This is a genomic window from Variovorax sp. KK3 (assembly GCF_001984055.1).
Classification (GTDB): Bacteria; Pseudomonadota; Gammaproteobacteria; order Burkholderiales; family Burkholderiaceae_C; genus Variovorax.
On the sequence record NZ_LYVO01000011.1, the window covers coordinates 1 to 107,779 of the forward strand.

The following is a 107,779-nucleotide window of genomic DNA, read 5'->3' on the forward strand; positions in this document are numbered from 1 at the left end:
CGAAATTCAATCTGCTTCGGCCTCTTGTACCCAGTCAACTGCTCTTGGCAGAAACGCATGACTGCATCTTCCGTGAGTGCGGGATCCTTCCGCACGACGAAGACCTTGATCGCCTCACCCTGCTTCTCGTCCGGCACACCGATGGCGGCGCATTCAACGACACCGGGGCACAGCGAGATCACGTTCTCGAGTTCATTGGGAAACACGTTGAACCCGCTGACGAGAATCATGTCCTTCTTGCGGTCCACGATCTTGCTGTACCCGTCTTCCTGCATCACGGCCACGTCGCCGGTGCGCATGAATCCGTCCTCCGTGAACGCGGCTGCCGTCTCGGCGGGCTGGTTGTAATAGCCGACCATCACGTTGGGGCCCTTGATGCAGAGCTCGCCCGGTTCGCCGACTGGCAGCGAACGCCCCTGATCGTCTTTGATCGCGATCTCGATGCCCGGCAACGGCAAACCGATGGTGCCGGTGAACGCAGTGTTCGACACAGGATTGTTGGTCCCGATCGCGCACGTCTCGCTCATGCCCCAGCCTTCGATCATCGGACAGCGCGTCGCCTCGAACCACTGGCGCGCGGTGCCCTCCGAAGCGGCCATGCCGCCCGCTTGCGAAACGAAAAGGGTCGAGAAGTCGACAGTCTTGAACTCCGGATGAACAAGCAAGGCGTTGAACAGCGTATTGACCGCGGGCAGCATATGAAAGGGCCGCTTCTTGAGTACGGCGATGAACTTGTCGAAGTCGCGCGGATTGGGAACCAACGTCAGGTGCGAGCCCTGCCGTATCGCCAGCAAGCACAGCGTGAGCGCGAAGATGTGATAGAGCGGCAACGCCGCGATGCTGTTGACCTTCGCCATGTCGCCGGCGCGCTCCAACGCTGGTGTGAACCAAGCCTCGGCTTGCAGTGTCGCCGCGACGATGTTCCGATGCGTCAGCACTGCGCCCTTCGATAACCCAGTCGTCCCGCCGGTGTACTGAAGGAACGCGATCGAGTCCAGCGTGCTTGGATCAGGCGCGAGCGTACGACTCTTGCCTTCAGCCATCACTCGATGAAACGGCGTGACTGTGCGTCCCTTGTCCAACGGAAGCTTGTAGGGAGGCACCATCTTCGCCAAGTGCCTCACGGCCAAGGTGATCCAACTGCCGTACAGCCCACCCAACAGATCCCCCATCGACGCAACCACCACATGCTTGATCGGCGTCTGCTCGATGACCTGCTCCAGCGTGGCTGCGAAGTTCTCTAGGATGACGATCGTGGTGGCGCCTGAGTCCTTCAGCTGATGCTCGAGTTCGCGTGCGGTGTACAGCGGATTGACATTCACGCAGGTGTAGCCGGCACGCAGTATCCCCGCCATCGTCACTGCAAACTGCGGGACATTGGGCAGCATGATGGCCACCCGCGCGCCCGGCTCCAAACCGCGCGACTGCAGCCAGGCGCCCAGTGCCTTGGAGAGCTCATCGAGCTCTCCGTAGCTCATCCATCGCTCCATGCACACCGAGAACATGCGCTTGGCATAGCGTTGGAAGGACTCTTCGAACAGATGGCCCAGTGATCGGTATTGCTCGGGATGCACTTCGTGCGGAACCCCGGGCGGGTAGCTCTTCAGGACGGCGGATTGCATGCAGTCTCCTTTGCCGCGGATTGTCGAAGCGATCCGGGGCGCGTCACCACCGGGCTTGTCCTATGGTCGCGTCGATGGCTGTCGCGCATGCGATAGTTGGACCATGGTTGCCCGTTTGCAGCAGTGCATCGTGCTTGCTTGGGTGCTGGCGGCAACAGCCTGGGTCGCCATCTGGTGGACGAGCGCTCCGGTCATCGCGATGGCGGGAGTGGTCCTGATGACCTTCGCGCACGCAGCAGTGCTGGCAGTCGAGTTCATCGCCGCGCGGCAGGTCAGCGCGAGCGATCCGATACCGCGGGCAAGCGCGTTGCAGTGCGCCAGGGCCTGGCTGGCCGAGAGCCTGATCGCGCCGCGCGTCTTCTGCTGGGAGCAGCCTTTTCGTTCACGCGCCGTGCCCGATCACCTTCCACAGACCAACGGCCGCCGCGGGGTCGTGCTGATTCATGGCTTCCTGTGCAACCGAGGGTTCTGGAATCCCTGGCTTCGTGCGCTCCGCGAGCGGAACAACGCCTTCATCGCCGTCAACCTCGAGCCTGTCTTCGGCTCGATCGATCACCATGTAACGACGATCGATGCCGCCGTGCAGCGTGTGACTTCAGCGACCGGCAAACCGCCCATCCTGATCTGCCACAGCATGGGCGGCTTGGCCGCGCGCGCGTGGCTTCGTGCAGCGGACGGTTCGGCGCGGGTGCATCGCATCGTGACCATCGGAACGCCGCATCGCGGCACCTGGCTCGCACGCTTCGGACGAACGGCCAACGGCCGCGAGATGCGAATCGGCGGCGAATGGATGCGACGAATCGAAGGTAAAGATGCCCAGTCAGTCCGCTTCACCTGCTGGTATTCGAACTGCGACAACATCGTTTTCCCGATCTCCACAGCCACCATCACGGGCGCCGACAACCGGCTCGCGCATGCCCGAGGACATGTCGAAATGGCCTTCGTCGAGGGCCTTCGGCGCGACACCTTCGACCTGCTCGACGAATGGTCGACCGGTTGCGCGACGAAGGCGATGCCGACAGCAGCGCGCCGATTCGAGTGAAGTCGCCTACTTGAGCCAACGATCCATCACGCGCTGAAACTCACCACCGGCCTGCGCGAGGTGCAGCCATTGGTCGACATAGGCCTTGAAGGCCACGTCATCGCGCGGCAGCATCCATGCCATCTCGCCGTACTGCAGCGGTCGATCCGGGTTGACGGCGCACAGCCCTGGCTTGAGCTTCTGTTGCGTGATGGCTTCGGCCGCTTCCGTCACGAACACATCGGCGCGATTGGCGAGGATCTCGTCGAAGATCGTCACGTTCTCGCCGTGCATCGTGAGCTTCGCTTGCTTGAAGCTGGCGCGTGCAAAGCGCTCATTGCTCCCGCCGGGATTGAAGATCACCCGCACCTGCGGCTTGTCGATGTCGGCCACGCTCTGGAACTTGGCCACGTCGGCGCAGCGCGCGATCGGCGTCTTGCCGTTCACCATGTAGGGTGCGCTGAAGAAGGCACGCTTCTGCCGCTCCGTGGTCACCGACACACCGCCGACGGCGATGTCGCACTTGCCCGCCGCCAGATCGGGCAGCAGGTTGGCCCAGGTCGTCTTGATCCATTGCGGCTTCGTATTCAGGCTGCCACTGAAGCTCGCCATCAGATCGACGTCGATGCCTTCGTAGCTCGCGTCCGGCTTCTGGAAGCTGAAGGGCTTGTAGTCGCCCGGCGAGCAGATGCGCAAAACGCCAGCCTTCTGCACGGCGTCCAGATGCGACGAGGCATCGCCGGACGAACTCTGCTGCTGGCTTTGCATGGCGCAGCCGCCGAGAGTCAGTGCCGCGGCCGCGATGCACGACGAACGACGCCACAAATGAGAACGACGCATTCAGAGCTCCTGTGATGGGGTGCGCTATTTTGGAGCGCCAAGGACTCCGCGGCGCATCTGGTCCAGCTCGATGCTTTCGAACAGCGCCTTGAAGTTGCCATTGCCGAAGCCGTCGTCACCCTTGCGCTGGATGAACTCGAAGAAGATCGGACCGAGTTGGTTCTCGCTGAAAATCTGCAGCAGAAGCGCGCCCTGCTTGCCGTCGATCAGGATCTTGCGCTTCTGCAACTCCTGCACACTCTCGCCGTGCCCCGGAATGCGCTTGTCGACCAGCTCGTAATAGGTGTCGATGGTGTCCAGCAGCTTGACGCCGTTGGCCCGTAGCGCATCGACAGTGGCGTAGAGGTCCTCCGACCCCATGGCGATGTGCTGGATGCCTTCGCCACGGTAAAGGTCCAGGTACTCCTGGATCTGTCCTGCCTGCTCCTTGCCTTCTTCATTGATCGGGATGCGGATCTTGCCGCAGGGGCTGGTCATCGCCTTGCTCTTCACGCCGGTGACCTGGCCCTCGATGTCGAAATACTTGACCTCGCGGAAGTTGAACAAGCGCTCGTAGAAATCGGCCCACTCTTCCATGCGCCCGCGGTGCACGTTGTGCGTCAGGTGGTCGATATAGGTCAACCCGTTGCCGGCCGGTGCCAGCGCCGTCTCGGCGCTCAAGCCGGGCAAGGCCTCGAAGTCGACGTCGTAGAAGCCGATGTTGCCGATGTCGCCGGGCTGCGCACCGTTCTTGCCTCGCCAGCGATCCACCAGGTAGATCAGGCTGTCGCCGATGCCCTTGATGGCGGGGATGTTTAGTTCGCCAGGGCCAGCCTTGTCGGCGAAGCCCCAGGCGCCCAGGGAGGTGGCGCGCTCGTACGCTGCTTTGGCGTCCTGCACGCGAAACGCGATGGCGCACACGCTCGGGCCGTGCTGGCGCGCAAAGCGCTGCGCGAAGGAATCCGGTTCCGCATTGACGATGAAATTGATCGTTCCCTGGCGGTACAACAACACGTTCTTGTGCCGATGCTTGGCAACCGCCGTGAAGCCCATGCGCTCGAACACCTGGCCCATCGCGGCCGGGTCGGGCGCGGCGTACTCGATGAACTCGAAGCCGGCGGTGCCCATGGGGTTGTCCCAGGGGGTGAAAGCGGGGGCGTCGGCGGTGCTCATGGCGGTGGTCTCCGGGCGAAAATTGGTGGTCAGTGTGGCATCCGATGGTGCAGGATTCAGCGTCTTCTGCGGCTGGCGCTGTCTCAAGACCACCACGGCTGTTCCGGTATCGCGACGGATAAAGTAACGGAGTGGGCATTTCGGGGGAAAATGCACACTAATTGCTTACATATTTAGCCCCGTGGCCTTGTCCATTAAGGGGAAACCCTTATATTGAATCCATGCACACCGCCAAGGCACTCCTCAAGGCTTCGCTGGGCCTGGGCTCTTTCCTGAAGGCGCCCATCGTCGAGGCCGAGCCGCGCGCTGCTGCGCCGGCACCGGTCATGGTCCCCATCCGCTCCATCGGCCCGCGCGAGCGCAGCCGCGTTGCCCAGCACCTGTTGGCACTGAAGCCGCACGACCGCTACCTGCGATTCGGCTACGCCGCTTCGGACGAACAGATTCAGCGCTACGTCGACGGGCTCGACTTCGATCGCGACGAGCTGTTCGGCATCTACAACCGCCGCCTCGACCTGATCGCGATGGCGCACCTGGCATTCGCGCCGGCCGACCAGGACAAGGGCTGCGCCGAGTTCGGCGTGTCCGTCGCCGAGCACGCGCGCGGCCGCGGCTATGGCGCGCGACTCTTCGAGCGTGCCGTCGTGGTCGCCCGCAACGAAGGCGTGGCGATGCTGTTCATCCATGCGCTCAGCGAAAACGCCGCCATGCTCAAGATCGCCCGCAATGCGGGTGCCACGGTTGCGCGCAGCGGCTCCGAGTCGGAGGCCCATCTCGAGCTGCCGCACGCCACTTTCGACAGCCGCATGAGCGAGATCGCCCTGGAGCACTACGCCGAGGTCGACTTTCAGCTCAAGACCCGCGCCAAGCAGTTCTGGGCCTTCCTGGCCACTGTGCAGGAAATCCGCAGCGGCGTGCGCGCCGCGCGCGACCAGACCTCGCCCTGAGCAGCCCCTCGGCCAGGCCGGCGCGCGCCGGGGGCGCATTCCGGTATCCTTGTGACTCCCCAACTCCGCCCTCCCGCAGTGGCCGACCCTCACCCTGAACGCGCGCCTGCCGAGCGCGAGGACAAGCGCAGTTTTCTGCAGAAGCTTGCCGAATTCCTCCATCCCGGGCCCGATTCGCGCGACGAGCTGATCGAAACCCTGGCCGACGCCGAGGACAACGACGTCATCGGCGCCGAGTCCCGCGTCATGCTCGAAGGCGTGCTGCGCATGGCCGACATGACAGCCGGCGATGTCATGGTGGCAGCGCCCCGCATGGACCTCATCAACATCGATGCGTCCTACGAGTCCTTGCTTCACCTGGTCATCGACACGGCGCACTCGCGTTTCCCGGTCTACGAAGGCGACAAGGAAAACATCATCGGCATCCTGCTCGCGAAGGATCTGCTCAAGCTCCAGCGCGCGCCGGACCTCAACATCCGCGCGCTGCTACGCCCGGCCACCTTCGTGCCCGAAAGCAAGGGCCTCAACGACCTGTTGCGGGAATTCCGCGGCAACCGCAACCACCTGGCGATCGTGATCGACGAGTTCGGCCGCGTGGCCGGGCTCATCACCATCGAAGACGTGCTCGAGCAGATCGTCGGCGAGATCGAGGACGAATTCGACATCGCCGAAGACGAGGGCGACATCTTCGGCCTGGCCGACCGCACCTACCGCGTCTCGGGCGACACGCCGATCGAGCGCGTGGCCGAGGCCTTCGGCATCGTGTTCGACGAAAAGGTGCTCAGCGAGGACTTCGACACCATCGGCGGCCTCATCGCGCACGAGATGGGCCACGTGCCCAAGCGCGGCGAACATTACGCGCTGGGCGCCTTCGACTTCGTTGTGCTCCACACCAAGGGTGGCGCGGTGCGCTGGTTCAAGGTCTCGCCGGCTCGCGGCGACGACGCCGCCGATTGAAAACATTCACGCTGGCGCGCGCGTCCGGCTTCTGCATCGCAGGCCTCGCGCAGGCTGCGTCCATCGCGGCCCCCTGGAACGGCCAGCCGCTCTGGTGGTTGCAATTGCTGTCGCTTGCCGCGCTGGTCTGGCAGCTCGACGCCTTGCGATACCGCACGTCGACGCGTCCAGCATGGCGCAGCGCGGCGCTCCACGGGTGGCTGTTCTCCACCGCCTGGCTGTGCGGCACCTTCTGGTGGCTCTTCGTCTCCATGCACACCTACGGCGGCCTGCCCGCGCCGCTGGCGGCCATCGCCGTGCTGGCGCTGTCGGCCGCGTTGGGGCTCTACTACGCAGCGGCCGCGTCGTTCTACGTCGCGTTCGCGCCGCGGCATCGGGCGGGCGCAATGCTGCTGTTCGCGGCCGCCTGGACGCTGGCCGAACTGTTGCGCAACAGCTGGTTCACCGGATTCCCCTGGGGGGCCGGCGGCTATGCCCACGTGGACGGGCCGCTTGTGGTGTACGCACCGTGGCTGGGCGTGTACGGCGTGGGCGTGGTGGCGGCTGCCATCGCGGCCCTGGCCGCATCGGCGCTGCGCCCAGGCAGCCGGGCCATGCCGCTGGGCGCGGCGCTCGTGCTGTTGTGCGTGCCCGCGCTCATCGTCACCTTGCGCGGCGCATCCGACGATCCGGCGCTATCGCGTGGCCGCCTCGAAGTCGCACTGCTGCAAGGCAACATCCCGCAGGACGAGAAGTTCATCCCCGGCGGCGGCATCGCGACGGCGCTGCAGTGGTACGGCGATCAACTGCAGCGCGCCACCGCGCCGCTGGTGATCACGCCCGAGACCGCGCTGCCATTGCTGCCTTCTCAGCTGCCCGCCGGCTATCTCGAAGCCATCGCAGCGCGCTACGCCGCGAGCGCGCAGACCGCCGTCGTCGGGCTGCCCTTGGGCGACGGCCGCCTCTACACCAACACGGTCCTCGGCTTCGGCCCGGGCCGCAGCACCGCCTACCGATACGACAAACACCACCTGGTGCCCTTCGGCGAATTCGTGCCGGGCCTGTTCCGCTGGTTCACCGACATGATGAACATCCCGCTGGGCGACTTCCACAGCGGCGGGCTGGCGCAGCGGCCGCTGGACTGGCAGGGCCAGCGCATCTCACCCAACATCTGCTACGAAGACCTGTTCGGCGACGAGATCGGCGCCAACTTTCGGGACGAGGCGCAGGCGCCCACCATCCTCCTCAACGTGAGCAACATCGCCTGGTTCGGTGACACCGTCGCCATCGACCAGCACCTGGCCATCTCGCGCATGCGCACGCTCGAATTTCGGCGGCCCATGGTGCGCGCCACCAACACCGGCGCCACTGTCGTCATCGACCACCGCGGCCGCGTCACGCATGCCCTGCCGCGGCTCACGCGCGGCGTGCTGGTGGCACCTGTCGAAGGCCGAGCAGGCCTCACGCCCTACGCCGTCTGGGTGTCGCGCCTCGGGCTCTGGCCGCTGTGGGGGCTGTCGCTGGCCATCGTCGCGGCCGCGCCCCTGCTTGCCTGGCGGCGGCGGACCCGTCTCCCTTAGCTGCCCGCGCGCCGGCATCACCGCATGCCGAGCCCGCATTCCCGGTGTGTGACGGGCGCGCGGCCTTCCGGTATCGTCCCTGCGCTTCGTGAAATATTTCACGCTTCAGGAGCCACCTCATGTTCTTCGCCCCCCGTTTCCGCACTTTCGCGGCCACCGCGGCATTGGCTGCTGCCGCCGCCATCGCCCATGCCCAGCAGGCGTTGCCCAACGTCGTGATCCTCGCCACCGGCGGCACCATCGCCGGCGCCGGCGCCTCGGCCGCGAACAGCGCCACTTATGCCGCGGCCAAGGTGCCGGTCGACAAGCTGATCGCCGGCTTGCCCGAAATCTCGAAGGTGGCCAACGTGCGTGGCGAGCAGGTTTTCCAGATCGCGTCCGAGAGCTTCACCAACGACAACCTGCTGGTGCTGGCCAAGCGTGTGTCGGCACTGGCCAAGCAGGCCGACGTCGACGGCATCGTCGTCACCCACGGCACCGACACGCTCGAGGAGACGGCCTACTTCCTCAACCTGACGGTGCGCACGGCCAAGCCCATCATCGTGGTAGGCTCGATGCGCCCCGGCACCGCGCTGTCGGCCGACGGCGCGCTCAACTTGTACGACGCGGTCAACGTCGCCGCCAGCAAGGACGCGGGCGGCAAGGGCGTCCTGGTCACGATGAACGACGAGATCCAGAGCGGCCGCGACGTCAGCAAGGTGGTCAACATCAAGACCGAGGCCTTCAAGAGCCAGTGGGGCCCGCTCGGCATGATCGTCGAAGGCAAGAACTACTGGTTCCGTGCGCCGGTGAAGCGCCACACCACGCAGTCCGAGTTCGACATCGACGAGATCACCGCACTGCCGGCCGTCGACATCGCCTACGGCTACGGCAACGTGCCGGCCACCGCGATCGACGCTTTCGCGAAGAGCGGCGTGAAGGCGCTGATCTTCGCCGGCACCGGCAACGGTTCGGTGGCCGACCGCGTCGTGCCCGTCCTGCAGAAGCTGCGCAGCGATGGCGTGCAGATCATCCGCAGCTCGCGCGTGTCCGACGGCTTCGTGATCCGCAATGCCGAGCAGCCCGACGACAAGTACGACTGGGTCGTTGCCCATGACCTGAAGCCGCAGAAGGCGCGCATCCTGGCGATGGTGGCGCTCACGAAGACCAACGACCCCCAGCAGCTGCAAAGAATCTTCTGGGAGTACTAGGCGTTCCCCCCGGCTTCCCCGCTTCGTGGAGGCCGCCAACTCCCTTCCAGGGGGCGACACCAGCGGCCCGGCGAAGCCGGTTCCGCGGTGTCCCACGGATGAGAGCATCCCCCTACGGTCGCAATGCGAAAGCTTGCGGCCGTTGGTTTTTGCGGGCCTCTTAAAATGGCCGGTTCGCCGCGTCGCCGACGCGCGCGGCCCCCAGGCCCACCATGCTGACATTCCAACAAATCATTCTCAAGCTGCAGTCCTACTGGGACGCCCAGGGCTGCGCACTGCTGCAGCCCTATGACATGGAGGTGGGAGCCGGCACCTCGCACACCGCCACCTTCCTGCGTGCACTGGGCCCCGAGCCGTGGAAGGCCGCCTACGTGCAGCCCAGCCGCCGGCCCAAGGATGGCCGCTATGGCGAGAACCCCAATCGTCTGCAGCACTACTACCAATACCAGGTGGTGCTCAAGCCCGCACCGTCGAACATCCTCGAGCTGTACCTGGGCTCGCTTGAAGCGCTGGGCTTCGACCTCAAGAAGAACGACATCCGCTTCGTCGAAGACGACTGGGAGAACCCCACGCTGGGCGCCTGGGGCCTGGGCTGGGAGGTGTGGCTCAATGGCATGGAGGTGACGCAGTTCACCTACTTCCAGCAAGTCGGTGGCATCGACTGCCGGCCCATCACGGGCGAGATCACCTATGGCCTGGAGCGCCTCGCGATGTACTTGCAAGGCGTGGACAACGTCTACAACCTGACCTGGACCAACGGCCCGATGGGCGAGAAGCTCAGCTACGGCGACGTCTACAAGCAGAACGAGGTCGAGCAGTCCACGTACAACTTCGAGCACAGCGATGCCGACTTCCTCTTCACCGCCTTCGCGGCGCACGAGAAGCAGGCCAAGCACCTGATGGCGCAGCAGCTCGCGCTGCCGGCCTACGAGCAAGTGCTCAAGGCAGCCCACAGCTTCAACCTGCTGGACGCGCGCGGCGCGATCAGCGTGACCGAGCGCGCCGCGTACATCGGCCGCATCCGCAACCTCGCGCGCAGCGTCGCGCAGAGCTACTACGACAGCCGCGAGCGCCTCGGCTTCCCGATGGCGCCGCGCGAATGGGTCGCCGAGATCCCGAAGAAGGCGGCCTGAAGCGATGACCATCAAGAACAATCTGCTCGTCGAACTCTTCGTCGAGGAACTGCCGCCCAAGGCGCTCAGGAAGCTGGGCGAGGCTTTCGCCGGCGTGCTGCGCGACCAACTCGCTGCACAAGGCCTGGCCGATGCCGGCTCCGTGCTCACCGCCTACGCCTCGCCACGCCGCTTGGCGGCGCATCTCACGCAGGTGAGTGCGCAGGCGCCCGATCGCGCCGTCACGCAGAAGCTGATGCCGGTGAGCGTCGGCCTGGATGCATCGGGCCAGCCGACCCCGGCCTTGCTCAAGAAGCTCGCGGCCCTGGGCGCCGACGCGTTGGCCGTGCCGGGCCTGCGGCGCGCGATGGATGGCAAGGCCGAGGCGTTGTTCTTCGAGAGCACCGCCAAGGGTGCGACCTTGGCCGAAGGCCTGCAGAAGGCGTTGGCCGACAGCATCGCCAAGCTGCCTATTCCCAAGGTCATGAGCTACCAGCTCGAATCCGGCTGCGCGCTGCCGGGCTGGAGCAGCGTGAGCTTCGTCCGGCCCGCGCACGGCCTCGTGGCCCTGCACGGCGACACGGTGGTGCCGATCGAAGCGCTCGGCCTGAAGTCAGGGCGCGAAACCCACGGCCATCGCTTCGAGGCCAGCCGCGATCCGATCGTGCTGCGTGATGCCAACAGCTACGCCGCGCAGCTGGAAGAAGAGGGCGCCGTGATCGCCGGCTTCGACGCGCGTCGCAGCGAGATCGCACGCCAGCTCGCCGAAGCGGCGCAACGCGTCGGCGCCGGTGCGCAGCCCATCCACGACGATGCGCTGCTCGACGAGGTGACGGCGCTGGTCGAACGCCCCAACGTGCTGGTCTGCCAGTTCGAGCCGCAGTTTCTCGACGTGCCGCAGGAATGCCTCATCCTCACGATGAAGGCCAACCAGAAATACTTTCCGCTGCTCGACGCCGCGGGTCGCCTCACCCATCGCTTCCTGGTGGTCAGCAACATCCGCCCCGACGACGCGAGCGCGGTGGTCGGCGGCAATGAACGCGTGGTGCGGCCGCGCCTGGCCGACGCCAAGTTCTTCTTCGACCAGGACCGCAAGAAGTCGCTGGCGTCGCGCGTCGAGGCGCTCGGCAAGGTGGTCTATCACAACAAGCTCGGCACGCAGGGCGAGCGCGTGGAGCGCGTGATGCGCATCGCGCACGCCATCGGCGAAGAACTCGGCAAAGCCGGTGGCGACTCGACGCTCGCGCCGCACGCCGTGCAGGCCGCCCAGCTCGCCAAGGCCGACCTGGTCACCGATATGGTCGGCGAGTTTCCCGAGCTGCAGGGCACGATGGGCCGTTACTACGCGCTGCACGACGGCCTCGACTCCGTGGTGGCCGATGCCGTCGAAGACCACTACAAGCCGCGCTTCGCCGGGGACGCGCTTCCGCGTGGCCCGGTGGGCATCGTGGTCGCGCTCGCCGACAAGCTCGAAACACTGGTAGGCATGTTCGGCATCGGCAACCTGCCCACCGGCGACCGCGATCCCTTCGCGCTGCGCCGCCATGCGCTGGGCGTGATCCGCATGCTCATCGAGCGTCAGCTCCCGCTCGACCTGCGCTCGCTGATCGGCCAGGCCTACGCTGCTTTCGGCGCACCCAAGGCCGGCGACCATCCGCTGACCGATCCGACCGATGCGCTCGAAGCCTTTTTCTACGACCGCCTGGCCGGCAGCCTGCGCGAGCAGGGCGCGAGCGCGCAAGAGGTCGACGCCGTGCTGGCGCCCCTGCCGCAGCGCCTGGCCGACGTGCCGAAGCTGCTGGCCGCCGTGCGGGCGTTCGCCGCCCTGCCCGAGGCACCGGCGCTGGCGGCCGCCAACAAGCGCATCGGCAACATCCTCAAGAAGTCGCCCGAGGCCGATGCCCACGTGAGCGAGCTGCTGTTGCACGAGCCGGCCGAGAAAGCCCTGTATGCAGCCATGCAGAAGGTCGGCCCCGTGGCCAATGGGCAGTTCGAATCCGGCGACTACACCGCTTCGCTGCAGACCCTGGCCGCGCTGCGCGAGCCGGTCGACGCCTTCTTCGACGGTGTGATGGTCAACGCCGAGCAGTCCGACCTGCGGCTCAACCGGCTCGGGCTGCTGATGCTGCTGCACCGGGCGATGAACCGGGTGGCGCAGCTGGAGCGGCTCGCCGCCTGATGACCGAGGGCAATCCATGAAACTCGTCATCCTCGACCGCAACGGCACCCTCAACGTGCACCGCGAGGACTTCGTCAAGAGCGACATCGAATGGACGCCGCTGCCCGGCGCGCTCGAGGCGGTGGCGCGGCTCAACCATGCAGGCTGGCACGTGGTGATCGCGTCCAACCAGTCGGGCCTGGGCCGCGGCTTGTTCGACGTGGCCTCGCTCAATGCCATGCACGCCAAGATGCACAAGATGCTGTCGGCCGTGGGTGGGCGGGTCGATGCGGTGTTCTATTGCCCGCACAGCCCCGACGAGAACTGCGAATGCCGCAAGCCCAGGCCGGGCCTGTTCCTGCAGATCGCCGAGCGCTATGGCGTCGACCTCGTGAACGTGCCCGTTGCCGGCGACAGCCTTCGCGACATGCAGGCGGGCGCTTCGGCCGGTTGCGAGCCGCACCTGCTGCTGACCGGCATGGGCGCCGCTTGCCGCGGCGTCGCGCCGCTGCCGCCCGAATACCCGGCCAACACGCGCGTGCACGAAGACCTGCCGGCCTTCGTCGACTTCCTGCTGGAGCGCGAAGAGCGCAACGCCTTGAACCTAGCTGTTTGAACAGTTCTCCGATGTCCTTTCTTCGCTCCGTTCTCCACGCGTTGTGGATGCTCGTCACCGTCATCCCCTGGGGGATCATCATGGTGGTCAGCTCGCTCTGGAAGCGCGGCGTGCCGCTCTACTGGATGGCGGCGCGCTGGCTCGGCTGGGCGATCGATGGCGCGCGGGTCATCCTGGGCATCCGCACCCGCGTGACCGGCATGGAAAACCTGCCGCAAGACAAGCTGGCCGGCGCGATCCTGCTGGTGAAGCACCAGTCCACCTTCGAGACCTTCCTGATGCCCACGCTGATGCCGCATCCGCTGGCCTACGTGTTCAAGAAGGAACTCATCTACGTGCCCTTCTTCGGCTGGGCCATGGCGCGCCTGGACATGATCCACATCGACCGCAGCCAGCGCACGCAGGCCTTCAACAAGGTCGTGGCGCAGGGCCGCACGCTGCTGGCGCAGGGCATCTGGATCATCATGTTCCCCGAGGGCACGCGCATTCCGCGCGGGCAGCAGGGCGTCTACAAGACCGGTGGCACGCGCCTGGCCTGCGAGACCGGCGTGCCGGTGATCCCCATCGCCGTCACCTCGGCCAAGGTCTGGCCGCGCAAGGCTTTCATCAAGCGGCCCGGCGTGGTGGACGTGTCCATCGGGCCTGCAATTCCCAGCACCGGACGCAAGCCCGACGAGCTGATGCGCGAGGTCGAAGCCTGGATCGAAGCCGAGATGCGCCGGCTCGACCCCGAGGCCTACGTCTCGACGGAGACGGTGTCGGCTTGAGCACTGCGCCGCCGGGCACACGCATGCGCAGCCTGCTGCAGCTCACGCTGGATCTCTTCGATCCGCCATCGCCACCGCCACCGCCGGTGCCGAGCGTGCCCACGTTCGAGGCACCCGCGCAGCCCGCCATTCCCCTGGCCGATGCGCTGATTCCAGCCAGCTTCGTGCACCCGCGCGCCAATCGCGAAGTGGTGCTGGGCCATGCCCGCGTCGCCTTCGAATTCACGCGCGGCAAGCGCCGCACCATCGGCTTCGTGGTGGGTGCCGAGGGGCTGTCGGTGCGCGCGCCGCGCTGGGTGGCGCTGCGCGACGTCGATGCCGCGGTCAAGGAAAAAGCCGACTGGATCCTGCGCAAGCTGGCCGAGACGCAGCAGCGCCACGCCAAGCTGGAGGCGACGCGCATCGAGTGGAAGGACGGCGCCAGCTTTCCGTTCCTGGGCGAGACGGTGCAAATACGCCTCGACCCCGAACATGCGTTCACGGGCGTCGGCGGTGTGCTGGACGCCGGCACGGGCAAGGACGACCCGCGCTTCCTGCGCCTGGCGCTGGCCAAGGGCGCCGGTCCGGAGCAAATCCGCGACGCAGCGCAAGCCTGGCTCATGCGGCAGGCGCGGCGCATCTTCACCGAGCGCCTGGACCATTTCGCGCCACAGTTGGGCGTGCGATGGAGCAAGCTGTCGCTGTCGAACGCGTCCACGCGCTGGGGCAGTGCGACCGCCGGTGGGGCGATTCGGCTGCACTGGCGCCTCGTGCATTTCCGCATGCCGGTGGTGGACTATGTGGTCGCGCACGAACTCGCGCACCTGCGCGTGATGGACCACAGCCCCCGGTTCTGGGAGACCGTGGAAAGCGTGGTGCCCGACTACGGCGCGCTGCGGCAGCAACTCAAGGAACAGCCCGTTCCCAAGTGGTGAGCGCCTTGCCCCTTCCACGAAGGGGCAAGGATGCGAAACGGCATCAGCGGGCGTGCGTCACGCCGCCGTCCACCACCAGCGTCGAGCCCATCACATAGTCGCCCGCCCGCGACGCCAGATAGATCGCCGCCGCCGCCATGTCCTCCGGCTCGCCGATGCGGCCGGCCGGAATCCGCCCCTTGATCTCGTCGCCGTGGTCGCGCGCTTCCTTGTTCATGCTGGAAGCGAAGGCGCCCGGCGCGATCGCGCTCACGACGATGCGATCGCGCGCCAGCCGCAGCGCCATGCGCCGCGTGAGATGGATCAGCCCGGCCTTGCTCGCCGCATACGAATACGTTTCCTGCGGATTGACCGAGATGCCGTCGATCGACGCGATGTTGATCACCTTCGCCAGGTGATCGGTGGCCGCCGCCTTGAGCATCGGCGTCAGCGCCTGGGTCAGGAAGAATGGCGACTTGAGGTTGAGGTCGACCACCTTGTCCCAGCCGCTTTCAGGAAACTCGTCGTAGGGCGCGCCCCAGGCCGCGCCCGCGTTGTTGACCAGGATGTCGAGCGTGCGCTCGTGCGCCGCATAGGCCGCGACGAGGGCGTGGGTGCCTTCCAGGGTCGAGACGTCGGCCGGCAGCGAAACGCAGTGGCCGAAGGCCGACAGCTCCTTCGCCGTCTGGTCGCATGCGTCGGCCTTGCGCGCGGAGATGTAGACGCGGGCGCCCTGGGCCAGGAAGCCCTCGGAGATCATGCGGCCGATGCCGCGCGAGCCGCCGGTCACGAGGGCGCTGCGCCCCTCCAGCGAAAAGAGTCGGGTGGTGTCCATGCAGTTTGTCTCCAGGAATCGGAGACGAGCATAGTGCCGGGCGGCAGCGGCAGGCGTCACCTATGCGCCACGGCGAGCCGCTCTTCCTCGCCGTGCTGTGCCACCACTTCCTGCAGCGTGCGCGCGAGCTTGTCGCCGTTCAGCGGCTTGTGCAGGATGCGCGCCGCCACCGTCGAGAACTCGCGAAAGCGCGAGGGCGCGGTTTCGCCCGTCACGATCACCGTCGGCAGGGCCGGCCGGCGCCGGTGCACGCGCTCGATCACCTCCAGGCCGGTTTCATCGCGCAGGCGGTAGTCGACCACCACCACGTCGGGCACGAAGCCTGCGGCCAGCATCTGCTCCGCTTCGTTGCCGCCGGCCGCGCCGCGGACCGTCCAGCCGAGCTGCTGCAGATAGGTGCACATCGCGGACAGCACCTCCGCCTCGTCGTCCACCAGCAGCACGGCGAGCGGCGTGCCTTCGAAGGGCGCCGCAGCATCCTCCACGGTTTCGGTCTGGATCTCGGCTTGTGGCGCGGCTGCGGCCGCGATGTGCAGGGTGAAGGTGGTGCCGCGGCCCGGCTCGCTGTCGAGCTCGACCTCGATCTGCAGCAGTTCGGCGGTGCGCCGCACGATCGCCAGCCCCAGGCCCAGCCCCTGGCTGCGGTCGCGTGATGCGTTGCCGATTTGATAAAACTCTTCGAACACCCGCTCGCGCTCCTGCGCGGGAATGCCGGGGCCGGTGTCGGTCACGCGCACCCGCACGCGCCCGTCGGCGGCGGTGTCGGTGGCCAGCGTGACGCCGCCGCGCACGGTGAACTTGATCGCGTTGTTCAGCAGGTTGCCGACGATGCGAATGAGCTGGTCCGCGTCCGTCAGCCCCCACAGCGGGGCCTGCGGCACATCGACCTTGAGGAACAGCCCCTGCTGGCCGGCCAGCGCCGCGTATTCGTCGCGCGCGGCGCGCAGCACGGCGCCGATGTCGTGCTCCGCGAACTTCGCCTCGATGGTGTGCGCGTCGAGCCGCGAGATGTCGAGCAGGCCGTCGAGCAGGCCGCTGCTCTGGCGCAGTGCGCTGCCGATGCCGCGGCTCACCTCCTTGAGCAGCGGGTCTGTCGAGCGGCGCGCCAGGATGTCCAGCGTGGTGGCGTTGATCGACAGCGCGTGCAGCGGCTGGCGCAGGTCGTGGCTGGCGGCTGCGAAGAAGCGGGTCTTGGCCTCGCTCGCTGCGGTGGCGCGGTCGCGCTCCTGCCGCAGCGCGTCGGATAGCAGGGCGTTGTCGTCCTCTACGCTCATCAGCTTGTGCAGCATGCGGCCCTGGTCGCGCACCGTGGCCAGCAGCATGAAATAAACGAGCCCGACGCCAGCCGCGAACATGTAGCCTACGGCGCCGCCGCGCCAGGCCCAGCCGGCCGCCATGCAGATGAAGGTAAGCGTCGAGAAGCCGACGAAGGCGCGCTGCCAGCCGGCGACCGAGGCGGCGCCGATGGTGCAGCCGGCCATCAGGATCGCCGAGACCGCGAGCGGCGAGAAGTTGCCGGGCGCGTAGAACACCAGGGGCAGGATGGCCGCAGTCGACACGCCGTTGTAGTCGAAGCCGCGCAGCAGTTTCGGCAGGTATTGCAACTGCGCTTCGGGCGCCGCGCGCTCCACCGCCAGCCCCAGGCGCCAGCGGTACACCATGACCGCGCCGGTCACCACAAGCCACACCCAGGGCCAGACTTCGATGCCCTGGCGAAGGGCGATGAAGGCGACCAGGATGTAGCCCAGGTAGTTGAGCGGCAGGCGCCGCGAGTACGCGAGGATCAGCGCCAGCCGCCGCTCCAGGATGCGATGCCCCACCCGCGCCTCGCGCGGCATGCCGGCCAGCGGCATCGACGCGGGCGCTTCGTCAGTCAATTCGCACGCCCTCGCGGGAGGCCTGGTAGGCGGCCTCGGTCCGGTTGCGCACGCCCAGTGCCGAGTAGACGGCAGTGAGGTGCGCCTTGACGGTGGACTCTGCAATGTCGAGCTGGCGCGCGATGAGCTTGTTGGGCAGGCCGCGTGCGGCGGCGCGGTAGACGTCCATCTGGCGCGCCGTCAGGCCGGCCAGGCGTGGGTCATGGGCGGGGCGGGTTTCAGCGGCCGGTGGAGGCGGCGGTGCGTTGAGCGTTTCCAGCGGCAGGAAGATGCGCCCGGCCAGCACCTGCTCGAGCGCCGCGACCATCATTTCCGAGCTGTATTTCTTGGGGATGAAGCCGGCCGCGCCCAGGTCGACCGTGTTGCGGATCATGGTGGCATCGGTGTCGCCCGACAGCACCACGATGCGGGCCAGGCAGCCGGCATCGCGCAGCCGGCGGATCGACTCTTCGCCGGTGCAATCGGCCAGGTGCCAGTCGAGCAGGACCAGGTCGAATTCGGCCAGCTCCACCAGCTTGACGGCATTGCCCATGTCGCCGGCGGTTTCCACGCGCAGCTCGGGCACCAGGACGCTCAGCAGGTTCTTCATGCCCTGCAGAAACATCACGTGGTCGTCGATCATCAGTACGTTCATCGGGAGCCAAGTATTCATCAGAACCGGCCTGGATTGAACGGGCTTCGAGCCGGCTTCGACTTTGGTCGAAGCGTGCTTTCCCTTGGTTCGGCTTCAGAGCGCGAGCGATCTGGCGCTCGCGAACTCGCGAGGACTCCCGTCGATGGGATCGCGAAAGGCCAGCGACTTCGCGAGCAGCTGCAGGGGCTGCTCGAAGTCCTCCGCGCCTTCGGGCTGCAGCACGGGGTACAGGGTGTCGTTGCGGATCGGCAGCCCCAGCGCGGCGCAGTGCACGCGCAGCTGGTGGCGGCGGCCGGTGTGCGGCGCCAGGCGCAGCCGGGCCCAGCCATCGCGCGCTTCCGCCAGCGCGAAGCGGGTCTCGGAATTGGGCTCGCCCTCGGCCTCGCGCATGCGCATGAAGTGAACATCTTCCACGAGCCGGCTGTGGCGCACCGCCGGCAGCGCGACGGTGCCGTCCCAGGGCACGATGGCCTCGTACTGCTTGTCGACCTCGCGTGCGGCGAACAGCGCGTGGTAGGCATGCCGCGTGGCCGGCTGCACCGAGAACAGCACCACGCCGGCGGTTTCGCGGTCGATGCGATGCAGCGGCGCGAGCTGGTCCAGGCCCAGCCGGCGCTGCAGCCGCACCAGCAGGCTCTGCTGCACGTACTTGCCCACCGGGGCCACCGGCAGGAAGTGGGGCTTGTCCACCACCAGCAGGTGCTCGTCGCGGTGGAGCACCTGTTCCTCGAAGGGCACCGTCCGCTCGATGTCGAGCGAGCGGTAGTAGAAGACGTGCAGCCGCGGCTGGTAGGGCCGGTCGGGCGTCACGGGCACGCCGTGCGCGTCGACCACCTCGCCTGCCTGCATGCGCGCGTCCCAGGTGGCGCGCGGAATGGCGGTGAAGCGCTGGGCCAGGAAGTCGGCGATCGTGGCCCACGGGCCGGGCGGAAGCGCGACCCGGCTGGGACCGACGCCGTCTCGGGTGGGCAGCGGCAAGCCGGTCATGGTGCGGCGGCCTCAGGCGTCGGCCAGGGCCGCGGTGATCTGGTCCAGCAGCGGCCGCGCGCCCGTGTCAGGTTGGGTGCAGCGCACCTGCAGGTCGGCCAGGCGTGCCATTCGCCGGCGATCGGATGCGTCGCCGGCCTGGCTGCGCGCCAGCAGTTCTTCGAGCAGCAGCCCGAAAGCGCGCGCCTCGATGCGTTGCAGCGCGAGGCTGGTTTCCCGGTCGTCCGGCGGCAGGAAGGACGCGGCGCCGAAGTCGCCCAGGCGGCCCGTTCCGTCGCCGTCCCACAGGATGTTGTGCGCGTAAAGGTCGCCATGCACGATGCCGCGTGCGTGCAGTTGCGCGGCGGCCGAGGCGATGCCGTGGGCCAGGCGCAGCGCGGTGGCCAGCGGCCATGCGGCCTCGTCGGCGTAGACGTCGCGGGTGCATGAGGCGAGGCTGGGCGGCCCGGCCAGGTTGCGGAATCGCGGGTCGACCAGCGCGAGCACCAACCCTGGCGTTCCTTCGGGATGGTGCTCGACGCGGCCCTCCACGGCGATCAGCCCCGGGTGCGGGCCGGCCGCCATGCAGGCGGCCATCTCGCTGTGTGGCCAGCCGTCGCTGGTGACGGCGCCCTTGAAGAGCTTGACGGCCACGGGCCGCCGGTTGCCGTCGTCCTGCATCCAGTCCGCCCGGTGGATCACGCCCGAAGCGCCCTGGCCCAGTGGCTCGCCCATCGCCAGCCGGTGCCAGTCGATCGCCGGGATGGCGGCCGTCTCCACTGCAGCCGCTTCGGCGCGGTCGTCGAAGGGGTTGCCTGCGAAGGCCAGCCAGGCGAGGCGCGGCATGTCGGCCAGCCAGGTGGGCAGGGCCTCGAGCCGGTTGGCCGAGATGCGCATGAGTTCCAGCGCACGGCATTCCGCCAGCGCGTCTGGCAGGGCCGTCAGGCGGTTGCCGGCCAGCATCAGCTTCTGCAGACGGGTGCATCGGCCGATGGTGGCGGGCAGCGCCTCGATCTCGTTGTCGGTCAGGATCAGCCAACGCAGGCCGGGCGGCAGCGCCTCGGCCGGCACCGTGCGGATGCAGTTGGCCTTGAAGCCCACCATCTCGAGCCGCTCGCAGCGCCCCAGAACTGCGGGCAGTTCGGCGAAACGGTTGTCGGAGCAGAACAGCACCTGAAGCCGGTACAGGCGGTGCAGGTCGTCGGGCAGCGTCGAGAGCGCATTGCCGGACAGATCGAGCGCTTCCAGTGAATCCGCGAGCGTGAAGATCTCGCGCGGGAAAGATTCGAGCCCGCAGCGCAGCGTCAGGCTTCGGGCGCCCGCGAGCGCGCCGGACTGCAACTGCGCCAAGGTATGGCTCATCGGAAGCTGCGGTATTCGCCCGGCGCAGTTCGGCGCCTCATGCAGAAGCGCCGAAGCGCCACACACCATCTTCGCCGCGGCGCCGCTGCAGCAGGCCCTTGAAGCGCAGCATGTGCAGATGCGCCACCGTCTCGCCCATGGCGAAGGTGGTCTGGTGCACGTCGAGTTCGCGCTTGAACAGGATGGGCATGCTCTCGGCGGCGCTCAGCGGTCGTGCGGTGCAGGCCTCCAGCAGCTCCGCCAGGCGGTCGCGGTGGTGGTCCTGCAGTTGCCTCACGCGCTGATGGATGCCGGTGAAGGGCTTGCCGTGCGAGGGCAGGCCCAGCGTGTCGGCCGGCAGCTCGTTGAAGCGCACGATGCTGTCGAGGAAGAGCTTCAGCGGATCGGCGTCCGGCTCGCCCGCGTGCACGCTCACGTTGGTGGAGATGCGGGGCAGCATCATGTCGCCGCCCAGCAGTGCGTGCAGCTCTTCGCAGTACAGCGCGATGTGCTCGGGCGCATGTCCGTACCCGCTGATGCAGCGCCAGTCGCGACCGCCGATGCGCACCATGTCGCCATCAAGCATGCGCACGTAACTTTCCGGCACCGCCGGCACCAGTTCGGCGTAGTACCCGGTGCGCCCGCGGATCACGTCCAGCGCCGCCGGGTCGTTCATGCCGTGCGAGACGAAGAAGTCCGCCGCCGCGTCGCCGCCGGCCAGCGTGTCCCCGCTGGTGGTGAGCACGCGCGCCACGTGGTAGTCGGTCGAACTGATCCACAGCGGCGCATTCCAGCGCTGGCACAGCCAGTCGGCCAGCCCGATGTGGTCGGGGTGCATGTGGGTCACGATCACCCGCAGGATCGGCAGGCCCTGCAGCTCGCGTTCGAAGATCTGCTCCCACTGCGCGCGCGAGGCGTCGTGCGCCACGCAGCAGTCCACCACCGTCCAGCCCTCGACGCCGTCGATCTCGTCGCGCAGCAGCCAGAGGTTGATGTGGTCGAGCGCGAAGGGCAGCGCCATGCGAAGCCAGCGCACGCCGGGCAGCACCTCGAAACTGCCGCCGGGCTCCGGCAGAAGATCGCCGTGGGGGTAATGAAGTTCGCGTTCGAGGAGGTTCATGTACGATTGACGTTAACGTAAACGTCATGGGAAAGACCCACCATTGTAGGCAGCGACGGCAGAATCCGCTGTCGCGGCCGAGATGCCCGACCCCATCCATGTCCACGCAGACCTTCACCATCGGCGAGCTCGCCCGCGAGTTCGACCTGACCACCCGGGCCATCCGCTTCTACGAAGACATGGGATTGCTCGCGCCGGAGCGGGCCGGCCAGCAGCGCGTGTACAGCGCGCGCGACCGAACCCGGCTCACGCTCACGCTGCGCGCCAAGCGGCTGGGCCTCAAGCTCAACGAGGTGAAGGACATCCTCGACATGTACGACAGCCCGCGCGACACCGCGGCCCAGCTCGAGCGTTTTCTGGGCGTGCTGGGCAGCCACCGCGCCCAGCTGGAGGCCCAGCTCGAAGAACTGCAGACCAATCTGGCCGAAGTGCGCGCGCAGGAAAAGCAGGCCCGCACGGCTCTTGCGCGCGCAGCCCGGCCCAAGAAGAACGCCGAAGCCCGCTGAATTCCCTTACCCGTCACGACAACCGACGCAGACCACCCATAGAGAGCAGCCATCATGGACAACGACACGCCTGACAACCTGGAAGACCTCTTCGCCCACAACCGCGTCTGGTCGGCGCGCATGGAGCGCGACCGCCCCGGCTTCTTCACCAGCCTAGTGAAGCAGCAGACGCCCAAGTACATGTGGATCGGCTGTTCCGACAGTCGCGTGCCAGCCAACCAGATCACCGGCCTTGAGCCCGGCGAAGTGTTCGTGCACCGCAACGTCGCCAACATCGTCGTGCACTCCGACCTGAATGCGCTGTCGGCGATCCAGTTCGCGGTCGAGCGCCTCAAGGTCCAGCACATCATGGTGGTGGGCCACTACGGCTGCGGTGGCGTGCAAGCCGCACTGGAAGGCGCGCGCATCGGGCTGGCCGACAACTGGATCCGCCACATCCAGGACGTGCGCGACCGCCACCGCGTGCTGCTGAGTTCGCTGCCCGAGGCGCTGCGCGCCAATGCGCTGTGCGAGCTCAACGTGACCGAGCAGGTCGTCAACGTGGCGGTCAGCACCGTCATGGAAGACGCCTGGAGCCGCGGGCAGAAGGTCTCGATCCACGGCTGGGCCTTCGGCGTGCACGACGGCCTGTTGCAGGACCTGGGCATGACGCTCGACGGCTCCAAGTCGACCGAGTCGCTGTACAAGGCCGCCGTGCAGCGCATCCGCTACAAGTGGAGCAAGCTGGCCGAGGAACAGCAGGCCATCGCCGGTGGCTCCGCATCGGCGCCGGCCGCAACGGCTGCAACCGCCGCATCCCTTGCAGCTGCGACGCCTGCTACGCCTGCGACACCCGCTGCACCAGCCGCGCCGGCTGCCTCCTGAACGCCCCATGTTCCCGCAGCGTCTCGATTCGCCGCTGGCCTACGACGTCGCGAAGGCGATGCGTGACGGCTTCGACCGGCACTACCGGCTGTTCCGCGCCGAGTCGGCGCGCGCCAAGCACCGGTTCGAGACGGCCGACTGGGCCGGTCAGCAGCGCGCGCAGCGCGAGCGCATCGAGTTCTACGACCTTCGGGTGAGCGAGGCCGTGGCGCGGCTCGAAAAGGAGTTCAAGGCCGGCGAGCAGCCCATGGACGTGTGGCACCAGGTCAAGCTGCACTTCATCGGTCTGCTGGTCGATCACCACCAGCCCGAGCTGGCCGAGACCTTCTTCAACTCGGTGACCACCAAGATCCTGCACCGCGCCTACTTCCAGAACGACTTCATCTTCGTGCGGCCGGCCATCAGCACCGAGTACATCGAGCCGCGCGATTCGCCCACCTACCGCGCCTACTACCCCGAGCAGCACACGCTGGCCGAGACGGTGCGCCGCCTGCTGGAGGACTACGCGCTGCAGGGCCGCTTCGCCGACATCCAGCGCGATGCCGACCGCGTGGCCGCGGCCATCCTCGGCCGCTTTCACCAGGTCAAGCTGCGCGCCAACTTCCAGCTGCAGGTGCTGTCGGGCCTGTTCTACCGGAACAAGGGCGCCTACGTGGTGGGCAAGATCATCAACGGCTTCATCGAGCTGCCCGTGGCCTTGCCGATCCTGCACGACAGCGCCGGCCGCTTCTACATCGACGCGGCGCTCTTCGGCGAGGAAGATCTGCAGATGCTCTTCAGCTTCGCGCGGGCCTACTTCATGGTCGACATGGACGTTCCCTCGGCCTATGTGCAGTTCCTGCGCTCGCTGATGCCGCGCAAGCCGCGCGCCGAGATCTACAACGCGCTCGGGCTGGCCAAGCAGGGCAAGACGCTGTTCTACCGCGACTTCCTCTACCACCTCAACTACTCCACCGACCGCTTCCGCATCGCGCCTGGCATCAAGGGCATGGTGATGCTGGTGTTCGACCTGCCGTCCTTTCCCTACGTCTTCAAGCTCATCAAGGACTTCTTTCCGCCGCCGAAGGACACCACGCGCGAACTGGTCAAGGGCAAGTACATGCTGGTCAAGCAGCACGACCGCGTCGGCCGCATGGCCGACACGCTGGAGTACAGCAACGTCGGCTTTCCGCTCGACCGCTTCGAGCCGGCGCTGATCGACGAGATCCGCCAGTTCGCGCCCAGCCAGCTCGAGATCGGCGACCGCGATGGCAACGGGGAGATGGAGGTCGTGCTCAAGCACGTCTACATCGAGCGCCGGATGATCCCGCTCAACATCTACCTGCAGGAGGCCTTCGACCAGATGGAGCATCCGGAGCATGCGCAGCGCGCGGGCAAGCAGCTGGAGCACGCGGTGGTCGAGTACGGCAACGCCATCAAGGACATGGTCGCGGCCAACATCTTCCCCGGCGACATGCTGTGGAAGAACTTCGGCGTCACGCGCGGCGGCAAGGTGGTGTTCTACGACTACGACGAGATCGAGTACCTCACCGAATGCAACTTCCGCCGCGTGCCGACGCCGCGCAACGAAGAGGAGGAAATGAGCGGAGAGGTCTGGTACTCCGTCGGCCCGAAGGACGTGTTCCCCGAAACCTTCGGCCCCTTCTTGCTCGGCAACTCGGCTGTGCGCGAGGCCTTCATGGCCCACCACGCCGACCTGCTCGACGCCGGCTTCTGGCAAAGCCACAAAGAGCGCATCCAGGCCGGCCAGATGCTCGACGTTTTCCCTTACGACGAGGCCCAGCGCTTTCATCACGAGGGCCACGCCCCTTACTTCTGAACCCGCAATCCATCCATCCTGAAGGAGACCCCATGTCCGAATCCATCGTCATCGTCGGCGCCGCACGCACCCCCATGGGTGCCTTCCAGGGCGACTTCTCTTCACTTGCAGCGCACGACCTGGGCGGCGTCGCGATCAAGGCCGCGGTCGAGCGCGCCGGCATCGCGTCCGACGCCGTCGGCGAAGTGCTGTTCGGCAACTGCCTGATGGCCGGCCAGGGCCAGGCACCGGCGCGGCAGGCGGCCTACAAGGGCGGCCTGCCCGACAGCGCGGGCGCCGTCACCCTCAGCAAGATGTGCGGCTCGGCCATGAAGGCCGCGATGCTGGCGCACGACATGCTGCTGGCCGGCACGCACGACGTGATGGTGGCCGGCGGCATGGAAAGCATGACCAATGCGCCCTACCTGATGCTCAAGGGCCGCGGCGGCTACCGCATGGGCCACGACCGCATCTTCGACCACATGATGCTCGACGGCCTGGAAGACGCCTACCAGCCCGGCCGGTCGATGGGCACCTTCGGCGAGGACTGCGCCGCCAAGTACAAGTTCACGCGCGCACAGCAGGACGAATTCGCCATCGCGAGCGTCGAGCGCGCCAAGGCCGCCACCAGCTCGGGCGCCTTCAAGGCAGAGATCGCGCCGGTGCTGGTCAAGGGCCGCGGCGGCGACACGCTGGTCGAGATCGACGAAGGCCCCGGCAAGGTCAAGCTCGACAAGATCCCGTCGCTCAAGCCGGCCTTCAAGAAAGAGGGCGGCACCATCACCGCCGCCTCCAGCTCGTCGATCAACGACGGCGCCGCGGCCCTGGTCATGATGACCGAAAGCACCGCGAAGAAACTCGGCGCGAAGCCGATCGCGCGTGTGCTCGGCCACGCCACCCATGCGCAGCAGCCCGAATGGTTTTCCACCGCCCCGGTCGGTGCCGTGGCCAAGCTGTTCAAGAAGACCGGCTGGGGCGTGAAGGACGTGGACCTGTGGGAGGTCAACGAGGCCTTCGCGGTGGTGCCGATGGCGCTGATGCACGAACTCGACGTGTCGCACAACGTGGTCAACGTGCACGGCGGCGCCTGCGCGCTGGGCCACCCGATCGGCGCGAGCGGCGCGCGCATCATGGTCACGCTCATCCATGCGCTGCAGCAGAAGGGCAAGAAGCGCGGCGTCGCGACGCTGTGCATCGGCGGTGGCGAAGGCACCGCCATCGCGATCGAGCTGCTCTGAATGCGCGTGGGCACGATAACTGCAGTCCGCGCCGCATCGAAGGCGGCGATGGAGGCAAGGGGTACCGCCATTCGGTGTGCGGGCGACCCTTGCTGGAGTGTTCATGCCGTCGTCGATTTCGAAGGGCCAGTGTCGCAAGCTGCGCGCTCTCCTGGCCAGGGAACGCATCGTTTCGTTCTACAGCTATTTTGCGGACCACGGCTACTACTACGCCTGCTGGGCGACCGGCGACGTCGACGGAGCGGCCGGCATGAAGGGCGGTGTCGTGCCCGGTCTCTCGCTCGAGACGGCGCAGCGGCTCAACGACGACGAGCTGGCCAGGATCCGCATGGCCATGGCCGAGGCCTATCTGAGTGCCCTCGAAGCGCAGTTGACGAGCAGCCGCCACATCACGCGCGACGTCACGGCCGAAGAGACGGCGGGCTTTCACGGCGACGTCTTTCGTTCTCATTTCCTCGGCCTCAAGGACTGGACGCTGTTCCTGCCCTTCGAGCAACAGGAGAAAGCCGGCGGGCTCGACGCGGTGGAGCGCTACTGGCAGGGCGTGCTGCGGACCAGCGCACAGCTCAGCGCGCGCGCACTGGCCCGGTCGACCGCGCTTCTTCAAGCCGCCTGAAGCGCACGCCGCGCGGGCTGTGCCTGACAAAATTTGCGACGGCCCACAGGGTCGGTGACATTTCTTGCGCGGCCGCCTGGCCCTTCGTGTCGCATGCAGCCGCAGCCCTGCCGGGCCGCAGTGCCCGTCGCTGAATCGAAAAACCAACCCCAGTCCAACGTCCAAGGAGACCTTTCTCATGCATCCGACATTTCATCGCAGCGCGATCGCCGCGCTCCTGTGCACGGCATTCCTCTCGCCGGCCGCCTGGAGCCAGGCCCGCGACGAGGCCCTGTTCGCCGCTGCCACCGCCGAGCAGCCGGCCGTGGTCAAGACGCTCGAGCGCCTGGTCAACATCGAAACCGGCACCGGCGACGCCGAGGGCATGGCCGCCGCCGGCAAGCTCTTCGAGGACGAGCTCAAGGCCCTGGGCTTCACCGTGACCCGCCACAAGTCGGCCGGCATCGTGGTCGGCGACAACATCGTCGGCAAGCTCAAGGGCAAGGGCGGCAAGAACCTCCTGCTCATGTCGCACATGGACACGGTGTACCTCAAGGGCATCCTCGCCAAGGCGCCCTTCCGCGTCGAAGGCAACAAGGCCTTCGGCCCCGGCATCGCCGACGACAAGGGCGGCAACGCCGTCGTCCTGCACACGCTCAAGCTGCTGAAGGCACGCGGCTTCCAGGACTTCGGCACGCTCACCGTGCTGTTCAATACCGACGAGGAAAAAGGCTCCTTCGGTTCGCGCGACTTGATCCAGGAAGAAGCCAAAGCCAGCGACTTCGTGCTGTCCTTCGAGCCCACGGGCGCGGAGACCGAGAAGCTGTCGCTGGGCACGTCGGGCATCGCCTACGTGCAGGTCAACATCAAGGGCAAGGCGTCGCATGCGGGCGCGGCGCCCGAACTGGGGGTCAACGCGCTGGTCGAGGCCTCCGACCTGGTGCTGCGCACCATGGACCTCGACGACAAGGCGAAAAACCTGCGCTTCAACTGGACCATCGCCAAGGCCGGCGCCGTGTCGAACATCATTCCCGACAGCGCCACCCTCAACGCCGACGTGCGCTACGCCCGCAACGAGGACTTCGAAGCCGCGATGAAGACGCTGGAAGATCGCGCACAGAAAAAGAAGCTCAAGGATGCCGAAGTCAAGGTGCTCGTCACCCGCGGCCGCCCGGCTTTCAATGCGGGCGAAGGCGGCAAGAAGCTCGTCGACAAGGCAGTGGCGTACTACAAGGAGGCCGGCGGCAACCTGGGCATCGAGGAGCGCACCGGCGGCGGCACCGACGCGGCCTATGCCGCGCTGTCGGGCAAGCCCGTCATCGAGAGCCTGGGACTGCCGGGCTTCGGCTACCACAGCGACCAGGCCGAGTACGTGATGATCGACGCGATCCCGCGCCGCCTGTACATGGCGAGCCGGCTGATCATGGACCTCGGCGCCTCGAAGTGAGCCCGGAGCACCCATGCTGCTGACCCCCGACCAGGAAGCCATCCGCGACGCCGTGCGGGCCTACGCGCAGGAACAGCTGTGGCCCCATGCCGCACGCTGGGACCGCGAGCACCTGTTCCCGAAAGAGGCGCACGCCGGCCTCGCGGAATTGGGTGCCTACGGCATCTGCGTGCCCGAGGAGGACGGCGGCGCCGGCCTCGACTACCTCACCCTCGCCCTCGTGCTGGAGGAGATCGCGGCCGGCGACGGCGGCACGAGCACCGCCATCAGCGTCACCAACTGCCCGGTCAACGCCATCCTGATGCGCTACGGCAACGCCGCGCAGAAGAAGAAGTGGCTGCAGCCGCTGGCGCAGGGGCAAATGCTCGGCGCCTTCTGCCTGACCGAGCCGCAGGCCGGCAGCGATGCGTCGTCGCTGCGCACCACCGCGCGCAAGGATGGCGAGGGCTGGGTGATCGACGGCGTCAAGCAGTTCATCACCAGCGGCAAGAACGGTCATGTCGCGATCGTCGTCGCCGTCACCGACAAGGGTGCGGGCAAGCGCGGCATGAGTGCCTTCATCGTGCCCACCGACGCGCCCGGCTACAACGTGGCCCGGCTCGAAGACAAGCTCGGCCAGCATTCGAGCGACACCGCGCAGATCAATTTCGACGCTTGCCGCATTCCGGCCGAGAACCTGATCGGCCAGGAGGGCGAGGGCTACAAGATCGCGCTCGGGGCGCTCGAAGGCGGCCGCATCGGCATCGCGGCCCAGAGCGTCGGCATGGCGCGCAGCGCCTTCGAGGTGGCGGTGGCCTATGCCAAGGAACGCCAGGCCTTCGGCGGCTCGATCTTCGACCAGCAGGCGATCGGCTTCCGGCTCGCCGAATGCGCGACGCAGATTGAAGCGGCGCGCCAGCTGATCTGGCATGCGGCCAGCCTGCGCGACGCCGGCCAGCCTTGCCTGAAGGAAGCCGCCATGGCCAAGCTCTTCGCCAGCGAGATGGCCGAGCGCGTCTGCAGCGCGGCCATCCAGACACTGGGCGGCTACGGCTACGTCAACGACTTTCCGCTGGAGCGCATCTACCGCGACGTGCGCGTGTGCCAGATCTACGAAGGCACATCCGACATCCAGAAGCTGCTGATTCAAAGAGCCCTGGCCTGAAGGGGACGAGCGCGCGCCATGCCTGGACGCTTGCCAGACCCCTGCCCCTGCGGCCGCCGCGACCGGCGCGGCGCGCCGCTCGTCTATGCCGACTGCTGCGGCCGCTACCTCGATGACTTCGAGCGCACCCCGGCGCCCGATGCCGAATCGCTGATGCGTTCGCGCTACACGGCCTTCGTGCGCGAGCGGTCCGGCTATCTGCTGGGCACCTGGCACCCGTCGACCCGGCCGTCCCACTTGGACTTCGAACCCGGCGTCCGCTGGCTGGGGCTGGAGGTGCGCGCGCACCGCGCCGAGGACGCCGACCATGCCGAAGTCGAGTTCATCGCCCGGCACCGCGACCGCTCGGGTGCTGCCACGCGGCTGCACGAGCGAAGCCGCTTCGTGCGTGAACCCGACGGGCCGGGCGAGGGCGGCATCGTCCGTTGGTACTACCTCGACGGCGATCAGCGCTGAATCCGCGGCCGGCACGCGGCCTGGGGCGCCTGCCTACATCCGGTCGAGCTTCACTGCTACCGATTCGGTAGCGAGGGTCGCGCATTGTGCGCAAAAAGGAGACAGACCGATTCCTTTCGGCTACTTTATCTGCGGCGCCTTCGCCGTCACACTGCTTCCAGACTCGAACAGGAACTACGACAGAGGGCAACATGGCAGCGCAAGGCACGATCATCACCACCATTCAGCGCCGGCTCGCGGCAGTGGTGGCCGTGCCCGTCGTCGCTTTGCTCTGGCTGGTCGCCCCGGCCGCGGCCATCGCCGAAGAAGCGATCGTCACGCCCTTCTCGGCCGCACGCGCCGCGCAGGCGCCCGAGCCCTGGCGCTTCGCCAGCCTGCCCGGCAAGGCGCCGACCCGTTTCGAGGTGGTGCAGGAGGGCGGCAAGAAGGTGTTGAAGGTCGAGGCCGACCAGTCCTACGGCAACCTCGTGCACCCGACGCGCGTTCCGCTCAACTCATCCACGTCGCTGGCCTGGCGCTGGCGCGTCGACACCTTCGTTCAGGATGCGGACCTGCGCACGCGCGCGGGTGACGACGGCGCGGCCAAGCTCTGCGTGTTCTTCGACTTCCCGGCCGACCGCCTGTCCTTCGGCGAGCGCACCAAGCTCGCGCTGGCGCGCAAGACCACCGGCGAAGACGTGCCCAGCGAAGCGCTGTGCTATGTCTGGGACCAGAAGGAAGCCAAGGGCACCGAACTGGTCAACGCCTTCACCCGTCGCATCCGCATGGTGGTGCTCGAATCCGGCGCCGCCGCCACGCCGGGCACCTGGATGGGCGAGCGCCGCAACCTGCTGGCCGACTATCGCCGCGCCTTCGGCGACGAGGCCGGCGACACGCTGCCCGACGTGGTCGCGGTCGCCGTCTCGGCCGATGCGGACAACACGCGCGGCCATGGCCTGGCCTATTTCTCCGACATCGACCTGCGCAGCGTCACGACCACGCGCAGCGCCGAAGTCACGACGCCGGCCGCCCGCGCCGGCACGGCGGAATAGCGATGAACGACCTCGTCGTCCTCCTGTCCGCCCAAGGCGCCCTCGTGATCTTCCTCGCCACGGCGGCGACGCGGCTCGGCGCGCCGGTGCCGGCCGCGCCCTTCCTCGTGGTGGCCGGTGGACTGGCCATGGGCGGGCAGCTGTCCTTCGGGGCCGTGCTGCTGGCCGCGGTGCTGGGCAACATCGTCGGCGACGGCGCCTGGTTCCTGGCGGGGCGCCGCTGGGGCTACCGCGTGATGCGATTCCTCTGCCGCATCTCGCTGTCGGCCGACACCTGCGTGCGCCGCAGCGAAGCCATCCTGGGCCGCTGGGGCGGGCTGTCGCTGATTGCGGCCAAGTTCGTGCCGGGCGTGTCGGTGGTCGCACCGCCGATGGCCGGTGCGCTGGGCATGTCGAACACGCGCTTCATGGCCTACGAGACGGTCGCCGCGCTGATCTGGTCGCTGGGCTTTCTGGGCATCGGCGCGCTGTTCCACACGGCCATCCAGGACGTGCTGGCCGTGATGTCCAGCGTCGGCCTCACGGCCACCCTGGTCGGTGCGCTGCTGCTGGCTGCATTCGTGGCCTGGCGTTATCGGGCACGCCGCGTCGCGCGCAGGGCCGACGATGTCGAGCACATCGAGGTCGCCGCACTGCGCGAGGCGATGGCTACCGGCCGTCGCCTCACGGTGATCGACCTGCGCTCGGTCGATGCGCGCTCCATCGACGACCGCGTGCTGCCGGGTGCGATCGCCATCGGCTATGCCCAGCTGCCGGATCGCTTGCACGAACTCAGTGTGGCCCGCGAGCTGGTGGTCTTCTGCGACTGCCCGCACGACGAGACGTCCATCGCCGCGGCGCGGCTGCTCGCGCAGTCGGGCCTGCCGCGCGTGCGCGTGCTGGCCGGTGGCATCGCGGCCTGGGCGGCGGCCGAGGCGCTGGCTTCCGCGCCCGCGCCGCTGGCAGACGACGAGTCGACCGTCGCCGTGCAGGCCACTCACGCCGCGCACGCTGTACAAGCCGCTTGATCCCTTTCGCGATCGAGGCCTAGAATCCACTCCGCTCCGGGGTGCACGCAGGCTGCGTGCTGAGATGGCCAAGTGGCCGAACCCGCGAACTTGATCTGGTTCATACCAGCGTAAGAAGAGCTGCGACTCCCCGGCCACGGAATGCCATGTATTCCGCCGCGCCGATCCTGGAGCGATTGCGGAGCACCCATCCACCTGAAGGAGTGCCCCGCATGAATGCCATCGACAAGTTCGCCTCCCTGCTCACGCTGACGCGCGAGCCCTTTCCCGCTTCGACCAAGAGCGCCATCGTGAGCCCGCGGCGGCCCGACATCCGCGTGCCGGTGCGCGACGTGCTGCTGACCAACGGCGAGCGCGTGTCGCTCTACGACACCTCCGGCCCCTACACCGATCCGTCGGCCGACATCGACGTGCGCCGCGGCCTGCCCAGCGTGCGCGGCGCCTGGATCGCGGAACGCAACGACACCGAGCCGTATTTCGGCCGCACGCACCAGATGCTCGACGACGGCGCCACGAATGCCGACCGCGATGCCCGGAAGCTGGCCGAACTGCGCGCGGCCGCCTCCGGCCTGCAGCGCCAGCCGCGGCGTGCGGCCGCCGGCCGCAACGTGACGCAGATGCACTACGCGAAGCGCGGCATCGTCACGCCCGAGATGGAATACGTGGCCCTGCGCGAGAACGGCCGCCGCGAATGGATGGCCGAGTACCAGGCCGACGCCGCGCGCGAGAAGCGGCTGGCCGGCAACCCGATGGGCGCGCAGATCCCGAAGCTGATCACGCCCGAGTTCGTGCGCGACGAAGTGGCGCGCGGCCGCGCCATCATCCCGGCCAACATCAACCACCCCGAGGTGGAGCCGATGGCGATCGGGCGCAACTTCCTGGTCAAGATCAACGCCAACATCGGCAACTCGGCCGTCACCTCGAGCATCGAGGAAGAGGTGGAAAAGCTCGTGTGGGCCATCCGCTGGGGCGCCGACAACGTGATGGATCTGTCCACCGGCCGCAACATCCACACCACGCGCGACTGGATCGTGCGCAACAGCCCGGTGCCCATCGGCACGGTGCCGATCTACCAGGCGCTCGAAAAGGTGGGCGGCGTGGCCGAAGACCTGACGTGGGAGATCTACCGCGACACGCTGATCGAGCAGGCCGAGCAGGGCGTGGACTACTTCACCATCCACGCCGGGCTGCGCTTGCCCTTCATTCACCTCACGGCCGACCGTCGCACGGGCATCGTCTCGCGCGGCGGCTCGATCATGGCCAAGTGGTGCATTGCCCACCACAAGGAGAGCTTTCTCTACACGCACTTCGAAGACATCTGCGACATCATGAAGGCCTACGACGTGAGCTTTTCGCTCGGCGACGGCCTGCGCCCCGGCTGCGCGGCCGACGCCAACGACGAGGCCCAGTTCGCCGAACTGCGCACGCTGGGCGAGCTGACGCAGATCGCGTGGAAGCACGAGGTGCAGACCATGATCGAAGGCCCCGGCCACGTGCCCATGCACATGATCCAGGCCAACATGGACGAGCAGCTCAAGCACTGCCACGAGGCGCCCTTCTACACGCTGGGGCCGCTGACCATCGACATCGCACCGGGCTACGACCACATTGCCAGCGCGATCGGCGCCGCGATGATCGGCTGGTTCGGCACGGCCATGCTGTGCTACGTGACCCCCAAGGAGCACCTGGGCCTGCCCGACCGCGAAGACGTGAAGCAGGGAATCATCGCGTACAAGATCGCGGCCCATGCGGCAGACGTGGCCAAGGGGCACCCCGGTGCGCGGGCGCGCGACGACGCGCTGTCCAAGGCGCGCTTCGAGTTCCGCTGGCAAGACCAGTTCAACCTGGGCCTCGACCCCGACACCGCACGCGAATTCCACGACGAGACGCTGCCCAAGGACGCCAGCAAGGTGGCGCACTTCTGCTCCATGTGCGGGCCGAAGTTCTGCTCGATGAAGATCACGCAGGAAGTGCGCGAGTACGCGGCCGCGCGCGGCCTGGCCGAGAACGAGGCGGTGGTCGACGGCATGGCGGGCAAGTCGGCCGAGTTCAAGGCGGCGGGCGGCGAGATGTACATCCCGATCCAGCGCGGCTGAGCCGGACGGGGAGGGGGGCGGCGCATGAGGCAGATACCATCGGCCTCATGCCTTCCATCCCTTTCGATGCCGTCCTCTTCGACTGCGACGGCGTGCTCGTGGACTCCGAACCCATCACCAACCGCGTGCTCGCCGAAATGCTCGGCGAACTCGGCTGGCGGCTCACCACGCAGGACGCGATGCGCATCTTCACCGGGAAGGCGGTCAGGGACGAGACCGCGCTGATCCAGGCGAAGACCGGTGTCGCCATCACGCCCGAGTGGCTCGGCCAGTTCTGGCAGCGCCGCAATGCCGCGCTCGACAGCGAACTCGTCGAGATCGCCGGCGCGCCGGTGGCGGTGCGCGAATTGCACCGCGCGCTCGACGGCCGCATCGCCTGCGCCTCGGGCGCGGACCGGCACAAGGTGCGGCTGCAACTGGAAAAGGTGGGTCTGCTCGATGCGTTCGAGGGCCGTATCTTCAGCGGCCATGAAACGCCGCGCTCCAAGCCGGCGCCCGACGTCTACCTGGCCGCAGCCGCCGCGCTCGGCGTCGATCCGACCCGTTGTGCGGTGGTGGAAGACACCGTGACCGGCGCCACTGCCGGCGTCGCGGCGGGCGCCACCGTGTTCGGCTACAGCCCCGGCGACCTGGGCCACAGCGGCCCGGAGGCGCTGCGTGCGGCCGGCGTGGCGCACGTGTTCAGCGACATGGCAGCGCTCCCCGCGCTGCTGGCGTCCTGGCCGGTCGTGCCGGCCTGAAACGGACTTGGGCGATCAGTCGCGGCGCGGGCTCGCGGCCTTGGCCAGCGCGGTCAGCGACTCGGTCATGGCCTGCGCGCGGGCGGACCAGAAATGGGCGATCAACTGGTCGGCGTTCTTCTCGATGTTCGGGTGGACCCGCGAACGGCCCGAAGTGGCGGCGAACTCGATCAGCGCCGCGTATTCGGAGGTGTCGGTGTCGGGGATGTGCATGTCTCGATACTAGGTGGGCAAAGGGACTGCCCTTGTCGGCGTGAAACCCGAGCGGTGCCGGGGCGGCGAACTTTGTCACAAATTGCCCTCGCGCGGCAAGCCCCCTGAAGACCCAGCCGCGGCGGCACGCCGGAAATCGCCCGGCGTCATGCCGGCCCAGGCGCGAAACGCGCGCGAAAAGCTCTTCTCGTTGCGAAAGCCGACCGCCAGCGCGATGTTCTTGATCGGGCGTTCGGTGCGGCGCAGCTGCTCGGCCGCCTGCTCGTGGCGCACCGTGTCCTTGAGCTGCTGCAGCGAAACGCCTTCCTCCTGCAACTGCCGGTGCAGCGTGCGGGCCGAGACGTGGAGCAGGCCGGACAGCGATTCCGCCGTCGCGCCCTGACGGCCCTGCGCGCGCAACAGCTCGCGCACCCGCTGGCCCAGCAGGCGGTCGCGCCGGTACTGGAGCACCGTCAGCGGCAGGGCGCGGCGCAGCATGGTCCGCAGCGCCTGCTCGTCGCGGCGCAGCGGCAGCGCCAGGTAGCGCTCGTCGAAGCTGTAGCTGGCCACCTCGGCGCCGAACTGCAGCTCGCCGTCGAACATCAGCGGATAGGCGTCGCGGTGCGGCGGCGCCTCGAAGGGAAAGCGCGCCGTGCGCAGCGACACGCGCGAGTCGATGACCCACGAGGCATAGCCGTGCAGGAAGCGCAGGTTCGACACCAGGCAGAACTCGCGCAGCGCGCCCAGGTCCACGTTCTCGCGAATGGAAACCGTGGCTTGGCCGTTGCCCACGGTGAGTGCCATGTCGATGTCGTCGGTCAGCAGCCGGTGGTGCCGGCACCAGCGCTTGATCGCCACGCCCAGGTCCGGCGCGCTCAGCGAAGCCCGGCACAGCATGCCGTAGGTGCCCCAAGGCAGGCGGCGGCCGAACCAGCCCAGCGCCTCGTCGTCCAGCTCCTGCATCGCATGCGCCGACAGCGCCTCGAACTGTCCGGCCGTGACACGGCCCTGGGGCTTGGCCAGGTCGCGCGGCGCAATCTGTGCCTGCGCCAGGGCCTGCGACGGATCCTTGCCGTAGCGTTCGTATCCCAGCACGATCGCTCGGACGAAAGCCATGGGCGTGGCGGCGCGGCCGGCCGGCTTGAGGGGGGAGGCGGTCATGGAACGCTGGGGATTCGATGGCGCGATATGCAACCATTGTGACGCCAATTGCAACGGCAGCGGGCGTAAGCTGCGGCTGCCCGCGCCGTAATTCCGACGCGTCCGAATCTGCACCCCAGGAGACAAGCCCCATGCACGACCCCGGCCTCAACTTCGACCTCGGCGAGACCATCGACTCGCTGCGCAGCGCGATCGCCGACTTCTCCGCCCACGAGATCGCGCCGCGCGCCGCCGAGATCGACCGCGAGAACCTGTTCCCGCACGACCTGTGGAAGAAGCTCGGCGACCTCGGCCTGCACGGCATGACGGTGAAAGAGGAGTACGGCGGCACCGAGCTGGGCTACCTGGCCCACATCATCGCGATGGAAGAGGTCTCGCGGGCCTCGGCCTCGGTGGGCCTGTCCTATGGCGCCCATTCGAACCTGTGCGTCAACCAGATCCACCGCAACGGCAGCGACGCGCAGAAGAAGAAGTACCTGCCCAAGCTGGTCAGCGGCGAGCATGTCGGCGCATTGGCGATGAGCGAGCCCAACGCCGGTTCCGACGTGGTCAGCATGAAGCTGCGGGCCGAGAAGAAGGGTGACCGCTACGTGCTCAACGGCGGCAAGATGTGGATCACCAACGGCGGCGATGCCGACACGCTGGTGATCTACGCCAAGACCGACCCCGAGATGGGCGCCCGCGGCATGACGGCCTTCATCGTCGAGAAGAGCTTCAAGGGCTTCTCGGCCGGCTCCAAGCTCGACAAGCTGGGCATGCGCGGCTCGAACACCTTCCCGCTCTTCTTCGACAACTGCGAGGTGCCCGAAGAGAACGTGCTCGGCGGCGAAGGCAACGGCACCAAGGTGCTGATGAGCGGCCTCGACTACGAACGCGCCGTGCTCTCCGGTGGCCCGCTCGGCATCATGGCCGCCTGCATGGATGCGGTGATTCCCTTCGTGCACGAGCGCAAGCAGTTCGGCCAGAGCATCGGCGAGTTCCAGCTCATGCAGGGCAAGCTGGCCGACATGTACTCCACCTGGCAAGCCACGCGTGCCTACGTCTACGCCGTGGGCAAGGCCTGCGACCGCGCGGACCATGCACGCACCTTCCGCAAGGACGCGGCCGGCGCCATCCTCTACTCGGCCGAGAAGGCGACGTGGATGGCCGGCGAGGCGATCCAGGCGCTGGGCGGCGTGGGGTACACGAAGGAGTTTCCGGTCGAGCGGCTGTGGCGCGATGCGAAGCTGTACGAGATCGGTGCGGGCACGAGCGAGATCCGGCGCATGCTGATCGGGCGTGAGTTGTTCGCGGAGACGGCTTGAATATTCCCTCTCCCTCTGGGAGAGGGAGCATTACCCGGCCTTCGCGCAGACAGAGTAAGCAAGACAGGAGACGACATGGCATTGACTGAAAGCCTCGACCGCGGCGCCACCGACGTCCCGCTGATCGAGCAGACCATCGGCGATTTCTTCGACGACATGGCCCGGCGCCAGGGAGACCGCGATGCACTGGTCAGCGCGCACGAAGGCCGTCGCCTGAGCTATGTCGAACTGCAGCGCGAAGCCGACCTCCTGGCCAGTGCGCTCCTGTCGCTCGGCCTCGACCCCGGCGACCGCGTCGGCATCTGGTCGCACAACAACGTGGCCTGGGTACTCATGCAGCTCGCCACCGCCAAGGTCGGCATCGTCCTGGTCAATATCAATCCGGCCTATCGCACCGCCGAGCTCGAGTACGCGCTCAACAAGGTCGGATGCAAGGCGCTGGTCACGATGCAGCGCTTCAAGACCAGCGACTACGTCGGCATGCTGCGCGAACTCGCGCCCGAACTGAACGCCGCGCAGCCCGGCGCCCTGCAGGCCGCGCGCCTGCCGCATCTGCGCACCGTGGCCTGGATCGACGTCGAAGGCCAGGGCGACGAACAGCCGGGACTCATGCGTTTCTCCGCGCTGCTGAACCAGGGCCGCGTCGACGATCCGCGGGTGTCCGAGGTCGCGAAGACGCTGCAGGCCACCGACCCGGTCAACATCCAGTTCACCAGCGGCACCACCGGCTTCCCCAAGGGCGCGACGCTGACCCATCGCAACATCCTCAACAACGGGTTCTTCATCGGCGAATGCATGAAGCTCACGCCCGAAGACCGGCTGTGCATTCCCGTGCCGCTCTACCACTGCTTCGGCATGGTGTTGGGCAACCTGGCCTGCCTGACCCACGGCGCGACCATCGTCTACCCGAACGACGGCTTCGACCCGCTCACGGTGCTGCAGACCGTGCAGGCCGAGCGCTGCACCGGCCTGCACGGCGTGCCCACCATGTTCATCGCCGAGCTGGACCACCCGCGCTTCGCGGAGTTCGACCTGAGCTCGCTGCGCACGGGCATCATGGCTGGCTCGCCCTGCCCGACCGAGGTGATGAAGCGGGTGGTCGACCAGATGCACCTGCGCGAGATCACCATCGCCTACGGCATGACAGAGACCAGCCCGGTCAGCTGCCAGAGCTCCACCGACACGCCGCTCGACAAGCGCGTTTCCACCGTCGGCCAGGTGCAGCCGCACCTGCAGGTGAAGATCGTCGACCCCGAGACCGGCGCCATCGTCGCACCGGGCATGTCGGGCGAGCTGTGCACGCATGGCTACTCGGTGATGCATGGCTACTGGGAAGACGAGGAAAAGACCCGCGAGGCCATCGACGCCGAGGGCTGGATGCACACCGGCGACCTCGCCACCATGGACACCGAGGGCTACGTCAACATCGTCGGCCGCATCAAGGACCTGGTGATCCGCGGCGGCGAAAACATCTACCCGCGCGAGATCGAGGAGTTCCTGTATCGGCACCCGAAGATCCAGGACGTGCAGGTGGTCGGCCTGCCCGACAAGAAATACGGCGAGGAGCTCTGCGCCTGGATCATCCCGAAGCCGGGCCAGCAGCTCGAAGCCGACGAGGTGCGCGACTTCTGCAAGGGGCAGATCGCGCACTACAAGGTTCCGCGGTACATCGAATTCGTCAAGGAGTTCCCGATGACCGTGACCGGCAAGATCCAGAAATTCAAGATCCGCGACGCCATGAAGCAGCAGCTAGGCATCAACGAAGAAAAGACAGCATGAGCCAACTCGAAACCAAACTCAACGCCCGCTCGGCCGACTTCCAGGCCAACGCCGCCGCCATGCGCGCGCTGGTGGACGATCTGCACACGCAGTTCGCCAAGGTCGAAGCCGGCGGCGGCGAGGCCGCACGCAGCAAGCACACCGCGCGCGGCAAGCTGCTGCCGCGCGATCGCGTGGCGAACTTGCTGGACCCGGGCACGCCCTTCCTCGAGATCGCGCCGCTGGCGGCCCATGCGATGTACCACGGTGCCGCGCCGGGCGCCGGCCTCATTGCCGGCATCGGCCGCGTGAGCGGGGTCGACTGCATGGTCGTGTGCAACGACGCCACCGTGAAGGGCGGCACCTATTACCCGATGACGGTCAAGAAGCACCTGCGCGCGCAGGAGATCGCCGAGCAGAACCGCCTGCCCTGCGTCTACCTGGTGGATTCGGGCGGCGCCAACCTGCCGAACCAGGACGAGGTGTTTCCCGACCGCGACCATTTCGGCCGCATCTTCTACAACCAGGCCAACATGAGCGCGCAGGGCATCGCGCAGATCGCGGTCGTCATGGGCTCCTGCACCGCGGGCGGCGCCTACGTGCCGGCGATGAGCGACGAATCGATCATCGTCAAGGAGCAGGGCACCATCTTCCTGGGCGGCCCGCCGCTCGTGAAGGCCGCCACCGGCGAAGTGGTGACGGCCGAAGACCTGGGTGGCGGCGACGTGCACACGCGGCTGTCGGGCGTGGTCGACCACCTGGCGCAGAACGACCTGCATGCGCTGGCGCTCGCGCGCAGTGCGGTGGGGAACCTCAATGCGCGCAAGGAGCAGCAGGCCGCCCCCGAAGGCGCGTCGTTCCGCGCGCCCGCGTTCGCCGCCGAAGAACTCTACGGCGTGATCCCCACCGACACCCGCAAGCCCTTCGACGTACGCGAGATCATCGCCCGCGTGGTCGACGGCAGCGAGTTCCACGAGTTCAAGGCCCGCTTCGGCGCCACGCTGGTCTGCGGCTTCGCCGAGATCGAGGGCATGCCGGTCGGCATCGTCGCCAACAACGGCATCCTGTTCTCGGAGTCGGCGCAGAAGGGCGCGCACTTCATCGAGCTGTGCTGCCAGCGCAAGATCCCGCTGGTGTTCCTGCAGAACATCACCGGCTTCATGGTGGGCCGCAAGTACGAGAACGAGGGCATCGCACGCCACGGCGCCAAGATGGTGACCGCGGTGGCCACGGCCAACGTGCCGAAGTTCACCATCATCATCGGCGGCAGCTTCGGCGCCGGCAACTACGGCATGTGCGGCCGCGCCTATTCGCCGCGCTTTCTCTGGATGTGGCCCAACGCGCGCATCAGCGTGATGGGTGGCGAACAGGCCGCGAGCGTGCTGGCCACCGTCAAGCGCGACGGCATCGAGGGCAAGGGCGGCCAGTGGAGCGCCGACGAGGAAGAAGCCTTCAAGTCGCCCATTCGCCAGCAGTACGAACAGCAGGGCCACCCCTACTACGCCACCGCGCGGCTGTGGGACGACGGCATCATCGATCCGGCCGACACCCGACGCGTGCTCGCGCTGGGGCTGGCCGCCGCGCGCCACGCGCCGGTGCCAGAGCCGAAGTTCGGCGTGTTCCGCATGTGAGACGTCGCAGATGTGAGTGATCCCAGCAAGGAGAGACCATGTCGATGCCCAACTACTTCGCCAGCCTCGCGCGCTACCACGTGTGGGCCACGCACAAACTGCTGGACGTCAACCTCAAGGGCTTGTCCGATGCAGACTGGCGACGCGACTGCGGCCTCTACTTCCGCTCGGTGCACCGCACCGTCAACCATCTGGTCGTCACCGACAACATCTGGTACGCACGCTTCGCCGAGGGCCATTCGCCACGCGTGCCGCTCGACACCGAGCTCTTCGCCGAGCGCGCCGCCGTGTGCGAGGCGCTGCGCCAGGCTGTCACGCGCTGGACGCCGTGGGTCGCCACCCTCGCGCCGGCACGCTACGACGGCCAGCTGGCCTACACGCGCAACAACGGCGAGCAGGTGAACATTCCCTTCGCGCCCGCGCTGGGCCACGTGTTCAACCACGCGACCCACCACCGCGGACAGCTCACGGCCGCCCTGACCGGCATGGTCCAGCCCGGGCCCGAGCTGGACTGGGTCTATCTGCTGCAGCAAGAAGCCAAGTCCCAGTGATCCACTGACCCCATGAGCACCACCACCTTCACCACCCTCGAACTGGCCGTCGAAGGCCCCGTCGCGCGCATCTGGCTCGACCGGCCCGACCTGCGCAACGCCTTCGACGAAGTCGTGATCCGCGAGCTGGGCGATGCGTTCTCGCAAGCCAACGCGGCCGCCGACGTACGCGTAATCGTGCTCGGCGCCCGCGGCCCCGCCTTCTGCGCCGGCGCCAATCTCAACTGGATGAAGCGTGCCGCCGAGTTCACGCACGAGCAGAACCTGGCCGACGCCGGCGGGCTGGCCGAAATGCTGCGCACCATCCACGACAGCCCCAAGCCCGTGATCGCCCGCGTGCAAGGTGATGTCTACGCCGGCGGCATGGGGCTGGTGGCCGCCTGCGACGTGGCCGTGAGCGTCGACACCGCGTGGTTCTGCCTCAGCGAGGTCAAGATCGGCTTGATCCCCGCCACCATCAGCCCCTATGTGCTGCAGGCCATGGGCACGCGGGCGGCGCAGCGCTACTTCCTGACGGCCGAGCGCTTCGGCGCCGCCGAGGCGCATCGCATCGGCTTCGTGCACGAAGTGGTCGCGGCCGATGCGCTCGATGCCAAGGTGGCCGAGCTCGTCAAGGCCTTCACGAGCGCCAGCCCGGCGGCCGTGCGCGCCTGCAAGCAGCTGATCGCCGACGTCGCCGGCCGCGAGATCGACGACGCGTTGATCGAGAAGACGGTGCAGGGCATCGCCGACATCCGCGCGAGCGAAGAGGGCCGCGAAGGCGTGCAGGCCTTTCTGCAAAAGCGCAAGCCCTCCTGGCTGGCCAGTTGATCGAAGACACCCCATGGCCCAGCTCGACCTGCCGCAACTGCTCGCCCTGGCCGCCGCCATCGGCTGGGCCAGCGGCGTGCGCCTGTACCTGGTCGTGCTGCTGACCGGCCTGGCCGGCTACCTCGGCTGGGTGCCTTTGCCGGGCGGGCTGCAGATGCTCGCGCATCCGGCGGTGATCGCGGCCAGCGGCTTCATGGTCTTCATCGAGTTCTTCGCCGACAAGATCCCCGGCCTCGATTCGCTCTGGGACATGGTGCACACGGTGATCCGCATTCCCGCCGGTGCGGCGCTCGCGGCCAGCGTGTTCGGCGCGGACCATGCGCTGATGGCAGTGGTGGCCGCGCTGCTGGGCGGTGGCTTCGCAGCCACGGCGCACGTGGCCAAGTCCACCACGCGCGCGGCCATCAACACATCGCCCGAGCCGTTCAGCAACGTGGGCGCTTCGTTGGTCGAAGACAGCATGGTGCCCGCGGGCCTCTGGCTGGCGGTGGCGCATCCGCTCGTTTTCCTGCTGCTCTTCGTGGTGCTGCTGGTGCTGTCCGTCTGGTTGATCCGCAAGAGCTGGCGCTTTCTGCGGGCGCTCTTCGGCCGCGTGGCGCGCATCTTCAGCGGCCGGCCCGACCCTGGCGTGACACCCGCCTTCCGCGTCGCACGGCGCGAAGACGGGTCGATCTAGTTTTTTTGTAACAGCGCCGGCGGCACGATGCTGCCCGGTTGAATGACGTTGAGGCAACGATGATTCCAACGGCGGCGAACGTCGCGCAATCCATGGGCATCTCACCGGCTTCCGCTCGTTTGCGGTCGGCCGGCGGGCTGCCTACGATGCGCGGCCCACGCACCGTGGAACAAGGAAATCGCGCATGCCGTCATTGAATCCATCGCCGCGCACTGCCGCGTCGCGCAACGCTGATTTGCAGCAGCGCAGCCGGCGCCACGTGTGGCATCCCTGCACGCAGAGCAGCCGCCTCGACGCGGCACCGCCGCTGCCCATCGCTCGCGGGGAGGGCGCCTGGCTCGTCGACCACGACGAGCGCCGCTACCTCGACGCCACCAGTTCGTGGTGGGTCAACCTCTTCGGCCATGCGCATCCGGCCATCAACGCCGCGCTGCGCGACCAGCTCGACACGCTGCCGCACGTGATGCTGGCCGGCTGCACCCATGCGCCGGCCGTCGAACTGGCCGAGCGCCTGTCGGCGCTGACCGGTCACGCGCTGGGCTATTGCTTCTACGCGTCCGATGGCGCGTCGGCGGTGGAGATCGCGCTCAAGATGAGCTTCCATGCCTGGCGCAACGCGGGCCGGAGCGACAAGCGCGGCTTCGTCGCGCTGCGCGGCGGCTACCACGGCGAAACGCTGGGCGCGCTGCACGTGACCGACGTCGCCGTGTTCCGCGAGGCCTATGCGCCCTTGCTGCGTGAAGTCCATCTCGCCCCCTCGCCCGACGCGCGCGGTGCCGCACCCGGCGAAGACGCGCTGGCCGTGGCCGTTCGCGCGGCCGCCGCGCTCGACGCGCTGCTGGCCGAGCAGCACGACCGCATCGCCGCCGTGATCGTCGAGCCCCTCGTGCAGTGCGCCACCGGCATGGCGATGCACGACCCCGAATACCTGCGCCTCGTGCGCGCCGCCTGCGACCGCCACGGCGTGCACCTCATCGCCGACGAGATCGCGGTGGGCTGTGGGCGCAGCGGCAGCTTCTTCGCCTGCGAGCAGGCCGGCATATGGCCCGACTTCATGTGCCTGTCGAAGGGCATCAGCGGCGGCTACCTGCCGCTCGCGCTGGTGATGACGCGCGAGGCCATCTACCAAAGCTTCGTCGACGACGACGTGGCGCGCAGCTTCCTTCACTCGCACTCGTACACCGGCAACGCGCTGGCCTGCCGGGCGGCACTGGCGACGCTCGACCTGTTCGCGCAGGAAGACGTGCTGAACCGCAACCGCGGACGCGCGGCGCGCATCCTGCAAGGCTTGCGCAACGGACTGGGCCCGTCGCGCGCCGCGCACCTGCGCCAGCGCGGCATGATCACCGCTTTCGACGTGCGCGCGGCCGGCCCGCGCTTCGCCGAGCGCTTTCACCTGGCAGCGCGCGAGCAGGGGCTGCTGATGCGCCCCATCGGCAGCACCGTCTACCTGATGCCGCCCTACGTGGTGAGCGATGCCGAGATCGATCTGCTGGTCGAGCGCACGCTGGCCACGCTCGATGCAGTAGCGCAACCTCACGCAACGGAGGCCTGCGATGTCGCGCTTGCTTGACCGCCTCCAGCACGAGATCGCCGCGCTCGACGGCCAATCGCTGCGCCGCCGGCGCCAGATCGCCGAGACCCCCTGCGCGCCCGAGCAGCGGCTGACGCTCGCCGGCGCGACCGCGCCGCGTACCATGCTCGCGTTCGGCAGCAACGACTACCTGGGCCTGGCCGCGCATCCGGCGCTGGCTGCGGCCCTGGCCGAGGGTGCCGCGCGCTACGGCACAGGCAGCGGCGGCTCGCACCTGATCCTGGGCCACTCGCGCGCCCACCACGAACTCGAAGAGCGGCTGGCCGGCTGGATGGCGCCGTACATCCCCGAAGCGCAGAGCCTGTTCTTCTGCACCGGCTACATGGCCAACCTGGCCGTGCTGTCGGCGCTCGGCGGCGCCGAGGCGGTGATCTTTTCCGAGGCGCTCAACCATGCCTCGCTGATCGACGGCGCCCGGCTGGCCCGCGGCAGCGTGCGGCGCTATCCGCACTGCGACATGCGGGCGCTCGACGCCGAGCTCGCCGCCTGCGACACGCCGGTCAAGCTGATCGTGAGCGATGCCGTGTTCAGCATGGACGGCAACATCGCGCCGGTGGCCGAACTGCTCGCGCTGGCCGAGCGGCACGACGCCTGGCTGGTGCTCGACGATGCGCACGGCTTCGGCGTGCTGGGCGCGCGCGGCCGGGGCGTGCTCGAGGCCGCCAACCTGCGCTCCGACCGGCTGGTGCTCATCGGCACGCTGGGCAAGGCGGCCGGTGTGTCGGGCGCCTTCGTGGCGGCGCACCGCACGGTCATCGACTATCTGGTGCAACGGGCCCGGACCTACATCTTCACCACCGCCGCGCCACCCGCCATCGCCCATGCGCTGCTCACCAGCCTCGACCTGATCGAGGGCGAGGAGGGCGCCGTGCGCCGTGCGCAGCTGCGCGCACGCATCGCGCAGTTGCGCGCGGGCGTGCAGGCCGTGCTGCCGGCCGACGGCAGCGCGTGGATGCCCGACTCGCCGACGGCGATCCAGCCGCTGATCGTGGGCGACAACGCCCGCGCCCTGCAGCTGTCGGCGCAGCTCGACGGCTTCGGCCTGCGCGTCGGCGCGATCCGTCCGCCCACCGTGCCGGCCGGCACCGCGCGGCTGCGCATCGCGCTGTCGGCCAGCCATAGCGAAGCCGATGTGTCGCGGCTCGTCGACGCGCTGGGACGCGCCTTGGCTCAACCGTGGAAGGAGGCCGCATGACGCCGCATTGCTTCGTCACCGGCACCGACACCGGCGTGGGCAAGACGCTGGTCAGCAGCGCGATCTTGTTTTCTCTCGCGGCATCGGGCCTGCGCGCCGTCGGCATGAAGCCGGTGGCCGCGGGTGTCGAGCAGATCGATGGTGAATGGATCAACGAGGACGTGCTGCACCTCGATGCCGCGGGCAACGTCGAGGCGCCGCTCGCGCTGCGCTGCCCGTACCTCCTGCGTGCACCGATGTCGCCGCATCTGGCCGCACATGACGAGGGCGTTCGCATCGAACTGCCGACGTTGCGCAGCGCCTACGAAGCGCTCGCGCAGCGCGCCGACGTGGTGGTGGTCGAAGGTGCGGGCGGCTTTCGTGTGCCGCTGGCCGACGACCTGGATGGCGCCGACCTGGCGCAGGCGCTGGGCCTGCCCGTCGTGCTGGTGGTCGGCCTGCGTCTCGGCTGCCTCAACCACGCGCTGCTGACCGCGGAGGCGATCCGCGCGCGCGGCCTGCGTCTGGCCGGGTGGGCGGGCAGTGTCGTCGATCCGCACATGCTGGCGCTGCAGGCCAACGTCGACACGCTGCGCGCCCGGCTGAACGCCCCTTTCCTCGGCGTGGTGCCGCGCCTCGCGGCGCCCGATGCGGCCCGGGCGGCCCGCCATCTCGACCTGCGCGTGCTGTGCAGCGACGCGGCGCTGGCCGCTTGAGACGAGACACGAGAACAGAACACTTCCATGGAACAAACACTGAGCTTCATCGAACGCAAGTCCGTCCAGCACGCGATTCCGGAACACGCCGACTGGACCGTCGACCGCGTCGCCGCCCTCTTCGAACTGCCCTTCAACGACCTGCTGTTCCGCGCGCAGCAGGTGCACCGTCAGCATTTCGACGCCAACACCATCCAGCTGTCGACCCTGCTGTCGATCAAGACCGGCGGCTGCGAGGAAGACTGCGGCTACTGCCCCCAGAGCGCGCACCACGACGCCGGCGTCAAAGCCGAAAAGCTCATGGCGCTCGACGACGTGCTCGCCGCAGCGCAAGCCGCCAAGGACAACGGCGCGACCCGCTTCTGCATGGGGGCCGCCTGGCGCAGCCCGAAGGAACGACATCTCGAGCCGGTGAAGGCGATGGTGCGCGGCGTCAAGGCGATGGGCCTGGAAACCTGCGTCACGCTCGGCATGCTCGAGGTCGAGCAGGCACTGCAGCTCAAGGACGCGGGCCTCGACTACTACAACCACAACCTCGACAGCGCGCCGGAGTTCTACGACAAGATCATCAGCACCCGCACCTACCAGGACCGCCTGGACACGCTCGGCCACGTGCGCGACGCCGGCATCCACGTGTGCTGCGGCGGCATCGTCGGCATGGGCGAGTCGCGCCTCGAACGCGCGGGGCTGATCGCGCAGCTCGCGAACCTCGATCCATACCCCGAGTCCGTGCCCATCAACAACCTGGTGCAGGTCGAGGGCACGCCCCTGGCCGGCACCGAGCCGCTCGACCCCTTCGAGTTCGTGCGCACCATCGCCGTGGCCCGCATCACCATGCCCAAGACCATGGTGCGCCTCTCGGCCGGCCGCGAGCAAATGGACGAATCGCTCCAGGCGCTCTGCTTCATGGCCGGCGCCAACTCCATCTTTTACGGCGATCGCCTGCTGACCACCGCCAACCCGCAAGCCGCGAAAGACCGCGCGCTGCTGGCGCGGCTGGGCATGCGTACCGGCGACGCCTGAACCTCTTTACTCCAACAAGGAAGCCCTGCCATGTTCAACAAGATCCTGATCGCCAACCGCGGCGAGATCGCCTGCCGCGTTGCTGCCACCGCGCGCCGCATGGCGATCCGCACCGTCGCCGTCTACTCCGATGCAGACGCGCATGCCAACCACGTGCATGCCTGCGACGAGTCGGTGCACCTGGGTGGCAGCGCGCCCAAGGAGAGCTACCTGCGCTGGGAGAAGATCCTGGAGGCGGCCAAGGCCACCGGCGCGCAGGCGGTGCACCCGGGCTACGGCTTCCTGAGCGAGAACGAGGACTTCGCGCGCGCCTGCGCCGAGGCCGGCCTCGTCTTCATCGGCCCGCCGCCCTCGGCCATCCTGGCGATGGGCCTCAAGGCCGAATCCAAGCGCCTGATGGAAAAGGCCGGCGTGCCGCTCGTGCCTGGCTACCACGGCAGCGAGCAGGGCGTCGAGTTGCTGCAGCGCGAGGCCGACCGCATCGGCTATCCCGCGCTCATCAAGGCCAGCGCCGGTGGCGGCGGCAAGGGCATGCGCATCGTCGAGAAGAGCGCGGATTTCGCGGCCGCGCTGGCCTCCTGCCAGCGCGAGGCCATCAACAGCTTCGGCAGCGACGCGGTGCTGATCGAGAAGTACGTGCAGCGCCCGCGGCACATCGAGATCCAGGTCTTCGGCGACACGCAGGGCAACTACGTCTATCTGTTCGAGCGCGACTGCTCGGTGCAGCGGCGCCACCAGAAGGTGCTCGAGGAAGCGCCCGCGCCCGGCATGACCGAGGCCATGCGCAGGCAGATGGGCGAGGCCGCGGTGAATGCCGCCCGTGCGGTGAACTACGTGGGTGCCGGCACGGTGGAATTCATCGTCGAGCAGACCGGCGGCTACGACGCGCCCGAAGCGATGAAGTTCTACTTCATGGAGATGAACACGCGCCTGCAGGTCGAGCACCCGGTGACCGAGGCGATCACCGGCCTGGACCTGGTCGAATGGCAGCTTCGCGTGGCGGCCGGCGAGCCGCTGCCGCTCAAGCAGGAGCAACTGCAGATCCACGGCCATGCGATCGAGGCGCGCATCTGCGCCGAGAACCCCGACAACAACTTCCTGCCCGCCACCGGCACCCTGCACGTCTACCGCAAGCCGGCACAGCACACGGCCTTCCAGCGCAGCCGTGTGCGGGTGGACGACGGCGTGCGCGAGGGCGGCGAGATCTCGCCTTTCTACGACTCGATGATCGCCAAGCTGATCGTGCACGGCGCCACGCGTGCCGAGGCGCTGGCACGGCTCGATGCGGCGCTGGCCCAGACGCACATCGTGGGCGTGGCGACCAACGTGCAGTTCCTGCGCGGCGTGCTGCGCACCGACTCCTTCGCGCAGGCCAAGCTCGACACGGCGCTGATCGAACGCGAGCGCGCCGTGCTCTTCGACCGCGAACCGCTGGGCCTGCCGCTGGCCGCGGCGGCCGCCGTGGTGCGCACGCTGGTGGCCGAACGTGCGGCGACGCCCGCCGACGAGCCCTTCGCGCGCCGTGACGGCTGGCGCGCCTTCGGCGACTACCAGCGCCGTTTCGATTTCGAATTTCGCGGCGAGGAGCGCCAGGCCATGCTGCGCTACCGGCGCGATGGCAGCCTGTGGCTGGAAGTCGGGGGGTCGGAGGGTGCGCTGTCCTTCGGCGCGCTGCCGGGCGGCCAGGTCGAACTGCAATTCAACGGCCAGCGCCGCACGCTCGACGTGTACGAGCAGGGCGCCGCCACCTACGTCTTCGCCCCCGAGGGCGCCACGCGCATCGACGCGCTGGACCGCATGGGCCATGCGGGGGACGTCCACACAGAAGGCGGCCGCCTCACGGCGCCCATGCCGGGCAAGGTCGTGTCCTTCGCGGTGAAGGCCGGCGACAAGGTCAGCAAGGGCCAGGCGCTGGCGGTGATGGAGGCGATGAAGATGGAGCACACCATCGCGGCGCCGGCGGATGGGACGGTGGAGGAATTGCTGTATGGGCCTGGGGACCAGGTGGCCGAGGGCGCGGAATTGCTGCGCATCGCGGCCTAGTTTGCTGTCGCGTCCGTGAAGATGCTTTCACGGACGGTTGTTTGCGTTTCAGATGTTCTGGATTTCGTCAGTTTTGCGGCGAACGAATTGACCGATTTCAAATTCGCTTGCTCGCTGTGCGGGTGGTAATCTTAGTTGCTCGTCAACAAATAGCGATAATGCTTCCGTCAGAGGCTTGACATGGGATTGTTCCACGGTGATTTTTTCGTCGCGAAGGGATATTTGGCATAACAACTCCAAGGCCACGTTGTCGATCGTTATGGGCTCGTTGAGCGCCTCGTACAACTCGATCTCGATGTCGTCCCCTCCGCTGGCATACTCAAAAGCCTTTTTGGACACCATGCTAAATCGTTCTGCTTCTGGAATATCGAAGGCGTCAAAAATGGATTTGTATTTTGTCAGAGAATTTTCAATGTTTTGCTCGAGAAGTTGGCCATGGAAGATGACCCGAGAAGTCAAGTTCGAGGCAGGGGTCTCATTAGGCGTGGTAGCGCGTAGGGTGTTGGGCGAAATTTGCATTTAAATGAATGTGATGATTTCTCGATCCTTCGAATAGATCGAGCGAGCTTTGTAACTGGCCACTTGCATTGGTTCCCGAGCAGTCCACGAAGTTTTTTTCTTCCATGCCAACTTGGCTAATTGATATATAGATGCTAATAACAGTTTGCCTAAGCCAGACCCGCACGGAGCCGTGGGTCGAAGGCCTGCGCGCCGCGCTGCCGGAGGCCGATGTCGATGCGTGGGAGCCGGGCGCGCCGCAAGCCGATCACGCCGTGGTGTGGGCTCCTCCACAAGCGTTCATCGACGAGCAGGCGAACTTGCGCGGCCTGTTCAACATCGGTGCCGGCGTCGACGCGTTGCTCAAGCTCGCGCTGCCGCCTGCGATCCGGGTCGTCCGCCTCGACGATGCGGGCATGTCCGTCCAGATGGCCGAGTACGTGTGCCATGCGCTGATCCGCCACTTCCGCGAGTTCGACTTCTACGAGGCCGAGGCCCGCGAAGGCCGCTGGGCTTTTCGCAAGCCGCGCGAGCGCGAGGACTTCGCGGTCGGCGTGATGGGGCTCGGCGTGCTGGGCGAGCGTGTGGCCCGCGCCGTGGCCCAGTTCGAATTCCCGGTCAACGGCTGGAGCCGCTCGCCCAGAGCCGTCGAGGGGCTGCGCTGCTACGCCGGCGAGGACGAGTTCGATGCCTTCCTGAGCGCCAGCCGCGTGCTGGTCAACCTGCTGCCGCTGACCGAGTCCACGCGCGGCATCCTCGACCGCCGCAACCTGTCGCAGCTGAACCGCGGCGAGCCCGGCGGCTACCTGATCAACGTGGCCCGCGGCGCGCACCTGGCCGAAGCCGACCTGATTCCACTGCTCGACAGTGGCCAGTTGGCCGGCGCCACGCTCGACGTGTTCGAGGTCGAGCCGCTGCCTCCGGATCACCCCTTCTGGCGCCACCCGAAGATCACCGTCACGCCCCACGGCTCGGCACGCACGATGCGCGAGGCCTCCATCGCCCAGATCGCGGGCAAGATCCGCGCGATGGAGCGTGGAGAGCCTGTGGCGGGTGTGGTCGACCTGTTGCGCGGATACTGAACAACACCCCACGAGAGACATCACCATGACACTCCCCAACCGTGCCAAGCTCGTCGACGTCGGTCCGCGCGACGGCCTCCAGAACGAGAAGCAGGCCGTCCCGGCCGAGGTCAAGATCGGCCTGGTCCACCGGCTGCAGGAAGCCGGCCTCAAGGAGATCGAGGTCACCAGCTTCGTCAGCCCCAAGTGGGTGCCGCAGATGGCCGACAACGCCGAGGTGATGCACGGCATCGAGCGCCGGGCCGGCGTGCGCTACTCGGTGCTCACGCCCAACATGAAGGGCTTCGAGGCCGCCATCGCCGCGCCGCGCGAGGAGTGGCCCGACGAGATCGTGGTCTTCGGTGCCGCCAGCGAGGCCTTCAGCCAGAAGAACATCAACTGCTCGATCGCCGAGAGCATCGAGCGCTTCCGGCCGGTGGCCGAGGCGGCGCGCGAGAAGGGCATCTTCGTGCGCGGCGCGATGTCGTGCACGGTGGGTTGCCCCTACGAAGGCGAGATCGCGCCCGAGCGGGTCGGCATGCTGGCGAAGCTCATGAAGGGCATCGGCGTGCAGCACGTGGGCGTGGCCGACACCATCGGCGTCGGCACGCCGGTGAAGGTGCGGCGCGCGCTCGAGGCGACGCTGGCGCACTACGCCGTCGACGAGGTCTCGGGCCACTACCACGACACCTACGGCCAGGCGCTGTCGAACACCTTGGCCAGCCTCGAGATGGGCATCTGGCAGTTCGACACCTCGGTCGGCGGCCTGGGCGGCTGCCCCTTCGCCAAAGGCGCGACCGGCAACGTCGCGACCGAAGACGTGGTCTACATGCTGCAGGGCATGGGCATCGAGACGGGCATCGACCTCGACCTGCTCATCGACGCGGGCGTCTACATCAACCAGGCCTTGGGGCGCGAGCCGAACTCGCGCGTGTCCAAAGCCATCCGCACCAAGCGAGCGAATTGACCATGTGCGGAGCCGAACTCAATGCACTGCCCGAAGGCGTGCAGCGCGTGGCGCGGCTGCTGCAGGACAAGGGCCATCCGCACGCGCCGCGCATGCTCGACGACGCCTGCCGCACCGCCCAGCAGGCCGCCGACGCATTGGGCATCTCGGTCGCGCAGATAGCCAAGAGCATCGTGTTCCGCCGCAAGAGCGACGAGGCGGCCGTGCTGGTCGTGACCTCGGGCGACAAGCGGGTGGACGAGAAGAAGGTCGAGGCCTTGGTCGGCGCGAAGCTGGGCCGGGCCGATGCCGAGTTCGTCAAGCGGGCCACCGGCTTCTCGATCGGCGGCGTCTCGCCCTTCGCGCATGCCAGCAAGCCGGTGATGCTGATCGACCGCGAACTGTTCCGCTTTTCGGAAGTGTGGGCCGCGGCGGGCCATCCGCATGCGGTGGTGCAGCTCACGCCGCAGGACCTCGAAGCCTTGACCGGTGCGCCGGTGGCGGACGTGGTGTGAGCGTCGACGAAGCGACGACGCTGATCGAGCGCGCTGTCGCGGCACGCGCGACGCCGCGGGACGTGCCCTCGCCCTGCATCACGGTGTGCCGCATGGAGGCCGGCAGCGGCTTCTGCGAAGGCTGCCTGCGCACCATCGACGAGATCGCGGCCTGGCGCACGATGGACGACGCCGCGCGGCGCAGCGTCTGGCGCGCCATCGAACTGCGCGCGGCGGCGGGATTCCTGGTTTCCACGGAGCACAAGCCATGAAGCAGATCGTCTTTCATCTGGACTTCATCTCGCCCTATGCCTACCTGGCCTTCGAGCATCTGCCGCGGGCGCTGGAAGGGCTGAGCTACGGCGTGGCCTACCGGCCGGTGCTGCTCGGTGCGCTGCTCAAGCAGCACGGCCAGCTGGGGCCGGCGGAGATTCCGGCCAAGCGGGCCTGGACCTATCGCCACGTGCTGTGGCTGGGGCAGGCCCACGACATCGCGATCGAGATGCCGGCCACGCATCCTTACAACCCCTTGCCGCACCTGCGCGTGGCGCTGGCGGCCAGCAGCGACGGCGACATCAGCCGGCACGTCGCGGAGACCGTGTTCCGGCAGGTCTGGCAGGGCGGCGCAGAGGCGGGCGATGCGACGCGCTTGGCCGACCTGGCGAGCGGGCTGCCGTTGCGGCGCGATGCGGCGGGCGACGAGGTCAAGGCGCAGCTCAAGGCCAACACCGAAGCGGCCATCGCGGCCGGCGTGTTCGGCGTGCCGGCCTTCGAGGTCGACGGCCGCATGTTCTGGGGCTTCGACGGGCTCGCGATGCTCGGCGCTTATCTGCGGAACGATCGGTGGTTCGCCGAGTCGCATTGGGACGCTGCGCCCGCACGTCCATCGCTGCTGCGCAGCAGCAAAAGCTGAATTTCCTACAGGCTGAAACGCCCGCCACGGGTTTCACCTTAAATCGTCAGCGACGATTCAGTTTGGCGAAAGGCTTGGGTCAGTCGCCGCTCCAAGAATTCGACCACGCCCCACGCCGTGGGTCGAAATTTAGGAGACGACGCAATGGCAGCCACACTTGATTCACGGGGACAGCCGCACGCGGCCCCCCGGCCCATGTCCGCGGAGGAGAAGAAGGTCATCTTCGCGTCCTCGCTCGGCACCGTGTTCGAGTGGTACGACTTCTATCTGTACGGCTCGCTCGCGGCCATCATCGCCAGGCAGTTCTTCAGCGGCCTCGATGCCGGCGCGGCCTTCATCTTCGCGCTGCTGGCCTTCGCCGCCGGCTTCCTGGTGCGGCCGTTCGGCGCCATCGTGTTCGGCCGGCTCGGCGACATGATCGGGCGCAAGTACACCTTCCTCGTCACCATCCTGATCATGGGCCTGTCGACCTTCATCGTCGGCCTGCTGCCCACCTACGCGACCATCGGCGTCGCGGCGCCGGTCATCCTGATCGCGCTGCGCATGCTGCAGGGCCTGGCGCTCGGCGGCGAGTACGGCGGTGCCGCCACCTACGTGGCCGAGCACGCGCCGCACGGCAAGCGCGGTGCCTACACCTCGTGGATCCAGACCACTGCCACGCTCGGCCTGTTCCTGAGCCTGCTGGTCATCCTGGGCGTGCGCACCTGGCTCGGCGAAGAGGCCTTCGCATCCTGGGGCTGGCGCGTGCCGTTCCTGGTGTCGATCGCGCTGCTGGCCATCTCGGTGTGGATTCGGCTGTCGTTGTCCGAATCGCCGGCCTTCCAGCGCATGAAGGCCGAGGGCAAGACCTCGAAGGCGCCGCTCGCCGAATCCTTCGGCCAGTGGAAGAACCTCAAGATCGTGATCCTGGCGCTCGTCGGCCTGACCGCCGGCCAGGCCGTGGTCTGGTACTCGGGCCAGTTCTACGCGCTCTTCTTCCTGACGCAACAGCTCAAGGTGGACGCCACCAGCGCCAACCTGATGATCGCGGCGGCGCTGCTGATCGGCACGCCTTTCTTCGTGGTCTTCGGCACGTTGTCGGACAAGATCGGCCGCAAGCCCATCATCATGGCCGGCTGCCTGCTGGCGGTGGTGACCTACTTCCCGGTCTTCAAGATGCTGACCACCTATGCCAACCCCGACCTGGCCAAAGCCCAGGCGACGGCCGGCGTGACGGTGACGGCCGATCCGAAGTCCTGCTCGTTCCAGGGCAACCCGGTGGCGCGCGAGATCGACTTCAAGAGCTCCTGCGACATCGCCAAGCGCTACCTGGTGCAGAACTCGGTGAGCTACGACAACATCGAAGGCGCCCCGGGCTCGAAGGCCGTGGTCAAGATCGGTGACAAGACGGTCGAGGCGCCGATCGGCACCGTGGTGAACAGCAAGTTCGACGAAGCCTCCACCAAGGAAATCGCCGCCTTCAAGAAGGGCGTGTCGGACGACCTCAAGGCCGCCGGCTATCCGGCCAAGGCCGACCCTGCCAAGATGAACAAGGCGATGGTGGTGGTGCTGCTGACCTACCTGGTGCTGCTGGTCACCATGGTCTACGGGCCTATCGCCGCCATGCTGGTCGAACTGTTCCCGACCCGCATCCGCTACACATCGATGAGCCTGCCGTACCACATCGGCAACGGCTGGTTCGGCGGCCTGCTGCCGACCACGGCCTTCGCGATCGTGGCCTCGACCGGCAACATGTACAACGGCCTCTGGTACCCGATCATCATCGCGGGCATGACGCTGGTCATCGGCACGCTCTTCGTGCGCGAGACCAAGGACGTCGACATCTACGCCAAGGACTGAAGCTTCGGCTTTTCCGTCATCACCGGAGGGCGGTGCGCGCGCCGCCTTCCGTGTTCAACAAAGGGGCTTCGTGCCATGCTGCTGTGGCACGAGGCCTTTTTCTTGAACACCTTCAGGAGACTTTGACCATGTGGAAGATTGCCGTTGCGTTCGTGGCCTTTGCCGCCATTGCCTTGTTCGTGATCATGAAGGCCGGCGACAAGGTCGACATGTCGGGCGAGAAGCACGGGGGCGACATCACGCACGAGCCCGCGCCCGCGCCCGCCGAGAAGAAATAGCGCCGAGCCGAGCCCGCCTCAGCGCCGGAACTGCCCGCCGCTGATGATCGAGAGCTCGGCGAATTCGATGCCCGCGTGGGCCTGCGGCGCATAGCTGACCAGCAGGCCGCCTCCCAGGTCGTAGGGCTGCATGCTGCGCAGCGCGGCCACGACCTTGGCGCGCGTCGGCCGCGGCCCCGCACGGCGCAGCGCCTCGACCAGCACCTTGGCCGAGGCGAAGCCTTCGAGCGCGGCCGGCGAGAGTTCGTACTGCCCCTTGGTGCGCGCCAGGTCCAGTGCTTCCTTCACCATCGGCTGGGCGATCGAGCGTTCGTTGGGGAAGACCTGCGTGACGATCACGCCGCGGCTCGCATCGCCGAGCTGCTTGATGAAGCCCGCGGAGGCGTTGTTGGAAAGCGTGACCACCTGGGCGGTCGAGCCCGCCGCGCGCAGCGCCCGGATGCCGCTGGCCACGCCCGCGCTGGAGCCGATCCACAACACGGCTTCGGCCTGGGATGCCGTGATCTTCGGAACGATGGCGGCGTGGTCCGGCTCGTCGCGATGCGCCGGCAGTACCAGCACCGGCGCGGTCATGGCTTTCCTGAAGCCGGTCATGGCGCCGTCCAGCGCGTCCTGGCCGAATGCGTCGGCGACGTGCACGACGGCGATCCGGATCACGCCGACGCTCAGCAGGTGCGCCACCGCCTTTTCGGCTTCTAGCTGGTAGCTGGAGCGGACCTGGAAGACATGGCGCTGCGCCGGTTGTTGCAGCAGCTGCGCGCCCGCGGAGGGCCCGATCAACGCCACGCCGTGCTTGTCGAGCCAGGGGATGATGGCCTGCGTCTGCGGCGTTCCGTAGTTCTGGAACAGGGCCACCACGTTCGTCTGCTCGATCAGCTCGCGTGCGTTCTCGCCTGCACGCTGCGCGTCGAAGCCATCGTCCAAGCGAACCAGCTTGATCTGCTCGCCATGGATGCCGCCCGTGGCGTTGACCGCGTCGAACAGGAGCTGTGCACCGGCGATGGTCTCGTTCACGCTGGCTGCGGCCGGCCCGGTCACGCCCGTGGTCTGCCCCACCAGGATCTGGCCCCACGCGGCGGTGCACGCCAGTGCCAGCAGGCCCGTCGCGCACAACGTGCGGATGAAGGCAGAACGAAGAATCGAAATGAAGATGGCGGCCATGGTGCGAGCACTCCTCGATGTCGGATCGAGGCACTCTAGAAAGCCGTCGCATCAGTCTCCGAGGATCGGCACCTTTGGTCAGATTTGCGGCGGAACTACGCCACGAAATCGCGCTGCCACCGCGTTGTTCAGCGTTTGAACTTGCCGTCGCTGATGATCGACAGGTCGGCGAAATCGATGCCCGAGTGGTCCGTCGGTGAATAGCTGACCTCGAGCCCGCCGCCCAGGTCGAAGTTACGCAGCCCTTCGAGCGCGACGAGCACCTTGGCACGCGTGGGCTTGGGCCCCGCCCGTCGCAGCGCCTCGATCAGCACCTTGGCCGAGGCGAAGCCTTCGAGTGCGGCGGGCGACAGCTCGGTCAGGCCCTTGGCGCGCGCCAGTCCCAGTGCCTCCTTGACCATCGGCTGGCCGATCGAGCGCTCGTTGGGAAACACCTGCGTCACGATCACGCCGCGGCTGGCGTCGCCGAGTTGCTTGATGAAGCCGGAGGACGCGTTGTTCGACAGCGTGACCACCTGGGCGGTGGAGCCCGCGGCGCGCAGCGCCTTCACGCCGTCGACCACGGCGCTGCCCGAGCCGATCCAGACCACCGCCTGCGCCTCGGCCGCCGCGATCTTCGGCACGATGGCCGCGTGGTCGGGCTTGTCGCGATCGGCCGGCAGCACCACGGCGGGCTTGGCCTTGCCTTTGTCGAAGCCCGTCATCGCGCCTTCCAGGGCATCCTGGCCGAAGGAATCGATGACGTGAACCACCGCGATGCGCGTGACGCCGATGGTCAGCAGGTGCGTCACTGCCTTCTCGGCCTCGCGCTGGTACGACGCGCGGACGTTGAAGACGTGCCGCTGCACCGGCCTGTGCAGCACCATCGCGCCGGTAGAGGGGCCGATCAGGGCCACGCCGTTCTTGTCGAGCCACGGAATGATGGCTTGCGAATGCGGCGTACCCCGGCTCATGAAGAGCGCAACCACCTTCTTTTCTTCGATCAGCACGCGCGCGTTCTCGCCGGCGCGCTTGACGTCGAAGCCGTCGTCCATGCGCAGCACGTCGATCTTCTCGCCATTGACGCCGCCCTGGGCATTGACTGCATCGATCGCCAGCTGGGCGCCGGTGATCGTTTCGTTGACGCTGGTGGCGGCCGAGCCCGTGATGCCGGCGGTCTGGCCGATCAGTATCTGGGCAATGGCGCTGGTGCCGGCGAGCGCCAGCAGGCCGGCAGTGCAGAGCATGCGCAACTTGTTCATGGAGGGGGAGGTCGGTGGGAATGAAAAAAAATTGAATAAGAAAGCGTTGGTTGGTGACGGGGCGCCGGCATGACTCCCCAGGGTAAACCCTTGCTCCAGGATGGGCCATGTGACCCTTTGCACGAAGGTTGTCGGCGGTTCCTAGAATGTCTGCCCCATTCCCAAGGCATTCATGACACAGGGCTCCATCCGGATTCGCGGTGCGCGCCAGCACAATCTCCAGAACCTCGACCTCGACATCCGCACCGGCGAGATGACCGTGGTCACCGGCCCGAGCGGCTCGGGCAAATCGAGCCTCGTGTTCGACACCCTCTATGCCGAAGGCCAGCGCCGCTATGTCGAGACCTTCTCGGCCTATGCCCGCCAGTTCCTCGACCGCATGGACAAGCCCGCGGTCGACAAGGTGGAGGGCGTTCCGCCCGCCATCGCCATCGACCAGACCAACCCGGTGCGCTCCTCGCGATCGACGGTCGGCACGATGACCGAACTCAACGACCACTTGAAGCTGCTGTACGCGCGCGCCGCGCAGCTCTTCGACCGCGAGACGGCGCTGCCGGTGCGCCACGATTCGCCGGACTCGATCTATGCCGAGATGGCGGTACGGGCAGCTGCAACGGGCGATCCGCGCCTGGTGCTGACCTTTCCGGTCGAGCTGCCGGCCGGCACCAGCGCCGATGAAGTGCAGCAGTGGCTGTCGGCCAGCGGCTTCACGCGTATCCAGGGCGAGCGCGAGGTGGCGACGCCCACCGGGCCGCGCAAGCTGCTCGACGTGGTGGCCGACCGCTTCCGCATGGCCAACACGGAACGCGCACGCGTGATCGAGGCGATCGAAGTCGCACTCAAGCGCGGCAGCGGAAGGCTGACGGTGCATGCGCTGTCGGCGGACGAAGGCGCGCAGCCCGATGTCTGGAAGTTCTCCACCGGCCTGCATTGCCCCGAGAGCGACATCCGCTACGCCGACCCGATCCCGTCGATGTTCTCGTTCAACTCGGCCGTGGGCGCCTGCGAAACCTGCCGCGGCTTCGGCCGTGTGATCGGCGTGGACCTTGGCCTTGTGATTCCCAACGACAAGCTCACGCTGCGCGCGGGTGCCGTCAAGACCATCCAGACGCCAGCGTGGAAGGAAGCCCAGGACGACCTGATGCGCCACGCCGAGGCGGCCGGCATTCCGCGCGACACGCCCTGGAACAAGCTCACGGCCGAGCAGCAGGCCTGGGTCATCGACGGCTCGCCGCACTGGAACGGCAAGTGGAACCAGCAGTGGTACGGCGTGCGTCGCTTTTTCGGCTACCTGGAGAGCAAGGCCTACAAGATGCACATCCGCGTGCTCTTGTCCAAGTACCGCAGCTACACGCCGTGCCCGGTCTGCGCGGGCGCGCGGCTGAAGCTGGAAAGCCTGCTGTGGCGCATCGGCGGCAAGCAGGATGCGGATGCGGTGCTACCGCCCGCCAAGCGCTTCATGCCGATGGGCGTGAAGTGGTCGCGCGAACAGTTGGAGGCCCTGCCGGGGCTGTGCCTGCATGACCTGATGCTGTTGCCGATCGAGCGTCTGCGGCAGTTCTTCGACGGCATCGAGCACCAAGGCAATGGCAACGGCAACGCCGCCAGCGACGGAGAGGTGCAGGCACTCAAGCTGCTGTTCGAAGAAATCACCACCCGCCTGCGCTACCTGCACGACGTCGGCATCGGCTACCTGACGCTCGACCGCCAGAGCCGCACGCTGAGCGGCGGCGAAGTGCAGCGCATCAACCTCACGACGGCGCTCGGCACCTCGCTGGTCAACACCCTGTTCGTGCTCGACGAGCCCAGCATCGGCCTGCACCCGCGCGACATGAATCGCATCACCGAAGCCATGCTGCGCCTGCGCGATGCCGGCAACACGCTGGTGGTGGTCGAGCACGACCCGGCCGTGATGCTGGCGGCCGACCGCGTGATCGACATGGGCCCCGGCCCCGGCGCACGCGGCGGCCAGATCGTCTTCGACGGCAGTACCGTCGAACTGCGCGGCGCCGACACGCTCACGGGCCAGTACCTGGGCGGCCGCAAGCAGATCGGCATGGGCTTCAAGCGCATGGTGAGCGAGAACACGGCGCGCCTGATCCTGGAGGGTGTGCGCGAGCACAACCTGCGCGACATCACGGTGGAGTTTCCGCTCGCGCGCCTGGTCTGCGTGACTGGCGTCAGCGGTTCGGGCAAGTCGACGCTGATCCAGGACGTGCTGGCGCCGGCGCTGATGCGGCACTTCGGCAAGGCAACCGAAACGCCCGGCGCGCACGACCGCCTGCTCGGCGCCGAGCAGCTCGGCGAAGTGGTCTTCGTCGACCAGTCGCCGATCGGCAAGACCGCGCGCTCCAACCCGGCCAGCTACGTGGGCGCCTGGGACGCGGTGCGCGAGATCTTCGCCACCGCCACGCTGGCGAAGCAGCGCGGCTACACCGCGTCCAAGTTCAGCTTCAACAGCGGCGACGGCCGCTGCCCCACCTGCGGCGGCTCCGGCTTCGAACACGTGGAGATGCAGTTCCTGTCGGACGTGTACCTGCGCTGCCCCGACTGCGATGGCAAGCGCTATCGGCCGGAAGTGCTCGAGGTGAAGATCGAGCGCGGCGGGCGCAGCCACAACGTCGCCGACATCCTCGAACTCACCGTGGCCGAGGCGGCGGTGCTGTTCGCCGGCGACCGCGACGTGCTGCGCGTGCTGCAGCCGATCGTCGACGTCGGGCTGGACTACGTGAAGCTCGGCCAGCCGGTGCCCACGCTGTCCGGCGGCGAGGCGCAGCGCCTCAAGCTCGCAGGCTTCCTGGCCGAAGCGGCCAAGAACGCCAGCGCCAGCAAGCAACCGCTGGCGCGCAAGGGCACGCTGTTCCTTTTCGACGAGCCGACCACCGGGCTGCACTTCGACGACATCGCGCGCCTGATGCGCGCGCTGCGCAAGCTGCTCGATGCCGGCCATTCGCTGATCGTGATCGAGCACAACCTCGACGTGATCCGCGCGAGCGACTGGATCATCGACCTCGGCCCCGAAGGCGGCGAGGGCGGCGGCCTGGTGGTGGCGCAGGGCACGCCCGAGCAGCTGCGCGAAAACCGCGCGTCGCTCACCGGCGCGGCGCTGGTCGACTACGAACTGGCCATCGGCCCCGGCGCCTACAAGGTGGCCGAGCGCGCTGCCCGCGCCTATGCGGTGAACGCGCAGCCTGCCCCTGGCCGCGACGCGGTACAGATCGTCAATGCGCGCGAGCACAACCTCAAGAACCTGTCGGTGGACATCCCGCGCGGCAAGTTCAGCGTGGTGACCGGCGTCAGCGGCTCGGGCAAGTCGACGCTGGCCTTCGACATCCTGTTCAACGAAGGGCAGCGCCGCTACCTCGAATCGCTCAACGCCTATGCGCGCAGCATCGTGCAGCCGGCCGGACGGCCAGAGGTGGATGCGGTCTACGGCATTCCGCCCACGGTGGCGATCGAGCAGCGCCTGTCGCGCGGCGGGCGCAAGAGCACGGTGGGCACCACCACCGAGGTCTGGCATTTCCTGCGCCTGCTCTACGTGAAACTCGGCATTCAGCACTGCGTCAACGACGGCGCGGCGGTGCAGCCGCAGACGCCGGACAGCATCGCCGCGCAGCTGCTGAAGAACTTTCGCGGCCAGCACATCGGCCTGATGGCGCCGCTGGTGAGCAACCGCAAGGGCGTCTACACCGAGCTGGCCGACTGGGCCCGGCCGCGCGGCTTCACCCATCTGCGGGTGGACGGCGAGTTCCTGCCCACCACCGGCTTTCCGCGCATCGACCGCTTCAAGGAGCACACCATCGAGCTGCCCGTGGCCAGCCTCGACGTGGAGCCGGCCCGCGAGGCCGAGCTGCGCGAGGCGCTGGCGCGGGCGCTGGAGCACGGCAAGGGCGTGGTGCACGTGCTGAGCGAACTCACGGGCCTGCGCGGCGCCATGATGGCCGGCGCACCGACGACCGGCATCGGCCGCGTGCAGGTGTTTTCAACCCTGCGCGCCTGCCCGGTCTGCAGCACCAGCTATGCGGAGCTCGACCCGCGGCTCTTCTCCTACAACAGCAAGCACGGCTGGTGCCCCGATTGCGTGGGCACCGGGGTCAAGCTGACGAAGGAGCAGCGCAAGGTCTACGACGACTCGGTGATGGCGGAGGACAACCGCGGGCGTGAGCAGACCTTCGCCGAGCCGGAGGCGGAGGACGTGGGAGAGGTGACGTGTCCGACCTGCAAGGGGACGCGTTTGAATCCAACGGCGCGCGGCGTCTTGTTCGGCGCGGGTGCCCTTCACCCCAGCCCTCTCCCCAGCGGGGAGAGGGGGCCGAAGCCGGGCTCCGACTTGCTCCCTCTTCCGCCTGCGGGACAGGGCTGGGGTGAGGGCGGCATCGGCATCACCCAGCTGGCCCGCATGAGCGTGACCGACATCCGCATCTGGTTCGACAACCTGGCGCTCACGGGCCGCCAGGCCGAGATCGCGCGTGACCTGGTGCCGGAAATCCGTAGCCGCCTCGAGTTCCTTGAAGAGGTGGGCCTGGGCTACCTGACGCTCGATCGCGGCGCACCTACGCTGTCTGGCGGCGAGGCCCAGCGCATCCGCCTCGCGGCGCAGCTCGGCAGCAATCTGCAGGGCGTGTGCTACGTGCTCGACGAGCCCACCATCGGCCTGCATGCGCGCGACAACCGCATCCTGCTTGACGCGCTGCACAAGCTGGGCGAAAAGGGCAACACGCTGGTGGTGGTGGAGCACGACGAAGACACCATCCGGCGCGCCGACCACATCATCGACATCGGCCCCAGCGCCGGCAAGCGCGGCGGCCGGCTGGTGGCCGAGGGCACGGTGGCCGACCTGGAAGCGGCCGACGATTCGCAGACCGGGCGCTACCTGCGCGATGCGATCCGTCATCCGCTGCAGCCGCGTCGGCTGGTGCCGCCGCCGGAGCCCGGCGCACCCGACTGGCTGACCGTGCGCGGCGCCTCGATGCACAACCTGCAGGACGTCACGGTGAGCCTGCCGCTGAAGCGCCTCGTCGTCGTGACCGGCGTCAGCGGCTCCGGCAAGTCCACGCTCGCGCGCGACGTGCTGCTGGACAACGTCCACGCGATCGTCGTGCAGCGCATGACCAAGGCCGGCCGCGATGCCGATGCCAAGGGCAAGCGGCCCGCCTGGGCCGGCTGCAGCGCAGTCGAGGGCTACGAGACCGTCGACCGCGTGCTCGAGGTCGACCAGACGCCGATCGGCAAGACGCCGCGCAGCTGCCCGGCCACCTACATCGGCTTCTGGGACACCATCCGCAAGCTCTTCGCCGATACGCTGGAGGCCAAGGCGCGCGGCTACGGCCCGGGCCGCTTCAGCTTCAACACCGGCGAAGGCCGCTGCCCCGGCTGCGAAGGCGCGGGCGTGCGTACCATCGAGATGAGCTTCCTGCCCGACGTCAAGGTGCCTTGCGAGGTCTGCCACGGCGCCCGCTTCAACCCCGAGACGCTGGCCGTGAGCTGGCGCGGCAAGAGCATCGGCGACGTGCTGCAGATGGAAGTGGACGAAGCGGTGGCGTTCTTCGCCTCCATGCCCAACATCAGCCATCCGCTGCAGCTGTTGAAAGACGTGGGCCTGGGCTACCTGACGCTGGGCCAGCCTTCGCCCACGCTGTCGGGCGGCGAGGCGCAGCGCATCAAGCTGGTGACGGAATTGAGCAAGGTGCGCGACGACGTCACGCGCCGCGGCAACAAGGCGCCGCACACGCTCTACGTGCTCGACGAGCCCACGGTCGGCCTGCACATGGCCGACGTCGAGAAGCTGATCCACGTGCTGCACCGGCTGGTGAACGGCGGCCACAGCGTGGTCGTGATCGAGCACGACCTCGACGTGATCGCCGAAGCCGACTGGCTGATCGACCTGGGCCCCGAGGGCGGGGACGGCGGCGGCCGCGTCGTGGCGGCGGCGGCGCCCGAAGAGGTGGTGCGGCTTCGCACCCACACGGGGGTGGCGCTGGCGCCGGTGCTGGCGCGCGGCGCGCATCAGGTGCTGCAGCTGCCGGTGCAGGCGCCGGCCGGCCCGATCCGCAAAGAGGCCTGATGCGCGTCGTCCACAACGCGCGGCATGCGCTGCACCACGGCAAGGTGGAGATGTTCCGTGGCGAGCTGGTGCCTTGCTTCGAAGTGCCGGCGCGGGTGGACGACGTTCTGGCCGAGCTCGAGCGCCGCGGGTTCGGCACGGTGGAGGCGCCGGCTGAGATCGACGACGCGGCGCTGGCGCGCGTGCATGCGCCGCGGTACCTGCAGTTCCTGGCGGGCGCGTGGGACGAATGGGTCGCGCTCGATCCGGCCAATGCGCAGCGCGATGCATTGCCTTCCTACTGGCCGATTCGCAGCTTTCGCCACGACGTGCTGCCGGCCAGCTTCCCGGCGCGGCTGGGCCTGTTCTCGTACGACGCCGGCACGCCGCTGACGGCCGGCACCTGGGTCGCGGCGCGCGCGGGCGCCGGTTGCGCGCTGGGCGCCGTCGACCACGTGCTGCGCGGCGAACGCGCAGCATTCGCGCTGACGCGCCCGCCCGGCCACCATGCCGGCGCGGACTTCTTCGGCGGCTACTGCTTCCTCAACAATTCGGCCATCGCAGCGCAGGCATTGCGCGACGCGGGCGTCGATCGGGTGGCGGTGCTGGACATCGACTACCACCATGGCAACGGCACGCAAGCCATCTTCTACGAACGCGCCGACGTGCAGTTCACCAGCCTCCACGGCGATCCGCACACGGAGTACCCCTACTACCTGGGCTATGCGGACGAGCAGGGCGCAGGCGCAGGGCTGGGCTTCAACCGCAATTTGCCGCTGGCGCGCGGCACCGGCTTCGACGGCTGGCGCGAGGCGCTCGCAGAAGCACTTCGCGGCATCGCGGATTTCCGGCCGGGCGCGCTGGTGGTGTCGCTGGGCCTCGACACCTTCGAGGGCGATCCGATCTCGGGCTTTCGCCTGGCATCACCGGACTACCTGCATATCGGCGAAGACCTGGCGCGCGCCGGCCTGCCGACCGTGTTCGTGTTCGAAGGCGGCTACGCCGTCGATGCGCTGGGCGTCAACACCGTGAACGTGCTCGACGGCTTCATGCAGCGCGCGGGCTGAGCCCGCATCGGCCCCGTGCGCTGACGCCGGCGCGACAAGCCCGGGGTCTGCCCCGATTGTCCGGGCCGGGGCTGCGCGGCCAAATGGCCGCCTTTGCCATCCTGGAGCCTTCCATGTTTCGTCGTTCCCTTCTGTGCGCCGCCCTGCTGGGTTTGGCTGCTCCTCTGGTGCAGGCCCAGGCCTTTCCCGCCAAGCCGATCAAGCTGGTGATCGCCTTCCCGGCCGGCGGCCCGACCGACATCACCATGCGCCAGCTGGCCGACAACGCCTCGAAGATCATCGGCCAGCCGATCGTGGTCGAGAACAAGCCGGGTGCCGGCGGCACCCTGCCCGCGCAGCAGTTGCAGACCGCGCCGGCCGACGGCTACACCATCGGCCAGATCCCGCTGGGCGTGTTCCGGCTGCCCTACACCACCAAGATCAACTGGGACCCGGTGAAGGACATCAGCTACGTCATCAACGTCACCGGCTACGCCTTCGGCATCGCGGTGCCGGCCGACAGCCCGATCAAGAACTGGAACGAGTTCGTGGCCTACGCCAAGGCCAATCCGGGCAAGCTGACCTACGGCTCCACGGGCACCATGACCAGCCCGCACCTGACCACCGAGCTGATCGCGCAGAAGCTCAACATCCAGCTGCAGCACGTGCCTTACAAGGGCAGCGCCGAACTGTCGCAGGCCGTGCTGGGCAACCACCTGATGGCCATCGCCGATTCGACCGGCTTCGCGCCGCTGGTGGAGTCGGGCAAGCTGCGTGTGCTCAACACCTGGGGCGACAAGCGCCTGGCCAAGTTTCCCGATGCGCCCACGCTGAAGGAGCTGGGGCTGGACATCGTGCAGAACTCGCCCTTCGGCATCGGCGCGCCCAAGGGCACGCCGCTCGACGTGGTGAAGAAGTTGCACGACGCCTTCAAGCAGGCGATGGAAGAGCCCAGCTACGTCGCCGCGCTGGGCCGCTACGACATGTTGCCCAACTACCTGAGCTCGGCCGACTACACCAAGTTCGCGCAGACCACCTTCACCAACGAGAAGGTGCTGATCGAGAAGCTGGGTTTGTCGAAGCCCCAGTGAGGTCGCGCCCTGCACCGACTTGCAATCGGTGCGGGGAGCCATAGGTTCCAACGATGTCTACGCCGGAACCCGCCATGACCGAATCCACGACCCAATCCACGACTGAGTCGCTCCACGTCGTCTGCCCGCACTGCCACACCACCAACCGCGTGCGCACCGCGCAACTGGGCAGCGCGCCCGACTGCGGCAGCTGCCACCGGCCGCTCTTCACGGCGCATTCGACTGCGCTCGACACCGCGTCCTTCGACCGCCACATCGCCCGCAACGACATCCCCGTGCTGGTGGACTTCTGGGCGCCGTGGTGCGGACCGTGCCGCCAGATGGCGCCGAGCTTCGAGCAGGCCGCGGCGCAGCTGGAACCCCAGGTGCGGCTGGCCAAGGTCGACACCGAGGCGGTGCCCGCGCTGGGAGCGCGCTTCAACATCCGCAGCATCCCGACGCTGGCGTTGTTCCGCGGTGGCCGCGAAGTCGCGCGACAGGCCGGTGCCATGGGCGCTGCCGACATCGTTCGCTGGGTTCGGTCACATTCGACTTGATCGCACCGGCGCGGCCGGAAGCGTGGCATGTGTCACGGCACAGGGTTCGAAGGCAGCACTGCCGATGTAATCCGATGTAAGAATTCGACCTCCTCGGAGGGGAAGTTTGCATGTCGGTTAATCCATATGGCTACGCATTGCCGCTAAAGACGCTGACGATCCTGGCGCTGGCCGGACTCGGCTTCTGCACCGGCGCTGCAATGGCGCAACCGCATGCAGGTCACGCGGCCCCCTCGGCATCTTCCGCGCCACCGGCACCGGCCGAGCCGGGCGAACTGGCCAACCACAAGTGGGTGGTGCCGCCGCCCAACTGGGCGCCCGAGGCGTACTTCAGCAATCTCAAGGACGGCGCCATCGTGGAGTCGCCCTTCGTCGCCCGCTTCGGCCTCTCGATGCGCGGCATCGTGCCGGCCGGCCACAGCGCAGGGCATGCCGGCCACCATCACCTGCTGATCAACCAGCCACTGCCGCTGGACTTTCGCAAGCCACTGCCCTTCACCGAGCAGTACATCCACTTCGGCAAGGGCCAGATGGAGACGGTGGTCGATTTGCCGCCCGGCAACTACACGCTGCGCCTGGTGCTGGCCGACCAGGGGCACATTCCCTTCTTCGTCTACAGCAAGCCGATGCGGCTGACGGTCGGCAAGCAGAACAAGGGCGTCGCGCCGGCCAGCTTGCTGGGCACGCCGCGCATCGAGATGCTGAGCCCGGCGGACCGGAGCACGCAGGTGCCGCCGCTGCGCATCCAGCTGCACGCAAGCGGCTACAACGTGGCGCATGCCGCGCCCAGGCTGCCGGAAACGGGGCACTTCCGGCTGGTGCTGGAGCGGCCAGGGCAGAAGCCTGAAGTCATCGACATGGACGGCGGCCAGACGGAGCTGTGGCTCCACCCGCCCAAAGGCAACTACACGGCTCGCGCGGAATTCGTCAACAACGGCGATGGCCGGACGATGACCGGCACGCGGCCGGTGGCCTTCAACGTGCCCTGAGGGTCGTCGGCGCGTTCAGGCGCGCGCGTCGAGGATGGCCGCGGCCACCTCGGCGAAACCGGCGCCGCGTTCGCTGGGCGCCACGTAGCGTGGCAGGTGCGACAGCGCGGATTCGAAGCGGCGCACGTTGGCCACCCCGATGCTGTGCGCGAAGTGCTCGAACATCAGCGCGTCGTTGGTGGAGTCGCCCACATAGGCCCAGCGCTGCATCTCGTCGTCGAGGCGCCGGCCCCACAGCTCGCGAACGATCCAGCGCGCGCCTTCGAGCTTGTTGTGCTCGCCGTACCAGCCGTTGACGTGGATGCTGCTGACCGTGGCATGCATGCCTTCGCTGCGCATCAGCGCCACCACCTGCGCGATGGTGGCGTCGTCCAGCCGGGTGAATTCGCTGTGGTCGATGGCGATGTCGCATTCGCGCCCGGCCGAATCGGTGGCGCGCCGCGCACCGGGGATCTCGTGTTCGATGCGCGCCATCACGGCCTGCATGCGCTCGAAGTTGCGTGCGCGCGTGGCCGCCTCCTGCTGATAGCGCTTCTCGACCTCACCGGCAGCGTTGCGCACCAGCGCCACGGCGCCGTTCTCGGCCACGATCGCATCCACGGGCCAGACCGCGGCGAAGGGCTCGCTCCAACCGACCGGCCGGCCGGTGATCGCCACCCGTGCGAGCCCGGCCGCCTGCAGTGCATGCATCGCCAGGAGCACATCGGGCGTGACCGTGCCTTCGGTGGTCAGCGTGTCGTCGATGTCGGTGAACACGCCCACCAGGCCGCGCCGTGCGTCGAGCGGCCACCGGCCCAGCGGCAGCATCAGCCGGCGCTCTGCAGGGCCAGCCCGGCGTGCTCGCGCAACGGGTGGAAGTGGATCTTGGGAAAGCGCTCCTGCGCCAGCCGCACGTCGTAGGGCGAGGTGCACAGGTAGGCCAGCGTGTCGGCCGCATCGCGTGCCATGCGCGCCGGATAGGCATCGGTGAAGGCACGCAGCTCGGCCGGCGTGTCGGCCGTGATCCAGCGCGCGCCGGTGTACTGACAGCCTTCGAGCCGCACGTCGGCGTCGTACTCGGTCTTCAGCCGGTGCTGCACCACTTCGAACTGCAGCTGGCCGACCGCGCCCAGCAGCATCGGGCCGCCGATCTCGGGGCGGAACACCTGGATCGCGCCCTCTTCGCCAAGCTGGGCCAGGCCCTGCTGCAGCTGCTTGGTGCGAAGCGGATTCTTGAGGATGACGGTCATGAACAGCTCGGGCGCGAAGAAGGGCAGCCCGGTGAACTGCAGCGAGGCGCCATCGGTGATGGTGTCGCCCAGCTGCACGCCGCCGTGGGTAGTGAAGCCGACGATGTCGCCGGCGTAGGCCTCTTCGACGGCCTCGCGGCGCTGGCTCATGAAGGTGACGACGCTGGTCGGCCGCAGCTCCTTGGCGGTGCGCTGCACCCGGAGCTTCATGCCCGGCGTGTACTTGCCCGAGGCCATGCGCACGAAGGCGATGCGGTCGCGGTGGTTGGCGTCCATGTTGGCCTGCACCTTGAACACCACGCCGGCGAAGTCCTTGTCGTCGGGCTGGATCTCGCGCACCACCGGCTGGCGGTTGACCACCGTGGTGCTGGTGCGTGGCTGGGGCGGCGGGGCCAGGTCGACCAGCGCGTCGAGCACCTCCATCACGCCGAAGTTGTTGACGCCGGAGCCGAAGAACACGGGGGTCTGCCTGCCGGACAGGAAGGCTTCCTTGTCCCAGGCGGGCGAGGCGCCGGTGGCCAGCTCCATGCTTTCGAGTGCGGCGTCGAACTCGCTGCCGAAGCGGGCCTTCAGTGCGTCTTGCTCGGTGAGCGGAATAGCCTCGAAATCCTGCGGGCGGCGCTCGCTGCCGGCCTCGAAGACGGACATGGCCTGCGTGCGGAGGTTGACGATGCCGCCGAAGGATTTGCCCTGGCCGACGGGCCAGGTCATGGGCACGCAGGGCATGCCCAGTTCGCGCTCGACCTCGTCGAGGATGTCCAGCGGCTCGCGCACTTCGCGGTCCATCTTGTTCACGAAGGTGATGATGGGCGTGTCGCGCTGGCGGCAGACCTCGATGAGCCGGCGGGTCTGCGCCTCCACGCCGTTGGCCGCGTCGATGACCATGAGTGCCGAATCGACGGCCGTCAGCACGCGGTAGGTGTCTTCCGAGAAGTCCTTGTGGCCAGGGGTGTCGAGCAGGTTGATGACGTGCTCGCGGTAGGCCATCTGCATCACCGAGCTGGCCACCGAGATGCCGCGCTGCTTTTCGATTTCCATCCAGTCGGAGGTGGCGTGCCGCGAAGCCTTGCGCGCCTTCACCGAGCCGGCGATCTGGATCGCGCCCGAGAACAGCAGCAGCTTCTCGGTCAGCGTGGTCTTGCCGGCGTCGGGGTGGGAAATGATCGCGAAGGTGCGGCGGCGGCGGGTTTCGGAAGCGAAGGACAAGGGGATCAATCGGGAAGGCGGACCGGCGATTTTAAGAGGCCGGGCCTTCAGGCACCGCATCAGGCCACGCGCCCGCATCCCTCTGCAGCCAGGCGCGCGGAGCAGATCACATCGGCGGCGCGAAACCGTTGCGCCCGACCAGCATGCGCAGCGCGGTGGGCTTGCCGTCCTTCACCTGCGCGGTGATCACCACCTTGGCGCCGGGCACGACCAGGGCGGCCTGGTCGCCGTTGCCCGGCTTGAAGGTGACGACCGGCGTGCCGGGCGGCACGATGACGGTCTGCTCGCCGTCCTTGTACTTGAGCAGCAGCTTGTGGCCACCGGGGGTCGATGCGGGCGCCGCCTCGAGCTGCGCCACCGTGGCGTTGGTCATCGTGCTCTGGGGCAGCAGGTCCCACGGGCGAAAACCTTCGCCGGCACCGCGGGCCGCCTCGGGGAACACCAGCACCTCGACTGCGCGCTGCGTGCCGTCGGGCTGCGGCACGGCGCCGGCACCGACGAAGCTGCCTGGCTTGATGTCGGCCAGGGTGAGCGGCACCACTTCCGAAACGTTCATGTCGGGCGGTCGCACCATCGTCACGGTTTCGCCGCTGCGGTCCTTGACCGTGAGCGAGGCTGCATCGGCGCGTTCGATGACGCCGCGCACGCGCACGCTCTCCTGCGCGAAGCTGGCGGCAGGCCAGGCAGCCGAGGCCGCGATCACGAAAGACAAGGCAAGGGCTTTGAATGGTGGCATGGGAGGAGAGGGGATGGGTTGCAGTCCAGGACGGACTGGAAGCAGTCTAGGACGATCGGCCAACCGGCGCTGGCCGTGAAAAAAGCCCAGGCGCTAGAATGCCGGCTCCGAGGAGCGTTGCAGCGCCATCAGGCGTGAGGCTCGGACCACATCGCAACCACGCTCAACCGCTGTTCTCGCGGTGAGTCTCAGACCCCCACCCAGCCCGACCAGCGGCATTTTCAAACTTCGTTTTGGAGCCAAGCATGAGCGCTGTTCTCAAATCCGCCGCCGACCAGGCGATCGCCGATATCTCCCTGGCCGCCTGGGGCCGCAAGGAAATCCGCATCGCGGAAACCGAAATGCCCGGCCTGATGGCCATTCGCATCGAATACGCCAAGAGCCAGCCGCTGAAGGGCGCGCGCATCACCGGCTCGCTGCACATGACGATCCAGACCGCGGTGCTGATCGAAACCCTGCAGGCGCTGGGCGCCACCGTGCGCTGGGCCTCCTGCAACATCTTCTCGACGCAGGACCATGCAGCCGCCGCCATCGCCGCCACCGACACGCCGGTGTTCGCGATCAAGGGCGAGTCGTTGGAAGACTACTGGGACTACACCCACCGCATCTTCGACTTCGGCCCCAAGGGCTCGGCCGGCGAAGGCCCGAACATGATCCTGGACGACGGCGGCGATGCCACGCTGCTGATGCACCTGGGCCAGAAAGCCGAGAAGGACCAGAGCGTGCTGGCCAACCCGACCAGCGAGGAAGAGCGCATCCTGTACGCCGCCATCAAGGCCAAGCTGGCGACCGATGCCACCTGGTACACCCGCAAGTCGGCCGAGATCCTCGGCGTGACGGAAGAAACCACCACCGGCGTGCACCGCCTCAACGAAATGGCTGCCAAGGGCACGCTGCTGTTCCGCGCCATCAACGTGAACGACTCGGTGACCAAGAGCAAGTTCGACAACCTGTACGGCTGCCGCGAGTCGCTGGTGGACGGCATCAAGCGCGCCACCGACGTGATGATCGCCGGCAAGGTGGCCTGCGTGGCCGGCTACGGCGACGTGGGCAAGGGATCGGCCCAGGCCCTGCGCGCGCTGAGCGCCCAGGTGTGGGTGACCGAGATCGACCCCATCAACGCGCTGCAGGCCGCGATGGAAGGCTACCGCGTCGTGACGATGGAATACGCGGCCGACAAGGCCGACATCTTCGTCACCACCACCGGCAACAAGGACGTCATCACGCACGCCCACATGGCCGCCATGAAAGACCAGGCGATCGTTTGCAACATCGGCCACTTCGACAACGAGATCGAGGTCGCCTCGCTCGAGAAGTACGAGTGGGAAGAGATCAAGCCGCAGGTCGACCACGTGATCTTCCCGGACGGCAAGCGCATCATCCTGCTGGCCAAGGGCCGCCTGGTGAACCTGGGCTGCGGCACGGGCCATCCGAGCTACGTGATGAGCTCGTCCTTCGCCAACCAGACCATCGCCCAGATCGAGCTCTTCACCAAGCCCGACGTGTACCAGGCCGGCAAGGTCTACGTGCTGCCCAAGCACCTGGACGAGAAGGTCGCGCGCCTGCAGCTGTCGAAGCTCGGCGCCCAGCTCACCGAGCTGACCGATGCCCAGGCCGCCTACATCGGCGTGGACAAGAACGGCCCGTACAAGCCGGACACCTACCGCTACTGAGCAACCCCGGGCAGTGACTCGCGCAGCACCGTGCGCGCCGACCAGTTGCTCGTCGAACGCGGCTTGGCCGCCTCGCGCTCGCAGGCCTCGCGGCTGATCGCGGGCGGGCTGCGCTGGCGCACCGGCGCCGACTGGCGCACGGTCGGCAAGAACGGGGACGAGGTACCGGTGCATGCCGAGCTGGAGCTCGCCGATGCGGCCGAAGCGCGCTACGTCTCGCGCGGCGGCCTCAAGCTCGAGGGTGCGTTGGCGGCGGCCGGCATGTCGGTGCGAGGCAAACGCTGCCTCGACGTCGGGCAGTCCACCGGCGGCTTCACCGACTGTCTGTTGCAGCAGGGCGCCCGCCATGTGGTGGGCGTGGACGTGGGGCACGGACAACTGCACGCGCGCCTGCAAGCCGATGCGCGCGTGACGGCGCTCGAGGGCATCAATGCGCGTGCGCTCGATGCGTCGACCTTGAGCGCGGCGCCGACTGCGGCGATGCCGTTCGACCTCGTGGTGGGCGACCTGTCCTTCATCTCGCTCACGCTGGTGCTGCCGGCGCTGCTGCCCTTGCTGGCAAGCCAGGGCGAGCTGCTGATGCTGGTCAAGCCTCAGTTCGAGCTGCAGCCGGGCCAGATCGGCAAAGGCGGTATCGTGCGCGATGGCGCGCTGTACCCGGTGGTCGAGCAGCGCTTGCGCACGGCCTGCGAAGGGCTCGGCTTGCAAGTGCGGGGATGGTTCGACAGCCCGATCGCGGGCGGCGACGGCAACCGCGAATTCTTCATTCATGCCGCTCATGCAAGCGGTTCACCAGGAGCCGGCCGTGCGCCTTCCGTTGAGCTTTGAGTTCTTTCCGCCCAAGACGCCCGAAGGCGTCGTGAAGCTGCGCGCGGTACGCCAGCAGCTGTACGCGCACCGGCCCGAGTTCTGCTCGGTGACCTATGGCGCCGGCGGCTCTACGCAGTCGGGCACTTTCGGCGCGGTGCGCGAGATCCTTGAAGAGGGGGTCGACGCGGCCTGCCATTTCTCGTGCATCGGCGCGACGCGCGCCACGGTGCGCGAGCAGTTGGCGGAACTCAAGTCGATGGGCGTGAAGCGCCTGGTCGCATTGCGCGGCGATCTGCCCAGTGGCTACGGCATGGGCGGCGAGTTCCACTACGCGAGCGACCTGGTGGCATTCATCCGCGAGGAAACCGGACGCGACTTCCATATCGAGGTGGCCTGCTACCCCGAGGTGCATCCGCAGGCCCGCTCGCCCGAGGCCGACCTGCAGGCCTTCGCAGCCAAGGTGCATGCGGGGGCGGATTCGGCGATCACGCAGTATTTCTTCAGCCCCGAGGCCTACTTCCGCTTCGTCGAGGAGTCGCGCAAGCTGGGGCTCGACACGCCGATCGTGCCGGGCATCATGCCGATCACCAGCTCGACCCAGCTGATGCGTTTCTCCGACGCCTGCGGTGCCGAGATTCCGCGCTGGATTCGGCTGCGGCTGCAGGGCTTCGGCGACGACATCGCTTCCATCAAGGCGTTCGGCCTCGACGTCGTGACCGATCTGTGCGATCGGCTGCGCGCCGGTGGTGTGCCCTCGATTCACTTCTATACGATGAACCAGTCGGTGGCGACGCTCGCGTTGCTGGATCGGCTGGCCTGGGGCGAATGATCGGGCGCCGGCTCGCGAAGGCGCTGGCGATGGTGCTGGCGTCCGCAGCCCTGGTGGCCTGCACCACGCCGCCCAAGCCGCCCGAACCCGAGCCAGCCAGCGCCGAAGCGGTGCCCGGCACCGGCCTGCGGCCCTTGACGCGGCAGCCTGCCGTGCCGCCCGGCGCGCCACCGCGTTCGCAGGTGCCCTCGGTGCGCTACGACCTCTCGGTCTCGGGCATGGCGGAGGACGACGGCATCCCGGGCGACGCAGGCCCGCGCGAAATCTTCGAGCGCGGCGGTGCGTCGTGGTACGGCATCCAGTTCCACCAGCGCAAGACCGCGAACGGCGAGCGCTTCGACATGGCGGCGATGACCGCCGCGCACAAGACCCTGCCTTTCAACACCCGGGTGTGCGTGCGCAGCCTGGTCAACGGAAAGGAAGTCATGGTGCGCATCAACGACCGCGGCCCTTATGCGTCCGGGCGCATCATCGACCTGAGCCGGGCTGCGGCCGAGTCGCTGGGCATGCTGGGGCTGGGCATCAAGCAGGTGGCGCTGTCGATCGTCGACAAGAACAGCGCGCGCTGCGGCGACACGGCCATCGACGCCGATGCGATCGATGCGCCGCCGCCCGAAGCGGCCACCGTCAGGCCCGCGCGAAAGGCCGCGCCGCGCGCGACCCGGGAAGTGCCTGCGCGCCAGCGGCGCTGATGTCGATCTGAACGGTCAGCCGCCCGCTTCGAGCGAAGAGGTCGCGTGGCGGTCCTGCGCGAGGCGCTGGGCCATCTGCGGCAGGGCGGCTTCGAGCTGGGCCTTGAGCGTGTAGGGTGGGTTGATCAAGAACATGCCACTGGCCGGCAGGCCCGGGCGGTGCTTCTCGCCGGCCGTGTCCGTGATGATCTTGCTCGACTTCACCGTCAGCGTCGCATGCAGCCAGGGCTTGCCGGCCTTGGTCGCCATCGTCTTCAGGCGGCGTGGCAGGTCATGGGCCTCCGGCCGCGGAATGATCGGATACCACACCGCGTAGGTGCCGGTGGCGAAGCGCTTGAACGCGCCACCGACGAAGTCGAGCACGCGCCCGTAGTCGCTCTTGATCTCGTAGCTCGGGTCGCACAGCACCAGGGCCCGGCGCGAGGGCGGCGGCAGGAACTTGGTGGCGCTGCCGAAGCCGTCCTCGCTTAGCACCGCGATGCGGCGTCCGGCGTCGAGCTGGGCGATGTTGGCGGCCAGCGTGCGGGCGTCGGTGGGATGAAGTTCGTAGAGCTTGAGCTTGTCGTGGTCGCGCAGCAGGTGCTGGGTGATGAAGGGCGAGCCGGGGTAGACGCGCGCGCCGCCCTTGGGGTTGAACTCGCGCACCAGCGCCACGTAGCGGGCCAGCGCCTCGGGCATTGGCGGCGCGTCGGGTGGGTCGGCCGCGAGCAGGCGCAGCACCCCTTCGGCCGCCTCGCCGCTGGTGCCGGCGTAGTCGCCGTCGAGCCGGTAGAGGCCGGCGCCGGCGTGGGTATCGACCACGGTGAGCGCGGTGTCCTTTTCGAGCAGGTGTTCGAGCACGGCGATCAGCACCGTGTGCTTGAGCACGTCGGCGTGATTGCCGGCATGAAAGGCGTGGCGGTAGCTGAACATGAGGCATGGTAACCGGCCAGGAGAAGTCTTTGCCCGGCCAGGCGGCTTCTTTGTATAATCGCGGGCTTCGCAGCGCATTGCGGCCCCGCGGCGAAGTCATCCTTCCCACCTAAGAGGTTCCCGACAGAGGAACACCGACCGTGGAAAAGGGCCCGCCAAACCTCTTCCTTTCCAGGAAAACTCATGACCAAGACGTTCAGCGCAAAGCCCGCTGACGTGACGCACGAGTGGTTTGTGATTGACGCGACCGACAAGGTCCTCGGACGAGTAGCCAGCGAAGTTGCTCTCCGTTTGCGCGGCAAACACAAGGCCATTTACACGCCTCACGTCGATACCGGTGACTACATCGTCATCATCAATGCAGCCCAGCTGCGTGTCACCGGCGCCAAGCCGCTCGACAAGGTGTACTACCGCCATTCGGGTTACCCGGGCGGCATCACCGCCACCAACTTCCGCGACATGCAAGCCAAGCATCCGGGCCGCGCCCTGGAAAAGGCCGTCAAGGGCATGCTGCCCAAGGGGCCGCTGGGCTACGCGATGATCAAGAAGCTCAAGGTGTACGGCGGTGCCGAACATCCGCACACCGCCCAACAGCCCAAAGCGCTGGAAATCTAAGGAGCTTCCGAATGATTGGTGAATGGAACAATGGCACCGGCCGTCGCAAATCGAGCGTCGCCCGCGTGTTTCTGAAGAAGGGCTCCGGCAAGATCACGGTCAACGGCAAGGACATCACTGAGTTCTTCGGCCGCGAAACCTCGATCATGATCGCCAAGCAGCCGCTGTACCTGACCGACAACGTCGAAGCCTTCGACATCATGGTCAACGTGGCAGGCGGCGGCGAATCGGGCCAGGCCGGCGCGACCCGCCACGGCATCACCCGTGCGCTGATCGACTACGACGCCTCGCTCAAGCCCGTGCTGAGCCAGGCCGGCTTCGTGACCCGCGACGCCCGCGAGGTGGAGCGCAAGAAGGTCGGCCTGCATTCCGCACGCCGCCGCAAGCAGTTCTCGAAGCGCTGATCGGTTCGCCGGTCGCGTCGCTCGGCCCATTTGGGCCTGCTGCCCGCACTGTCAAAGAGCCGCCCTCGGGCGGCTCTTTGGTTATTGAAGTAGCATTTGTCCCCTTGGCCGCATCGTCCGGCCCCGCCACAGGAGTTCTGCCCCATGAGTGCCGTTGCCGACAATGTTCAAACCCAGATGCCCGAGCCGATCGTCTTCACGGACAGCGCGGCCGCCAAGGTGGCCGACCTGATCGCCGAAGAAGGCAATCCCGATCTCAAGCTGCGTGTCTTCGTCCAGGGCGGTGGCTGCTCTGGCTTCCAGTACGGATTCACCTTCGACGAAATCGTCAACGACGACGACACGACGATGACCAAGAACGGGGTGTCGCTCCTGATCGATGCCATGAGCTACCAGTACCTGGTCGGCGCCGAGATCGACTACAAGGAAGACCTGCAGGGCGCCCAGTTCGTGATCAAGAACCCCAACGCGACCAGCACCTGCGGGTGCGGATCCAGCTTCTCGGCCTAATGGGCTGAGCCCCTCGCGAAAGCCGCCTCCGGGCGGCTTTGTCGTTCATGAGCGATCCCATTTCCTCTCGCAAGAGCCTGCTGTGGCTCGTGGCCGTCGGCTTCTTCATGCAGACGCTGGACGCCACCATCATCAATACCGCCCTGCCGGCCATGGCGGCCAGCCTGGGCGAAAGCCCGCTGCGCATGCAGTCGGTGGTGGTGGCCTATTCGCTCACCATGGCGATGCTGATCCCGGCCTCGGGCTGGATCGCCGACCGCTTCGGCACCCGGCGGGTCTTCTTCGGTGCCATCGTGCTGTTCGTGATCGGGTCGGTGGCGTGTGCGATGTCCTCCAGCATCGGTCCGCTGATCGCGGCACGCGTGCTGCAGGGCATGGGTGGTGCGCTGCTGCTGCCGGTGGGGCGGCTGGCGCTTCTGCGCACGGTGCCGCGCGCGGAATTCCTGGCAGCGATGAGCTTTGTGGCCATCCCCGGGCTGATCGGGCCGCTGCTGGGCCCCACGCTGGGCGGCTGGCTTGTGCAGTACGCGTCCTGGCACTGGATCTTCCTGATCAATGTGCCGGTGGGCCTGGCAGGCTGCATTGCCACCCTGCGGCTGATGCCGGACCTGCGCGCCGTGCTGCAACGCCGTTTCGACGGTGCCGGCTACGCCATGCTGGCCTTCGGCATGGTGGCGGTCTCTCTGGCGCTGGACGGCGTGTCGGGCCTGGGCCTGCGTCAAGCCGGCGTGCTGCTGCTGCTGGTGTTCGGCTTCGCCAGCATCGCGGCCTACTGGCTGCACGCGCTCCGACGTCCCGATCCGCTGTTCGAGCCTTCGCTGTTCCGGATTCCCACCCTGAGCATCGGCCTGCTGGGCAACCTGTTTTCACGCCTCGGCAGCGGCTGCATGCCGTTCCTGATTCCGCTCCTGCTACAGGTTTCGATGGGCTACTCGCCCTTGCGGGCCGGGCTGATGATGCTGCCGATCGCGCTGGCCGGCATGGCCATGAAGCGGGTGGCGACGCCGCTGATACTGCGCTTCGGCTACCGCCGCGTGCTTGTGGTCAACACTTCGCTGGTGGGGCTCACGATGGCCAGTTTCGGCCTGTCCGGGCCGGACCAGCCGATCGCGCTTCACATCCTCCAACTGGTCGCGTTCGGCGCCGTGAATTCGCTGCAGTTCACCGCGATGAACACGGTCACGTTGCGCGATCTCGACCAGGGCATGGCCAGCAGCGGCAACAGCCTGCTGTCGATGGTGCAGATGCTCGCGATGAGTCTCGGCGTGGCGGCGGCCAGCGCCGTGCTGGCAGGCTACGGAGATGCCTTCGGCCATGCGAACGCGCTGGCGACACTGCATGCCTTCCAGGCCACCTTTGCCAGCATGGGGCTGATCACCGTGGCTTCGGCCCTGATCTTCTGGCACCTGCCGCCGCATGCGCGCGAGGTCCAGCCGGAACAGCCCGAGGTGTCGGGCCAGCATTGAGCCAAGTGGCCCGTCAGGCGGGATAGATCGCGCCCAGCACGCGCGCGCCGCGGGCGCCGGTCACGCTGGCCAGGTTGCCGGATTCGCGGCGCATGGTGCTGCGCGCCAGCCAGGCGAAAGCGGCCGCTTCCACCTGCTGGGGCGGAAGGCCGCGCTCGGCCGAGGAAAAAACCTGCACCGCAGGCAGCAGGGCTTGAAGCCGCGCCATCAAGTGGTCGTTGAGCGCACCGCCGCCGCAGACGATCAGGAGACGGATATCGGGCCCGTGCCGTTGCAACTCGGCCGCGCACACCATCGCGGTCAATTCGGCCAGCGTCGCCTGCACGTCGGCCGGCTGGGTGGCCGCTTGGCTCAAATGAGCCGCCAGCCAGGCCGGGTTGAACAGGTCCCGGCCGGTGCTCTTGGGAGGCGGCTTGGTGAAATACGCGTCGGCCAAACAGCGCGACAACAGGTCGGGCAAGACATGCCCACTGGCCGCCCAGCGTCCGCCCGAGTCGAAGGGCTGGCCGATGTGGCTCTGGCACCAGTGGTCGAGCAAGGCGTTGCCAGGACCGCAATCGAAGCCCAGCACCGTGCCTTCGCCGGCCGGCAGCAAGCTCAGGTTGGAGATGCCGCCCAGGTTGAGCACAGCCACCGCCTGGTCGTCTCTCGCGAACAAGGCGCGGTGAAACGCCGGCACGAGCGGCGCGCCTTGTCCGCCGGCCGCCAGGTCGCGGCTGCGGAAATCGGCGACCACGGCGATGCCGCAAAGCTCCGCAAGCAGCGACGGGTTGTTGATCTGCAGGGTGTAGCCAACCTCGTCGAACTCCCCGGGCCGGTGGCGCACGGTCTGCCCGTGGGCGCCGATGGCGGTCACGGCCTCGGCCAAAGCACCCGTCTCGGTCAACAAGCGTTCCACGACACCGGCGTAGACCCGCGCGAGCCCGTTTCCAGCCAAGGCGGCGCGGTGAAGTTCGTTGTCGCCACCCAGGGCGTTGAGCGCCAGAAGCTCGGCGCGCAAGGAGACGGGGAAGCTGGCGGCCGCGTGGGCCTTGACCGCGATGCGGCCGCCCGAAAAGTCCGCCAGCACGCCGTCGACCCCGTCGAGCGAGGTGCCGGACATCAGGCCGATGAAGAGTTCTTCAGCCATGCCTGGGTGGCAGCGGGGGGATCAGTCTGCGCTGGCCTGGACGACGGAAAAGGCAGCGGAGAGCTCGGTGCGGGTGGCCAGTGCGAGGCGCTCGAACGCCGGGCGTGCTGCCGTGGAGATGGGTGCGCCGCCGTCCTGCTGCGCGAGCGTGGTCGGGTCGCGGTATTCGCCGTTCACCCGGAACTCGAAGTGCAGGTGCGGGCCGGTGGCCCAGCCGGTGGAGCCGACCGCGCCCACGGTCTGGCCCTGGCTCAAGGTCTGGCCCACCTTGACGTCGATGCGGCTCAAGTGCGCATAGGCCGTCTGCTGGTTGTTGCGGTGGTTGACGATGACGATATTGCCGTAGCCGCTTTGCACGCCAGCGAAGTCCACCGTGCCGTCGCCCACCGCGCGCACCGCCGTGCCGGTCGGTGCGGCGAAGTCGACGCCATTGTGCTGGCGCCAGGTGTTGATGATCGGATGCATGCGCATCGCGAAGCCGCTGGACACGCGCGTGAATTCGACTGGCGAGCTCAGGTAGGCGCGACGCAGGCTGTCGCCGCTGGGCCGGTAGTAGGCACCCTTTTGGCCGGGCTCCTGGAACCACAGCGCCTGGTAGAGCTTGCCGTTGCTTTCGAACTCGGCCGACAGCACGCGGCCGGTGCGCAGCGTCTGGCCATCGGCCTCGAAGGTTTCGTAGACGACGGCGAAGCGGTCGCCCTTGCGCAGCGAGCGGAAATCGACGTCGCTCGAGAAGATGTCGGCCAGCTGGCTGGCGACCGGATCGGGAATGCGCGCATCGTCGGTGGCCGCGAAGAGCGAGCTGCGAACGATGCCGCTGGCCAGCCGGGTGCCGGGGGTCAGTGCGTCGGTCTCGGTGCGGGCGCGGAAGCTGCCGCCGACCTTTTCGACCACCAGCCGCTTGAAGCCGCCGTTGCCGTCGGGAATCCAGCGGGCGCTGAGCTTCTCGAGGGCGTTGTCTTGCGTGGCCTCGGCCGTGACCGTGCGGCCGGCGCGGCCCAGCAGCGCGGTGCGGGCGTCGGCATTGCCGCGCACGAAGGCGGCTGCCGCGTCGTCGGCGATGCCCAGGCGCCTCAGCAGCGCCTCGGCGGTGTCGCTCGAGCGGGTGATTTCGGTGCGGAACAGCGTGAAGCCGTGGGTGTCGAGCGACTCCACCTGGTCGGCGAAGGCGAGCGGCTTGACGGCCTCGAACACCTGCTTAACGGGGAGCTCGGACGCGTCGGGGCCCAGCGAGGCAACAGCGAAGGCGCCGCCGCCGGCGCACAGCAGCAAAGCGGCGATGGCCGCGGTGATCTGCCGTGGGTAGGTGCGGAAGGTATGGGCAACCTTGGATGCAAGCGCTTCCTCGGCGGCCAGGATGCCGTTGATCAAACTACGAATTCCAGCTCAGGTTCTGCAGGTCCGCGCTGCATGAGACCGTGTAAGACGGGGGAGCAGGACGGTGCGGCAAAAAGCGCCGCTTAGAATCCGGCGCTTGAAAAAGTCGGGCTGAGTATAGCTTCGGACATAGAGAAAACTGCCCCAATAAGCCATGAATCCCGGTTTTGTTACATCCGCAAGTCTGTCTGATGGCGTAGGACAAGCTCTCGAGATTTCGCTTCGTGGAACCGATGAGTTGCTGCCCCAGGACGAATGGGTCAAGAAGCTCCAGCGCGCCGAGGCCACCGGTCAGCCGCTGCGTATCAAGCTGGGTTTGGACCCGACCGCGCCGGACATCCACATCGGCCACACCGTGGTGCTCAACAAAATGCGCCAGCTCCAGGACCTGGGCCACCAGGTGATCTTCCTGATCGGCGACTTCACCACCACCATCGGCGACCCCTCCGGCCGCAACAGCACACGGCCGCCGCTGACACGCGAGCAGATCGAGGCCAACGCGCAAACCTACTACCGCCAGGCCAGCCTGGTGCTGGACCCGTCGAAGACCGAGATTCGTTACAACTCCGAGTGGAGCGACCCACTGGGCGCGCGCGGCATGATCCAGTTGGCCGCCAAGTACACGGTGGCCCGCATGATGGAGCGCGACGACTTCCACAAGCGATTCAAGGCGGGCCAGTCGATCTCGGTGCACGAGTTCCTGTATCCGCTGATGCAGGGCTACGACTCCGTGGCTTTGAAATCCGACCTGGAACTGGGCGGCACCGATCAAAAGTTCAACCTGCTCGTAGGCCGCCATCTGCAGCAGGAGTACGGGCAGGAGCCGCAGTGCATCCTGACGATGCCGCTGCTCGAGGGCCTGGACGGCATCGAGAAGATGTCGAAGAGCAAGAACAACTACATCGGGATTTCCGAGGACGCCAACACCATGTTCGCCAAGGTGCTGTCGATTTCCGACGAGCTGATGTGGCGCTGGTACACGCTGTTGTCCTTCCGCTCGTTGGCCGAGATCGAGACGCTCAAGGCCGAGATCGCCGGCGGCCGCAATCCAAAGGACGCCAAGGTCGCGCTGGCCAAGGAGATCACGGCGCGCTTCCACGACGCAGCGGCGGCCGATGCGGCCGAGCAGGACTTCATCAACCGCAGCAAGGGCGGCGTGCCCGACCAGATTCCCGAGCTGTCGTTGACCGGCGCGCCGCTGGGCATTGCCCAACTGCTCAAGCAGGCTGGCCTGGCCCCCTCCGCCTCCGAAGGCAATCGGCTCATCGACGGCGGTGGCGTGCGCGTCGATTCGAACGTGGTCAGCGACAAGGGCCTCAAGCTGGCCGCCGGCACCTACGTCCTGCAGGTCGGCAAACGGAAATTCGCGCGCGTCACGCTGGGCTGAGAGACGACCCCGCGAGTGTCGGGGCGGTCGCCGACGTCAGCGGGCCCGCTCGCCCGGGGGCGGCAGAAGGTCGAACAGCGCCGCGTTGTCCGCTCGCAGGCGTGCAGGATCGACCTGGTCGAGCACCGGCCCGCCGCGCGCGCGTGCGGTCGCGCGCTGATAGGGCTTGGACAGCGTCTCTTCGGTGTCGTTGTTGCCGCGCACGGTGACGGCCGACGTGGCGCCGTCGGCCGACGGCAGCAGCACCACGCGCGTGAGCGAAGGCGAGGTGCAGGCCGCGAGCAGCACGGCCGAGGCAGCGAAGGCGTAACGGATCAGTCGATGGAAGTTCATTGCGCGGGCGCCTCCGCCTGCACGATGAAATCGGCGCCCCGGATGCCGATGGTGGCGGTCTGCGTCTCGATGCGCACCGCGTCCGGTTGCGTCCTGCCGATCAGCCCCGTGACCATGCGCATCGACCCGCGCAGCAGCGACAGCATCAGGCTGCCGTCGCGCGTGGATGCGTCGAAATGAAACTGCTTGAGGTCGAGCCGGGACGAGGGGCCGACGACCAAAGTCGTGCCGTCGCGCAGCACCAGGCTGGCGGCCGAGTCGGCCGCGGTCTGCACGCGGTCGATCGGTGCGACGCGGTCACCGGCCTGCGCCGTGCGCGTGCGGCCGTCGGCGCCGAGCAACTGGACCTGGCCGCGCACCGCTTTCAGAATGCCGGCGTGTTCTTCACTGGGCACGGGGCCTGTCGTCGCGGGGGCCGTGGGGGTCTGTGCGAGCGCGCCGGTGGCGGCCAGCAGAAGGATGCACAGCGCGGCAGCCATGCGGTTCGTCTTGAGCGTGTGCGACACGAGCTCTCCCAAAGTTTGCAGCGATGGTACGCGACCGAGGCGCGGCACTGGCCCCGCTGATAATCGCGCGACCGCCGGCGGCGCCGTCTTCGATATTCCTTGCCCAACTCGCGTCCCCTTCCTTCATCCAAGAGCTGGAGCCCCCAGGCGCTGCTTCGCGCCTCGATTGCGGTCGCGCTCGTCACCATCGTCCTCAAGGGCCTGGCCGGCTGGCTGACCAACTCGATGGGCCTGATCTCCGATGCCATGGAGTCCTTCGTGAACCTGGCCAGCGCGATGTTCGCGCTGGCAATGGTGACGATCGCGGCGCGGCCGGCCGACGAGGACCATCCCTACGGCCACCACAAGGCCGAGTACTTCTCCTCGGGCTTCGAGGGCATCCTGATCATCGCCGCGGCCGCGGCCATCCTGTGGGTGTCGGTGGTGCGGCTGCTGTCGCCTCAGCCGCTGGAGCAGCTGGGATGGGGTCTCGCGCTGTCGGTGCTGAGTTCGGCGTTCAATGCCGCGCTGGCGATGGCCCTGTTCCGCGCCGCGCGCACCCATCGCTCGATCGCGCTGGAAGCCGACGCCAGGCACCTGGTGGCCGACGTCTGGACCTCCGCCGCCGTGCTGGTGGGCATCGTCGCGGTCAGCCTGACGGGCTGGCTCTGGCTCGACCCGGTGCTGGCGATCGGCGTGGCGCTCAACATCGCGCGCGAAGGCGTCAAGCTGGTCTGGCGATCGTCGCAGGGCCTGATGGACGAGGCCGTCGATCCAGAAGCGCAGGCCCTGCTGCATGCCGTGCTGACGGAGTTCGCCGCCAGCGTGCCCGAAGGCGCGCAGTTGCGCTTCGACGACATCGTGACGCGCCGCGCTGGCCAGCGCCGCTTCGCCGACCTGCACATGCACGTCCCGGGCGAATGGCCACTGCAGCGCGCCGCCGGCCTGCGCGACACGCTCGAGCAGGCACTCATGGACGCCGTGCCCGGCCTGCGCGTGACGATCCAGCTGCTGCCGTTGGGCATGGAGGCGCGCGCCACCCAGAACAAGGAGGGCATCGCATCGTGAAGGCATTGCTGCAGCGCGTGGCCGAGGCCCGTGTCGACATCGCGGGGCAGACCGTGGGCCAGATCGGGCCCGGCCTGCTGGTGCTGCTGTGCGCCGAACGCGGCGACCACGACGCCTTGGCCGACCGTCTGCTCGCGAAGATGCTCAAGCTGCGCATCTTCTCCGACGAGGCCGGCAAGATGAACCGCAGCGTTCAGGACATCGGTGGCGGACTGCTCGTGGTGAGCCAGTTCACGCTGGCCGCCGACACCCGCGGTGGCAACCGCCCGAGCTTCACGCTGGCGGCGCCGCCCGACGAGGGCCGGCGGCTCTACGAGTACTTCGTGGCGCGGGCGCGCGAGGCGCATTCGGTCGTGGCCACCGGCGAATTCGGTGCCGACATGCAGGTGCGGCTCGTCAACGACGGCCCCGTCACCATTCCCTTGCAGGTTCAGTAGGGGTTGCGGATACCGAGCCGCGCGAGGATCTCGACCTCGCGGGCTTCCATGGCTTCCGCATCGGCTTCGCCGGTCTCGTGGTCCCAGCCCTGCGCATGCAGCGTCCCGTGCACCAGCAAGTGGGCATAGTGCGCGGCCAGGGTCTTGCGTTGCTCCTTCGCTTCGCGCGCAACCACGGGTGCACAGAGCACGAGGTCCGCCATCACCACCGGCGCCTGCGCATAGTCGAAGGTCAGTACGTTCGTCGCGTAGTCCTTGCCGCGAAACTCCCGGTTGAGCTGCTGGCCTTCCTCGGCATCGACGATGCGCACGGTGATCTCGCCGTCGCCGTCCAGCGAATGGCGGATCCACCGCGCGACCCGGTGGCGCGGCAGCGCCGCGCGATGCCGCGCCACGTCGCGAAAGCGCGCGAACTGCAGCGAGAGCGACAGGTCGGCCAGCGTCATCCGCGCGCGTCGGCCCGCTTGCGCGCGCCGTCGTAGGCATCGACGATGCGTGCCACCAACGGATGCCGCACCACGTCGCTGGTGTTGAAGTGGGTGATGGCGATGCCGTTGACCCGCCTGAGCACGCGTTCCGCATCCACCAACCCGCTGAGCTGGCCCTTGGGCAGGTCGACCTGGCTCACGTCGCCCGTCACCACCGCCTTGGCGCCGAAGCCGATGCGGGTCAGAAACATCTTCATCTGCTCGGGCGTGGTGTTCTGCGCCTCGTCGAGGATCACGAAGGCGTTGTTGAGCGTGCGCCCGCGCATGAAGGCCAGCGGCGCGATCTCCAGCGTGTTGCGCTCGAAGGCCTTCTGCACGCGCTCGAAGCCCATCAGGTCGTAGAGCGCATCGTAGAGCGGGCGCAGGTAGGGGTCGACTTTCTGCGTCAGGTCCCCCGGCAGGAAGCCGAGCCGCTCGCCGGCCTCCACCGCCGGTCGCGTGAGCACGATGCGCTGCACCGCGCTGCGCTCCAGCGCGTCGACCGCGCTGGCCACCGCCAGGTAGGTCTTGCCGGTGCCGGCCGGGCCGATGCCCAAGGTGATGTCGTGGTTGGCGATGTTGTGCAGGTACACGCTCTGGTTGGGCGTGCGCGCCTTCAGGCCGGCGCGCCGCGTCGCGAGCGTCACGGCGCCGTCTTCGTCTTCGCCGAGCGAGCTGTCGCCGGCCAGCGTGAGCTGCACGACCGCCGCATCGATGGGCCGCTGCGCGATCTCGTACAGCGCCTGCAGCACCTCGAGCGCGCGCTGCGCGTTGACCTTGTGGCCGTCGACCTTGAACTGTTCGTGGCGGTGCGCGATCTTGACGTCCAGCGCTTCCTCGATGCGCCGCAGGTGCCCGTCCAGCGGCCCGCACAGGTGCGACAGGCGGGTGTTATTGGGCGGGGCGAAGGTGTGTCGCAGAATCACGCGGATTTCATTTTCGAAAAGGGCACCCATGATAGGCAAACTCACCGGCATCCTGGCCGAGCGCAATCCGCCCCAGGTGGTGGTGGACTGCAATGGGGTCGGCTACGAGGTGGACGTGCCGATGAGCACCTTCTACAACCTGCCCGGCACCGGCGAGCGCGTTTCGCTGCTCACGCACTTCGTGGTGCGCGAGGACGCGCAGATCCTCTACGGCTTCGGCACCGGCGAAGAGCGCGCGGCCTTCCGCCAGCTGATCAAGATTTCGGGCGTGGGGCCGCGCACGGCGCTGGGCCTGCTCAGCGGCATGAGCGTGGCCGAGATCGCGCAGGCGGTCACGCTGCAGGAGGCAGGCCGCCTGGTGAAGATTCCCGGCATCGGCAAGAAGACGGCCGAACGGCTGCTGCTGGAGCTCAAGGGCAAGCTGGGCGCCGAGATCGGCGCGCCGGTCCACGCGGCCAGCGACGCACAGGCCGACATCCTGCAGGCCCTGGTGGCGCTGGGCTACAGCGACCGCGAGGCCGCGGCCGCGCTGAAGGCATTGCCCAAGGACGTGGCGGTGGGCGATGGCATCAAGCTGGCGCTGAAGGCCCTCGCAAAGTAACCAATTTCGGGGCGCCAGGGTGGTGATACCAGGAACACCGCGGAATCGGCTTTGCCGGGCCGCCGGTGTTGCCCCCGGCGAAAGGTTGGCGGACCACACGAAGTGGGGGAGCCTGGGGGAGAGCTAAGTTGTCCACCAGAAGCGCAGTGCGTGGAAATAGATCGGCGCCGCGAAGACCACCGAGTCCAGCCGGTCGAGCATGCCGCCGTGGCCCTCGATCATCGTGCCCCAGTCTTTCACGCCGCGGTCGCGCTTGATGGCCGACATGACCAGCCCGCCGAAGAAGCCCATCACGCAGATGGTGAGTGACATCAGCGCCGCCTGCCACGGATTGAAGGGCGTGGCCCAGTAGAGCGCCGCGCCGAGCGCGGTGGCGCTGGCCACCCCGCCGATCAGGCCTTCCCAGGTTTTGGATGGCGACAGCTCGGGCGCCACCTTGCGCCGCCCGAAGAGCTTGCCCCAGACGTACTGCAGCACGTCGCTGCCCTGCACCACGATCACGAGGAAGGCGATCAGCAGCAGGTTGCGGCCCTCGAAGCCGGGGATCTGCAGGGTGAGCAGCGCCGGCACGTGGCTGATGCAGAACACGCAGACCATCAGGCCCCATTGCACCTTCGAGGTTCGCTCGAGGAAGCGCTTGGTGTCGCCGCCTACCGCCGCGAGGATGGGCAGCACCAGGAAGGCATACACGGGGATGAAGATCGCGTAGAGCCCGTACCACTCGATCCAGATCAGGAAGTACTGCACCGGCAATGCGACGAAGAAGGCCACCGCGATCGCGTGATGGTCGCCGCGCCGCGTGTAGGCCAGGCTCATGAACTCGCGCAGCGCGTAGAACGAGATCAGGTAGAAGAGCACGATCACCCCGCCCTTGCCGAAGGCGAAGGCCAGGCCGATCACGGCCACCATCACCCACCAGGCCTTGACGCGGGCGTTGAGGTTGTCGATGACCGAATGCGGCCCGCCATGCGCGACGCGCCACTTGAGCAGCGCGCCGATGGCCGAAGCGAGGATCAGCACGCCGGCGACGCCGCCGAAAAGCATCCAGGTGGCGTGGGTCGAGGCGTTCAGGGTCATGGCGTCGGGTCAGTGCTCTTCACGGTCGTACTCGGGCCGCAGGTCCAGCATCGCGGCGCGCGCCCTGGCAATGAACGCGGCCTTGTCCTCGCCTTCCTCCAGCGCGATCGGCGCGCCGTAGCGCACGGTGCAGGCCAGCGGCACCGGCACCAGCGTGCCCTTGGGCAGCACGCGCTTGAGGTTCTCGATCCACACCGGCACCAGCCGCACTTGCGGGCAGGCACGCGCCAGGTGGTAGAGCCCGCTCTTGAGCGGCAGCAGCACCTCTTCGCCGATGTTGCGCGTGCCCTCGGGGAACATGATCAGCGAGTCGCCGCCTTGCAGCGCCTCCTTCATCTGGTCGACCGGATTGGTTGCGGCCTCGCTGCCCGGCGCTGCGCTGCCGTCGCGGCGGATCATCAGTGCGTTGAAAACGTCCCGGCCGATGAAGAGGCGCAGTTTCGAGGCTTCCCAGTAGTCCTGCCCCGCGACCGGCCGCGTCAGCGCGCGCAGGTCGGGTGGCAGCGTGGCCCACAGCAGGACGAAGTCGCCGTGGCTCGTGTGGTTGGCGAAGTAGAGCGTCTGCTCGGCCTTCGGCCCGGTCCCGCTCCAGATCGCGCGCACGCCGGTCAGCAGCTTCGCGAACAGCACGATCAACCAGGCCGAGACGATGGCGGCTGCCTGGCGCGGCAGGCTGGGAGCGTGGTTCATTTCCAGTCCTGCATGGCGAGCGCCATGGCGAACACGATGGTCTGCGCCACCACCACGATGCCATGCCGCTGCAGCAACTGGCGCGCACCGAGCACCCGGTCGTACAGGGTGCGCTTGCCATCGACGCTGCGACGCAGGCCCAGCGTCTCGAGCGCCCGGTCCATGGCGCCCGTGGAAGGAATCGTGTCCTTGGCCAGGCCGTCGAAGAGTGCCGCGTCGAGGCGGATGCGCAGCGCCAGGTAGCGTTCGGGCAGGCCGAGCAGCGCGACGGCCGCGAGCGTGGTCCATGCCGCGAAGGGCAGGGAGCGCCCCGTCAGGGCCAGCACCACGCCGGCGACCACGGACAGCGCGAGGCCCCAGGCCGCGAGCGCGCTGCCGGCCTGCAGCAGGCCGGCCGTGGCAGCGCACAGGGCGCGGTCGTCGTCATTCATGGCGCGCCTTTCGGGATGTCAATTGGTCCAGCAGCGTCAACCAGCCGCTGCGCAGCACGATCTGAGGCCGTGCCTGCCGCACGACCGCGTGCGCGCCGTCGAGGCTGGCGGCACGCCCGTGCAGGCCCAGCCAGGCGACGACCGAAGCCGCGCTGCGCGAGAAGCCCAGCGCGCAGCAGACCCACACCGGCTCGCCGCGGCTGCGCAGCCCCTCGATCACGGCGGCCGCGCGGCGCAACTGCTGCGCGGGTGGCAGCACCAGGTCGAGCATCGGCACGCAGCGGGCCGTGGGCACGGGCGGCAATTGCAGCTCGGCGCACAGGCTGACGAGCGCGGGGCGGCCCGCCGCCTCCCACTCGGCGTGGCTGGGCCGCCGGCCCAGGCGCAGGCCTGGCGCGACTTGCACCGAGGCGGGCAGGCCGCGCGTCCAGACGCGCGCATTGAGCGCCGCACCCAGGCGATAGGGGGCGAAGAGCCAGCGCGCGCTCCAGCGCATCCTGCCATGGCGATCCATGCCGAAGCCGCGGGCGCCGAGGCCTGCGTAGTTCAGCGCGACCAGCAACAGCGCGATGCCGAACCAGGCGAGCCACAGCGCCATGCCGCGGAGCGCGAAGGCCGCGGCGAAGAAGAGCAGCGCGCCCGCCGCATAGGCCGCCGCCAGCTTCCAGCGCTGTACGTCACGCGCCAGCCGCCAGCCGAACGGCAGCGACACCACGCGCTCCAGCGGCCATAGCCAGACGCAGACCAGCCCCAGCAGCGCGCCCGTGGGGATGTCGATGAAGTGATGCTGCCAGGTGGTCAGCACCGAGGCGCAGATCGCGAAGGTCCACAGGTGCAGCACGCCCCGCGCCCACATCGCGTGGATGCGGCGCCGATAGAAGTCCCACAGGATCACGGCCAGCGCGATGTGCAGCGAGGGCGCCTGGTTGAAGGGTTGGTCGAAGCCCCGCAGCGCATCGAAGAGAAGGGCCGGCGCGCCCTCGACGGCCGGCTGTCCGAAGCTGAAGCGAAGCGGCCACAGCACGAAGCAGGTCACCGCCAGCACCTGCGCTGTCAGCAGCCGCGCGCCGTGCCGGTCCAGCTCGTGGCGGTCGCGGGCCAGGAACACCGAGAGTGCATAGAACGCGTTGATGGTCCAGTACGGAAAGATGGTCCACGCCCAGAACGGGACGCTGCGCTCCCATTCGAAGTACAGCGTCGGCACCACGGCGCGCGTGGATGCCCACCAGTTCGCGAAACCATAGCTGGCATAGAACAGCGGCCCCAGCAGTGCCAGCCAGGCGGCGGCGCGTTTCCAGGGGCGCGGCCTGCTTGCCTTCATGGACCCGTGCGCACCGCAAGAGACACGGTGAAGATGCCCCACTCGTCCACGCGCTGGTCGATCTTGCGAAAGCCCGCGGCCTCGACGAGCTGGTCCATCTCGGCTTGCGTGCGGCGGCGCATCACCCAGGCCTGGCCCTGCCGATGGCTGGTGAGCGCGCGCGCGATCATCTCCAACTGCGGGTGCCAGGGCTGTCCCGTGTAGACCAGGTAGCCGCGGTCTTCCACCGCATCGCCGACGCCGGCCAGCGAGCGGCTCACCATCTCGTTGTCGGGGAAGAGCTCGTACAGGCCCGACACCACGGCGAGCGTGGGCCGCGGCTGCACGCTGGCCAGGCTCAGGCGGTCGAAGGCGTCGGCCTGCACGAACTGGGCGCTGTCCTGCAGCTCTTTCTGCGCGATGAGCGCGCGGCCGTCGCGCACGTTGATGTCGCTGTAGTCGCGCAGCAGGATCGAGCTGGCCTTCACCGGGCTGGCCTGCACCGCGTCGAGCACGTAGCGGCCGTGGCCGGCGGCGATGTCCATCACGCGCACCTCTCGGTGCTGTTCGGCGAGCAGTTCCATCGCCTTGCGCAGCAGCTCTTCGACGTGAAGCTTGCGCTGCCGGATGCCGCGCCAGCCGATGGCGTCGAGGTAGTTGCGGTCGACGAGGCGGCCCACTGGGCCGGCGCCCCGCGCTTCGTTGCGGTAGACGTAGTCGAGCGTGCTGCCCGAATCGAAGCCGGTCTGGTGGCCGAGCTTCACGCCTTGCGACACCAGGCCACCGAAGCGAAGGCCGGCGCGCGTGATGGCCCAGTACGCACCGCGCGGCGACCAGGGCGACAGGGGCTCGGCCAATGCCCGCGATTCGTCGGCCGTCGCGCCGCTGCGGTCGGCACCGCGCAGGTCGACCGGCTGCGGCGGCTGGGCGAACAACTCGAGCACGAAGTCGCGAATGGCCTGGACGGCCGGGCCGCGGTCCTTCTCGCCCAGCGTGTCGTGAAAGAAGCCGGGCAGTTCGAGCTTGCGCTTGATCGTGCTGCCCAGCCGCTCGAAGAAATCGTGCTGAGGCTTGTGATGCACCACCCAGTCGGCGCCCGAGATGAGCAGCTGCGTCGGCAGCGTGATCGCCTGGGCATCGGCCACCACGCGGTCGGCCGCCTCGTACAGGCCCAGCAGGATGTTGACCGCGATCGGCCGCGTGATCAGCGGATCGCTTTGGTAGCTGGCGATGCGTGCCGGGTCGTGCGTGAGGAATTTCGGCTTGACGTAGCTGTTGACGAAGAACAGCCCGCGCAGCTTGTGCATGAGCGCCAGGCCCGGCCGCGCGAAGGGCACGTAGAGCTTGACCTTGAAGGCCGGCGAGGCCAGCGTCAGCCCGCGCACGCGCGGCGCGTAGTCGTGGGCCCAGGTCGCGACGAGCACCGCACCCACGCTCTGGGCGACGACGTGGATGTCCTGTGGCGCCACGCCGTGCGCGCTGCCGATGTGCTCGACGAAGGTCTGGACGTCGCGCACCGAGGTCGCGAAGCCGGGGCTGTAGCCGCGCTGCCCCGGCGAGCGACCGTGCCCGCGGGCATCCCAGGCGAAGAAGTCGAAGTCGGGCAGGTTCAGTTCGTCGACCAGGTGGGCCATGCGGGCGCCGTGCTCGTGGCCCCGGTGAAACAGCACGATTGCGCCGCGCCGCGTGCCTTCGGCCGCCGGCCAGTGCCGGTAGAACAGCGACACGCCGTCGTGCGTCTGGAAATGGCGTTCGCCGGCGGTTCGGGGCTGGCGGGCGTCTCTCGTCTGCGTCATCGGCTTCCTTCTTCTTCTGCTTTTACGGGCGCGTCGTGGCGCGGGCTTCGACCAGCGCCCGCCGGATGCGGTTGACGATGGTCCAGGCGATCAGCGCGGCCATCAAGGGCATGAGAACTGCGCTCCACACCGGCAGCGGACCGCCGAGCGCAATGTACAGGCCCAGTGCGCCGAACACGAAGGCGCGGTCGCTCTTGCCCATCGGTCCGTCGTAGCGCCGCGAGGCGCCGACGGTCGGCCCCAGCGCACCGGTGAATTCCGACAGGCCCGCGAGCACGATCACCGTGCCGACCCAAAAGGGGCTGAAGGGCGCGACCAGCGCGAAAGGCAAATACAGCGCGGCATCCGACAGCACGTCGGTCAGTTCGTTGAGGAAGGCACCCAGCGCACTCTGCTGGCCGTGCTCGCGCGCGAGCATGCCGTCGATCGCGTTGAAGGCCATGCGCAGGAACATCCACAGCGGGATCAGCGCGAAGGCGGCGGCGCCGGGCGACGCGAAGAACAGCCAGAGGCCGAGCGCGACCGAGATGGCGCAGGCCGCGACTGTCACCTGGTTGGCAGTGACGCCCATGGCGTGAAGGCGCTGCACCAACGGGCGCAGCAAGGCCTGGAATCGCGGCTTCAGTTCATAGATGGACACACCCATCCTCCTCGGTGGCGCATTCTGCAGGATATAGGCCCCCACGCTCCGTCACTTCGTGTACTCGCTGCCCCCCGAGGGGGCGCAGGCCGCCTTGGGGCGGCCCGGCGCCGGCCTGGACTTCGGTGGCCGACTAAACTGTCCCGACAGCCCAAGCCCCCCATGAGCATCCAGACCGACGACTTCGCCCCGGCCCCGCAGCGCGTGGTCTCCGCAGCACCGGCCTCGCCGAACGAAGAGGCGATCGAACGGGCGCTGCGTCCCAAGCTGCTCGACGAGTACGTGGGCCAGGCCAAGGTGCGCGAGCAGCTCGAGATCTTCATCGGCGCCGCGCGGCATCGCGCCGAGGCACTCGACCACGTGCTGCTCTTCGGCCCGCCGGGCCTGGGCAAGACCACGCTGTCGCACATCATCGCGGCCGAGCTGGGCGTGAACCTGCGGCAGACTTCGGGCCCGGTGCTCGAAAAGCCCAAGGACCTGGCCGCGCTGCTGACCAACCTCGAGCGCAACGACGTGCTCTTCATCGACGAGATCCACCGACTGTCGCCGGTGGTGGAGGAAATCCTCTACCCCGCGCTGGAGGACTACCAGATCGACATCATGATCGGCGAGGGCCCGGCCGCACGCAGCATCAAGCTCGACCTGCAGCCCTTCACCCTGGTCGGCGCCACCACCCGAGCCGGCATGCTGACGAACCCCTTGCGCGACCGCTTCGGCATCGTGGCGCGGCTGGAGTTCTACACGGCCGAGGAGCTGGCGCGCATCGTGCACCGCAGCGCCAAGCTGCTTTCGGTGCCGACCGACGAAGCCGGCGGCCTGGAGATCGCCCGCCGCTCGCGCGGCACCCCCCGCATCGCCAACCGCCTGCTGCGCCGGGTGCGCGACTATGCGCAGGTCAAGGGCGACGGCCGCATCACGGTGGAGCTGGCGCACAAGGCGCTGGCCATGCTCGACGTCGACCCGCAGGGCTTCGACCTGATGGACCGCAAGCTGCTCGAGGCCGTGATCCACCGCTTCGACGGCGGCCCGGTCGGCCTGGACAACATCGCGGCCAGCATCGGCGAGGAGCCGGGCACCATCGAGGACGTGATCGAGCCCTACCTGATCCAGCAGGGCTACCTGCAGCGCACGCCGCGCGGCCGCATCGCCACGCTGGCCGCCTACCGGCACCTGGGCGTCGCCCCACCGCAGCGCGACGGCGACATGTTCGGCAACTAGAACCTCTTTTTCAGCGATGCACACGCACGACCTCAGCGGCTGGCAGCACGAACACCGCTTTCAAGAAGACCGGCACGAGGCCGAACGCAGCACCCGCCTGGTGATGTGGATCACGGCCGCCGCGATGCTGCTGGAGATCGGGGCCGGCTGGTGGTTCAACTCGATGGCGCTGCTGGCCGACGGCTGGCACATGAGCTCGCATGCGGTGGCGATTGGGCTCAGCGCTTTCGCCTACGCGGCCGCCCGGCGCTACGCCGCCGACCGTCGCTTCGCCTTCGGCACCTGGAAGATCGAAGTGCTGGGCGGCTTCGCCAGCGCGCTGTTCCTGCTGGGCGTGGCGGTGCTGATGGTGGTGGGCTCGCTGGAGCGGCTGTGGTCGCCGGCGCCCATCCACTACCGGGAGGCGATGGTGGTGGCGGTGGCCGGCCTGGCCATCAACCTGCTGTGCGCGAAGCTGCTGGGCGGGGCGCACCACCATCACCATGACCATGGCGACCACCATGGTCATCATCACGAAGACGCTGCGCATGGCCACGATCTGAACCTGCGCTCCGCCTACCTGCACGTGTTGGCCGACGCCGCCACCTCCGTGCTCGCCATCCTCGCGCTGGCCGGTGGCTGGCTCTACGGCTGGGCCTGGCTCGACCCGATGATGGGCATCGTCGGCGCCGTGCTCGTGGCCAGCTGGGCACGCGGCCTGCTGGTCGAGACGGGCAAGGTGCTGCTCGACCGCGAGATGGACCACCCGGTGGTCGACGAAATCCGGGAGGGCGTGGAACAGGGTCTGGCCGAATCGTTCACCCGCGTTGCCGACCTGCACGTGTGGCGGGTCGGGCAGGGCGCCTATGCCTGCGCGCTCACGGTGGTCACGCATTCGCCCACGCTCACGGCCGACGAGGTGCGCGCGACCTTCGCGATGCACGAGGAAATACGGCACTCGACCATCGAGATCCAGCGCTGCGACGACAGCGCGTGACCGCGCGCGAAGACTTGTGACGGCCTGCCGCGCCAGCCGCGGGCTTGTCTGCACTCGAACTGTCACTCAAGCTTCACCGCGGCGCCATGTCCGCGTCATCCGGGCTGGCGACCATGACCAGCCATGCAACGAGATGACGCCTTTCTTCGTGCATGGCGCAATACGGCCGAGGCCGCCCTGGGGGCGGACGAGGACGATGCCAGCCGCACCCCGCAGCGCTTTCGCACCCTCTGGATTTCCGACCTGCACCTGGGCACGCCGGGCTGCCAGGCCAGGGCGCTGCTCGACTTCCTGAAGCACACCGAGTGCGACACCCTGTTCCTGGTCGGCGACATCATCGACGGCTGGCAGCTGCGGCGGCACTGGTACTGGCCGCAGGCCCACAACGACGTGATCCAGAAGCTGCTGCGCAAGGCACGCAAGGGCACGCGCGTGATCTTCATCCCGGGCAACCACGACGAGTTCGCCCGCAAGTACCTGCACCACAACTTCGGCGGCATCGACGTCGCGGACGAGTGGATTCACGAGACCGCCGACGGCCGCAAGCTGTGGGTGATGCACGGCGACCTGTTCGACGGCGTGATCCAGTGCGCCAAGTGGCTGGCCTACGTGGGCGACTCGCTCTACGAGTTCACGCTCAGGCTCAATCGCCATCTCAACTCGCTGCGCGCCCGCATGGGCTTGCCCTACTGGTCGCTGTCGAAGTACCTGAAGCTCAAGGTCAAGCGTGCGGTCAGCTACGTCGGCGATTTCGAGAGCGCGGTGGCGCGCGAGGCCCGCAAGCGTGGCGTGCAGGGCGTGGTCTGCGGCCACATCCACCATGCCGAGCTGCGCGACATCGACGGCATTCTCTACGCCAACGACGGCGACTGGGTGGAGAGCCTCACGGCGCTGGCCGAGCAGGCGGACGGCACGCTCGAGATCCTGCACTGGTCGCAGCACATGCCGGTGAGCACGCGAGCCGACCGGGCAGCTTCGCGGCGCATGCCGGCGCACGCATGACCGGGGCGCGGCACGAGGCTCGCCGCACGGTCGACCTGGTGTACTTCAACGCCGGCGGCGGGCATCGTGCCTCCGCGCTGGCGCTGGAAGCCGCCATCTCGCGCGCCGGGCTGCCGTGGACCGTGCGCCTGGTCAACCTGCGCGAGGTGCTCGATCCGAAGGACGGCTTTCGACGCATCACCGGCATGGACCCGGAGGACGTCTACAACAAGCGACTGGCACGCGGCTGGACGCTGGGGCTGCGGCACGAGCTCAAGGTGCTGCAGGCGCTGATCCGCTGGGCCCATCCCCAACTGGTGCGGCCGCTGCAGCAGCACTGGCTGGCGACCGAACCGGACATGGTGGTCTCGCTGATTCCCAACTTCAACCGCTCGCTCTACGAGTCGGTCGCCACCGCGCTGCCGGGCGTGCCCTACGTGACGGTGCTCACGGACCTGGCCGACCATCCGCCGCATTTCTGGATCGAGAAGGCGCAGGACCAGCACTTCGTCTGCGGCTCGGACAAGGCTGTGCAGCAGGCGCGGGCTGCAGGCCATGCTGAGGATCGCATCCACCGGACCTCCGGGATGATGATTCGCTCCGCTTTCTACGAGACCCAGCCGGTCGACCGGGCAGCGGAGCGCCAGCGGCTCGGGCTGGACCCGGACCGCCCGACCGGGCTGGTGCTCTTCGGCGGGCAGGGCTCGCGGGCCATGCTCGGCATCGCCAAACGCCTGCCCGACACGCAGCTGATCCTGGCCTGCGGGCACAACGAGGCGCTCGCCGACGCGCTGCGCGCACTGCCGGCGAAAGCGCCGCGCCTGGTGCTGGGCTTCACGCCCGACGTGGCGCATTACATGCAGCTGTCGGACTTCTTCATCGGCAAGCCGGGCCCGGGCAGCGTCAGCGAGGCGGTGCAGCTGCATTTGCCGGTGATCGTGGTATGCAACAGCTGGACCTTGCCGCAGGAGCGCTACAACGCCCAATGGGTGCGCGAGCAGGGGGTTGGGCTGGTGCGGTCCAGCTACGCCCGGGTGCCGGGCGCGGTCGATGAACTGGTGGGGGACCTCGAACGCTACAGGTCTGCGACCCGGCGAGTGAACAACCGCGCGACCTTCGAGTTGCCAGCGATTCTGCAGGGCATCCTCACGAAGGCGGAATTGCCGAATCGCGAAAGCGTCTGCTTATCGACGATGCCGGCCGGGAGTTGAGAAGGGGGAACTGATGTTCCCGGATTGTTACAGAGACGCCGCATTCGGTGATATTGCCGCCGAATGAAAATGAAGGAAGTCTCTTGAATCAAACAATGTTCGAAGAATTGTGCGCCGACACTGCGCGCGCACTGCAAATCGACAAATCCCATCGCCAGCCTTTGAACCGCTTTACGGTCGATGAAGTCGAAATTCTTCTTGTATTCGACGATGCGGTCGACAGCGATTCGATCTATTGTTATATCGAGCTGGGTAGTCCCGGTCTGAATCATCGTGCCGCGACTTGCGAACGACTGCTAGCACTCAATCTTCGCATGCGGGGGCAGCCGGAAAATTATTACGCATTCGATGCGGCGGCGGGGCATGCGATATTTTGTGCAAGATTGCCAGAGGCCGGTGAATTGGATGGTGACTATACCGCCTACGTGATGACGTTTTACGTCGAGCAGACAGAAGCAATTCGGAAGGAAATTGTCGGATCGGCGGATGATTGCTTTATGCCCAGGCCGATAATCGGAACAAGATTGGCGTCGGCCATTTTGGTTTGAGGAATGCCCTTCATCAATTATTCGATCGAGATAAGCAGTCAATGAACGCGAATACAAATCTCCCAAGAACTTCTTCTTTAATCGTTAAAAAAATCGATCTCAAAAAGCCTGAAGATTCATCTTCTGAGTCATCAGTCGTCTCGGCGGACATTTCGATGCTCAGTGATTCGACGATTCACAAGCGCCCGTTGACTCGCAGAAAGCACCTTGAACGCTCGACTTTGAAAATCGGTTCGAACACTGATTCGACAGAGTCGGACCCGAGGCGGCAATCGCTGAGGACGTTCAGTCACAAATACGGCAAGACCAGTGCGCGGCTGGGCGACACGCCTGAGCAGCTCATCAAAATGGATGAATCCCCGGTTCCGCAAGTGCTGGCGCCGACACTCGTCGACAAAGCACCTGTGAAGGCGCACGAGCCCAGGCCGAATGTGGTCGTGAAGAAGCGAGACACCAACGACATTTACACCCTCGTGTTCCCGGAGATTTTCAAATCCAGCGAAAGCCGGAAGGAATTGCAAGCAGCGCTTTCGGAAGCCAAGTGGCGTGCGGCAGAGAACTTTCTTTGTCCGAGGGATGCAAGCACGCTGTCGATCGATGTGTATGACAAGCTGGCAATTCTCAAACTTGCGCAAGGCCTGTTTGCCGGATTTGAAGCGCCACCGGCGGTCCTCGATAAACTGCTAACAAGAGTGGGAGGCGTCCTGAATTCGTATATTTCGGCTTGTCTTCGTGCCGAAGCAGAATCAATGCCGGCACCATCGCGAGGCTTTTTAAACGACGCGCTGAGTGTCGAGATCGCAACCGAGAGCCCGATCTATTATTTTCAGAACCGAAAGGAAGAAGCTATCGTTGCGCTGCTGAAGGAGCTTGCCAGCGAAGTGTATGCCAGCGAAGGCGTTTTCAATTTGGGATTGTTCAGGCAGAACTCGGTGGCCATCAGCGAGTTCTCCGATGTTTTTAGACCGTTTGGCGAACAGATCGCACGACCGTTGATCGCGGCTATTCGAGGCGGATTACGTGAATGCGACTACAGATCTAAGTTTGCAGACGTGAAGCTCGATCAAGCGGGTAAGCCTGTGTCCGCTGATCCAAGATGGGATGGAATTTTGCTCGAGGTGTCGAAGCAGGCTGTCGCAAGGCTGATGAACATCCACTTTGAGAACAATGAACTCCAAAGTGTGATCGAGCGCATTTTCTATCAAGCCGACGCATTCGGCATAGCCGATGAGTTCACTCCTGATGCAAAAGTTTCTTTTTTGAGGGCATTGCTTCTACGTCTTGTGCTCCCCCACGTTGCCGGGCAGGCGGGGGACTACACTTTGACATTCCCCGAGCAGAAGTTCTGCCAGATTGTGAGCGGCATCCTAACCGCAACCGTTAATGGAAGCGCTGGCAGTCGTTATCCCACCAATATTCAGAGCCTGATCAATAACAATGGGAGGGTTTTTGAAATTAAGTTGAAGGGAATGTTGACGTTTTTCGAGAAGACAACAAAGTCGCCTTCTCCAACGCCGATCCATTCGCCGCAGCCAGCCCAAGACGCACGAACGATGTCAGTCGCGCGCCCCAAAAAGCTTGAGAGCCCAAGCCGGTTGCTTGAGGACGCGGACCCGAAGGGCTCTTAGTCGTCCCTCCGCGGTGCGCACCGACGGTGATTCGACGTGAAGCTCCGAGCAAGGGTCAGACGATTCGCCTCAACGCTTCGACGACCAGCGCCCCCAATGCCGCACCGCCGACGAAGCGCGTCCACGACCAACGCTTGGGCCAAGGCTCGTGCGTCAAATGAGCGGGGTTCAGCGGTGCCAGCCGGCTTCGGTCGGACGGCTCCTCGGAGACGGTGCCGATGGTCGTTCGCTCGCGAGGCATGGGTGGTTCCGTGGGCGGGGGTTGGCCAGATTGGCTCTATATATTAATACTGATTACTACCTACTCCGGGCAAAAAGAGAACTTAGGTTGTATTTTTAGGTTAGCATCCTGTCGCGCGCCACGCATGACCGCGGCGACAACAAGGAGCTGACAGTGAACCGATCGTGGAGGGTGGTCGCAGCCGCAATCGCGGTGACCGGCGGCTTCGCGGGCTGCAAGAGCGATGGCGCTGCGACGTCGACGACGCCTCGCGGCAGTGTGTCGATCTCGGCCACTGGTGTGGTGGCGCCGGCGCACGCCGCCGCGTCGACGGCAGACAAGACCGCTGAATTCCTCAGCGCGTTCCGTCCCAAAGATCAGCAATAGGCGAACAAGCCACCCCCGGCACGGGCGGTGCTTCTCCTCCAACGCCGCAGGGCGTCAGCCCATGTGGGCGCCGCCGTGAACGCGCCTCGGCAGCCGGCTGCTCACCCTCGCACGCGTCCGAGGCATCGAAACGACATTGCCCGGCCAGGCGCCAGCCCGTTCCGCCGCCAGCCAGTTGATGTGATCCTGTCGCTTGAGGGCCAACTCGACGGCTGCATCCGAGCGCACCCTGCGCGCATCTCGCCAGGCGAGCGGAGCCGACACCACCAGCCCGATGAGGGAAACGAGTGCCGCGATCATGGCGGCGACGGTCACCAGCAGCTGGAAGTCGTGCGAATCGAACGGCACGCCTGCTGCCGTTCCACCGGCGGCCGCGGGTGGCGCCGGATATACGAAAGGCTGTGGCGGAAAAGCCATCTCGATCCAGATCAGCACAGCGGCCAGGACGGTCGCCAGAGCGAAGGTCCAGGCGAAAAAGCGTTGATACCGCTTGTGCACTGCGGCAGCGGGAGAGTCCATCTGGCGTGCTCCGGGGTTTGGGCTAAGCGCTCGATGGTCGGAGCATTCCGCGCAAACGATGTCGGACAAATCGCACGCCGAATGCAGGACCGGACTTAAATCAAAGTGGTCGGACCAGTTGCGCGGATGGCTCCTATAGTGCCGGGTGTGGGGATTTCAGCGATCGGCCGGTTCGGCGATGCGCAGCGAGGTATGCCATGCAGGAAGAAAGTCTGGAACACGACACGCAGATCGCGGATGCGGTCGCCGAGCGCATCGAGCGGCTGATCGCCGAAGGCACGCTCAAGCCGGGGCAGGCGCTGCCTTCCGAGCGGCGCCTCACCACCAAGCTGGGTGCCTCGCGGTCGGCGGTTCGTGAAGGGCTGAAAGTGTTGCGCACGCGCGGGATCATCGACACCACGCATGGCCGCGGCTCCTTCGTAGCGGTGTTGACCCGGCAGTCCGCCGCCACGCCGATGATGCATCTGCTCGGATCGCAGCCCAGGACGCTCTTCGACATCTTCGAAGTCCGCGAGATGCTCGAGTCGGAGTCCGCGCGTCTTGCCGCGCTGCGCGGCACGCAGGCCGACTTCGCGCTGATCACCCGCCGCTACGAGGAGCTGGTCGAAGCCAACGAGCGCCACGTGGGCGAGTCGGTGCATGCGCGGTCCGACTATGCGTTTCATCTGGCCATCTGCCAGGCCTCGCACAACCCGGTGCTGGTGCACATGCTGAGTTCGGTCACCGAACTGCTGCTGGGCTCGGTCTTCGCGTCGGTCAACAACCTGTACGGTCGCGAGGCCGAGAAGCGCGTGATCGACAAGCAGCACGCGCGCCTCTACAAGGCCGTGATGGACCGGCAGTCCGAGCAGGCGCGCAAGGTCGCGAGCGAGCACATCGACACCACGGTCGCCTGCCTCCGCGAAATCGAGGCGGAGGGCGCGCAGATCGTGCGGGGCACGCTGCAGCCCGAAGCCGGCGCATGAGCGACGCAGACCGGCGCGTGACCGCAGGCGCCCGGACGCGGGCGGCGCAACAACTGGTCTGACCGGCCCGCAGAGGGCCCACAGGCTCCTTTTGGCGCGGAACAATCCGCCCGGCTTCACGAAACCGGCGCGATGTGAAGCCGATGCCGCGCACACACGAGGAGACTTCAATTGAACCCGCACAACCTGGCAGGCACGGCCACCCGGCCTGCTCCCACTGCCCATTCCAAGCCCGCCACCGGCGACTTCGAGAACGCGACGTACTCGAAAGTCACCTGGCGCCTGCTGCCCTTTCTGTTCATCTGCTACGTCGCGGCCTACCTCGATCGCGTCAACGTGGGCTTCGCGAAGCTGCAGATGCTGAATGACCTGAAGTTCAGCGAGGCGGTCTACGGGCTGGGCGCCGGCATCTTCTTCATCGGCTACTTCCTGTTCGAGGTGCCGAGCAACATGCTGATGCATCGCCTGGGCGCGCGAGTGTGGATCGCCCGCATCATGGTGACCTGGGCGTTGGTCTCGGCGGCCACGATGTTCGTGACGACGCCCGGCATGTTCTATTTCCTGCGCTTCGTGCTCGGCCTGGCGGAGGCCGGGTTCTTTCCGGGGATCGTGCTGTACCTGACCTACTGGTATCCGTCGGCGCGCCGCGGCCGCATGAACGCCTTGTTCATGATCGGCATTCCAGTGGCGGGCGTCATCGGCGGCCCGCTGTCGGGCTGGATCATGCAGGCGTTCAACGGCGTGCATGGGCTCGCGAACTGGCAGTGGCTCTTTCTGCTGGAGGCCATTCCTTCGCTCCTGCTCGGCGTTGCGACGCTCTTCATGCTGCCGAACGGAATTCGGAGCGCGTCGTGGCTCAACGACCGCGAGAAGCAACTGCTCGAAGACAACATCGCACGCGAGGAGCCTGCCAGCGCGGACCATTCGCTCAAGGGCGTGGTGTCGAACCGCCGCGTGTGGTGGCTGGCCGCCATCTACTTCTGCTGCATGATGGGCCTGTACGGCGTGAGCTTCTACTTGCCGACCTTGATCGCGACGGCCGGGGTGAAGGGCGTGCTGGACATCGGCTTGCTGACGGCGGTGCCGTACACGGTCGGGATCGTGTCGATGATCCTGGTCGCACGCAATTCCGACCGGCTCAAGGAACGCCGCTGGCATCTTGCGCTGGCCGTCTCAGCGGCCGCCATCGGCTTCTATGCGAGCACCCTTCATTCGGGCAGCGTCGTGCTCTCGTTGCTCACGCTGTCGCTCGCCACCGCCGGCGTGCTGTCGGCGATGCCGGTCTTCTGGACCTACCCCGCCGCCTTGTTGACCGGCACCGCAGCCGCGGCCGGCATCGCGCTGATCAATTCGATCGGCAACCTGGCCGGCTTCGTGAGCCCGTCCGTCATCGGGTGGATGAAAGAGGTGACGCACAGCACGAATGCGGGCCTGGTGGTCGTGGCGGGCGCGCTGCTGGCGGGCGTGGTGCTGGTGCTCGCGCAGCGCACGGCGGCAAGGCAAGGCTAGGGCCGGGGACGCCATGTCCGCCGTGACGCCGCTCCCCGCTTCCGGATTGGACGCGAGCGCAGACCTGCTGGAGTCGCTCGCCGGCATCGTCGGCCACCGCCATGTGCTGACCGGCGATGCCCGCACGCGCCGCTATCGCACGGGGTACCGCTTCGGCGCCGGCCGTGTGTTGACGGTGGTGCGGCCTGGCACGCTGGTCGAGCAATGGCGCGTGTTGAAGGCCTGCGTCGCGGCGCGGGCGATCGTCATCACCCAGGCGTCGAACACCGGGTTGACCGGCGGCTCGACGCCCGACGGCGACGGCTATGACCGCGACGTGGTCATCGTCAGCACCACGCGCATCCGGCAAGTCCATCTGATCGACGGCGGGCGCCAGGTGATCTGCATCGGCGGCACGACGCTCGACCAACTCGAACGCGCGCTCAAACCGCTCGGACGCGAACCGCACTCGGTGATCGGCTCGTCGTGCATAGGCGCGTCGGTGCTGGGCGGCATCAGCAACAACTCGGGCGGCTCGCTGGTTCAGCGCGGGCCGGCCTACACCGAGATGGCGCTGTTCGCTGCGGTCGATGCAGCGGGCGTTCCCCGACTCGTGAATCACCTGGGCATCGAGCTGCGCGGCACCCCCGAAGAGATGCTGTCGCGCATCGAAAGCGGCACGTTCACGGATGCCGACGTGCGCGACGGCGCGGCGGCATCGGACCACGAGTACGCGGCCCATGTCCGCGACGTCGATGCGCTGACGCCCGCGCGCTTCAACGCCGACCCTCGGCGGCTGTTCGAAGCCTCGGGCTCGGCCGGCAAGGTAATGGCCTTCGCGGTGCGCCTGGACACCTTCGCCGCGGAAAAAGATGCGAAGGTGTTCTACATCGGCACCAACGACACGGCGGTGCTCACCGACATCCGGCGCCATGCGCTGTCCCGCTTCACCCACCTGCCGATCGCGGGTGAATACCTGCACCGCGATGCCTTCGACGTGGCGCGTGAGTATGGCAAGGACTTGTTCGTCATCATCGACAAGCTGGGCACTGGTTGGCTGCCGACCTTCTTCGGTTGGAAGACCCGCTGCGATGCCTGGTTCGATCGCTTCGGCTTTCTGCCGAAGCACCTGACGGACCGGTTGTTGCAATGGGCCAGCGCGTGCCTGCCCGATCACCTGCCCACACGCCTGACCGACTTTCGGAGCCAGTACGAACACCACCTGATGCTCAAGGTGCCGGCGCAGGGCGTGGACGAAGTGCGCGTGTTCCTGTCGCGGCACTTCGCGGACGCGGAAGGTGCGTATTTCGAGTGCACCGACGAGGAAGGGCGCAAGGCCTTCCTGCATCGCTTCGCAGCGGCCAGTGCGGCCGTGCGCTACCGCGCGGTGCATCACCGGAAGGTCGAGGACATCGTCGCGCTCGACATCGCCTTGCGCCGGAACGATCGTGATTGGTTCGAGCGCCTTCCGGCGCCGATCGAGCGGCCGATCATCCTGAAGCTGTACTACGGCCACTTCCTGTGCCATGTGTTCCACCAGGACTACATCGTGGCCAAGGGCAACGACTGCATGGCGCTGGAGCACGAGATGCTCGAATTGCTCGATGGCCGCGGTGCCGAGTATCCCGCCGAGCACAACGTGGGCCACTTGTACGAGGCCAAACCGCAGCTGGCCGATTTCTACAAGAAGCTCGACCCGTGCAACTGCCTCAATCCGGGCATCGGCAAGACCTCGAAGTTCGCGGCCTACCGGGAGGGATGAATTGAGGCACGTATGCCCAAAGAGAAAAGCCCGCTACCGGGAGATAGCGGGCTTTCATGCGGCCTTGCTGGCCTTGGATTTGGTGGCTCTTCACGGACTCGAACCGCGGACCTGTGGATTATGATTCCATCGCTCTAACCGACTGAGCTAAAGAGCCGAGCCCGAGAGTATAGCGCGCTTCACCCAGCTTTCGGAAGCTTTCCGAGCTCTTCGGTAACCAGCCGCACGATCAGCCTGTCCAGCGTCTGCACCGAATAGTTGCTCACGTCGTGCACCGTCTCGCGGCCGGGCCCGCTGCCTGGGTTGGTGGCCTCCCGATACGTCAGGAACACGAAGCGCCCGCCGGTGTACTGCGCCATCTGGCGCTGCACGTACTCGCCCTGTTTGTCCAGCCCGCTCGCGCCCACGCTGAACAGCTTGATGCCCTTCCCGAGGGCCGCCATCATGTCGTCGTCGTACTGCGGACCGCCGTAGTCCAGGTGCGGCGGCGCATCGGCCAGCAGCACCACCATGCGCGTGGTGTCGGTGCCGCGCCAGCTGAGCCGGTGCACGGTTTCGTTCAGGGCCTCGTTCATCGCCTCGGGATAGTCGCCGCCCCCGTTGGCCTGCAGGGCATCGAGCACCGACTGGAAGGCGCCGAGGTCGTTGGTGAAATCGTGGCGGCGCACCATGAACTCGTCGCCCTTGTCGCGATACGCCACCAGGCCGAAGCAGGTGTCCGGCCGGCTCGGCAGACGCGCCACCTCGTCGGCGATGCTGCGCAGGCTGGCCTTGAGCTTGCCGATCTCGTCGCCCATCGAGCCCGTGGCGTCGATCAGGAAGACCAGGTCGAGCCGGGCGCGCTGCGGGGCCGGCGTGGCATCGATCACCAGTTCGACCGCGCTCTTCTGGCCGCGGCGCAGAAAGGTCGTGCCTTGGCGGCCGTTCTTGCGCACGGCCACTTCGTAGACGGCGCTGCCCGATGGGTCGAAGGCGTTCGGATGCAGCCACGCCTGGCCGGCGGCATCGGTGCGCGCCCACATGGCGGCACCGCTGGCGCCCTGCACCGCGACCTCGGCATCGGCCACGGCCTGGCCGCGGGCATTGCGTACCTGGAGCAGGTAACGCTCGCTCACGTCGCGCGGCCGGTGGCTGACCTGGGTGCGCTGGCGGAACTGCAGGTAGGCGTTGAAGTCGGCGTTGTCGTCCACCATGCCGGCGGTGACGACTTCCTGCGCCGGGCGCGGCCGCGGCATCGGCTGCGGGCGGGGCGCAGGCGGTGCGAAGCTGGGTGCGGCTGCCGATTCCGCGGCGGGTGCTTCCTTGGCCGCGCGTCCGGCGGGGCTGGCCGGGCTGACAGGTGCCGGCATCGCCGACATCGCGGGCGCATCGGCGGTGGTCTCGCCAGGTGCCATTCGGCGCGCCCGTTCCTCGCGCGCCGCACCGTGCCCCGATGCCGAGGCGCGCCACTCGTCGCGCTGGCCCGGTGTGCGGCCCGGCGTCTCGACCGTCTGCACCGGCCGCGCGCAGTGCGTGGCAGACGGCGCCTCGAAGTTCGGGACCATGCGGGCCACCGGCGTCGGCCATTGCGTCGCAGGAAAGCGCGGCGGCTCGGGCTGCGGTGCGGGCGCCGGCCAGCGCGCGCCAGCGGGTGCGATCTCGGTCGCGCCGCTGCTGCAACCGGCGAGCAGGAGTTGGGCGCACAGCAATGCGGCCAATGAGCGTTGGTAGAAGGGGCGGGAAGGCAGGGGAATCATCAGCGGCTCCGGTTGTGGATGCAGGCTGATACGGCGGCCCGATGCGAATCGGGTTAGCGCCGCACATTTTTTCGAGGCATCGCTAACCCCGGGCGCCGGGCTCGCCCGTACAACGAGAGGTGAAAATCTGCCGATGCTTGCGCCACCCGCCGCGAACCCCGCGCTCCAGGACACCATGCCGGACGACCAGCTGATGCTCGCCTATGCCGCCGGGGACACGTCCGCCTTCGACACGCTCTATGCGCGCCACGAGAGTGCGCTGTTCCGATTCGTCCGGCGGCTCATGGGCATGCGCCTCGCGGCCGAGGTCGAAGAGGTGTTCCAGGAAACGTGGATGCGCATCATCGCGGCGCGCCAGACCTTTGCACCGCAAGGCGCGAGTTGGCGCACGTGGGCCTTCACCATCGCCCACAACCTGGCAATGGACCGGCTGCGCCTGAGTGGCCGCGAGGTCGCCTTCTATGCCCATGACGAGGAGGGCGACGGCCTCGACGCGGCACGCCTGTTCAGCCGCGGCCTGGTGGGCGCGTCGTCGGCAGCGGGCTCGGATGCCGCGCACCCGTCGGCCGAGGAACTCGCCTTCTGGCGCGCAGCCGGCCGCCGCCTGCTGGCCTGCCTCGACGAGTTGCCCGACGACCAGCGTTCCGCCTTCCTGCTGCATCACGAGGAAGGCTTCACGGTCGAGCTGATGGCGCAGACGCTCGAGATCAACTTCGAGACGGTGCGCAGCCGCCTGCGCTACGGGCTCAAGAAACTGCGCGGCTGCATGGAGCGCTACCTGTCGGTGCTGGAGCGTCGGGCATGAGCGGCAATGACAAGGGCGGCGGCAACGGCAACGGCAACGGCGACGAGGCGATGGCGAACGGCGAAGACATGGAAGACCTGCGCGACGATCGGCTGCGCCGAGCCCTGGCCCATGCGCCGGACCACGCGGCAGCGCCGGACTGGCGCACGCGCAAGTCGATCCTGGACCATGCGCACGAATCGGTGTTTCCGTCGCGCGTGGTAGGGCCTGCCACGCTGGAGCGCGCCTGGTGGAAGCGCCTGCTGGGTCTTGGCGACTCGGGCGGCGGACGCATGCCGTGGAACGCCGCCTTCGCGACGCTGCTGGTCGGCGTGCTGGTGACGGTGCTCTGGCAACGCGAGCCGGTGCCCGGTGCACGGCTCGATGCCGAAGCGCCTGCGGCCGCCTCGGCGCCGGCTGCACCACCGGCAGAGCTTCCGGCCACGCCCGCCGCCGCACCGCCTCAGGCGCCTGCGCCGGCTCCCGCGCCTGCTCCCGCGCCGATCCCACAGCAAAGCGAACGGGCCTTTCAATCCAGCGAGGACATCCCCGGGACGCCGTTGCCGCCACCGGAGCCCGCGCCGGCGGCACAGCCGAAGTCGACCCGCCAGGCGCGTGCACTTGAACGCCCCGCGCCGCCGACGGCCGACGCCAGCCGCCGGCAGGCCGAGGACGCCGAACTGGCTGCTTCCGCCGAATCCGCCCGTGCCAAGGAAGCGAGAAAGCGGGAAGCGCCCATGGTGCAGGCAGCGCCGCCGCCGCCCGCCATGGCGCCCGCGCCAGTGCCGGCCGCCCCTCCGTGGGACGGACGAGGCGCGGCGGGGGCTGCGGG

The 107,779-nt window shown here is 67.6% G+C and carries 101 protein-coding genes, 1 tRNA gene, 1 pseudogene and 2 riboswitches; of the genes and pseudogenes, 69 read left to right on the forward strand and 34 right to left on the reverse strand.

All coding sequences use genetic code 11. The features are described from left to right. On the reverse strand, positions 1-1,622 hold a 1,622-nt coding region (locus tag B0W80_RS07520; protein ID WP_076998508.1), incomplete at its 3' end, for an AMP-binding protein. Here B0W80_RS07520 and B0W80_RS07525 point away from each other — a divergent pair. Next, positions 1,621-2,664 carry a triacylglycerol lipase gene (locus B0W80_RS07525; RefSeq protein WP_306171841.1) on the forward strand — a complete coding sequence of 348 codons (1,044 nt, stop codon included), beginning with the start codon at positions 1,621-1,623 and terminating at the stop codon, positions 2,662-2,664. The two genes, B0W80_RS07520 and B0W80_RS07525, sit on opposite strands and share 2 nt — an antisense overlap. A 6-nt stretch (positions 2,665-2,670) precedes the next feature. Here B0W80_RS07525 and B0W80_RS07530 read toward each other — a convergent pair whose 3' ends face one another. Together B0W80_RS07530 and hppD are read right to left on the reverse strand one after the other, a co-directional pair. Next, positions 2,671-3,483 carry a transporter substrate-binding domain-containing protein gene (locus tag B0W80_RS07530; RefSeq protein WP_076998510.1) on the reverse strand — a complete coding sequence of 271 codons (813 nt, stop codon included), beginning with the start codon at positions 3,481-3,483 and terminating at the stop codon, positions 2,671-2,673. A gap of 24 nt (positions 3,484-3,507) precedes the next feature. Next, positions 3,508-4,635, reverse strand: a complete 1,128-nt coding sequence (hppD, locus tag B0W80_RS07535; protein WP_076998595.1) for a 4-hydroxyphenylpyruvate dioxygenase — start codon at positions 4,633-4,635, stop codon at positions 3,508-3,510. A gap of 221 nt (positions 4,636-4,856) precedes the next feature. Between hppD and B0W80_RS07540 the strand changes: the two genes are divergently transcribed. From B0W80_RS07540 to B0W80_RS07580, 9 genes are all read left to right on the forward strand, one after another. Further along, positions 4,857-5,582, forward strand: a complete 726-nt coding sequence (locus B0W80_RS07540; RefSeq protein WP_076998511.1) for a GNAT family N-acetyltransferase — start codon at positions 4,857-4,859, stop codon at positions 5,580-5,582. A 78-nt stretch (positions 5,583-5,660) separates the two neighbouring features. Continuing rightward, positions 5,661-6,539, forward strand: coding sequence for an HlyC/CorC family transporter (locus B0W80_RS07545; RefSeq protein WP_076998512.1), 879 nt, complete (start codon positions 5,661-5,663; stop codon positions 6,537-6,539). After that, positions 6,536-8,098 (forward strand): apolipoprotein N-acyltransferase, encoded by a 1,563-nt coding sequence (lnt, locus tag B0W80_RS07550; RefSeq protein ID WP_143684518.1) that lies wholly within the window; start codon positions 6,536-6,538, stop codon positions 8,096-8,098. Before B0W80_RS07545 ends, lnt begins: the two co-directional genes overlap by 4 nt. A gap of 119 nt (positions 8,099-8,217) precedes the next feature. Then, positions 8,218-9,288 (forward strand): type II asparaginase, encoded by a 1,071-nt coding sequence (locus B0W80_RS07555; RefSeq protein ID WP_076998514.1) that lies wholly within the window; start codon positions 8,218-8,220, stop codon positions 9,286-9,288. Between the two features lie 212 nt (positions 9,289-9,500). Continuing rightward, on the forward strand, positions 9,501-10,421 hold the full coding sequence (gene glyQ, locus B0W80_RS07560; RefSeq protein ID WP_076998515.1) for a glycine--tRNA ligase subunit alpha: 921 nt from the start codon (positions 9,501-9,503) through the stop codon (positions 10,419-10,421). Positions 10,422-10,425: 4 nt separating this feature from the next. Next, positions 10,426-12,579: a glycine--tRNA ligase subunit beta gene (glyS, locus tag B0W80_RS07565; RefSeq protein ID WP_076998516.1), complete on the forward strand. Its 2,154-nt coding sequence runs from the start codon at positions 10,426-10,428 to the stop codon at positions 12,577-12,579. 16 nt (positions 12,580-12,595) lie between these two features. Further along, complete coding sequence (gmhB, locus tag B0W80_RS07570; protein ID WP_076998517.1) at positions 12,596-13,174, forward strand: D-glycero-beta-D-manno-heptose 1,7-bisphosphate 7-phosphatase; 579 nt, start codon at positions 12,596-12,598, stop codon at positions 13,172-13,174. 11 nt (positions 13,175-13,185) lie between these two features. Then, on the forward strand, positions 13,186-13,941 hold the full coding sequence (locus B0W80_RS07575) for a 1-acyl-sn-glycerol-3-phosphate acyltransferase (protein ID WP_076998518.1): 756 nt from the start codon (positions 13,186-13,188) through the stop codon (positions 13,939-13,941). 23 nt (positions 13,942-13,964) lie between these two features. After that, positions 13,965-14,855: a M48 family metallopeptidase gene (locus tag B0W80_RS07580; RefSeq protein ID WP_076998519.1), complete on the forward strand. Its 891-nt coding sequence runs from the start codon at positions 13,965-13,967 to the stop codon at positions 14,853-14,855. Between the two features lie 43 nt (positions 14,856-14,898). Here B0W80_RS07580 and B0W80_RS07585 read toward each other — a convergent pair whose 3' ends face one another. The 6 genes from B0W80_RS07585 to B0W80_RS07610 form a co-directional block, all read right to left on the reverse strand. Next, a complete protein-coding gene (locus B0W80_RS07585; RefSeq protein ID WP_076998520.1) occupies positions 14,899-15,669 on the reverse strand; it encodes an SDR family oxidoreductase in 771 nt (256 codons plus the stop codon). A gap of 56 nt (positions 15,670-15,725) precedes the next feature. After that, entirely contained in the window at positions 15,726-17,546 is a 1,821-nt protein-coding gene (locus tag B0W80_RS07590) for an ATP-binding protein (RefSeq protein ID WP_143684519.1), read from the reverse strand. Then, the gene (locus B0W80_RS07595; protein ID WP_083745239.1) at positions 17,539-18,198 is read right to left on the reverse strand and encodes a response regulator transcription factor; all 660 of its coding nucleotides are present in this window, start codon (positions 18,196-18,198) and stop codon (positions 17,539-17,541) included. The genes B0W80_RS07590 and B0W80_RS07595 overlap by 8 nt, the downstream gene beginning before the upstream one ends. Positions 18,199-18,273: 75 nt before the next feature. Further along, on the reverse strand, positions 18,274-19,167 hold the full coding sequence (locus B0W80_RS07600) for a pseudouridine synthase (RefSeq protein WP_076998523.1): 894 nt from the start codon (positions 19,165-19,167) through the stop codon (positions 18,274-18,276). Positions 19,168-19,179: 12 nt separating this feature from the next. Beyond that, complete coding sequence (locus tag B0W80_RS07605) at positions 19,180-20,508, reverse strand: leucine-rich repeat-containing protein kinase family protein (RefSeq protein WP_076998524.1); 1,329 nt, start codon at positions 20,506-20,508, stop codon at positions 19,180-19,182. A gap of 37 nt (positions 20,509-20,545) precedes the next feature. Further along, a complete protein-coding gene (locus B0W80_RS07610; RefSeq protein ID WP_076998525.1) occupies positions 20,546-21,607 on the reverse strand; it encodes an MBL fold metallo-hydrolase in 1,062 nt (353 codons plus the stop codon). Between the two features lie 98 nt (positions 21,608-21,705). Here B0W80_RS07610 and B0W80_RS07615 point away from each other — a divergent pair, with 98 nt between their 5' ends. The 12 genes from B0W80_RS07615 (at position 21,706) to B0W80_RS07670 (ending at position 34,529) form a co-directional block, all read left to right on the forward strand. Next, positions 21,706-22,113 (forward strand): MerR family DNA-binding transcriptional regulator, encoded by a 408-nt coding sequence (locus B0W80_RS07615; protein WP_076998526.1) that lies wholly within the window; start codon positions 21,706-21,708, stop codon positions 22,111-22,113. A gap of 54 nt (positions 22,114-22,167) precedes the next feature. Then, complete coding sequence (gene can / locus B0W80_RS07620) at positions 22,168-22,977, forward strand: carbonate dehydratase (protein WP_083745240.1); 810 nt, start codon at positions 22,168-22,170, stop codon at positions 22,975-22,977. Positions 22,978-22,984: 7 nt separating this feature from the next. After that, positions 22,985-24,796, forward strand: coding sequence for a bifunctional isocitrate dehydrogenase kinase/phosphatase (gene aceK, locus B0W80_RS07625; RefSeq protein WP_076998527.1), 1,812 nt, complete (start codon positions 22,985-22,987; stop codon positions 24,794-24,796). Positions 24,797-24,828: 32 nt separating this feature from the next. Then, positions 24,829-26,013, forward strand: coding sequence for an acetyl-CoA C-acyltransferase (locus tag B0W80_RS07630; RefSeq protein WP_076998528.1), 1,185 nt, complete (start codon positions 24,829-24,831; stop codon positions 26,011-26,013). Between the two features lie 103 nt (positions 26,014-26,116). Next, positions 26,117-26,629 (forward strand): hypothetical protein, encoded by a 513-nt coding sequence (locus B0W80_RS07635; RefSeq protein ID WP_076998529.1) that lies wholly within the window; start codon positions 26,117-26,119, stop codon positions 26,627-26,629. 178 nt (positions 26,630-26,807) lie between these two features. Next, entirely contained in the window at positions 26,808-28,055 is a 1,248-nt protein-coding gene (locus tag B0W80_RS07640) for a glutamate carboxypeptidase (protein ID WP_076998530.1), read from the forward strand. A gap of 13 nt (positions 28,056-28,068) precedes the next feature. Continuing rightward, the gene (locus B0W80_RS07645; RefSeq protein ID WP_076998531.1) at positions 28,069-29,199 is read left to right on the forward strand and encodes an acyl-CoA dehydrogenase family protein; all 1,131 of its coding nucleotides are present in this window, start codon (positions 28,069-28,071) and stop codon (positions 29,197-29,199) included. An 18-nt stretch (positions 29,200-29,217) separates the two neighbouring features. Continuing rightward, complete coding sequence (locus B0W80_RS07650; protein WP_076998532.1) at positions 29,218-29,655, forward strand: YchJ family protein; 438 nt, start codon at positions 29,218-29,220, stop codon at positions 29,653-29,655. Positions 29,656-29,846: 191 nt separating this feature from the next. Next, on the forward strand, positions 29,847-30,686 hold the full coding sequence (locus tag B0W80_RS07655; protein ID WP_076998533.1) for a DUF3047 domain-containing protein: 840 nt from the start codon (positions 29,847-29,849) through the stop codon (positions 30,684-30,686). Between the two features lie 2 nt (positions 30,687-30,688). Further along, the gene (locus B0W80_RS07660; protein ID WP_076998534.1) at positions 30,689-31,693 is read left to right on the forward strand and encodes a VTT domain-containing protein; all 1,005 of its coding nucleotides are present in this window, start codon (positions 30,689-30,691) and stop codon (positions 31,691-31,693) included. 27 nt (positions 31,694-31,720) lie between these two features. Next, a riboswitch (TPP riboswitch) is annotated at positions 31,721-31,827 on the forward strand. Between the two features lie 78 nt (positions 31,828-31,905). Further along, on the forward strand, positions 31,906-33,789 hold the full coding sequence (thiC, locus tag B0W80_RS07665; protein ID WP_076998535.1) for a phosphomethylpyrimidine synthase ThiC: 1,884 nt from the start codon (positions 31,906-31,908) through the stop codon (positions 33,787-33,789). A 47-nt stretch (positions 33,790-33,836) separates the two neighbouring features. Next, positions 33,837-34,529, forward strand: coding sequence for an HAD family phosphatase (locus tag B0W80_RS07670; protein ID WP_076998536.1), 693 nt, complete (start codon positions 33,837-33,839; stop codon positions 34,527-34,529). 15 nt (positions 34,530-34,544) lie between these two features. Here the strand turns inward: B0W80_RS07670 and B0W80_RS07675 are convergent, their stop codons facing one another. Both B0W80_RS07675 and B0W80_RS07680 read right to left on the reverse strand, forming a co-directional pair. Next, positions 34,545-34,742 (reverse strand): hypothetical protein, encoded by a 198-nt coding sequence (locus B0W80_RS07675; protein ID WP_076998537.1) that lies wholly within the window; start codon positions 34,740-34,742, stop codon positions 34,545-34,547. 75 nt (positions 34,743-34,817) lie between these two features. Further along, entirely contained in the window at positions 34,818-35,882 is a 1,065-nt protein-coding gene (locus tag B0W80_RS07680) for an AraC family transcriptional regulator (RefSeq protein WP_076998538.1), read from the reverse strand. 131 nt (positions 35,883-36,013) lie between these two features. Here B0W80_RS07680 and B0W80_RS07685 point away from each other — a divergent pair, with 131 nt between their 5' ends. The 11 genes from B0W80_RS07685 (at position 36,014) to B0W80_RS07735 (ending at position 49,162) form a co-directional block, all read left to right on the forward strand. Continuing rightward, positions 36,014-37,186, forward strand: a complete 1,173-nt coding sequence (locus tag B0W80_RS07685; protein WP_076998539.1) for an isovaleryl-CoA dehydrogenase — start codon at positions 36,014-36,016, stop codon at positions 37,184-37,186. A 75-nt stretch (positions 37,187-37,261) separates the two neighbouring features. Next, entirely contained in the window at positions 37,262-38,965 is a 1,704-nt protein-coding gene (locus tag B0W80_RS07690) for an AMP-binding protein (protein WP_076998540.1), read from the forward strand. Continuing rightward, complete coding sequence (locus B0W80_RS07695) at positions 38,962-40,575, forward strand: carboxyl transferase domain-containing protein (RefSeq protein ID WP_076998541.1); 1,614 nt, start codon at positions 38,962-38,964, stop codon at positions 40,573-40,575. The genes B0W80_RS07690 and B0W80_RS07695 overlap by 4 nt, the downstream gene beginning before the upstream one ends. A gap of 38 nt (positions 40,576-40,613) precedes the next feature. Further along, the gene (locus B0W80_RS07700; RefSeq protein WP_076998542.1) at positions 40,614-41,126 is read left to right on the forward strand and encodes a DinB family protein; all 513 of its coding nucleotides are present in this window, start codon (positions 40,614-40,616) and stop codon (positions 41,124-41,126) included. A 12-nt stretch (positions 41,127-41,138) separates the two neighbouring features. Continuing rightward, a complete protein-coding gene (locus B0W80_RS07705) occupies positions 41,139-41,936 on the forward strand; it encodes an enoyl-CoA hydratase/isomerase family protein (protein WP_076998543.1) in 798 nt (265 codons plus the stop codon). A gap of 13 nt (positions 41,937-41,949) precedes the next feature. After that, positions 41,950-42,612 carry a DUF4126 domain-containing protein gene (locus B0W80_RS07710; protein WP_076998544.1) on the forward strand — a complete coding sequence of 221 codons (663 nt, stop codon included), beginning with the start codon at positions 41,950-41,952 and terminating at the stop codon, positions 42,610-42,612. 184 nt (positions 42,613-42,796) lie between these two features. Beyond that, positions 42,797-44,185 carry an adenosylmethionine--8-amino-7-oxononanoate transaminase gene (locus B0W80_RS07715; protein WP_076998545.1) on the forward strand — a complete coding sequence of 463 codons (1,389 nt, stop codon included), beginning with the start codon at positions 42,797-42,799 and terminating at the stop codon, positions 44,183-44,185. Then, on the forward strand, positions 44,169-45,401 hold the full coding sequence (gene bioF, locus B0W80_RS07720) for an 8-amino-7-oxononanoate synthase (protein ID WP_076998546.1): 1,233 nt from the start codon (positions 44,169-44,171) through the stop codon (positions 45,399-45,401). Before B0W80_RS07715 ends, bioF begins: the two co-directional genes overlap by 17 nt. Next, a complete protein-coding gene (gene bioD, locus B0W80_RS07725) occupies positions 45,398-46,096 on the forward strand; it encodes a dethiobiotin synthase (protein WP_076998547.1) in 699 nt (232 codons plus the stop codon). The genes bioF and bioD overlap by 4 nt, the downstream gene beginning before the upstream one ends. Before the next feature lie 27 nt (positions 46,097-46,123). Continuing rightward, the gene (gene bioB, locus B0W80_RS07730) at positions 46,124-47,119 is read left to right on the forward strand and encodes a biotin synthase BioB (protein ID WP_076998548.1); all 996 of its coding nucleotides are present in this window, start codon (positions 46,124-46,126) and stop codon (positions 47,117-47,119) included. A 30-nt stretch (positions 47,120-47,149) separates the two neighbouring features. Further along, the gene (locus tag B0W80_RS07735; protein ID WP_076998549.1) at positions 47,150-49,162 is read left to right on the forward strand and encodes an acetyl/propionyl/methylcrotonyl-CoA carboxylase subunit alpha; all 2,013 of its coding nucleotides are present in this window, start codon (positions 47,150-47,152) and stop codon (positions 49,160-49,162) included. 48 nt (positions 49,163-49,210) lie between these two features. Here the strand turns inward: B0W80_RS07735 and B0W80_RS34770 are convergent, their stop codons facing one another. Further along, positions 49,211-49,681, reverse strand: coding sequence for a hypothetical protein (locus B0W80_RS34770; RefSeq protein WP_143684520.1), 471 nt, complete (start codon positions 49,679-49,681; stop codon positions 49,211-49,213). A gap of 131 nt (positions 49,682-49,812) precedes the next feature. Here B0W80_RS34770 and B0W80_RS07745 point away from each other — a divergent pair, with 131 nt between their 5' ends. The 7 genes from B0W80_RS07745 (at position 49,813) to B0W80_RS35380 (ending at position 55,191) form a co-directional block, all read left to right on the forward strand. Next, positions 49,813-50,742 carry a glyoxylate/hydroxypyruvate reductase A gene (locus B0W80_RS07745; protein ID WP_076998551.1) on the forward strand — a complete coding sequence of 310 codons (930 nt, stop codon included), beginning with the start codon at positions 49,813-49,815 and terminating at the stop codon, positions 50,740-50,742. Between the two features lie 25 nt (positions 50,743-50,767). Next, a complete protein-coding gene (locus tag B0W80_RS07750) occupies positions 50,768-51,688 on the forward strand; it encodes a hydroxymethylglutaryl-CoA lyase (RefSeq protein WP_076998552.1) in 921 nt (306 codons plus the stop codon). Between the two features lie 2 nt (positions 51,689-51,690). Then, complete coding sequence (locus B0W80_RS07755) at positions 51,691-52,182, forward strand: YbaK/EbsC family protein (RefSeq protein WP_076998553.1); 492 nt, start codon at positions 51,691-51,693, stop codon at positions 52,180-52,182. Beyond that, positions 52,179-52,433: a DUF1289 domain-containing protein gene (locus B0W80_RS07760; protein WP_076998554.1), complete on the forward strand. Its 255-nt coding sequence runs from the start codon at positions 52,179-52,181 to the stop codon at positions 52,431-52,433. Before B0W80_RS07755 ends, B0W80_RS07760 begins: the two co-directional genes overlap by 4 nt. Beyond that, the gene (locus tag B0W80_RS07765; RefSeq protein ID WP_076998555.1) at positions 52,430-53,074 is read left to right on the forward strand and encodes a 2-hydroxychromene-2-carboxylate isomerase; all 645 of its coding nucleotides are present in this window, start codon (positions 52,430-52,432) and stop codon (positions 53,072-53,074) included. The genes B0W80_RS07760 and B0W80_RS07765 overlap by 4 nt, the downstream gene beginning before the upstream one ends. 144 nt (positions 53,075-53,218) lie before the next feature. Next, entirely contained in the window at positions 53,219-54,913 is a 1,695-nt protein-coding gene (locus B0W80_RS07770) for an MFS transporter (RefSeq protein ID WP_076998556.1), read from the forward strand. Positions 54,914-55,041: 128 nt separating this feature from the next. After that, positions 55,042-55,191: a hypothetical protein gene (locus B0W80_RS35380; RefSeq protein ID WP_179106853.1), complete on the forward strand. Its 150-nt coding sequence runs from the start codon at positions 55,042-55,044 to the stop codon at positions 55,189-55,191. Positions 55,192-55,209: 18 nt separating this feature from the next. Here the strand turns inward: B0W80_RS35380 and B0W80_RS07775 are convergent, their stop codons facing one another. Continuing rightward, positions 55,210-56,352, reverse strand: a complete 1,143-nt coding sequence (locus B0W80_RS07775) for an ABC transporter substrate-binding protein (protein ID WP_083745241.1) — start codon at positions 56,350-56,352, stop codon at positions 55,210-55,212. Positions 56,353-56,480: 128 nt separating this feature from the next. Further along, positions 56,481-57,593: an ABC transporter substrate-binding protein gene (locus B0W80_RS07780; protein ID WP_076998557.1), complete on the reverse strand. Its 1,113-nt coding sequence runs from the start codon at positions 57,591-57,593 to the stop codon at positions 56,481-56,483. Between the two features lie 172 nt (positions 57,594-57,765). On the opposite strand from B0W80_RS07780, the gene uvrA reads away from it, so the two are divergent. The 5 genes from uvrA (at position 57,766) to B0W80_RS07805 (ending at position 67,298) form a co-directional block, all read left to right on the forward strand. Then, positions 57,766-63,657, forward strand: a complete 5,892-nt coding sequence (uvrA, locus tag B0W80_RS07785; protein ID WP_083745242.1) for an excinuclease ABC subunit UvrA — start codon at positions 57,766-57,768, stop codon at positions 63,655-63,657. Next, entirely contained in the window at positions 63,657-64,703 is a 1,047-nt protein-coding gene (locus B0W80_RS07790; protein WP_076998558.1) for a histone deacetylase family protein, read from the forward strand. The genes uvrA and B0W80_RS07790 overlap by 1 nt, the downstream gene beginning before the upstream one ends. Before the next feature lie 113 nt (positions 64,704-64,816). Further along, positions 64,817-65,773, forward strand: a complete 957-nt coding sequence (locus B0W80_RS07795) for a tripartite tricarboxylate transporter substrate binding protein (protein WP_076998597.1) — start codon at positions 64,817-64,819, stop codon at positions 65,771-65,773. 74 nt (positions 65,774-65,847) lie between these two features. After that, positions 65,848-66,309: a thioredoxin TrxC gene (gene trxC, locus B0W80_RS07800; RefSeq protein ID WP_076998559.1), complete on the forward strand. Its 462-nt coding sequence runs from the start codon at positions 65,848-65,850 to the stop codon at positions 66,307-66,309. Between the two features lie 110 nt (positions 66,310-66,419). Beyond that, positions 66,420-67,298, forward strand: coding sequence for a DUF4399 domain-containing protein (locus tag B0W80_RS07805; protein ID WP_076998560.1), 879 nt, complete (start codon positions 66,420-66,422; stop codon positions 67,296-67,298). Between the two features lie 15 nt (positions 67,299-67,313). Here B0W80_RS07805 and B0W80_RS07810 read toward each other — a convergent pair whose 3' ends face one another. The 3 genes from B0W80_RS07810 to B0W80_RS07820 all read right to left on the reverse strand — a co-directional run bounded on the left by B0W80_RS07810 (position 67,314) and on the right by B0W80_RS07820 (position 70,469). Next, entirely contained in the window at positions 67,314-68,105 is a 792-nt protein-coding gene (locus B0W80_RS07810) for an HAD-IIB family hydrolase (RefSeq protein WP_076998561.1), read from the reverse strand. Further along, entirely contained in the window at positions 68,105-69,733 is a 1,629-nt protein-coding gene (locus tag B0W80_RS07815) for a peptide chain release factor 3 (RefSeq protein ID WP_076998598.1), read from the reverse strand. The genes B0W80_RS07810 and B0W80_RS07815 overlap by 1 nt, the downstream gene beginning before the upstream one ends. A 106-nt stretch (positions 69,734-69,839) precedes the next feature. After that, positions 69,840-70,469, reverse strand: coding sequence for a hypothetical protein (locus B0W80_RS07820; protein ID WP_076998562.1), 630 nt, complete (start codon positions 70,467-70,469; stop codon positions 69,840-69,842). Positions 70,470-70,572: 103 nt separating this feature from the next. Then, a riboswitch (S-adenosyl-L-homocysteine riboswitch) is annotated at positions 70,573-70,641 on the forward strand. Positions 70,642-70,714: 73 nt separating this feature from the next. Here B0W80_RS07820 and ahcY point away from each other — a divergent pair. From ahcY to B0W80_RS07840, 4 genes are read left to right on the forward strand one after another with little or no spacing between them, the layout of a single operon-like run. Then, positions 70,715-72,142, forward strand: a complete 1,428-nt coding sequence (gene ahcY / locus B0W80_RS07825) for an adenosylhomocysteinase (protein ID WP_076998563.1) — start codon at positions 70,715-70,717, stop codon at positions 72,140-72,142. Between the two features lie 30 nt (positions 72,143-72,172). Beyond that, complete coding sequence (locus B0W80_RS07830; RefSeq protein WP_076998564.1) at positions 72,173-72,970, forward strand: TlyA family RNA methyltransferase; 798 nt, start codon at positions 72,173-72,175, stop codon at positions 72,968-72,970. Then, positions 72,921-73,781: a methylenetetrahydrofolate reductase [NAD(P)H] gene (gene metF / locus B0W80_RS07835; protein ID WP_076998599.1), complete on the forward strand. Its 861-nt coding sequence runs from the start codon at positions 72,921-72,923 to the stop codon at positions 73,779-73,781. The genes B0W80_RS07830 and metF overlap by 50 nt, the downstream gene beginning before the upstream one ends. Continuing rightward, on the forward strand, positions 73,778-74,473 hold the full coding sequence (locus B0W80_RS07840) for a septal ring lytic transglycosylase RlpA family protein (protein ID WP_256856512.1): 696 nt from the start codon (positions 73,778-73,780) through the stop codon (positions 74,471-74,473). The genes metF and B0W80_RS07840 overlap by 4 nt, the downstream gene beginning before the upstream one ends. Positions 74,474-74,488: 15 nt before the next feature. On the opposite strand, the gene B0W80_RS07845 is transcribed toward B0W80_RS07840, so the two are convergent. Further along, a complete protein-coding gene (locus B0W80_RS07845; RefSeq protein ID WP_076998565.1) occupies positions 74,489-75,385 on the reverse strand; it encodes a 23S rRNA (adenine(2030)-N(6))-methyltransferase RlmJ in 897 nt (298 codons plus the stop codon). A 183-nt stretch (positions 75,386-75,568) separates the two neighbouring features. Between B0W80_RS07845 and rplM the strand changes: the two genes are divergently transcribed. The 4 genes from rplM (at position 75,569) to mdtD (ending at position 78,380) form a co-directional block, all read left to right on the forward strand. Beyond that, a complete protein-coding gene (gene rplM, locus B0W80_RS07850) occupies positions 75,569-76,000 on the forward strand; it encodes a 50S ribosomal protein L13 (RefSeq protein ID WP_076998566.1) in 432 nt (143 codons plus the stop codon). Between the two features lie 11 nt (positions 76,001-76,011). Next, complete coding sequence (rpsI, locus tag B0W80_RS07855; protein WP_076998567.1) at positions 76,012-76,404, forward strand: 30S ribosomal protein S9; 393 nt, start codon at positions 76,012-76,014, stop codon at positions 76,402-76,404. A gap of 144 nt (positions 76,405-76,548) precedes the next feature. Next, positions 76,549-76,914 (forward strand): iron-sulfur cluster insertion protein ErpA, encoded by a 366-nt coding sequence (erpA, locus tag B0W80_RS07860; protein ID WP_076998568.1) that lies wholly within the window; start codon positions 76,549-76,551, stop codon positions 76,912-76,914. Between the two features lie 47 nt (positions 76,915-76,961). Next, positions 76,962-78,380, forward strand: coding sequence for a multidrug transporter subunit MdtD (gene mdtD / locus B0W80_RS07865; protein ID WP_076998569.1), 1,419 nt, complete (start codon positions 76,962-76,964; stop codon positions 78,378-78,380). Positions 78,381-78,393: 13 nt separating this feature from the next. On the opposite strand, the gene B0W80_RS07870 is transcribed toward mdtD, so the two are convergent. Beyond that, positions 78,394-79,509 carry an anhydro-N-acetylmuramic acid kinase gene (locus B0W80_RS07870; RefSeq protein WP_076998570.1) on the reverse strand — a complete coding sequence of 372 codons (1,116 nt, stop codon included), beginning with the start codon at positions 79,507-79,509 and terminating at the stop codon, positions 78,394-78,396. Positions 79,510-79,530: 21 nt separating this feature from the next. Next, positions 79,531-80,880, reverse strand: coding sequence for a M23 family metallopeptidase (locus tag B0W80_RS07875; RefSeq protein ID WP_076998571.1), 1,350 nt, complete (start codon positions 80,878-80,880; stop codon positions 79,531-79,533). 160 nt (positions 80,881-81,040) lie between these two features. Between B0W80_RS07875 and tyrS the strand changes: the two genes are divergently transcribed. Beyond that, positions 81,041-82,273, forward strand: coding sequence for a tyrosine--tRNA ligase (gene tyrS / locus B0W80_RS07880; protein WP_076998572.1), 1,233 nt, complete (start codon positions 81,041-81,043; stop codon positions 82,271-82,273). A 36-nt stretch (positions 82,274-82,309) separates the two neighbouring features. Here tyrS and B0W80_RS07885 read toward each other — a convergent pair whose 3' ends face one another. Both B0W80_RS07885 and B0W80_RS07890 read right to left on the reverse strand, forming a co-directional pair. Further along, positions 82,310-82,606, reverse strand: coding sequence for a hypothetical protein (locus B0W80_RS07885; protein ID WP_076998573.1), 297 nt, complete (start codon positions 82,604-82,606; stop codon positions 82,310-82,312). Continuing rightward, complete coding sequence (locus B0W80_RS07890; RefSeq protein ID WP_256856513.1) at positions 82,603-83,112, reverse strand: FecR domain-containing protein; 510 nt, start codon at positions 83,110-83,112, stop codon at positions 82,603-82,605. Before B0W80_RS07890 ends, B0W80_RS07885 begins: the two co-directional genes overlap by 4 nt. 99 nt (positions 83,113-83,211) lie before the next feature. Here B0W80_RS07890 and B0W80_RS07895 point away from each other — a divergent pair, with 99 nt between their 5' ends. After that, positions 83,212-84,159 carry a cation diffusion facilitator family transporter gene (locus B0W80_RS07895; RefSeq protein ID WP_076998574.1) on the forward strand — a complete coding sequence of 316 codons (948 nt, stop codon included), beginning with the start codon at positions 83,212-83,214 and terminating at the stop codon, positions 84,157-84,159. Further along, the gene (gene dtd / locus B0W80_RS07900; protein WP_076998575.1) at positions 84,156-84,596 is read left to right on the forward strand and encodes a D-aminoacyl-tRNA deacylase; all 441 of its coding nucleotides are present in this window, start codon (positions 84,156-84,158) and stop codon (positions 84,594-84,596) included. Before B0W80_RS07895 ends, dtd begins: the two co-directional genes overlap by 4 nt. On the opposite strand, the gene ybeY is transcribed toward dtd, so the two are convergent. Both ybeY and B0W80_RS07910 read right to left on the reverse strand, forming a co-directional pair. After that, positions 84,590-85,042: an rRNA maturation RNase YbeY gene (ybeY, locus tag B0W80_RS07905; protein WP_076998576.1), complete on the reverse strand. Its 453-nt coding sequence runs from the start codon at positions 85,040-85,042 to the stop codon at positions 84,590-84,592. The genes dtd and ybeY overlap by 7 nt on opposite strands. Next, positions 85,039-86,019: a PhoH family protein gene (locus B0W80_RS07910; protein WP_179106854.1), complete on the reverse strand. Its 981-nt coding sequence runs from the start codon at positions 86,017-86,019 to the stop codon at positions 85,039-85,041. The genes ybeY and B0W80_RS07910 overlap by 4 nt, the downstream gene beginning before the upstream one ends. Between B0W80_RS07910 and ruvA the strand changes: the two genes are divergently transcribed. Next, a complete protein-coding gene (ruvA, locus tag B0W80_RS07915; protein ID WP_076998577.1) occupies positions 86,018-86,590 on the forward strand; it encodes a Holliday junction branch migration protein RuvA in 573 nt (190 codons plus the stop codon). The genes B0W80_RS07910 and ruvA overlap by 2 nt on opposite strands. A gap of 123 nt (positions 86,591-86,713) precedes the next feature. On the opposite strand, the gene B0W80_RS07920 is transcribed toward ruvA, so the two are convergent. The 6 genes from B0W80_RS07920 to B0W80_RS07945 are packed head-to-tail and all read right to left on the reverse strand — an operon-like array spanning position 86,714 to position 92,524. Then, the gene (locus B0W80_RS07920) at positions 86,714-87,667 is read right to left on the reverse strand and encodes a phosphatidate cytidylyltransferase (protein WP_076998578.1); all 954 of its coding nucleotides are present in this window, start codon (positions 87,665-87,667) and stop codon (positions 86,714-86,716) included. 9 nt (positions 87,668-87,676) lie between these two features. Continuing rightward, positions 87,677-88,357 (reverse strand): 1-acyl-sn-glycerol-3-phosphate acyltransferase, encoded by a 681-nt coding sequence (locus tag B0W80_RS07925; RefSeq protein ID WP_076998579.1) that lies wholly within the window; start codon positions 88,355-88,357, stop codon positions 87,677-87,679. Beyond that, positions 88,354-88,788, reverse strand: a complete 435-nt coding sequence (locus tag B0W80_RS07930; RefSeq protein ID WP_076998580.1) for a hypothetical protein — start codon at positions 88,786-88,788, stop codon at positions 88,354-88,356. The genes B0W80_RS07925 and B0W80_RS07930 overlap by 4 nt, the downstream gene beginning before the upstream one ends. After that, positions 88,781-90,109: a phosphatase PAP2/dual specificity phosphatase family protein gene (locus tag B0W80_RS07935; RefSeq protein WP_076998581.1), complete on the reverse strand. Its 1,329-nt coding sequence runs from the start codon at positions 90,107-90,109 to the stop codon at positions 88,781-88,783. The genes B0W80_RS07930 and B0W80_RS07935 overlap by 8 nt, the downstream gene beginning before the upstream one ends. Further along, on the reverse strand, positions 90,106-91,884 hold the full coding sequence (locus B0W80_RS07940) for a bifunctional alpha/beta hydrolase/class I SAM-dependent methyltransferase (protein WP_076998582.1): 1,779 nt from the start codon (positions 91,882-91,884) through the stop codon (positions 90,106-90,108). Before B0W80_RS07940 ends, B0W80_RS07935 begins: the two co-directional genes overlap by 4 nt. Positions 91,885-91,906: 22 nt before the next feature. Further along, complete coding sequence (locus B0W80_RS07945) at positions 91,907-92,524, reverse strand: CDP-alcohol phosphatidyltransferase family protein (RefSeq protein WP_076998603.1); 618 nt, start codon at positions 92,522-92,524, stop codon at positions 91,907-91,909. Between the two features lie 162 nt (positions 92,525-92,686). On the opposite strand from B0W80_RS07945, the gene ruvB reads away from it, so the two are divergent. The 6 genes from ruvB (at position 92,687) to B0W80_RS07975 (ending at position 99,086) form a co-directional block, all read left to right on the forward strand. Further along, positions 92,687-93,742 (forward strand): Holliday junction branch migration DNA helicase RuvB, encoded by a 1,056-nt coding sequence (gene ruvB / locus B0W80_RS07950; protein ID WP_076998583.1) that lies wholly within the window; start codon positions 92,687-92,689, stop codon positions 93,740-93,742. A 16-nt stretch (positions 93,743-93,758) separates the two neighbouring features. Further along, positions 93,759-94,718 carry a CDF family Co(II)/Ni(II) efflux transporter DmeF gene (gene dmeF / locus B0W80_RS07955; protein WP_076998584.1) on the forward strand — a complete coding sequence of 320 codons (960 nt, stop codon included), beginning with the start codon at positions 93,759-93,761 and terminating at the stop codon, positions 94,716-94,718. 123 nt (positions 94,719-94,841) lie between these two features. Further along, complete coding sequence (locus B0W80_RS07960) at positions 94,842-95,720, forward strand: UDP-2,3-diacylglucosamine diphosphatase (RefSeq protein WP_076998585.1); 879 nt, start codon at positions 94,842-94,844, stop codon at positions 95,718-95,720. Then, positions 95,717-96,910 carry a glycosyltransferase gene (locus B0W80_RS07965; RefSeq protein ID WP_076998586.1) on the forward strand — a complete coding sequence of 398 codons (1,194 nt, stop codon included), beginning with the start codon at positions 95,717-95,719 and terminating at the stop codon, positions 96,908-96,910. The genes B0W80_RS07960 and B0W80_RS07965 overlap by 4 nt, the downstream gene beginning before the upstream one ends. 83 nt (positions 96,911-96,993) lie before the next feature. Continuing rightward, positions 96,994-97,458, forward strand: coding sequence for a hypothetical protein (locus B0W80_RS07970; RefSeq protein WP_143684521.1), 465 nt, complete (start codon positions 96,994-96,996; stop codon positions 97,456-97,458). Between the two features lie 41 nt (positions 97,459-97,499). Further along, positions 97,500-99,086 carry a hypothetical protein gene (locus B0W80_RS07975; RefSeq protein WP_143684522.1) on the forward strand — a complete coding sequence of 529 codons (1,587 nt, stop codon included), beginning with the start codon at positions 97,500-97,502 and terminating at the stop codon, positions 99,084-99,086. Positions 99,087-99,141: 55 nt separating this feature from the next. Here the strand turns inward: B0W80_RS07975 and B0W80_RS34775 are convergent, their stop codons facing one another. Beyond that, positions 99,142-99,327 (reverse strand): hypothetical protein, encoded by a 186-nt coding sequence (locus tag B0W80_RS34775; RefSeq protein ID WP_143684523.1) that lies wholly within the window; start codon positions 99,325-99,327, stop codon positions 99,142-99,144. Between the two features lie 153 nt (positions 99,328-99,480). On the opposite strand from B0W80_RS34775, the gene B0W80_RS34780 reads away from it, so the two are divergent. Continuing rightward, positions 99,481-99,693: a hypothetical protein gene (locus B0W80_RS34780; RefSeq protein WP_143684524.1), complete on the forward strand. Its 213-nt coding sequence runs from the start codon at positions 99,481-99,483 to the stop codon at positions 99,691-99,693. 54 nt (positions 99,694-99,747) lie between these two features. On the opposite strand, the gene B0W80_RS07985 is transcribed toward B0W80_RS34780, so the two are convergent. Further along, positions 99,748-100,212 carry a hypothetical protein gene (locus B0W80_RS07985; RefSeq protein ID WP_076998590.1) on the reverse strand — a complete coding sequence of 155 codons (465 nt, stop codon included), beginning with the start codon at positions 100,210-100,212 and terminating at the stop codon, positions 99,748-99,750. Between the two features lie 197 nt (positions 100,213-100,409). Here B0W80_RS07985 and glcC point away from each other — a divergent pair, with 197 nt between their 5' ends. From glcC to dld, 3 genes are all read left to right on the forward strand, one after another. Then, complete coding sequence (gene glcC, locus B0W80_RS07990; RefSeq protein WP_076998591.1) at positions 100,410-101,177, forward strand: transcriptional regulator GlcC; 768 nt, start codon at positions 100,410-100,412, stop codon at positions 101,175-101,177. Positions 101,178-101,363: 186 nt separating this feature from the next. Continuing rightward, positions 101,364-102,686 carry an MFS transporter gene (locus B0W80_RS07995; RefSeq protein ID WP_076998604.1) on the forward strand — a complete coding sequence of 441 codons (1,323 nt, stop codon included), beginning with the start codon at positions 101,364-101,366 and terminating at the stop codon, positions 102,684-102,686. Between the two features lie 13 nt (positions 102,687-102,699). Next, a complete protein-coding gene (gene dld, locus B0W80_RS08000) occupies positions 102,700-104,427 on the forward strand; it encodes a D-lactate dehydrogenase (protein ID WP_076998592.1) in 1,728 nt (575 codons plus the stop codon). An 80-nt stretch (positions 104,428-104,507) separates the two neighbouring features. Here the strand turns inward: dld and B0W80_RS08005 are convergent. Both B0W80_RS08005 and B0W80_RS08010 read right to left on the reverse strand, forming a co-directional pair. Beyond that, positions 104,508-104,584, reverse strand: a tRNA-Met gene (locus tag B0W80_RS08005). A 22-nt stretch (positions 104,585-104,606) separates the two neighbouring features. Then, positions 104,607-106,163, reverse strand: a complete 1,557-nt coding sequence (locus B0W80_RS08010; protein ID WP_076998593.1) for a VWA domain-containing protein — start codon at positions 106,161-106,163, stop codon at positions 104,607-104,609. Between the two features lie 133 nt (positions 106,164-106,296). On the opposite strand from B0W80_RS08010, the gene B0W80_RS08015 reads away from it, so the two are divergent. Both B0W80_RS08015 and B0W80_RS35385 read left to right on the forward strand, forming a co-directional pair. Beyond that, positions 106,297-106,968 carry a sigma-70 family RNA polymerase sigma factor gene (locus tag B0W80_RS08015; protein WP_076998594.1) on the forward strand — a complete coding sequence of 224 codons (672 nt, stop codon included), beginning with the start codon at positions 106,297-106,299 and terminating at the stop codon, positions 106,966-106,968. Continuing rightward, positions 106,965-107,779, forward strand: a pseudogene (locus B0W80_RS35385) (hypothetical protein); the annotation flags it as partial. The gene B0W80_RS08015 and the pseudogene B0W80_RS35385, both read left to right, overlap by 4 nt.

Bases quoted from the DNA above. Each gene is read 5' to 3' on its own strand.
- B0W80_RS07525 (WP_306171841.1), top strand. From the start codon at position 1,621: ATGCAGTCTCCTTTGCCGCGGATTGTCGAAGCGATCCGGGGCGCGTCA.
- B0W80_RS07530 (WP_076998510.1), bottom strand. From the start codon at position 3,483: ATGCGTCGTTCTCATTTGTGGCGTCGTTCGTCGTGCATCGCGGCCGCG.
- hppD (WP_076998595.1), bottom strand. From the start codon at position 4,635: ATGAGCACCGCCGACGCCCCCGCTTTCACCCCCTGGGACAACCCCATG.
- B0W80_RS07540 (WP_076998511.1), top strand. From the start codon at position 4,857: ATGCACACCGCCAAGGCACTCCTCAAGGCTTCGCTGGGCCTGGGCTCT.
- B0W80_RS07555 (WP_076998514.1), top strand. From the start codon at position 8,218: ATGTTCTTCGCCCCCCGTTTCCGCACTTTCGCGGCCACCGCGGCATTG.
- glyQ (WP_076998515.1), top strand. From the start codon at position 9,501: ATGCTGACATTCCAACAAATCATTCTCAAGCTGCAGTCCTACTGGGAC.
- glyS (WP_076998516.1), top strand. From the start codon at position 10,426: ATGACCATCAAGAACAATCTGCTCGTCGAACTCTTCGTCGAGGAACTG.
- gmhB (WP_076998517.1), top strand. From the start codon at position 12,596: ATGAAACTCGTCATCCTCGACCGCAACGGCACCCTCAACGTGCACCGC.
- B0W80_RS07575 (WP_076998518.1), top strand. From the start codon at position 13,186: ATGTCCTTTCTTCGCTCCGTTCTCCACGCGTTGTGGATGCTCGTCACC.
- B0W80_RS07580 (WP_076998519.1), top strand. From the start codon at position 13,965: ATGCGCAGCCTGCTGCAGCTCACGCTGGATCTCTTCGATCCGCCATCG.
- B0W80_RS07585 (WP_076998520.1), bottom strand. From the start codon at position 15,669: ATGGACACCACCCGACTCTTTTCGCTGGAGGGGCGCAGCGCCCTCGTG.
- B0W80_RS07595 (WP_083745239.1), bottom strand. From the start codon at position 18,198: ATGAATACTTGGCTCCCGATGAACGTACTGATGATCGACGACCACGTG.
- B0W80_RS07600 (WP_076998523.1), bottom strand. From the start codon at position 19,167: ATGACCGGCTTGCCGCTGCCCACCCGAGACGGCGTCGGTCCCAGCCGG.
- B0W80_RS07605 (WP_076998524.1), bottom strand. From the start codon at position 20,508: ATGAGCCATACCTTGGCGCAGTTGCAGTCCGGCGCGCTCGCGGGCGCC.
- B0W80_RS07610 (WP_076998525.1), bottom strand. From the start codon at position 21,607: ATGAACCTCCTCGAACGCGAACTTCATTACCCCCACGGCGATCTTCTG.
- B0W80_RS07615 (WP_076998526.1), top strand. From the start codon at position 21,706: ATGTCCACGCAGACCTTCACCATCGGCGAGCTCGCCCGCGAGTTCGAC.
- can (WP_083745240.1), top strand. From the start codon at position 22,168: ATGGACAACGACACGCCTGACAACCTGGAAGACCTCTTCGCCCACAAC.
- aceK (WP_076998527.1), top strand. From the start codon at position 22,985: ATGTTCCCGCAGCGTCTCGATTCGCCGCTGGCCTACGACGTCGCGAAG.
- B0W80_RS07630 (WP_076998528.1), top strand. From the start codon at position 24,829: ATGTCCGAATCCATCGTCATCGTCGGCGCCGCACGCACCCCCATGGGT.
- B0W80_RS07635 (WP_076998529.1), top strand. From the start codon at position 26,117: ATGCCGTCGTCGATTTCGAAGGGCCAGTGTCGCAAGCTGCGCGCTCTC.
- B0W80_RS07640 (WP_076998530.1), top strand. From the start codon at position 26,808: ATGCATCCGACATTTCATCGCAGCGCGATCGCCGCGCTCCTGTGCACG.
- B0W80_RS07645 (WP_076998531.1), top strand. From the start codon at position 28,069: ATGCTGCTGACCCCCGACCAGGAAGCCATCCGCGACGCCGTGCGGGCC.
- B0W80_RS07650 (WP_076998532.1), top strand. From the start codon at position 29,218: ATGCCTGGACGCTTGCCAGACCCCTGCCCCTGCGGCCGCCGCGACCGG.
- B0W80_RS07655 (WP_076998533.1), top strand. From the start codon at position 29,847: ATGGCAGCGCAAGGCACGATCATCACCACCATTCAGCGCCGGCTCGCG.
- B0W80_RS07660 (WP_076998534.1), top strand. From the start codon at position 30,689: ATGAACGACCTCGTCGTCCTCCTGTCCGCCCAAGGCGCCCTCGTGATC.
- thiC (WP_076998535.1), top strand. From the start codon at position 31,906: ATGAATGCCATCGACAAGTTCGCCTCCCTGCTCACGCTGACGCGCGAG.
- B0W80_RS07670 (WP_076998536.1), top strand. From the start codon at position 33,837: ATGCCTTCCATCCCTTTCGATGCCGTCCTCTTCGACTGCGACGGCGTG.
- B0W80_RS07675 (WP_076998537.1), bottom strand. From the start codon at position 34,742: ATGCACATCCCCGACACCGACACCTCCGAATACGCGGCGCTGATCGAG.
- B0W80_RS07680 (WP_076998538.1), bottom strand. From the start codon at position 35,882: ATGACCGCCTCCCCCCTCAAGCCGGCCGGCCGCGCCGCCACGCCCATG.
- B0W80_RS07685 (WP_076998539.1), top strand. From the start codon at position 36,014: ATGCACGACCCCGGCCTCAACTTCGACCTCGGCGAGACCATCGACTCG.
- B0W80_RS07690 (WP_076998540.1), top strand. From the start codon at position 37,262: ATGGCATTGACTGAAAGCCTCGACCGCGGCGCCACCGACGTCCCGCTG.
- B0W80_RS07695 (WP_076998541.1), top strand. From the start codon at position 38,962: ATGAGCCAACTCGAAACCAAACTCAACGCCCGCTCGGCCGACTTCCAG.
- B0W80_RS07700 (WP_076998542.1), top strand. From the start codon at position 40,614: ATGTCGATGCCCAACTACTTCGCCAGCCTCGCGCGCTACCACGTGTGG.
- B0W80_RS07705 (WP_076998543.1), top strand. From the start codon at position 41,139: ATGAGCACCACCACCTTCACCACCCTCGAACTGGCCGTCGAAGGCCCC.
- B0W80_RS07710 (WP_076998544.1), top strand. From the start codon at position 41,950: ATGGCCCAGCTCGACCTGCCGCAACTGCTCGCCCTGGCCGCCGCCATC.
- B0W80_RS07715 (WP_076998545.1), top strand. From the start codon at position 42,797: ATGCCGTCATTGAATCCATCGCCGCGCACTGCCGCGTCGCGCAACGCT.
- bioF (WP_076998546.1), top strand. From the start codon at position 44,169: ATGTCGCGCTTGCTTGACCGCCTCCAGCACGAGATCGCCGCGCTCGAC.
- bioD (WP_076998547.1), top strand. From the start codon at position 45,398: ATGACGCCGCATTGCTTCGTCACCGGCACCGACACCGGCGTGGGCAAG.
- bioB (WP_076998548.1), top strand. From the start codon at position 46,124: ATGGAACAAACACTGAGCTTCATCGAACGCAAGTCCGTCCAGCACGCG.
- B0W80_RS07735 (WP_076998549.1), top strand. From the start codon at position 47,150: ATGTTCAACAAGATCCTGATCGCCAACCGCGGCGAGATCGCCTGCCGC.
- B0W80_RS34770 (WP_143684520.1), bottom strand. From the start codon at position 49,681: ATGCAAATTTCGCCCAACACCCTACGCGCTACCACGCCTAATGAGACC.
- B0W80_RS07745 (WP_076998551.1), top strand. From the start codon at position 49,813: ATGCTAATAACAGTTTGCCTAAGCCAGACCCGCACGGAGCCGTGGGTC.
- B0W80_RS07750 (WP_076998552.1), top strand. From the start codon at position 50,768: ATGACACTCCCCAACCGTGCCAAGCTCGTCGACGTCGGTCCGCGCGAC.
- B0W80_RS07755 (WP_076998553.1), top strand. From the start codon at position 51,691: ATGTGCGGAGCCGAACTCAATGCACTGCCCGAAGGCGTGCAGCGCGTG.
- B0W80_RS07765 (WP_076998555.1), top strand. From the start codon at position 52,430: ATGAAGCAGATCGTCTTTCATCTGGACTTCATCTCGCCCTATGCCTAC.
- B0W80_RS07770 (WP_076998556.1), top strand. From the start codon at position 53,219: ATGGCAGCCACACTTGATTCACGGGGACAGCCGCACGCGGCCCCCCGG.
- B0W80_RS35380 (WP_179106853.1), top strand. From the start codon at position 55,042: ATGTGGAAGATTGCCGTTGCGTTCGTGGCCTTTGCCGCCATTGCCTTG.
- B0W80_RS07775 (WP_083745241.1), bottom strand. From the start codon at position 56,352: ATGGCCGCCATCTTCATTTCGATTCTTCGTTCTGCCTTCATCCGCACG.
- B0W80_RS07780 (WP_076998557.1), bottom strand. From the start codon at position 57,593: ATGAACAAGTTGCGCATGCTCTGCACTGCCGGCCTGCTGGCGCTCGCC.
- uvrA (WP_083745242.1), top strand. From the start codon at position 57,766: ATGACACAGGGCTCCATCCGGATTCGCGGTGCGCGCCAGCACAATCTC.
- B0W80_RS07790 (WP_076998558.1), top strand. From the start codon at position 63,657: ATGCGCGTCGTCCACAACGCGCGGCATGCGCTGCACCACGGCAAGGTG.
- B0W80_RS07795 (WP_076998597.1), top strand. From the start codon at position 64,817: ATGTTTCGTCGTTCCCTTCTGTGCGCCGCCCTGCTGGGTTTGGCTGCT.
- trxC (WP_076998559.1), top strand. From the start codon at position 65,848: ATGACCGAATCCACGACCCAATCCACGACTGAGTCGCTCCACGTCGTC.
- B0W80_RS07805 (WP_076998560.1), top strand. From the start codon at position 66,420: ATGTCGGTTAATCCATATGGCTACGCATTGCCGCTAAAGACGCTGACG.
- B0W80_RS07810 (WP_076998561.1), bottom strand. From the start codon at position 68,105: ATGCTGCCGCTGGGCCGGTGGCCGCTCGACGCACGGCGCGGCCTGGTG.
- B0W80_RS07820 (WP_076998562.1), bottom strand. From the start codon at position 70,469: ATGCCACCATTCAAAGCCCTTGCCTTGTCTTTCGTGATCGCGGCCTCG.
- ahcY (WP_076998563.1), top strand. From the start codon at position 70,715: ATGAGCGCTGTTCTCAAATCCGCCGCCGACCAGGCGATCGCCGATATC.
- metF (WP_076998599.1), top strand. From the start codon at position 72,921: ATGCAAGCGGTTCACCAGGAGCCGGCCGTGCGCCTTCCGTTGAGCTTT.
- B0W80_RS07840 (WP_256856512.1), top strand. From the start codon at position 73,778: ATGATCGGGCGCCGGCTCGCGAAGGCGCTGGCGATGGTGCTGGCGTCC.
- B0W80_RS07845 (WP_076998565.1), bottom strand. From the start codon at position 75,385: ATGTTCAGCTACCGCCACGCCTTTCATGCCGGCAATCACGCCGACGTG.
- rplM (WP_076998566.1), top strand. From the start codon at position 75,569: ATGACCAAGACGTTCAGCGCAAAGCCCGCTGACGTGACGCACGAGTGG.
- rpsI (WP_076998567.1), top strand. From the start codon at position 76,012: ATGATTGGTGAATGGAACAATGGCACCGGCCGTCGCAAATCGAGCGTC.
- erpA (WP_076998568.1), top strand. From the start codon at position 76,549: ATGAGTGCCGTTGCCGACAATGTTCAAACCCAGATGCCCGAGCCGATC.
- mdtD (WP_076998569.1), top strand. From the start codon at position 76,962: ATGAGCGATCCCATTTCCTCTCGCAAGAGCCTGCTGTGGCTCGTGGCC.
- B0W80_RS07870 (WP_076998570.1), bottom strand. From the start codon at position 79,509: ATGGCTGAAGAACTCTTCATCGGCCTGATGTCCGGCACCTCGCTCGAC.
- tyrS (WP_076998572.1), top strand. From the start codon at position 81,041: ATGAATCCCGGTTTTGTTACATCCGCAAGTCTGTCTGATGGCGTAGGA.
- B0W80_RS07885 (WP_076998573.1), bottom strand. From the start codon at position 82,606: ATGAACTTCCATCGACTGATCCGTTACGCCTTCGCTGCCTCGGCCGTG.
- ybeY (WP_076998576.1), bottom strand. From the start codon at position 85,042: ATGACGCTGGCCGACCTGTCGCTCTCGCTGCAGTTCGCGCGCTTTCGC.
- ruvA (WP_076998577.1), top strand. From the start codon at position 86,018: ATGATAGGCAAACTCACCGGCATCCTGGCCGAGCGCAATCCGCCCCAG.
- B0W80_RS07910 (WP_179106854.1), bottom strand. From the start codon at position 86,019: ATGGGTGCCCTTTTCGAAAATGAAATCCGCGTGATTCTGCGACACACC.
- B0W80_RS07920 (WP_076998578.1), bottom strand. From the start codon at position 87,667: ATGACCCTGAACGCCTCGACCCACGCCACCTGGATGCTTTTCGGCGGC.
- B0W80_RS07925 (WP_076998579.1), bottom strand. From the start codon at position 88,357: ATGAACCACGCTCCCAGCCTGCCGCGCCAGGCAGCCGCCATCGTCTCG.
- B0W80_RS07930 (WP_076998580.1), bottom strand. From the start codon at position 88,788: ATGAATGACGACGACCGCGCCCTGTGCGCTGCCACGGCCGGCCTGCTG.
- B0W80_RS07935 (WP_076998581.1), bottom strand. From the start codon at position 90,109: ATGAAGGCAAGCAGGCCGCGCCCCTGGAAACGCGCCGCCGCCTGGCTG.
- B0W80_RS07940 (WP_076998582.1), bottom strand. From the start codon at position 91,884: ATGACGCAGACGAGAGACGCCCGCCAGCCCCGAACCGCCGGCGAACGC.
- ruvB (WP_076998583.1), top strand. From the start codon at position 92,687: ATGAGCATCCAGACCGACGACTTCGCCCCGGCCCCGCAGCGCGTGGTC.
- dmeF (WP_076998584.1), top strand. From the start codon at position 93,759: ATGCACACGCACGACCTCAGCGGCTGGCAGCACGAACACCGCTTTCAA.
- B0W80_RS07960 (WP_076998585.1), top strand. From the start codon at position 94,842: ATGCAACGAGATGACGCCTTTCTTCGTGCATGGCGCAATACGGCCGAG.
- B0W80_RS07965 (WP_076998586.1), top strand. From the start codon at position 95,717: ATGACCGGGGCGCGGCACGAGGCTCGCCGCACGGTCGACCTGGTGTAC.
- B0W80_RS07975 (WP_143684522.1), top strand. From the start codon at position 97,500: ATGAACGCGAATACAAATCTCCCAAGAACTTCTTCTTTAATCGTTAAA.
- B0W80_RS34775 (WP_143684523.1), bottom strand. From the start codon at position 99,327: ATGCCTCGCGAGCGAACGACCATCGGCACCGTCTCCGAGGAGCCGTCC.
- B0W80_RS07985 (WP_076998590.1), bottom strand. From the start codon at position 100,212: ATGGACTCTCCCGCTGCCGCAGTGCACAAGCGGTATCAACGCTTTTTC.
- glcC (WP_076998591.1), top strand. From the start codon at position 100,410: ATGCAGGAAGAAAGTCTGGAACACGACACGCAGATCGCGGATGCGGTC.
- dld (WP_076998592.1), top strand. From the start codon at position 102,700: ATGTCCGCCGTGACGCCGCTCCCCGCTTCCGGATTGGACGCGAGCGCA.
- B0W80_RS08010 (WP_076998593.1), bottom strand. From the start codon at position 106,163: ATGATTCCCCTGCCTTCCCGCCCCTTCTACCAACGCTCATTGGCCGCA.
- B0W80_RS08015 (WP_076998594.1), top strand. From the start codon at position 106,297: ATGCTTGCGCCACCCGCCGCGAACCCCGCGCTCCAGGACACCATGCCG.